We start from the raw sequence: 111,425 nt of genomic DNA, 5'->3' as shown, positions 1-111,425 counted from the left end.
GATCTCGTCGCGATTGTGCAGCGTGACGTTGGTGACAGTGACGCCGCCGACCAGCACCGGCTTCAATCGGCCAACGGGGGTGAGCTTACCGGTGCGGCCGACCTGGATGTCGATGGCTTCCAGCGTGGTCTCGGCGCGTTCGGCCGGGAACTTGTGCGCCATGCCCCAGCGCGGCGCCTTGGCGACGAAGCCGAGACGTTCCTGCCAGTCGAGCCGGTCGACCTTGTAGACGACGCCGTCGATATCATAGGGCAGGTCCGCGCGCGCCTGCTGGATGGCGCGGTAATGCGCGATCATGTCTACGCTGGACGAGCAGCGCACCAGCAGCGGCGAGACGGGCACGCCCCACGCTGCGATCTTGCGCATCATCTCGAACTGCGTCGCCGCCGGCACTTCGCTCGCCGCGCCCCAGCCGTGGGCTAGGAAGCGCAAGGGACGGGCGGCGGTCACGCTGGCGTCCTTCTGGCGCAGCGATCCGGCGGCGGCGTTGCGCGGGTTGGCGAAGACCTTGTCGCCCGCCTCCGCCTGCCGTTCGTTGAGGCTGAGGAAATCGGCCTTGGCCATGTAGACCTCGCCGCGAATCTCGAACATGGCGGGCACGTCGAACAGCCCTTCGCCCTTCAGCTCCTGCGGGATGTCAGCAATGTGCGCGACGTTGGCGGTCACATCCTCGCCCACCTGCCCGTCGCCGCGCGTGGCGGCGCGCACCAGCTTGCCGTTCTCATAGCGCAGCGAGCAGGACAGGCCGTCGATCTTGTCCTCGGCGGTCATCGCCACTTCCGCATCGGCCGGCAGGTTGAGGAAGCGACGGACGCGGGCGACGAACTCCTCTACCTCTTCATCGCTGAACGCGTTGTCGAGGCTCATCATGCGAACCTCGTGACGCACCTTGCTCAGCGGCGAGGCGGCGACTTCGTGTCCGACGAGCGCGCTCGGGGAATCGGGCCGGATCAGGTGAGGGAACGCGGCTTCGAGTTCGGCATTCCGACGCACCAGCGCGTCGTATTCGGCGTCCGGGATCTCGGGCGCGTCCTCGGCGTGGTAGAGCCGGTTGTGCTTCGCGATCGTCCTTGCCAGCCGCATCAGTTCGTTGGCGGCATCGGCTTCGGACATTCCCTCGACGCTCATTCGGCCTTCCCGAGTATGGTGGCAACCATCGCCCGACGCGCCCGGAAACCAAGGTTTTCGTAAAGGCGGATGGCGCCGGCGTTGCCGGCATAGCTGTGAAGATAGGGCACATCGCCCCGCGCGCGCTGTTCGGCCATGACGCGGCGGATCAGGCGGGCGGCAAGGCCCCGCCCGCGAAATTCCGGCCAGGTGCACACGCCGCTGACTTCGGCAAGGCCCGGGGCGGGCCGCATCCGCTCGCCCGCCATCGCGGCAAGGCGGCCGTCGATGCGGATGCCGTAGAACTGGCCATAGCGCCACGTCGACGGGCCCCAAGGGCCCGGTTCGGTGGCGAGCGCCAGCTCTGTCATTTCAGCGACATTGGCTTCGCCCAACGGCAGGATGTCGGCCTCTAGCGCGTAAGGTTCAGGCTCGCCGTCCGCGATCATCTGCAACAGCGGCGCGCTGCGGACAAGGCGCATGCCGGATGGCGGCGCGACCTCGTCCGGTTCGACCAGCCAGACTTCGCCGCCATCGGCAACAAGCCTGGCGAGGGCTTGTTCATGCCCCGGAGCGCATCCGGCGAAAGGGCCGTACGCGGGATCGATACGGCGCAAGGGCCCCTGCCCCACGTCGAGCGCAGCCTGCGGACCGCCGAGGGCATGCCACATCGGCCGGTCGAGCGGGTTCTCGGGCAAATGTTGCCAGGTCATGCCTGTTCCAGCAACCGGTCTGCCTGCGCGCGCGCTTCTGCGGTGATTTCTGCACCCGACAGCATCCGGGCGATCTCTTCCTGGCGACCCGCGGCATCCAGAAGGGTGACCGAGGTGCGGGTGACGGTGCCTTCGGACGACTTGGCGATCAGGTAGTGCGCATTACCACGCGCGGCGACCTGCGGGCTGTGCGTGACCGCGAGCAGCTGCCCACCCGCCGCGAGCCGGGCGAGCCGTTCACCGATGGCACTCGCAACCGCGCCGCCGACACCGCGGTCGATCTCGTCGAAGATGATCGTCGCCGCGCCGCCTTCTTCGGCAAGCGCAACCTTGAGCGCGAGGATAAATCGCGAAAGTTCGCCGCCGGACGCGATCTTGGCAAGCGGGGCGAAGTCGGCGCCGGGGTTCGTGGAAATGAGGAATTCGACCGCATCGACGCCCTGCCCGCTCCAGCGATCTTCGGGCAGACGGATCACGGCGGTGTGGAACTTCGCCGCGTCGAGCTTGAGCGGGGCGAGTTCGGCGGCAACCGCCTGGTCGAGCCGGCGGGCGGCTTCAGCCCGCACCACCGAAAGCGCCTCGGCCTTGGCGCGGTAATCGAGCCCCGCCTCCTGCGCCGCGCGCTGCAGCGCCGCGATCTGGGCGCCACCACCTTCGATCGCGTCGAGCGCTTCGCGCATCAGTCGCATCTTTTCGGGCAGTTCGTCGACCGTGCAATGGTGCTTGCGCGCGGCGGCCCGCAAGTCAAACAGGCGGGTTTCGATGCGGTCGAGCAGGGCAGGATCGTGCGCCAGTACGTCAGCCGCCGCGACCAGCTTGTCCTCCGCCTCGCCCGCCTCGATCACCGCGCGATCGATCGCGGCCAGCGCTTCGGCAAGCAGCGGATGTTCGTGCGCGATGCGGTCGAGCCGGCGCGCGGCGCCGCGCAAGGAGGCGAGCGCGGAATCCGAGCCGCTCCACAAGTGCTGCAGTTCGGCAAGGTCGCCCGAAAGGCGTTCGCCCTTCTGCATGTCCGCACGGGTGGAGGCGAGCTCCTCCTCCTCGCCCTCCACGGGTTCCAGCGTTGTCAGCTCGGCCAGGTGCGCCAGCAGCAGGTCCTGTTCGGCCGCGGCTTGTTCGACATGCGCCTTCGCCTGAGCCAGCGCCGTTTCCGCTTCGCGCCACTTGTCCCATGCGGCTGCGACGCCGGCGGTATCGGCGCGGGCGTAGCGATCGAGCAGAGCGCGGTGGCCGCGCGCGTTGACCAGGCCGCGATCATCGTGCTGGCCGTGCAGTTCGACGAGGCTTCGCGCCATTTCGCGCAACAGGGCAACGCCCACCGGCTGATCGTTGACGAAAGCCTTGCTGCCGCCATCGGCGCGCACGCGGCGGCGCACGATCAGCGGTTCGCCGGGTTCTACGTCGACTTCCGCTTCGGCAAGCGCGGCGCGGATCGGTTCGGGCAGCTCCGAAAACTCGAACGTCGCAGTCACGTTCGCCTGATCCTCGCCCGCGCGGACCAGTCCGCTATCGGCGCGATCGCCCAGAATCAGCCCGAGCGAATCCAGCAGGATCGACTTGCCCGCTCCGGTTTCGCCGGTGAGCACGCCGAGACCACGCGGAAACGCGAGATCGAGTGCCTCGATCAACACGACGTTGCGGATGGAAAGCCCGGTCAGCATCTGAAGCCGGTCTTAGCGCGCGGATTTGCCCGCGTCACCATCCGTTCTTGCCTTGTTCGCATGCCTTGGAGGGCCGCAAAAAGACACGTTGCAGTCGCGTGACAGGGTGCCACGGACACGAAACGTGATTGTGACATAGGATTCGGGCAGGACCACCAAGGAGAAGGCATCGTCATGCCGACCCAAGCCGCCCCTCGCGCCAAGGCCGCCCGCAAAGGCCTTCCCTCCGTTGCGCAGCTCGCCACCTCCATCCCCGCGTGGCTCGATCATCCAGAACCGGTGAGCTTCCGCCCCAAGCGCAAGCTGCGCACGGTGTGGATTTCCGACCTTCACCTGGGCACGCGCGGCTGCAACGCGCCGATGCTGCTCGACTTCCTCAGCCAGATCGAGTCCGAAACGCTCTATCTGGTGGGAGACATCGTCGACGGCTGGCGCCTGTCCAAGGGCTGGTACTGGCCCGATGCGCACAACGAAGTGGTTCGCCGGGTGCTGAAGATGGCACATCGCGGCACGCGCGTGGTCCTGATCGCGGGCAACCACGACGAAATGCTGCGCCCTTATGCCGGCATGAGCTTCGGCGGTGTGGAACTGGCGCTCGACACCATCCACGAAACCGCCGACGGCCGCCGCTTGCTGGTGACGCACGGCGACGGGTTCGATGGCGTGGTGCTCTATGCCCGCTGGCTCGCGTTCCTGGGCGACAAGGCCTACGAAGTGCTGCTGCGGTCGAACCGCTGGGTCAACGCGGTGCGCCGCCAGTTCAAGCTGCCGTACTGGTCGCTGTCGGCCTACATGAAGAAGCGCGTCAAGAACGCCGTCCAGTTCGTCTGCGATTTCGAGGAAGCCGTGGCGCACGCCGCGCGCGATCTCGGCGTCGACGGCGTGGTGTGCGGCCATATCCACTGCGCCGAAATCCGCGAGATCGGCGGTGTGACCTACTACAACGACGGTGATTGGGTCGAAAGCTGCACCGCGCTGGTCGAAGATTTTACGGGCGCGATGAGCATCGTCGATTGGGCGGAAGAAACCCGCAAGGCCCACGCCTCGCGCGCGGCCATGCCCGCTGTCGCCACGGTTCCACAGGACCTGCAGGAAAGGCAGCCGGCATGAGGATCGCGATCTGTACCGACGCGTGGGCGCCGCAAGTCAACGGCGTGGTTCGCACGCTGGCGACGACCGTCGACCGGCTGATCCGGCGCGGGCACGAAGTCGAGCTGGTTACCCCGAGCCAGTTCTTCACCCTGCCCCTGCCCGGCTACAGCGAGATCCGCCTGGCCATGGCGCCGCGCTTCGGCACGCGTCGGACGCTGGGCGATTTCGCGCCCGACATTGTCCACATCGCCACCGAAGGCCCGATCGGCTGGAGCGCGCGCGGCTGGTGCAAGGCGAACCAGGTGCCGTTCACCTCGGCCTTTCACACCCGTTTCCCCGATTACGCCGCCGTGCGCACCGGGATCGATGCCGCGCATTTCTGGCCGCTGATGCGCCGGTTCCACAGCGCGAGCCATGCCGTGCTGGTGTCGACGCCGACGCTGGCGGCCGAGCTTGCCACCCACGGCATCGGCCATGCCCAACTGTGGACGCGCGGGATCGACGGGGATCTGTTTCGCCCCGATCATGAAGCCTTGCCCGAATACGCCGACCTGCCACGCCCGATCATGCTCAATGTGGGTCGCGTGGCAGTAGAGAAGAACCTGGCAGCGTTCCTCGAAGCGCCGGTGGAAGGAACGAAGGTGGTCGTGGGCGACGGCCCTGACCTTGCCATGCTGCGCGCGCGCTATCCGCATGTGCGGTTCCTCGGCTCGCTGTCGGGCGAACGGCTGGCGCAGGCCTATGCCGGTGCCGACGTGTTCGTGTTCCCGAGCCGGACGGATACCTTCGGCCTCGTGATGATCGAGGCGCTGGCCTGCGGCGTGCCGGTGGCCGGCTTCCCGGTCGCCGGGCCGCTCGACATCGTTGGCGCTACCGGCCGGGGCGCGGCAGGCGATCTGCCGATGACGGTCGGCGCGCTCGATGAGGATCTGGCCATCGCCATCGCCAAGGCGCTGCGTTGCGACCGCAGGGGCGCAGCGGTCCATGGGGCAAGCTACAACTGGGATCGCGCGACCGACCAGTTCCTGACCGCGCTGACCGCCGCCGCCACGCGGACCCTGGCCGAGCCCGTCGCGGCATAGCTCCACACCACTTTACCTGCCCGTCCGACCCCCGAGAGCCGATCCGGGACGGGCACACTGAAAAGGGGCCGCGCCATTCCGGCCCGGCCCCTTTCTTTTTGTTCCCGGCCCCGCGACTGCGACAGCCGCTGTAGCCGCATGCAGCCGATCAGGACGCGGTCGTGCCGGGTGCCTTGTCGTTCATCAGCTTGTACGCCCGCGCATACCATTCGCTGCCCGGGTAGTTGTTCGCCAGCACGGCGGCCGCCTTCTGCGCTTCTTCCGGTATGCCGAGCGCGAGGTAGGTTTCGACCAGGCGATACAGCGCCTCGGGCGTGTGGCTGGTGGGCTGGTACTTGTCGACCACGGTGCGGAAGCGCAGCGAACCGGCGAGCCACTTGCCGCTGCGTTCGTAGAAGCGGCCGATCTCCATTTCCTTGCCCGCGAGGTGATCGTTGACGAGGTCGATCTTGAGGCGGGCGTCGGTTGCGTACTGCGTGGACGGATAACGGCGGACCACTTCGTTGAGCGCGGTCAGCGCCTGGCTGGTGATCTTCTGGTCGCGCGTCACGTCGCTGATCTGCTCGTAGTAGCACAGCGCGATCAGGTAATAGGCGTAAGGCGCGTCCTTGTTGCCCGGATGGATCGAGAGGAAGCGCTGCGCCGACTGCACCGCCTTGGGATAATCACGCCCGGCGTAATAGCTGAACGCGCTCATCAGCTGGGCGCGGCGGGCCCACGGCGAATAGGGATGCTGGCGTTCGACTTCGTCGAACAGCGCGGCAGCCTGCTTCGGGTTGCCGCGATCCAGGCGATCCTTGGCGGCGGCGTAGAGCGTGTCGACGTCGCGCGCGACATAGGCAACGTCCTTCTTCGCCTTGGCTCCCCCGGCGCACCCCGCGGTCAGGCCGATAGCGGCGGTGGCAGTCGCAAGAAGGGCGAGCCGCACGGGCGTGCGGAGCGAAGCAGCAAGGGTCATGGCCCAGCGCTATAACCAGCCGCCAGATGAACGCCAAGTGAAGTTAAGCGAACTATCCGGCAAAAGCGCGCCGTCGCTCAGGCGGTTGCTTCGGCGTCCTCGAACGGGGGCACCACAGGGATCGCGTCGGCCAGCGTCATGCGGTCGAGCATGGCCGCCATCTCGTCGCGCAGCTGCAGCATCAGCCCGCGCAAACGGCATTCGGATTCGGGCAGGCAGTTGGCGCAGGTTTCGTGCGCGTTGCGGCTCGCGCACGGGACCAGCGCGAGGCTGCCCCGGGTCAGGCGGATGATGTCGCCATAACGGATGTCGACCGGCGGCAAGGCCAGTTCATAACCGCCGTCGCGACCGCGCTGGGAGATGACCACGCCTTCGCGCGCCATCTCCGACAGGATCACCGTCAGGAACTTGCGCGGAATGTTCTGCGCTTCCGCAATGGCGTCCAGCCGCACCGGCCCCTGTCCGAAACTGTCGGCGAGGTGTTGCAGCGCGCGGATGGTGTATCGCGTCTTCTGCGAAAGCATGGGACGAAATTGGCCACCCGCGCCCGAAAGTCAACGCTTACGGTAGATTTATACGCTGCTCATACGAAAATGGATCGGTCCTCAGGCCTCCGCACCAGCCGGACGGCGGGCGTAAAGGCCAAATCCGGCGATGACGGCATAACAGATCGCCGGCAACACGAGCGCCGTGGTCAGGTGGCCCGAAACGTCGGCAATAGTTCCGGTCAGCAGCGGCACGACCGCGCCGCCGAAGATCGCGATGTTGATCAGGCCCGATCCGTCCGCGGCGCGGCGGCCAAGGCCTTCGCTGGCAAGGGTGAAGATCGTGGGGAACATGATCGAATTGGCAAGGCCGACCAGCAGCAGGCTCCAGGCCGCGACATGGCCGCCACTCGCAGCCGAGATCGCGATCAGCGCGATCGCGGCGACGGCGTTGAAGGCCAGCACCTTGCCGGGATTGATCTTGGCGAGGATGGCGGAGCCGAAGAACCGGCCCACGAGCGCACCGCCCCAGTAATAGGGAATGTAATGCCCGGCAGCCTCTGCCGTGATCGCAAGGACGTGCGGCTGCTGGAAGTAGTTGACGATCAATGAGCCGATCGAGACCTCCGCACCGACATAGAGGAAGATGCACGCGGCGCCGAAGGCAAAGCGCGGGCGGCGCAGCAGATCGAAGCTGGCGAGCAGCGATCCCGCCTCATGCTTTTCCCCCTTGAGCCGATTGCGGTTCATCCACACCACCCCGGCAACGAGCGCCAGCGCCACGGCGAGCGCGATGTAGGTGCGCACCACGGTCTGCGTTTCGGCGACACGGTAGGCATCGAGCGCCGGGCCGGAAAGGTCCGCCGCGCTGACCTTGGCAAGGCTGCCGAGGATCAGGCTGGCGCCGACCGCAGGAAAGACCACGGTGCCGAGCGAGTTGAACGCCTGCGCGAAAGTAAGCCGGCTGCTGGCCGTCTTCGCCGGCCCGAGCAGCGTGATCAGCGGGTTGGTGACAACCTGCACCACCACCACGCCGCTGGCCAGCACGAACAGGGCGAACAGGAACAAGGGATATGTCGCGCTCTGCGATGCGGGGATGAACAGCAGACATCCCGCCATCATCGTCAGCAGGCCGACCGTTGCCCCCCGCATGTATCCCACGCGCTTGACCAGCGCCGCCCCGGGGATGCCGATCAGGAGGTAGGCGGTAAAGAAGCAGAACTGAACCAGCATCGCCTGGGTGTAATTGAGCGTGAACAGTTCCTTCAGCTTCGGAATGATCACGTCATTGAGCGAGGTGATGCCGCCGAAGATGAAGAACAATGCCATCACGAACAGGCGCAGTTCGGGTGCGTCGACGTGATCGGAATCGCCGTTCCCGGCATTCGGCTGCGCGGCAGGGGCTAGCGCCATGGCTTCAGTTCTCTCCTTGATCGCGAAGGCTGGCCCCCCGCAAATTGTACCACGCTGTCATGCCGCATTCCTGCGGTTTGTCCATGGCGAAACTTCGGCTCACGGCGCGATTTCCACGCTTTTCGCGTCGGACGGATCGCGCAGTAGCCAGCGCAGCACCTCGGGCAGGCGCGACGCCCAGGCGTTCTCGTCGTGTGCCTCGCCTGGGAAGACTTCACTTCGAAAGTCCACGTTTCGACGCCAGCCTGCGCCGGTGAAGGCTTCGTCGATGCGCTGCTGGTAGGGGGCGTAGTATGCATCAAGCGTGGCATCGCCATGATCCATCCAGATCCGCCGCCCATCCGGGGCGCCGAGATGCGCGCCGAAATACTGCGTCCAGACCGAGGCAGCCTGTGGATCATGGCCGGAGACCGTCGAAGGGTCTGCAGCCGGCCAGTGCGAACTCATGCACGCCGCACGACCGAAGGTTTCGGGATGTTCGACGATGGCATAGCAGCTCATCAGTCCACCCATGCTCGAGCCGATCGCTGCCGTGTGATCACGGTCGGCAAGCGTGCGGAACCGGGAATCGACCCAAGGCTTGAGCACGCCAACGATCCAGCCGAGGTAGCGGTCCGACACGACCGGCCCCCGCGCCATCGCGTCCATCCTTGTCCGTAGCGCTGGTGGAGCCGCATCGTAGGCGGGCCTAGGCAAGTATTCGCGGAAGCGGTCGGCGCCGGGTGCCCAGATGCCGACGATGATATAGGGCGCAATGCCTTGGCGCGTCACCTGCTCCATCGCGCGGTCGGCCGCCCAGATCTTGTTGAAATTCGAGTTGGCAAGATCGAACAGGTTGTGCCCGTCCTGCATGTAGATCACCCCGAACCGGCGGCCGCGCATCGCCGGCGCATCGTAGCCCGGTGGCAACCAGATCGTAAGGCGCTGGGGCGGAAGGCCTTGCGCCGCGATCTCGCGATACTCGAGCTTGCGGCCCGCACTGGCCCGCGCCTCGGTGAACGCGGGTGCCGCGAGCGCGGCGAGCGTTGCGAGAATACCGAGGAACGCGCGCACGGAATGGATCACTTGCCGGGGTGAAGCCGGATGGCCGCACCGCCGCCGGGGGCGAGCCACAGCTTGACGACGTCGCCCTTGCGCAGCGTGCGCGTTTCATAGGCAATGCGATGGCGGGCGTCGGTTTCGTAGGTGGCCCCTTCCCCATCCTTGTAGATCGTGGCGGTGTAGGTCTTGCCCGGATCGAGGAAATCCATCGCCAGCGTCACGTCGCGCGCCGTCGCGTCGTTGACACCGCCGACGTACCAGTCCGCGCTGTTGCGATCCTTGCGAGCAAAGATGGCGTGGGTGCCGACTTCACCGGCGATGAGGTGGCTTTCCGACCAATCGGCCGGCACCTTGGAGATGAAATCCAGCTCCTTGGGGTACTTCGCCAGATTCTCGATGAAGTCGGCCGCCATCTGGATCGGCGAATAGATCGCCAGGTACAGCCCGAGCTGCTTGGCGAGCGTGGACGCAAGCGGCACGTGGTTCGCGCCTTCGAGGCTGAGCACCCCGGGGGTGAAGTCCATCGGTCCCGACAGCATGCGCGTGTAGACGAGCGTCGGTTCATGGCTCGGCCCGTTCGCGAACTGCCCCCAGGCGTTGTATTCCATGCCGCGCGCGCCTTCGCGGTCGATCCAGTTGGGATAAGTGCGGCGCAGGCCCGTGTCCTTGACGGGTTCGTGCGCATCGATGGCGACCTGGTACCTTGCTGCCGTTTCCACGACCTTGAGGTGATGCTGCACCTGGCGCTGGCCATCGTGGTATTCCATGCGCGTTTCACCCGGCGCATCGCCAGGTGCGATGATGCCGCCGGCATCGGCGACGTATCCGGTCTTGACCGAATGCATGCCGAGCGACTGGTACAGCTTCATCGCATCGTCGAGCTGGGCTTCGTAATTGGCGATGTTGCCGCCAGTCTCGTTGTGGCCGATCAGCTGGACACCCTTCTTCGCGCCATAGGCGGTGACGGCCTTCAGGTCGAAATCGGGGACCGCCTCGGTAAAGCTGAAGTCCTGCCCGTGGCCGAACCAGTTGCCATTCCACCCCTTGTCCCAGCCTTCGACGAGCACCCCGCCGAAGCCGTGCTTCGCGGCAAAGTCCATGTACTGCTTGGTCCGGGCGGTGGTGGCGCCGTGCCTTGGACCTTCGGCCCAAGTCCAGTCCCCGCGGATCATGCCCCACCAGATGCCGATGTACTTCATCGGCTTGAACCACGACACGTCGCCGATCTTGTTCGGCTCGTTGAGATTGAGCTCGAGATCGTTTTCCACCAGCCCGGCGGCGTTGTCGGCGATGCGGATCGTGCGCCAGGGCGTGTTGAACGGCAGATCGCGGGTAACGCGCGCACCGTGTGACGAGGGCGATAGCGTGGCGCGGAAGGTGGTGCCGGTGATCCGCTTCAACCACATGCCCGAATAATCGACCAGCGCCGCTTCGTGCAGCGCAAGGTGCGTGCCATCGTCGAGCTTCATGGTGATCGGCGTGTGCGCGGTAGAGACCCCGTCGATCGGCGTCTTCTGGTAGACCTGCTCGTAGCGGTTCCATTCGCCGCCGGGGATCCACCATGCGGTACCGTTCTGCGCGACGGCGAACTCGGTGATCTCGTCAGCGATGCGCATGGTGTTCAAGCCCGCCTGTTCGGGCATCTCGTAGCGGAAGCCGAAACCGTTATCGAACAGGCGGAAGCGCACGTTCATGTCGCGCCCGCCCCAGTCGGCGCTCTGATGGAAGCGCACGAGCAGTTCGGTGTGGTTGTCGGTCACGAACCGGCGTTCGCCCCACGGCTGCTCCCAAGTCTCCTTGGTTGCCCCCGGCGTGCTGCCGACCAGGGCGAAGCCCCGCTGCAGCGATGTCGCATCGGTCAGGATGAAACCGAGCTTCGAAGCGCCCACCAGCAGCTTGCCCTTGCGCGTCAGGCTGTAGGTCGGGCGTCCATCGTTGTCGGTGGTGACGGTCAGCACGATCGAGCCGTCGGGCGATGCGGCGGTCGCGCTCGCCGGCTCGGCTTGCGCCGCGGCGTTGCCCGTCGACAGGGCGCAGGACATCGCCAGCGCCAGCGGCGCTGCAAGGGCAGCAGTGATGCGCATTTTAGATCCTCTCTTCGACCAGCAGCGCGGCAAATGCCGGCAACTGCTCCAGCGTTGCGCCATTGACCGACGCCAATTCGTTTCCGCCCCCGGTCAACCCGGCAGGAACGGCGCGGGGCTGCGCGCCCATGTTGAACACGCCGACAAGCGACTGCTCGCCATATTTGCGCCGCACCGCAAGCACCGCGTCGTCTGCATGGACCACGGTGAAATCGCCCCAGCGCAGCGCCGGGTTCGCGCGCCGCAGATGCAGCAGCCGCGTCGTCAAATTGAGCAGCGAGGCAGGGTCGGCCTCCTGCCGATCGACCGCGCGCGACAAGTTGCCACTGCCCACCGGAAGCCACGGCGTGGCGGTGGTGAAGCCGCCATGTTCGTCCTGGCTCATCCACGGCATCGGCGTGCGGGCTCCGTCGCGCGACAGGGTCAGCGGCCAGTTGGCGATCGCTTCGGGATCCTGCAGCAGCTCGAACGGGATCTCGACCTGATCGAGGCCCAGCTCTTCGCCCTGGTAGACGATGATGTTGCCGCGCAACGTGGCGAACAGCAGAGCTTTCATGCGGGCAAAGGCATCGACCGTTTCTTGGTTCGCCCAGCGGGAGACAGCGCGCGGTGCATCGTGGTTCTCGAACGCCCAGCTCGGCCAGCCAAGGCCCGGCTCGTCGGGCCACTTGGCCAGCGCGTTCTTGACGAATTGCGGCGTGATCTTGTCGGCATAGAGGAAGTCGAAGCCGTAGGCGCTGTTGAGATGCGTTTCACCCGCGGTGAAGGCCTTCATCTCGGTTTCGGCAAGATCGCCGCCGACTTCAGCGACGGTGAACACCGCGCCATAGCTGTCGCACAGTTGGCGGATACGCTCGATGAAACCGACGATGCCCGGGTGCGACTGGTTGTAGATCTTGAGCTGGTAATCGAACGGCCGGGTGCGGCGGCGGCCGTCCTCGGGCGCGGGCGGATTGTCGCGCAGAGCCGGATCGTGCATCAGGAAATTGAGCGCATCGATGCGGAAGCCATCGACGCCGCGATCCAGCCAGAACTTCATCACGTCGAGCAGCGCCTGCTGCACATCGGGATTGTGCGCATTCATCTGTGGCTGGCTGGCGAGGAAATTGTGCAGGTAATACTGGCACCGCCGCGCATCCCAGCGCCAGGCAGGTCCGCCGAACACCGACTGCCAGTTCGATGGCGCCGAACCATCGGGCTTGGGATCGGCCCAGACATACCAGTCGGCCTTGGGATTGTCCTTCGACTGGCGGCTTTCGACAAACCACGGGTGCTGGTCGGACGTGTGCGCGTAGACCTGGTCGATCGTGACCTTCAGGCCCAGTTCGTGCGCACGCGCAACCAGTGCATCGAAGTCCGCCAGCGTGCCGAAGATCGGATCGACATCGCAGTAATCCGCCACGTCATAGCCGAAATCGTCCATCGGCGACTTGAAGAATGGCGAGATCCAGATGGCATCCGCGCCGAGCCGGGCGACATGTTCGAGGCGCGCGGTGATGCCGGGAAGGTCGCCGATGCCGTCGCCGTTGGAATCCGCGAAGCTGCGGGGATAGATCTGGTAGATCGCCGCGCCGCGCCACCACGGCTGCTCGAAGGGCGGCTGGTCGGTCACGGCGATGAAATCCTGGGATGCGGGCTGCTTCATGTACCTGGCTTGTCCGGGGAGGGATCGGAATGGGCACGGCAGACGACGCTGCCGAAAGCGGGGAGTTCGAGCACGACCGATCCGGGCGCGGCGACGTGCGCCGGGCACTGGCCAAACAGGCTCTCGAGGCCTGTTGCCGCGGTTCCGATCGTCGTTGCCACGTGGATCGGCTGGTCGCTGGTGTTGAAGGCGACGAGATATTCGGCGCCCGAGACGGGGTCGAAGCGGGACACCGCGAACAGCCCCGGCGTCTCGCTGTAACTGCGGGTTTCCTGCCTGCCGCTGACGAGCGCGGGATGCGCGGCGCGAAGCCGGCCCAGCTCACCGATCAGCTTGTAGAGCGGATGATCGGGCGCGAAGCTTTCCTGCGTGGTCGTGCGCGTGCTGCCAAGCAGGTGATTGTCGTTGTAGCTTGCGACCTTCGAGGCAAACATGTCCTCGCGCGCGTCCTGATCGTTGCCATCGCCGACGAAGCCCTGCTCGTCGCCGTAGTAGATCACCGGGGAGCCACGCAGCGTCATCAGCATCACGTGCCCCAGGGCGACGCGGTCAAGCAACTCCTTATCCGCGATGCCGGGACGATCGGCACGGACCAGCGTCGAAAAGCGGCCCATGTCGTGGTTGCCAAGGAAGGTCGGCATGGCCAGCGCGGCTTTCTCGCCGCCTTCGTAAAGCACATCGCCATCGAACATCTCGGCAAGGACCTTGGTCCCCTTGCCTTGACCGAGCACCGCGCGAACCGCCCCCTGGAAGGCGAAGTCGAGCACGGCCGGATAGCCATCGCGCCGGGTATATTGGGCGATGTAGCCGTTGTCCGGACTTTCATGCGCCACTTCGCCGAAGATGTGGAAGTTCGGTATGCCGCGCTTGCGCGCAACGTCCTGCATTGCGGGGATAAAGGCCCGCCAGAAGCCGGGATCGACATGGCGTGCGGTATCGATACGGAAGCCGTCGACCCCGAAGTCCTCGATCCACTTCGCGTAGATCGCGATCATCCCGTCGCGCACGACCGGGCTTTCGGTGAACAGGTCGTCCAGCCCGACGAAATCGCCGAAGCGGCTGCTTTCGCCGGTGAAAGTCGAATTGCCGCGGTTGTGGTAGTGGATCGGGCTGTTGAGCCAGTCGGGAACCTTGGCGTGTTCCTCGCCCTTGGGCACATAGGGCGTGTAGGCGAACGACGGATCGGTCAGCTTCGCGAAGTTGGCCGTCGTGGAATCTCCGTCGCCCGCAAAACCCGGGTTGATCGCAGCGCCCGCCAGTCCACCGCGGCGCGAATAAGGATAATCCGCGCGCGAGCGGTACGGATAGCCCTCCGTCGTCGCTTCGCGGTACTGGATCACGTCCGCCGTGTGGTTGGCGATGATGTCCATGTAGACCTTCATGCCGCGCGCATGCGCCGCATCGACCAACGCCTTGAAATCGGCATTTGTGCCAAAGTGGGGATCCACGCGGGTAAAATCGGTGATCCAGTAGCCATGATAGCCTGCGCTTTCCTGGCCTTTCGGCCCCTGCACCGGCTTGTTCTTGAAGATCGGCCCCACCCACAGCGCCGTCGCGCCAAGGCCCTGGATATAGTCCAGCCGCTTGACGAGGCCCTTAAGATCGCCCCCGTGGTAGAAGCCCTTCGCTGCGGGATCGAACCCGGTGACGAGCCTGTCGCCTTTCAGCCCGCCGCGATCGTTCTTCGGATCGGCGTTCTCGAACCGGTCTGGCAACACGAAGTAGACGGTCTCGCCCGCCGGGGTGCGCTCCCGGTAACCTTGCGCCTGAGCGGAGGGAGGAGCCGCCGCAAGGAGAACCGGGAGCGCGAGGGAAAACAGATGCTTCATGCCGCAGCCATCGTCATGGCAGGTGCCGCGCAATTACGGGCGATATAGTCGGCATGACTTGGATAGCGGCTCGCCTCGCGCTGGTAGAGCGCGTTGATCGTGTCGAGCCAGGCCTTCAGGTCATTGACATCGAGCGCCTCGGCCATGCCGTGGCTGCGCGCAGGCAAGATGCCCTGCCCCGCCATCACCTGGAACCAGGCGACTTCGCTGAACAGTTCGTCGGCATCGCGGAAGATGTGCCCGCCTTCGCGGAACAACGCGATGCGATCGGCCAGCGTGCCGGGCAATTCCATCTCGCGGCAGGCGCGCCAGAACGGCTCGTCGCGCTCGTTCAAGGTATAGTGGAGCACGATGAAATCGCGAATGCGTTCCATCTCGAAAGCGAACTGGCGATTGTATTCATCGCGCTCGGCCTGAGCGGAGACCTTGCCCGGCATGAATTTGAGAATGCGCGAAATCGCCGACTGGATCAGGTGGATCGAGGTCGATTCCAGCGGCTCGAGGAAACCGCTCGACAGCCCCACGGCAATCACGTTGTTCTTCCAGACCTCGCGCCTGCGGCCCGTGACGAAACGGATCGGGCGCGGATCGTCGAGCGCCGGCGCATCGAGGTGCGCGAGCAGGCTTTCTGCCGCCGCGTCGTCGCTGATGAATGCGCTGCAATAGACCCGGCCGTTGCCGGTGCGGTGCTGCAGCGGAATGCGCCATTGCCAGCCCGCATCGTGCGCCGTGGAACGGGTGTAAGGCGTGAAATGCTCTACCCGCGCGCTGGGCACGGCAAGCGCCCGGTCGCACGGCAGCCAGTGGCTCCAGTCCTCGTAGGGCGAACCAAGCGCCTGTCCGATCAGCAGCGCGCGCATGCCCGAGCAATCGATGAACAGATCGCCCGAAACCGTTTCCCCCGAAGCGAGCCGCAACGCCGTGACGTCGCCGCTTTCGCCATCGCGCAGAACTTGGTCGATCATGCCCTCGATGCGCTGCACGCCACGCGCTTCGGCAAAATCGCGCAGGAAGCGGGCATACAGGCCGGCATCGAAGTGGAAGGCGTGCGGCATCTCCGGCACCGTCGGCGCGGTCATCGCCCTGCCCCGGTGCATCCGGTCCTGCTTCGCCACGATATCGTTGAGGCAGTAATCGTGCGTCGGCCCGGCTAGGCCCAGGCGGACCCCGCGCGACCAGACGTGGTGAAAGGCGCAAAGGCCCACGGCGCGGCCAACGTCGCCGAACGCGTGCATGTAGCTGTGACCCGGCTTTTTCCAGCCGGCGAATTCAATGCCGAGCTTGAAGGTAGCCTGCGTTGCCCGGATGAAGGCGTTCTCGTCGATCCCGAGCGCCTGGTTGAACATCCGGATCTGCGGGATGGTCGCCTCGCCGACACCGATCGTCCCGATGGCTTCGGATTCGACAAGGCGGATCTTGTACCCTTGCCCGGTGCTTCCTTCGTCGAGGAAATGGCCGAAAGCCGCCGCCGTCATCCATCCGGCGGTCCCGCCGCCGACGATGACTACTTCAACGGGCTGAACTTCGGCCACGGCAAATCTCCCCGGAACTTCGCTGCGTGTGGCCGGGCGGCGGTGTGCGGACACACCCCCCGCCCGGCCGTGCGACCCGATCCTCAGAACTTGTAGCTGAGGCCGATGTAGTAGTCGCGTCCATAGCGCTGGTAGTCGATCACCTGGCGCGGATCGTCGTTCTGGTAGGTGATGAACGGACGGTCGGTCAGGTTCTTCGCCTGCACCAGGATCGACAGGCCGGCGAGCGGCGAGCCTTCTTGGAACTCATACCCGATCTGGGCATCGAGAATGCCTTCCGCCTTTGCCGTGCGGTAGGTCGGGTTGGCCGAAAGACCAGCGACTTCGGCGAGGAACTTCGAACGGTAACGGTACGAGGCGCGGACCTGGAAACCGTTCTTTTCGTAGTAGACCGAAGCGTTGGCGACCCAGTCCGACAGACCCGGCAGGGTGATCGGGTTGCCTGGGTTGCTGGCAAGCGTGATCTTGCTGCTGGTGTACGATCCCGAACCGAAGAAGCCGAAGCCATCCAGCGACGGGGTCAGCAGCGAGAAGGGCAGCGACAGCGTTGCTTCGAAGCCCTTGATGTTGCCCTTGCCGCCGTTGTTCGGCGCCTTGACCAGACCCAGCGTCGTGCCGAGCGCGGCCTGCTGTGCCGGCGAAAGCGACGAAGCAGCAGCAGCGAAGTCATAGACGAAGCTGGCGCTCGGATCGACGTAGTCGGTCAGACGCTTGTAGTAGCCTGCCAGCGAGACGTAGCCGCCCTTCGGGAAGTAGTGCTCGAGCGAGGCATCGACGTTGAAGGACTTGTACGGGCGCAGGCGCGAGTTGCCGCCGTTCGAGCTGAACACGCTGTTGGCCGGGTCGGTCGAGCCGAGCTTCGACGGATCGATCCCGAATTCCTGATTCACGCGCTCCTGGTCGAGTCGCGGGCGCACCATGGTGAGCGAGGTCGCGAGCTTGAGGTAGCTGGCATCGGCCACTTCCACCGCCAGGTTCGCGCTGGGCAGGACGCGCCAGTACTTGTCGCCGCCCGAAGCCGGGATCACCGTGACCACGCCATTCGAGAAGTTCGAGATCGAGCCGTCCGAGCTCTGGTCGGTGTGGACGACCTGGACGCCGAAGCCGCCGGTCACCTTCTTGCCGCCGACATCACCGTCAAGCTTGATCATGGCATAGCCGGTCCAGACCTTCTCGGTGACCGAGTTGTCGCGAACCAGCGAGACCGGGCGGTTGTCGTAAACGCCCTGCAGGCTGTTGTTGTACAGGTACAGCGGATCGAGCGCGAGCATCGACGGCACGCCGAGGTAACCCAGCGGAACCGAGCCGACGATCGCCTGCTGCGGGATTGCGGCGAACTGGGTGGTGCCGCTGGCGACGGTGCAGTCGGTGCCGGCGCCCGTCGGGCACAGGAAGTACGACTTGAACGCCGAGGTCTTCTTGCGACGGCTGTAGTTCGCGCCGACTTCCCAGCCGCTGATCACGCTGCTGCCTTCGAATTCGCCGTCGAGGCTAGCGCGAAGGGCGAACAGGTCGTCCTTGAAGCTCGGGCGGTTGAGGAAGCCGGCCTGGACCACGGCCGTGGTGCCGTTGTAGCCCCAGCCACGCGGATCGGTGATGCCGAACAGCGAGGAATCGGCGTAGTTCAGCGTCGGGACGATGTCGAACGTACCGTTCTTGTTCGCCGAAATATGCAGCGTGTCCGAAGCGCCGGTCGCGCCGTAGCCGGTGCCGGTGTAGGTTTCGAGCAGGAAGTCGGTGCGCTTGGCGTGGCTGTAGCTGGCGTCCACGGTCAGGTGGGTCTTTTCACCGATCCCGATGACGTTGTTCCAGCCCACCGAGAAGTTGTCGGCATCACGCTTGTTGTAATCGTTGCGCTGAACCGCGTGGACGCCCGTGATCGTGGCGTCGGTGACGAGGCCATTGTCGACGGTGTAGCCCGGCTGCACGGTCGCACCCGAACCCCAGTCCGGCGCGATCGGGAATTCGATACCGCGCAGGCGCTGCGTTTCCTTGAACTTCGAGTACAGCACGTCGAGCGTCGAGTGGAAGTTGTCGCTCGGCTGGTATTCCAGCGTCGCCACCGCGCCATAGCGCTGCAACTTGTTGGTCTGCACGTAAGGCTTCGCACCGCCAAGCAGCAGCGCACCGCCGGTCGCGGTCGAGTTGGGGAAGCCCCAAGCGTTGTAGCGCTCGTTCTGCGAAGGGGCGTCGGTCGCCGAAACGCCGATGGCGATGCCGAACGTGTCGTCGGCAAACTTGTCGACATAGGCCGCCGAGGCGCGGTAGCCATAGCGGCTGCCATCGGGGTTCAGCTTCTTGATGCCGTTCATCTGGCCGCGCAGCTGCAGCGCGACGATGCGGTCCTGCTGTGCCAGCGGGCGCAGCATGCGAAGGTCGACGGTGCCGGCGATGCCAGCAGCGATCAGCGAAGGATCGGCAGCCTTGTGGACGACGACGTTCTTGAAGAACTCGCTCGGATACTGGTCGTATTCGACGCCGCGGTTGTCGCCGACGGTGACCTGTTCGCGCCCGTTGAGCAGCGTGGTCGAGAAATCGGGACCGAGGCCGCGGATCGACAGGCGCTGGTCGCGACCTTCGAGGCGCTGCGAAGTGACGCCGGGCAGACGCGCCAGCGAGTCGGCGATCGACACGTCGGGCAGCTTGCCGATGTCTTCGGCGGACACCGCTTCGACGATGGCGGGGCTGGTGCGCTTGATCGCGGCCGCCGCGTTGAGCGAGGCGCGGATGCCGGTGACGACGATGGCGCCGTCATCGGCCGGTGCGGCCGCGTCGGCCTGCGGTGCGGCCTGCGCGAAAGCCGGCGCGGCGACGAGCGCGACGCTAAGTGCAAGCAGCGATCCGCCGATGCGACCTGCAGTAATTGCGTGCTTATTCATGGTGCTGGTCTACTCCCCCAACCGGACTCCGCCGGCCTGAACCCTGTCGGCGCATGGCGCCATAGCGAAGGGGATGCGGCCATCGTGCCGCAGCGTTTCAGGTTCGCATCCTCTCCGAAATGCCAACTACGCCTGCAGGCTCGCGCCGCGAACATGGCATACGTATACCATTGAGCAATGGTTTGCTGCCGATCAACGTTGCAAGGTCCGAAACGGAGGTCTAATCTTTTGATCCATAAGGGGAGAGACGCAGATGGGGCGCCGTCCGTCTAACAAGCCGACAAGCTTCGACATCGCATACCTTGCGGGCGTCTCCCAGCCCACGGTCAGCCGTGCCCTGCGCGGCAGCAAGGCGGTCAGCCTCGCCACGCGGCAGAAGATCGAGGCGATCGCGCGCCAGCTCAACTACACCGTCGACAAGAACGCGTCCTCGTTGCGCTCGCAACGATCGAACACCTTGGCGCTGCTGTTCTTCGAAGACCCGACGCCCGATGAATCGAACATCAATCCGTTCTTCCTGTCGATGCTTGGCTCGATCACCCGCCATTGCGCCGCGCGCGGGCTCGATCTGCTGATCTCGTTCCAGAAACTCGATGACGATTGGCACAAGAAATACCAGGAAAGCCACCGCGCCGACGGCCTGATCCTGCTCGGCTACGGCGACTACACGCTTTACGAAGCGCGCCTGCGTCAACTGATGCGCAGCGGTACGCATTTCGTACGCTGGGGGTCGGTCGACCAGGCGACGATCGGCGCAACCATCGGCAGCGACAACTTCGGTGCCGGCCGGCTGGTGGGCGAACATCTGCTCGCGCGCGGGCGCCGCGCCATCGCTTTCCTCGGCCAGGCGGATTCGCACTATCCCGAATTCGAACAGCGCTACGCCGGCCTTTTGCGCGCGATGCAGACTGCCGGGGTCAAGCCGGACCCGCAACTGGCCGTCGATGTCATCTCGTCCGAGGAGCTGGGCTACGAAGCGGCCAAAAAGCTGATCGCGCGCGGAAAACCGTTCGATGCGATCTTTGCGGCGAGCGATCTGATCGCGATCGGCGCCTTGCGCGCGCTGGGCGAAGCGGGCCTTTCGGTGCCGGGCGATGTCGCGCTGGTCGGTTTCGACGATCTGCCCGCAGCCAGCCACACCAGCCCCCCGCTCACCACCGTGATGCAGGACATGCGCCACGCCGGCGAAGCGCTGGTTGAAACCGTCCTGGCGCAGATCGAGGACCGTCCGCCGCCGCCTGCGGTGTTGCCTACCCGCCTTGTGGTTCGCGCCAGCAGCGGGGGCTAAACCTTTCTAAAATCCGCGGATTTCCGCCATGCATCGGAATGGTATTCGTATGCAATGCGATTGCCGCCCGGTCCTGATCGTGCAATCCCCGCGTCAGAAAACGGGCACGCCGCGCTTGCTGCGCGCGATGTCCGGCCGGGAGACGCCATGACCACCGCCAGCGCCATCGTTCCTACCGCCAAGCCGCGCCAGAGCTTTGCGGGGCTGTGGAACATCAGCTTCGGCTTCTTCGGCATCCAGATCGCGTTCGGCCTGCAGAACGCCAACGTCAGCCGCATTTTCCAGTCGCTGGGCAGCAATGTTGACGACCTTGCGTTCCTGTGGATCGCGGGCCCGGTCACCGGCCTCTTGGTCCAGCCGCTGATCGGCCACTTCTCGGACCGGACCTGGGGCCGGTTCGGACGGCGCCGGCCCTATTTCATGGCGGGCGCGCTGCTGGCCGGGCTTGCGCTCGTCGGCCTGCCCTATGCAGGAGCGCTGCTGCTGGCTGCTGCATTCCTCTGGCTGCTCGATGCCTCGCTCAACGTCTCGATGGAACCTTTTCGCGCATTCGTCGGTGACATGACGCCGCCCGAACAGCGCGCACAAGGGTTCGCAATCCAGACCTGTTTCATCGGAGCGGGCGCGGTCATCGGCAGCCTCGCTCCAGCACTCTTCACCGCGATGGGCATCGCCAATACTGCGCCCGAAGGGGTGATCCCGCCGTCAGTCCGCGCGAGCTTCCTGCTCGGCGCGGCATCAATCGTGCTCGCCGTGGCGTGGACAGCGTTCACCACCCGCGAATACAGCCCTGACCAGATGGCCGCCTTCGAGGGCCGCGCGGCCGATGCCGACCATGCCGCCGAACCGTTGGTCTATCCGGCTCGCGGTGCGCTTTGGGCACTGGCCGGCGTCGCCCTGCTGGCGTTGGTGATCGCCGCTGGGCTCGACAAGCAGCTGCTCGTGCTGGGTGGCGGGATGGTCGCGTTCGGCCTCGCTCAGGTAATTTCCCGCGTGCGTCGCTCCACCGGGGCGGTCGCCCATATCATGAGCGACCTGGCCCAGATGCCGGCGCAGATGAAGCAGCTGGCGCTGGCGCAATTCTTCACATGGACCGCGCTGTTCGTGCTGTGGATCTACACCACGCCGGTGGTCACGCAGTATGTGTTCCATTCGACCGACACCACCAGCGCCGCATACAACGCGGGCGCGGACTGGGTTGGCGTGATGTTCGCCTTCTACAACGGCGTTGCCGCGCTTGCCGCGTTCCTGCTGCCAGTGATGGCCCGACGCATCGGCAACGTGAAAACGCACATGGTCTGCCTGACCGCAGGCGCCGTAGCTTTTGCGCTGATGCTGGTGATCCGCGACAAGACGCTGCTGCTCGTACCGATGGCGTTGGTGGGACTTGCCTGGGCCTCGATCCTCGGCATGCCCTACGTCATCCTCACCAGCGTGCTGCCGCCGCGCAAGTTCGGCATCTACATCGGGGTGTTCAACTTCTTCATCGTGCTGCCGCAGCTGCTGGTCGCGACGGTGATGGGTGAAGTGATCCGCAGCTTCTTCCCGACCGAGCCGGTCTGGACAATGCTGGTCGCCGCACTGGTCATGCTTGCCGCAGCACTCGCAACCCTGCGCATTCGCGAAGCGACCTGACCTCACTTCCGCCGCGCCGTCGGCGCATGAAAATCGGGGGGCTTGGAGGCGATCCAGCGCAGGAAAGGCTGGAGCTCCACCCTTCCCCTCAGCGCCAGCGCGTCAGCGCCGAACCGCGCGAGTTCGGCATTGGTAAACGTTGCATGCAGCGTGCGATGGCAAATCGGGTGAACCGGTGCGGTCATCTTCCCGCCGCGGGACTTGGGCACCGGGTGGTGCCATTCCACCCTGCGGCCCAGCGGTCGCGTGCAAAGCCAGCAACTCTGCGCCCCACCCGCCGCGCTTCGTCCGTTTTGCTCGCTCGCCACCATCGAATCCGTCCCGGTTAGGGAATCCTGAACCTTTCCAGCGTATTCACCATGTCACGATACCGACTGCTGACCAAAGGGCTGGCATGTCGGTCAAAGGGTACGGGAAACGGTTCTGATGAGCGCATTTGGTCGCAAGCCTGGCATCGGCGGCTCCGCAGCGGGGCGTCCCGCCTTCGGCGTCGCACGCCCGATGAAGGGTGGTGAAACGGCCTCGTCGCCGCAAAGCCTGCAGACGCCGGCGCCCCAGCAGGTGCCCCTGGGCGGCGGCGATCAGTTCCCGCCCCTTCCGCCGATGGATTTCGCCGACCAGCCGATGAGCGCCGCCGCGCTCAAGGCCGACGCGATGACGCGCCTCGCCGATCGGGCCAACGCGGTCGTCGACAACCAGTACCAGGCCGAAGGCTTCGAAGCCTCGGTCCACAAGATCAAGGAACAGGTGCTGCCGCGCCTGCTCGAACGCGTCGATCCCGAAGCCGCCGCCACGCTCACCAAGGAAGAACTGTCGGAAGAATTCCGCCCGATTATCATGGAAGTGCTGGCCGAGCTGAAGGTCACCCTGAACCGGCGCGAACAGTTCGCGCTGGAAAAGGTGCTGATCGACGAACTGCTCGGCTTCGGTCCGCTCGAAGAGCTGCTGAACGACCCCGACGTGTCGGATATCATGGTCAACGGGCCCGAGCAGACCTACATCGAAAAGAAGGGTAAGCTCCAGCTCGCGCCGATCCGCTTCCGCGACGAAAGCCACCTGTTCCAGATCGCGCAGCGCATCGTCAACCAGGTCGGCCGCCGCGTCGACCAGACCACGCCGCTGGCCGACGCCCGCCTCAAGGACGGCAGCCGCGTCAACGTGATCGTGCCGCCGCTCTCGCTTCGCGGCACCGCCATCTCCATTCGTAAGTTCTCCGAAAAGCCGATCACGATCGACATGCTGCGTGATTTCGGTTCGATGAGCGACAAGATGGCGACGGCGCTGAAAATCGCCGGTGCGTGCCGCATGAACATCGTCATCTCGGGTGGTACCGGTTCGGGCAAGACCACGATGCTCAACGCCCTTTCGAAGATGATCGATCCGGGCGAGCGCGTGCTGACCATCGAAGACGCCGCCGAACTTCGCTTGCAGCAGCCGCACTGGCTGCCGCTCGAAACCCGCCCGCCGAACCTTGAAGGCCAAGGCGCGATCACCATCGGCGACCTCGTGAAGAACGCGCTGCGTATGCGCCCCGACCGCATCATCCTGGGCGAAATTCGTGGCGCGGAGTGCTTCGACCTGCTCGCCGCAATGAACACCGGCCACGACGGTTCGATGTGTACGCTCCACGCCAACAGCCCACGTGAATGCCTCGGCCGTATGGAGAACATGATCCTGATGGGCGACATCAAGATCCCCAAGGAAGCCATCAGCCGCCAGATCGCGGAATCGGTCGACCTGATCGTGCAGGTCAAGCGCCTGCGCGACGGTTCGCGCCGCACCACCAACATCACCGAGGTGATCGGGATGGAAGGCGATGTTATCGTGACACAGGAACTGTTCAAGTTCGAATACCTCGACGAAACCGACGACGGTAAGATCATCGGCGAATTCCGCCCGTCGGGCCTGCGCCCGTACACGCTTGAAAAGGCGCGGCAGTTCGGGTTCGACCAGGCCTATCTCGAAGCCTGCCTCTGATACCGGTGCATTAGGGCCTTGCGCACGGTCGCGCGGGGCCTAAGGCCTGCCGCCATGCCCGTTGCCCAACGCCCGATGCTCGCGCTTGCGCTGCGCCTGGCAGCCATGCTGATGCTCTCGGTGATGCTGCTTCTCGTCAAGATGACCGGGGAGCGCGGCGTATCCCTGCCCGAAACGATGTTCTGGCGCCAGGCGATACCGGCGCTCCTCCTCGCGATTTGGCTTGCCGGGAAAGGCCAGCTCGGTCGCCTGGCGACCAAGCGCCCCTGGATTCACGCCCGCCGCGCGGCGATCGGCACGACCGGCATGTTCATGACGCTGGGCGTGGTGCAGATCCTGCCGCTGGCCGAATCCACCGTGCTCGGCTTCACCGCGCCGATCTTCGCCGTGATCCTGTCAGCAGTGATGCTCAAGGAGCATGTCGGCCCATGGCGCTGGACCGCCGTCGCGCTCGGGCTGACCGGCGTGATCGTCATTGCCGGGCCTGACCGCGGCCATCTGCCCCTGTTCGGCCTTGCCGTCGGCATCGGCGCGGCCTTCTTCGTCGCGCTCGTCTCGATCCAGCTGCGCGATCTGGGGCGGACGGAGGAGCCGCTGACCGTGGTGTTCTGGTTCTCGGCGATGAGCGCGCCGGTGCTCGCGCTGTTCCTGCTGCGCACCGGCGTGCACCACGATGCGGTGCAATGGGCCATGCTCGCCGGGATTGGCGTTACCGGCCTCTTCGCGCAAATCCTGATGACCGCCGCACTGCGCCTCGGCGCCGTGTCGAGCGTGATCGTGATGGATTACTCGCAATTCGGCTGGGCAACGCTGTGGGGCGCGGTGTTCTTCGGCAACCTGCCCCCCGCCACGACCTGGACCGGCGCGCCGCTGATCTGTGCCGCGGGCCTGATCATCGCCTGGCGCGAACATGCCCTGTCCAAGGAACGCGCCGCCCTGCTCAACGCGTGAGCCCCGCCCTCGGCGCTGGCGCGCGCCAGGGCGGGCACGGCGATCAGTTCACGCGGCGATCCATGCCGTCCCAATACGGCTCGCGCAGGTTGCGTCGCAGGATCTTGCCCGACGGATTGCGCGGCAGTGCGTCGATGATGTCGACCGACTTGGGCACCTTGAACCCGGCCAGCCGCTCGCGCGTCCATTCGATGATGCTTGCAGGATCGATCGTGTGGCCGGGCTTTGGCGCGCAGACCGCCTTGACGGCTTCGCCCCACTTCGGATCCGGCACCCCGATGACCGCGACTTCCGCCACGTCCGGGTGGCCGTAGATCGCGCTTTCCACTTGTGCCGGATAGACGTTCTCGCCGCCCGAGATGATCATGTCCTTGATGCGGTCCTGGATATAGATGTAGCCCTCTTCATCCATGTAAGCGGCATCGCCCGTGCGCACCCAGCCGTCCTCGGACAGCGTCTTGGCGGTCGCTTCGGGCAGGTTCCAGTAGCCGAGCATGTTGTTGGCCGACCGCGTTTCGATCTCGCCCACCGTCCCGCGCGGCACTTCGTTGCCATCCGGATCGACGATGCGCACTTCGACGCCGGGATTGGCCCGCCCCGCCGAACGCATCTTGGGGCTGCCGTTCAGGTCATGGTCGTCGGGCACCAGCGAAACCACCGTGCCGGTCGTCTCGGTCATGCCATAGCACTGCATGAATCCCGCGTTGGGGATCGTCTGGCAGGCTTCCCGCAGCAGTTCGAGCGGGATCGGAGCCGCGCCGTACATCACGTACTTGAGCTTGCTGAAATCGGTCTGAGCGGCCAGCGGGTGCTGGATCAGCATCTGCAGCGCGGCGGGAACGATGAAGAAGCGGGTGATCCCCTGCCCGATTGCGGTCAGCGCGCCTTCGGCGGTGAACTCGGCGTGGATGATCCCGCGCACGCCTGCGCCGAACGCCATCGTGCCCAGGCCGGTGCCCCCGATGTGGGCGCACGGCATGCACACCAGGATCGCTTCGTCCTTGTCCCACTCGGCCCAGGGCAGGCCTGCCTCGAGGCTCGCCTTGCGCAGCCCGAACATGTTACGCTGGCAGAGCACCGCACCCTTGGGATTGCCCGTCGTGCCCGAGGTATAGAGCTGCAGGAACGCATCTTCCGGCCCTGCCGGGACGACGGTGTCGGCGGGCGGTGTCGCCATGATCGCGGCGCGCGCTTCGGATTCGCCCAGAACATGCTCAAGCGCCGGGCACTTTTCCTTCAGCTGATCGGCAAGCCCAACAAACTCCTCGCCCAGCACCGCCAGCTTCGTGCCGGTGTCGTTGAGGATGTAGATCATTTCCAGCGGAGCGAGGCGCCACCCGATCGGCGCCATCACCACGCCGATGCGGCCCGCGCTCAGCAGCAGCTGGAAGTACAGGTCATCGTTCTTGCCGATCCAGGCGATGCGGTCGCCCTTCTTCACGCCCTTCGATTCGAGGAACGCAGCGATCCGGCGCGAGATGACCTCCAGTTCGGCGTAAGTGGTCAGGCGATCGCCCTGCTCCATCGCCACGGCATCCGGGCGGTCGCCGGCCCAGTGCTTGAAATGCTCGTCGAACGTCAGGAAATCTGCGGTTTCACGCATCGGCTCATCCTCTCCGTACCCGTCATCGGAACCCGCGCGGGCTGCAATCGTTCTTGCCCCGTCTAACCAACGGAACAAGCAGCGACGGACCGGACCGCTCCCTCAAGCGCCCCGATCCATCGCCTGTTAATTATCCGATTAAAGGAGCAAACGCGATGGTTCGCAAGATGCTTTTTGCCGCCGCGCTGGGCGGTCTGGTGCTTTCGGCTTCGGCCTGCAACACCGTCAAGGGTGCGGGCAAGGATCTCCAGTCGGCGAGCCAGTCGACCGAGGATGCTATCAACGGCAAGTAACGTCCGGGTTCCAGCCCAAGGGAAAAGCCCCCGCGTCGCAACCGGCGCGGGGGCTTTCTCGTTTCAGGTCTTCCACACCAGCTTGGGCTTGCGCGCCGCCAGCGTTTCATCCAGTCGCCGTCGCGGCGCAAGGTGCGGTGCGGACTTCAGCGCCTCGTCCCCTGCCCGCGCCCGTTCGGCCAGCGAACGCATCGCGCCGATGAACTGGTCAAGACTGCGCTTGCTTTCGGTCTCGGTCGGTTCGACCAGCATCGCGCCATGGACCACCAGCGGGAAGTACACCGTCATCGGGTGGAATCCCTCGTCGATCAGCCCCTTGGCAAGGTCCAGCGTCGAAAAGCCTTCGGCAAAGCCATCGTCGCTGAACAGCGCCTCGTGCATGCAGGGCCCCGCCGCGCCGAACGGCGCATCGAGCACGTCGTCGAGACTGCGCAGCACATAGTTGGCATTGAGCACCGCATCGCCCGAAACCTGCCGCAGGCCATCGGCGCCATGGCTCAGGATGTAGGCGAGCGCGCGGGTGTACATGCCCATCTGCCCATGGAACGCGCACATGCGCCCGAACGCCTGCCCGTGGCCTTCCTCGGCCGCAGTTTCTTCCTCGACAAGGTGAACCGTGCCATCCGCCTGGCGCGCGGTGAACGGCAGCGGCCCGTACGGCGCCAGCGCTTCGGACAGCACCACCGGTCCCGAACCCGGCCCGCCCCCGCCGTGCGGCGTTGAGAAGGTCTTGTGCAGGTTGATGTGCATCGCATCGACGCCCAGGTCGCCCGGACGCACGCGCCCGACGATGGCGTTGAAGTTGGCGCCGTCGCAATAGACAAAGCCGCCCGCCGCGTGCACCGCGTCCGAGATCGTCTTGAGATCGCGTTCGAACAGGCCGCAAGTGTTGGGATTGGTGATCATCACCCCCGCTACGTCCGGGCCCAGCCTTGCGGTCAGCGCCGCGACATCGACGCGGCCGTCAGCGGTCGCGGGGATGTTCTCGACGCGGTAACCGGCGAAGGCCGCCGTCGCCGGGTTGGTCCCGTGCGCGCTCTCGGGCACCAGGATCACCTCGCGCGCATCGCCCCGCGCTTCCAGCGCGGCACGGATGCACAGCAGCCCGCACAGCTCGCCATGCGCGCCGGCCTTGGGCGTCATCGCCACGCCGTGCATGCCGGTCAGGGTGATTAGCCACTGCGCCAGCTCGTTCATCACCTTGAGCGCGCCCTGCACCGTCGATTGCGGCTGCAGCGGATGCACATCGGCAAAGCCCGGCATCCGCGCGACCTTTTCGTCAAGGCGCGGATTGTGCTTCATCGTGCACGACCCCAGCGGGAACAGGCCGAGGTCGATCGCATAGTTCTGGCGCGACAACCGCGTGTAGTGGCGCACGGCTTCCGGCTCGGTCAGCCCGGGCAGATCGACCGGCGCGCTGCGGCGCGATGGCAGGCCGCCCAGCAGCGTCTCGTCGAAGTCGTCCTCATCGAAGTCGACGCCGCAATGCTCCAGATTGCCGATTTCGAAGATCAGCGCTTCTTCCAGCTGCAGCGCGCGGTTGCCGGTGAACGTCTCGATTGCCGAGGCCGGAACGCCGGATTCGCGCATCGCCGGGCGCCAGCCCGAGGGGTTGATCTCGTTCATGCCAGCACCTCCTCGAGTGCGGAGACAAGCGCCGCGATATCGTCCGCCGTCGTGCATTCGGTCGCCGTCACCAGCAACCCGCCCGAAAGCGCCTCGGCTCCTGGGTAAAGCCTGCCCAGCGACACGCCGCCAAGCACGCCCTTGTCGGCAAGCGCGCGCACCACGGTCCGCGCATCCTTGGGAAGAACGACTGCGAACTCATTGAAATAGCTGTCGTTCACGATCTTCACGCCGGGCACCTTGGCCAAGGCTTGCGCCGTCTGCGCCGCACGGATGCGGCTCAGCTTGGCCATCTTTTCAAGACCCTTGCCGCCGAGCAGCGTCATGTGGATCGAGAAGGCCAGCGCGCAAAGGCCGGAATTCGTGCAGATGTTGCTCGTCGCCTTCTCGCGCCGGATGTGCTGCTCACGCGTCGACAGCGTCAGCACGAAGCCGCGCTTGCCATCGGCGTCGAGCGTTTCGCCGCAGAGGCGGCCCGGCATCTGGCGCACATACTTCTCGCGGCACCCGAACAGGCCCAGGTACGGTCCGCCGAACTGCAGGCCGACGCCGAGCGACTGGCCTTCGCCCACCACGATATCGGCACCCAGCGCACCGGGGCTTTCGAGCAGGCCCAGCGCGACCGGCTCGGTCACCACCACGATCAGCAGCGCGCCTTTTGCCTGCGCCGCCTGCGCGATCCTGGCGACATCGGGAATGCGCCCGAGAACGTCTGGATACTGCACCACCACGCACGCGGTCTCGCCATCGATGTCGGCGATCACCGCATCGTCATCGCTCGCCGCGACCAGCTCGGGCTGCCGCGTCACCAGCGTGTCGCCGGTGAACTTTGCCATCGTGCGCGCCGTCTCGACATAATGCGGGTGCACCCCGCCCGAAAGCACCGCCTTCTTCCGCTTGGTCACGCGGCCGGCCATCGTTATCGCTTCCCAGCACGCGGTCGACCCGTCGTAGAGCGATGCGTTGGCAACGTCGGTACCGAACAGGCGCGCCACCTGCGTCTGGAATTCGAACAGAACCTGCAGCGTGCCCTGCGCGATTTCGGGCTGGTACGGCGTGTAGGCGGTCAGGAACTCGCCGCGCTGGATCAGATGATCCACGCTCGCCGGCACGTGGTGACGGTAAGCGCCCGCGCCAAGGAAGAACGGCGCCTCGCCCGCAGTCAGGCTCTCACCCGAAAGCCGCGCCATGTGGCGCTCGACCGCCATTTCGCTGGCGTGCATCGGCAGGCCCGGCACCGGCCCTGCCAGCCGCGCCTCCGCCGGCACGTCGACGAACAGGTCCTCTATCGAACCTGCGCCGACGCTCTCGAGCATCGCCGCGCGGTCAGCATCGTTGAGGGGAAGATAGCGCATCGGCTCAAAGCTCCGCGATGTAGGCCTTGTAGGCGTCTTCATCCATCAATTCGGCCAGTTCGCCGGTGTCCGACAGCGTCATGCGCCACAGCCAGCCCGCGCCTTCGGCATCCGAATTGACCAGCTCGGGCTGGTCTTCCAGCGCCGCATTGCCTTCGGTCACGCTGCCCGAAACCGGCGCATAGACATCGCTTGCCGCCTTGACCGAATCCACCACCGAGCAGCTGTCACCCTTGCCCACGCTGGCGCCCGCCTCGGGCAGCTCGACGAAGGTGATGTCGCCCAGCTGGCTCTGCGCGTACTCGGTGATGCCAACGGTGGCAGCATCGCCCGAAACCTCGATCCACTCATGGTCCTTGGTGAAATAGCGGGACATCAGGCGGCTCCTTTGCGGTAATATCGGTGGGGAACGAAGGGCATGGGAACGACGCTGGCGGAAAGCTTGCGCCCGCGCACGTCGATGGAAAGCTGGGTACCCGGCGCGGCGTGTTCGCTGGCGACGTATGCCATGGCGATCGGCCGCTCGAGGCTCGGCGAAAACCCGCCCGATGTGACCACGCCCACCGGCGCATCGCCGGCAAGCACGACGGCGCCCTCGCGCGCGGCCATCCGGCCCTCGATCGAAAGGCCGACGCGGCGGCGCGCCGGACCATCGTTCAGCGCGGCGATCACGCGATCAGCCCCCGGAAAGCCGCCTTCGCTGCGGCGGCGCTTGTTGATGCCGAAGGCAAGGCCCGCCTCGATCGGCTCATGCTCGGGCGTCATGTCATGGCCATAGAGCGGCAGCCCCGCTTCCAGCCGCAGGCTGTCGCGCGCACCCAGCCCGATCGGCCTGACCTGCGCCTGACCGGCGATCAGCTCGGCGATCGCGGCCGCGCTTTCCGCCGGGATCGAGATTTCGAAGCCGTCTTCGCCGGTGTAGCCGGAGCGGCTGATCCACGCATCCACGCCGCCAAGCTTGAAGGCCGCGCCGCGCATGAAGCTCAGGTCGCCCAGCGCCTGTTCGCCCGCCACCAGCGGCGCCAGCGCCTCGGCCGCCTTGGGCCCCTGCAGCGCCAGCAGCGCGCTGTCGTCGAGGTGGTTGATCGTCACGTCATCGGGCAGGATCTCGCGCAAGTGCGCGATGTCGTCCCACTTGGTCGCGCCGTTGACCACCAGGTAGAACCCCGTGCCCCAGCGCGTGACCATCAGGTCGTCGAGGATGCCACCGGTTTCGTCCAGCAGCAGCGAATAGCGCACGCCGCCCAGCGGCAGCGTCGACAGGTCGATCGGCAGCGCGGCTTCAAGCGCGGCTTCCACGCCCTCCCCCGAAATGTACAGCTGGCCCATGTGGCTGACGTCGAACAGCCCGGCGCTCTCCCGCGTCCAGAGGTGCTCGGCGATGATGCCTTCGTATTGCACCGGCATCGAATAGCCGGCGAACTCGACCATGCGGCCGCCGCGCGCGCGATGCCAGGCGTCGAGCGGCAGTTCAAGCGGGCCCGAAGGAACGTCCGGATCTTCGAAATCGTTCGCAGGAATGTCGTTCAAGTCGCTCACAAACAGGGACTCCGCACGCAAGGATGGCACCATTTCCGGTGCCCCCTCTGTCACGGAAACCTGAGAGCTTTCCCCCGGCGCCATCGGATGGCGGCAAGGTTACCCCTTCGGCGGCCCCCGACACGCGGGGACACTTTCCAGAGCGACGCTATCGACCCACGCGGTCCTTTTGCCTGAGAGATTCCGGGGCGGTTGCTCCTTCGGCGCCCTGCGAACCCGGCCTCCGTCACCGGAAGCCCGAATCGCAGGACCTCTCCCGCGCGATCAGCGACTTTGGTGCTTTCGCGCATGCAGCACGCCCAAGTCAATGCAGGGCCGCCGCCTTTTCGGTGGAACGGCCCCTCAGCGCGCCAGCAACCGCCGGAATTCGGGGTTGTGGTGCACGTACCGCCCATCGGGACGCGCGCCGATCAGCGCCACGATCACCCGCGCCAGGTCCCGCGCCCGCACCGAACGATAGCGCGCAAGGCTTCCGCGCAGGAACCGGTCGACCAGCGGGCTCAGGATCATGCCCAGCCGCTCGGCCGGGCGCACTGGCCCTTCGCGCGTCCCGCGCAGCAGGCCGGGGCGCAGGATATCGAGCCGGGCGAAGTGCAGCTTGGCCAGCCGATCCTCCACCTCTCCCTTCACCGAAAGGTAGAAGTTGCGCGAAGAAAGCTCGGCACCCACGGACGAGACGAGGATAAGTTGCCGCGCCCCGGCGGACTTGGCGGCTTCCGCGCAAGTCAGCACAAGATCGTGGTCCACCGCACGGAACTTCGCCTTGTCGCCACCCACTGCCTTGATCGTGGTCCCCAGCGCCACCACCACCGTATCGGGTCGCGCATCGGCAATCGCCTGCGGCCAGTGCGCGGTGTCGGCCAGCAGCAGCTCGATCCGCGCGCCTTGCGGCAGCGGTATCTCCCGCCGGGCAAGCCCCGACAGCGTGATGTCCGCCCGCGTCGCGCAGGCCGCGATTACCTCGCGTCCGACAAGGCCTGTCGCTCCGACCAGCAGCACGCGTCTCGGCTCAGACATTGCGCAACCCCTCCGGCACTTCCCCGAACAGCCTGGCATAGCAGTCTGCCGCATAGCGGTCGGTCATGCCAGAGATGAAGTCGGCGATGTGCCGGCTTCGGGCAGGCTCGCTCTCGGGCAATCGCGCGGCCCAATCTTCGGACATCGCCGCCGGATCTGCGCGATAGGCTTCGAACAACCGCGACACCACGTGCCGCGCCCGCTCCGCCGCGGCGATCTGTTCGGGGTGGTAGTAGAGCCGGTCGTACATGAACTTCTTGAGCGTGCGCTCTTCCTCGCGCATCGACGGCGAGAAGCGGCACAGCGTCTGCCCGGCGGCCCGCACGTCCTCGACCGACTGCACGCCGCTCGCCGCGATCCGCACCTGCGTTTCGGCGATCACGTCGTTGACCATCCGGCCGATCTGCCCGCGCACCAGCTCGCGCTGCATCCGCTCGCGCGGGGCGCCCGGAAAGCGCTGTTCGATCGTGCGCCACTGTGCCTCCACCGAAGGCAACTCCATCAGGTCATCGATCGTCAGGAACCCGGCGCGCAGGCCATCGTCGATGTCGTGATTGTCGTAGGCGATGTCGTCCGAGATCGCCGCCACCTGCGCCTCGAGCGAGGCATGGCTGGCAAGGTTCAGGGGAAACGCCGCGTCCAGCTCGGCCAGGGCCCAGGTCGGTTCGTGGATCGGCCCGTTGTGCTTGGCGATGCCTTCCAGCGTCTCCCACGAAAGGTTCAGCCCCTCGTGCCCGCAGTACGGGCTTTCAAGGCGCATCAGCACGCGCAGGCAATTGGCGTTGTGGTCGAACCCGCCGGCGCCGACCAGCGCCTCTTCCAGCGCGTCCTCGCCCGCGTGGCCGAACGGCGGATGGCCGATGTCGTGCGCCAGGCACAACGCCTCGGTCAGGTCCTCGTCCAGCCCCAGCGTCCGCGCGATCACCCGGCCGATCTGCGCGACTTCCAGGCTGTGCGTCAGCCGCACGCGATAGTGGTCGCCATCGGGCGCGATGAACACCTGTGTCTTGTGGCGAAGTCGCCGGAACGCGATCGAATGGACGATGCGGTCGCGGTCGCGCTGGAACGCGGAACGGGGCCCGCGCGCCGTTTCCGGCTCGAGCCCGTATTCCCGCCCGCGCGAGCGCGCCGGGTCCGAAGCGTAAGGCGCGCGTTGGCTCACCCGCCCAGGATCCACTCCACTGCGGCCTCGGCATGGATGCGCGTGCCGTCGTAGATCGGCAGCACGTTGGCATCGACGTCGATCACCATGTCGAGCTCGGTGCAGCCCAGCACCACGCCTTGCGCGCCGGCCTGCCCCATGTTGGTCAGGATCGTGCGGAAGGTGCGTTCTGCGCTGCGCGTGGCGCGGCCCTGCATCAGCTCCTCGTAGATGATGCGGTCGATTTCCTCGACGTTGTCCATCACCGGCGGCAGCAGCGTGATGCCGTGCTCGACCAGCCGCTTGCGATAGAAGCTTTCGACCATCACGTTGCGCGATCCGATCAGCGCGGCGGTCTTCACGCCGGCCGCCTGCATCTTCCGCCCCACCGCATCGGCGATGTGCAGCACCGGCACGCCGACCCCCGCAGCGATCCGGTCGTAGACCTTGTGCATCGAATTGGCGCCGATCAGGATTGCGGTGGCGCCCGCCTGTTCCAGACGTTTCGCGCTCGCCTCCAGCACGTCGCCTGCGCGCGCCCATTCCTCAGGCGTCGAAAGGCGGACAAGGTCGGTAAAGTCCAGGTTCTCGATCAGCATCGGCGCGCTGGCGAGCTTGGTGGTGCGCGCCTGCACCAGCTTGTTGATGTGTTCGTAATAGGTCCGGGTCGAAACCCAGCTCATGCCTCCGATCAGGCCAATCTTGCGCAACGTGAATTCTCCCCGCGGGATGACGGTCCCCCTGTCCCGCCGGGGCTTACGCAACCGCCGCGCGAGCGGCAAGCGGCCCCCGGGCCGCTGTCACCGCTTCATCGCGGCTATCCACCGCTTCGCGTGGCGCACCACGCCGACAGACGTGAACCGGAGGCGCACCTTGTCGCCCCCGGTTCATGCTATCCCAAATCAAAGCGCGAAGATCAGTGCGCCAGCGCCTTGACGATGTCTTCGACCATCTTCTTGGCGTCGGCCAGAAGCATCATGGTCTGGTCCATGTAGAACACGTCGTTGTCCACGCCGGCATAGCCCACGCCGCCCATGGAGCGCTTGACGAAGAAGATCGTCTTGGCCTTGTCCACGTCGAACACCGGCATGCCGTAGATGGGTGAGGACTTGTCGGTTTTGGCCGCCGGATTGACCACGTCGTTGGCGCCGATGATGAAAGCAACGTCCGCCTGCGAAAATTCGCTCTGGATGTCCTCCAGCTCGAACACTTCGTCATAGGGCACGTTGGCTTCGGCCAGCAGCACGTTCATGTGGCCGGGCATGCGGCCTGCCACCGGGTGGATGGCGTACTTCACGTTGACGCCTTCCTTCTTCAGAACGTCGCCCATTTCGCGCAGCGCGTGCTGCGCCTGGGAAACCGCCATGCCGTAGCCCGGAATGATGATGACGTTTTCGGCTTCCTTCATCATGTAGGCGGCGTCTTCGGCGCTGCCGCGCTTCCACGGACGCTGCTCCTTGGCCGCGCCGCCGCCGGCAGCCGCTTCCGCGCCGAAGCCGCCTGCGATCACCGAGAGGAACCCGCGGTTCATCGCCTTGCACATGATGTACGAAAGGATCGCACCCGAAGAGCCCACCAGCGCGCCGGTGATGATCATCGCGGTGTTGTGGAGCGTGAAGCCCATCGCCGCCGCGGCCCAGCCCGAATACGAGTTGAGCATCGAGACGACCACCGGCATGTCCGCGCCGCCGATCGGGATGATCAGCAGGAAGCCGATAAGGAACGAGAGCACGGTGATCGTGGCGATCACCCACTGGCTCTGGTCCTGCGTGAAATAGGCGACAAGGCCGAGGATCGCGATCAGCGTGCCGAGGTTCAGCACGTGGCGACCCGGCAGCAGGATCGGCGAACCGCTCATCTTGCCGGCAAGCTTGAGGAACGCAATGATCGAGCCGGAGAACGTGATCGCGCCGATCGCGATGCCAAGGCCCATCTCGACGCGGCTCTGCGGCTCGATCAGGCCGTCGGCGCCAAGGATACCGAACGCGCCGGGGTTGAGGTAGGCGGCAAGGCCCACCAGCACGGCAGCAAGGCCCACCAGCGAGTGGAACGCTGCCACCAGCTGCGGCATGTCGGTCATCTTGATCTTGCGCGCGGTCACGAAGCCCACGCCGCCGCCGATGGCGATGGCGCCTGCGATTTCCGGCAGGCTGGCGATGCCATGGGTGACCAGCGTGGTGACCATCGCGATGGTCATCCCGATCATGCCATAGCGGTTGCCCGCGCGGCTCGTCGCCGGGCTGGAAAGCCCGCGCAGCGCCAGGATGAACAGCACGCCCGAGATGAGGTAGGCGAGCATCGCCCACGAAGGAACCGAAGCGACGTGTTCCATCACTTCTTCTCCTTCTTCTTGTACATCGCAAGCATGCGCTCGGTCACGGCAAAGCCGCCGAAGATGTTGACCGAAGCCAGCACTACGGCGCCAAGGCCCAGCCACTTCGAAACGGCAGACCCTTCCGCCGCCGAAGCGACCAGCGCGCCGACCACGATCACCGAGGAGATCGCATTGGTCACCGCCATCAGCGGCGTATGCAGCGCCGGGGTAACCGACCAGACCACGTAATAGCCCACGAAGCAGGCCATCACGAAGATGCTAAGGATTGAAATGAAGTCCATTGGTCCGGCCCCCTCAGCCAAGCAGACGTTCGTTGACCACCTTGCCGCCGTGCGTCAGGCGGATGGCGTTGCCGATTTCCTCGTCGAGCACGGGCTTGCCCTGCTCCTTGTCCCAGAAGGCGGAGAGGAAGTTGTAGAGGTTGCGGCTGAACAGCGCCGAAGCGTCAGCCGGCAGGTGCGCCGGCGTGTTCGAATAACCGACGATCTTGACGCCGTGCTTCACGACCACCTGGTCCGCCACCGAGCCTTCGACATTGCCGCCCTGCGCCACGGCGAGGTCGAAGATGACCGAACCGGGCTTCATGCTGGCGATCTGCGCGTCCGAAATCAGCCGCGGCGCAGGCCGGCCCGGGATCAGCGCGGTGGTGATCACGATGTCCTGCTTGGCGATGTGGCTCGAAACCAGTTCGGCCTGCGCCTTCTGGTACTCCTCGCTCATCTCGGTGGCATAGCCGCCGGCGCCCTCGCCCTCGATCCCGGCGACGTTCTCGACGAAGATCGGCTTGGCGCCCAGCGACTGGATCTGTTCCCTGGTGGCCGAACGCACGTCGGTCGCAGAGACCTGCGCGCCAAGACGGCGGGCGGTGGCGATCGCCTGAAGCCCGGCAACGCCGACGCCCATGACGAAAGCCTTCGCCGCCGAAACGGTGCCGGCGGCGGTCATCATCATCGGGAAGGCGCGGCCATAATGGTCGGCCGCCACCAGCACGGCCTTGTAACCCGCAAGGTTCGATTGCGACGAGAGGATGTCCATGCTCTGCGCACGGGTGATGCGCGGCATGAATTCCATCGCCAGCGCCTCGAACCCGGCGGCGGCATAGGCATCCACCCGGTCGCGGCGGCGGAAGGGGTCTAGCCCCGCCGCAACCCACGCACCGGGCTTTGCCCCGGCGAGAAGCTCCACCTCGGGCCCTTGCACGCCGAGCACGATGTCCGCGCCCTGCGCCGCGCCTTCGGCCACGACTTCGGCGCCCGCGGCACGATAGTCGTCGTCCCCGATCGAAGCCGTGGCGCCTGCGCCGCTCTCGATCCGCACGGCTGCGCCCAGCGCGATGAATTTCTTCACCGTCTCGGGCGTTGCCGCGACGCGCGTTTCGCCTTCCGCCCGCTCGCGCAGGACGGCGATGGTGGTTCCCCCCGCCATGATGAGCTTACTGGATGATCAGGATGACGAACGCGACGATCGCGATGATCACCGGGGTCGAATACTTGATCATGTTGATGAAGCCTTCGTAGGTCGCGTTCGCGGCCTTCATGTCGTTTGCAGGAGCCATTCGTCGTTTCCCTCAAAATACTGCGCTGCAGCGCGGCGCATGCTCTAACCACAGGACCCAGCACGACTCAAGCACAGGCTTGCCCTGCGCGATAACCGAAAGGGCGCGGCGGTTTCGCTTAATCGCGTCTTTACCCGATCCGGTTATCAGTGCGCCTGTCCAAATGAGGGGCTCTCCAAAAGAAGGGGGCGCCGGCGCGGACAGGATTGCGAGAGACGTTTCCACGATGGCCGAGCCCGAAGATCGCCTGCTGCTGCTGATCGACAGCGACCCCGCGCAGTGCCGCCTTGTCACAGCGCTTGCCGGCCGTGAAGGCTGGCGCACGATCGTGGCGCGCGATGCCGAAACCGGGATCGCCACGCTCGGCACGCGGCAGGGCATGCAGCTGGGCGCGATCATGCTCCAGCAGAGCGCGGTGGGCGACGAAGCCTGCGCGCTGATCGCCGAATTGAAGGCGCGCCGCCCGGCGCTGCCGATCCTGATGGTCACCAACAGCGCCTCGCCGCTGCTTGCGGTGGAAGCCATGCGGGCGGGCGCCACCGACTACCTGATCAAGCCCGTCTCGCCCGACCGGCTGCTGCTGGCGCTGCGCAGCGCGACGACGCGCGAACAGCCGAGCGCCGAGCTGCAGCCGCTGACCGAAAAGTTCGACACCGCGCTCGATTTCGATTCGATGATCGGCGCCGCCCCCGCCTTCCGCGCCGCGCTGGCGGTGGCCGCCAAGGCCGCGCGGACGCAGAATACCGTGCTGATCGAAGGCGAGAGCGGGACCGGCAAGGAAATGCTGGTCCGCGCGATGCACGCCGCGAGCCCGCGTTCGAAGGCGCCGCTGCGCATCGTCAATGCCGGCGGCATCCCCGCCAACCAGATCGAATCCGTGCTGTTCGGCCACGAAAAGGGCGCCTTCCCCGGAGCGTTCGACCGGCAGGCCGGCGCGCTGCAGCAGGCCGACGGCGGCACGCTGGTGATCGACGAGATCGACCGCCTGCCCGAAAGCGTGCAGGACCGCTTCGCCCAGTTCCTGGAACGCGGCGACGTCCAGCCGATCGGCGCGCGCCATTCGTTCCGGGTCGACGTACGCCTGCTGCTGTGCGCCAACGCATCGCTGCGCGACCTGGCCGACGCCAGCATGTTCAGCCCCGCGCTGGCCGATGCGCTGTCGGGTCACGTGGTGCTGCTGCCCCCGCTGCGCCAGCGCGTGGCCGATATTCCAGCGCTGGCCCGTCACTTCCTGGCCCGCATCGGCGAGCAGCCCGGTTTGCGCCCGCTGGGCGTGACCGACGGCGCGCTGGCGCTGCTGTCGGCCTATGACTGGCCGGGCAACGTGCGCCAGCTGCAGGCGACGCTGTTCCGCGCTGCCGTATTCTGCGACGGCGAGATGCTGACCGCGCAGGATTTCCCCCAATTGTCCAGCGTGGTGGGCGATGCCCCCCGCCCGGCCCCGCAGTTCGGCGACGGCGCGGGCGTCACCCTGTTCGCCCCCGACGGCAACTTGCGTCCGCTGGAGGACATCGAGGCCGACGTCATCCGCCTGGCCATCGGCCACTATCGCGGGCGGATGACCGAAGTCGCCCGAAGGCTCGGGATCGGTCGGTCCACGCTGTACCGCAAGCTGTCCGAACTCGGCATTGATTCGGCCCCCGACCGCGCGGCCTGAGGTGGCGTGAAAGGCAGGGGGGTTGACGGGGTTGACACGGTCCTGGAGCAATAATCCGGGTCCCGGCTCGGACCCTGCCTCTTCAAGACAAGATACTGAGTAAAGAGGATTTTCTTCCATAACACGGCGATTGTGCGCATGCCGGTGGGTGTAGGAAAGCGCAAAATACCTGACGCACACGTCAGCTAAGGATCAATCGCCGCCGAGATGCGAAAAGTCGGTCAGCGCGGCATCGCGCAAGCCCCGCCAAACGTGGAGCGCCTGGACCGTTTCGGCGACATCGTGGACCCGCACGACCTGGCAAGCGGCATCGAACGCCCTTTGCGCCAGCGCGAGCGATCCGCCGAGGCGCTGGTGCGCCGGCGCTTCGTTCGACAGCGCGCCGATCAGCCGCTTGCGGCTGGCGCCGAACAGCACCGGCTGGCCGAGCGTATGGAAAAGCGGCAGCGCGTTGATCAACGCCAGGTTTTCGCCCAGCGACTTGCCGAAGCCGATGCCGGGATCGAGCACGATCCGATCGCGCGCGATGCCCGCGGCGACGGCGGCGTCGCGCCGTTCGGCGAGCCAGTCGAACACGTCGAGCACGACATCGGCGTAGTCGCCATCGGCGTGCAGGTCCCCTTCCCCGCCCGGCGCGTGCATCAGCACGACCGGCGCGCCCGAACGGGCGACGACGTCGAGCGTGCGCGGATCGTGGCGCATGGCCGAAACATCGTTGACGATCTGCGCGCCCGCGGCGAGCGCCGCTTCGATCACGCTGGAGCGGCGGCTGTCGATCGAGATCGCCGCGCCGCTGGCGGCCAGGCGCTCGATCACCGGAACCACGCGCTTGACTTCGTCCCCCTCCCACACGGCAGCGGCGCCGGGGCGGGTGGATTCCCCGCCGACATCGATCAAAGAGGCGCCCGCTTCGAGCATGGCGTGGGCGTGTTCCAATGCAGCGGATGGATCGTCGAGAAACTTGCCGCCGTCCGAAAAGCTGTCGGGCGTGACGTTGAGGATGCCCATGACCTGCGGCTGATCGAGCCGCAGGGTGCGCGCGCCGCACTGCAGCGGCGGATGGACCATGCGCAGGGCGGACCATTGCGCTTCGCCCTGCACCCCCAGCGCATCGGGCAGCCGCGACAGTGCGCCGGGCACATCGGGCGCGGCGACGATGGTGCGCGAGGCAACCTTCCCGCCCTCTCTAACGATCAGCGCGAACCGGCTGGCATAGACGAGGCCGCCGGCAAGACGGACGGCGGCGCCATGTTCGCTTTGCGGGCTATCGGCAAAGGCGATCGGGCGGAGGTAAAGACGCTGGGTCATGGCGCGGCTTGGTATCGCGGGGCGTGCGGTAGGGGAAGGTATCGGGGGGCGATCCAGCGTTCGCGTCGGGGGAAAAAGGCAGCCCTTCGACAAGCTCAGGGCGGACGGTTGCGGGCGGGAGCGCCGGTTAGGGGCTATTCCGCGCGTCATCGGGTCCTTATTGATCCGCGCCTCACCGTCCATCCTGAGCTTGTCAAAGGATTGTCCTTCGTTCGGCAGGGCATCCTTGGCGAAGGGACAGCAGCCGACGGGCTCAAGCCATACGGGTTGGGAGGTTGGCGCGCGACGGCCGCAGCCCTGCCCTTACCGCACCAGCCATTCGGCCTTGAGCGTGCCCTTGTGGCCTTCGGGCGCGAGGGCGGTGCGCAGGGCTTCGAGCAAGGGCAGCAGGTCCTGCGTAAAGGCGTAGGGCGGGTTGACAATGAACAGGCCGGCGCCGTTGTAGATACCGGGCTGGTCGGCATCGTAAAGCCAGTGCTCCACGTTCAGGAATTTGGGGATGCCGAGCCGGCGCAGCTTTTCCTTCCAGCGTGCGTGGGCGGCGCGGTCCTTGAGCGGATACCAGATCACGGTGACGCCATGTGCCCACTTGCGATGGGCGGCGGCGAGCGTCGTGGCGATGCGGTCGCGCTCGTCGGTCTGTTCGTAGGGCGGATCGACCACGACCACGCCGCGCGGGGTCTTGGGCGGCACCATCGCCAGCCAGAGCTCATAGGCGTCGCGCTGGTGGACGGCGGCGGGAATCCCGCGCATCGCATCGCGCAGGGCCAGCGCGTCCTCGGGATGCTTTTCGTTGAGAATCAGCGCATCCTGCGCGCGCAGCAGCTGGGACAGGAACCGGGGCGAGCCGGGATAGAGCAGCGGTTCTTCGCCCGCATTCACTGATCGCACCGCCGTGCGATAGTCGGCGAGCAGGGGATTGGCGGCGGCAAAGGCGCGCACCACGCCCTGCGCCGACTCGCCCGTGCGCTGCGCCGCATCGCCGTGGAGGTCGTAGATGCCGCAGCCGGCGTGGGTGTCGATCAGGGTGAGCGCGCTTTCTTTGATCTGCAGCGCGCGCACCAGCGCGATCAGCAGGGCGTGCTTGACGACATCGGCGCTGTTGCCGGCGTGGAAGGAGTGGCGGTAGTTCATGTGTGACTGCGTTTGTGCGCGCAGCGGTAACGCCTGGCGCGGGAGGATGAGTTGCCCCGGTAAACGCCCGGCGGAAAGCTTGAAAGCACTTCTGCGTTTGAGTTGCGGAAGCCTGGGGCGTTTGGCCAGGAAGCGGGACCCCTGGTCAAGCCCGGGGTGACGGGTATCGGGTGATTGGCAGTTGAGCGATCGAGCCCACTATCCGTCGCCCCGTGCTCGACACGGGGCTTGGCTTTCAGTTCAGTTTTTCCGGTTAGGAAATGGTGCCGCTAATGGCACTTCGCGCCGATCGAGGACGACGTTTGCATCGGCTGGAGCATCGGGAGCACGGATATCCGTAAGCGGCGGCGCAAGGCGAGAGCGCGAAGTAGCCAAGCCCCGTGTCAAGCACGGGGCGACGACGGACAGCGGTGAGAACCAGTTACCGCGCGATTGCAGCGAGGCAGCCAAGCGACGACACGATGGCGGTCATCGTTGCAATGATGTTGCAGGTATAACGAGAGACCGAGCCGACGCGCGTTCGTGGCCGAATAATGAATACAGCCACGATGAAGACGAGTGCGAACCAAATTGAAAAAATCGCGACCTCTATTGGCGACAGGGGTGTCCCAATAAGGATAATCGGACATCCAATCAGGGCCAAGGTCAGATAAGCGAAGAACGTGGCTTTAGTCAGGTTCCTGCTACGGCGCTTGTTTTCATTCTGCACGCGCAGCCATTCGGGTTGCTCGGTTTCCATTGCTCCGTTCTCGCATCGCCCCTCAACGTCCGCAAGGGGGCGTGACCCGACGTTTGCCTGTGCGTCCCCCTCCCCGTCAGTCCTCCACCGCCAGCAGGTAGCGTTGGCGCAGCGCGTCGATGGGCTTGATCTCGCCTTCGTGCTCGAGGTGCCAGAAGGTCCAGCCGTTGCACGACGGCGCACCTTGCAGTTTGGCGCCGACGCCGTGGATCGAGCCGCTCTCGATGCCGTCGGCGGCGAGCGAGCCGTCGGCGCGGACGGTGGCGGAGAGGCGGTGCTTCTTGTCGAACAGGCGGGTGCCGGGCGCGATCCAGCCGGCTTCGACGAGCTGGCCGAAGGCGACCTTGGGCGCGGTGCGCTTGGACTGCATCGTGGTGAGCGCGCTTTCATCCAGGGGCAGCGCGGCGGCGATGCGTTCCTCGGCCACTTCGATGTAGGCGTCCTCGCGCTCGCAGCCGATGAACGAACGGCCGAGGCGCTTCGCGACGGCGCCGGTGGTGCCGGTGCCGAAGAAGGGATCGAGCACCACGTCGCCCTTGTTGGTGGTCGAAAGCAGCACGCGGTAAAGCAGCGCTTCGGGCTTCTGCGTGGGGTGGGCCTTGGCGCCGTTGCGCTTCAGGCGTTCCTGCCCGCTGCAGATCGGCAGGACCCAGTCAGAGCGCATCTGCAGTTCATCGTTCAGCGTCTTCATCGCGCGGTAGTTGAAGGTGTACTTCGCCTTCTCGCTCTTCGCCGCCCAGATCAGCGTCTCGTGCGCATTGGTGAAGCGCGTGCCCTTGAAGTTGGGCATCGGGTTCGCCTTGCGCCAGACGATGTCGTTAAGGATCCAGAAGCCGAGGTCCTGCAGGATGGCGCCGACGCGGAAGATGTTGTGGTAGCTGCCGATCACCCAGATCGAGCCGTTGGGCTTGAGCAGGCGGCGCGCTTCGGCCAGCCATTCGCGGGTGAACGCGTCATAGGCGGCGAAGCTGTCGAACTTGTCCCAATCGTCGGTGACGGCTTCGACGTGGCTGCCGTCCGGCCGGGCAAGGTCTCCGCCCAGCTGCAGGTTATAGGGCGGATCGGCGAAGATCATGTCGATCGAGCCCGAAGGCAGCGCGCGCATCTCGGCGATGCAGTCGCCGCGCAGGATGCGGTTCAACGGCAGCACCGGCGCGGCGACGATCGCTTCGTCCCTGGTCCGGAGCGCGCGGGCGCGCGGCTTCACCGCAATCGTCATGGTCTGGGTCTCTTTCCTTGAGGGAGGAGCCGGAATCTGACCGAAGCGGGGACTCGCGTCAAGCGGCGACTCGGCGGATTCCCGCGAGTCGCGCTGGCCAATCGATGAGAACGGAACGAGTCCGAAGCTAGATGTTGAGTCCGGCGATGCGGTGCGGACTCAAGATGTGGTGGTGTGGCGCGAAGGACTCTTGGATCGAAAAGTTTCGCGGCTCACAGCAGCACGAGCTGCGCCACGGGGGCAAAGCTGCGGCGGTGCAGCGGGGTCGGGCCGTGGGTGCGCAGCGCGGCGAGGTGTTCGGGCGTGCCGTAGCCGGCGTTGCGGTCCCAGCCATAGTGCGGGTGTTCGCGCGCGGCTTCGCGCATCAGGCGGTCGCGGTGTTCCTTGGCGATGATCGAGGCGGCCGAGATGCACGGTTCGATCGCATCGCCGCCGACGATCGGGCGGGCGGGCCAGCACCATTCGGGGCGGCGGCCGTGTGGGGTGAGGTTGCCGTCGATCAGCACCTCTCCCACCGGTTCATCGGCCAGCTGTTCGCACAGCGCCTGCACCGCGAGCGTCATGGCGAGCATCGTGGCGCCGAAGATGTTGAGGCGGTCGATATCCGCGACGTCCACCACGCCCACCGCCCAGCGGCAGCGGCGCTTGATGCGTTCTTCCAGTTCGGCGCGGCGGGCGGCGGACAGCTTCTTGGAATCATCGAGGCCCGATGGGCGCGGCTTGCACAGAACGACGGCGGCGGCGACCACGGGACCTGCCAGCGGGCCGCGGCCGGCTTCGTCCACGCCGATGGTGACCCCGTTGGGGAGCATGACACTTTCGCGCGCGTCGGGCATTGTGGAAACCATGCGATTCAATCCGATCCTGTCCGCCCTATCGCCGCTGGCGCTGCTGCTCGCAAGCTGCAGCGCGCCAACATCGGCGCAGAACGACCCCCAGCCACAGGCGCCCTCGCCCGAGCCCGCGCACTTACGCATCGAGGACAAGGGCACTTTCAAGGAGCCGTGGGCGATGGCGTTCCTGCCCGATGGCAGCGCGCTGATCACGGAAAAGGCGGGGCGGCTGAAATGGTGGCGTGAAGGCGGCCCGGTGGTGGAAGTCGGCGGCGTGCCGCCGGTCGACTATGGTGGACAGGGGGGCTTGGGCGACGTGATGCCGGCGCCCGACTATGCGACAAGCCACAAGGTCTACCTCACCTGGGTGGAAGCGGGCAGCAGCGATACGCGCGGCGCGGTGCTGGGCACGGCGGTGCTGAAGCCCGCCGACGCGCCGAAGCTGGAGGACCTGAAGATGATCTGGCGGCAGGTGCCCAAGGTGACCGGGCGGGGCCACTTTTCGCACCGCATCGCCATTTCGCCCGACGGCAAGTACCTGTTCCTGACATCGGGCGAGCGGCAGAAGTTCACCCCCGCGCAGGACCTGTCGAACAACCTGGGCAAGGTGCTGCGGCTCAATCTCGACGGGACGCCCGCCGCGGGCAATCCGTTCGCGGCCAAGGGCGGCGTTGCGCGCGAGATATGGTCCTATGGCCACCGCAACCTGCTGGGCATCAAGTTCGACGACCAGGGCCGGCTGTGGGAGTTGGAGCACGGGCCGGCGGGTGGCGACGAGCTGAACCTGATCGAGCCGGGCAGGAACTATGGCTGGCCGCTGGTTTCGGATGGCGACCACTATGACGGCAAGGCGATCCCGCGCCACAGGACGCGGCCCGACCTTGCCGCGCCGGCGATCAGCTGGAACCCGGTGATCGCGCCCGGCGACTTCATCATCTACGACGGCGACCTGTTCAAGGACTGGAAGGGCGAGGTGCTGATCGCTTCGTTCGCGGCGGCGGGCATCGTGCGGGTGAAGATCGAAGGGGAGAAAGCGAAGGAGGTCGAGCGGATCGGGCTGGACAATCGCATCCGCGAGATCGAACAGGGGCCCGATGGCGCGATCTGGGTGCTCGAGGACGGGGACCCGGGGCGCCTGCGCAAGCTGACCCCCCGATGAAAGCCGAGTGATGCCCTTCGACCCCACGCGCGTGAATTGCTGGATCTTCGATCTCGACAACACGCTTTATCCGCCCGCGCTCAACATGTTCGACCGGATCGACGTGCGGATGGGCAAGTTCATCGCCGACCTGCTGGGCTGCGACGCGACCGAGGCCCGGCGGGTGCAGAAGCTGTACTTCCACGACCACGGCACGACGCTTTCGGGGCTGATGCATTATCACGGCGTAAACCCGCACGAATGGCTGGAATACGTCCACGACATCGATCTGGACCTGCTGGAGCAGGCCCCGCGGCTGGAAGCGCAGCTGATGGCGCTGCCGGGCCGCAGGGTGATCTTCACCAACGGGGATGCGCCCTACGCGGGCCGCGTGCTCGACGTGCTGGGCATTGCGCACTGCTTCGACGGGATGTGGGACATCCACGCGATGGAATACCGGCCCAAGCCCGAGCCGAGCGCGTATAGCGGGATCGTCGACGCGCTGGGCATCGATCCCGAACGCGCGGTGTTCGTGGAGGATTCGGCGCGCAACCTGGCCCCGGCGAAGGCGCTGGGGATGCAGACGGTGTGGCTGGACGCCGCCACCGAATGGGGCGGTCAGGCCAAGGACGACGCAGCGATCGATCTGGTGATCGACGATCTGGGCCTGTGGCTCGACGCGGTGCTGGCGGAGCTTGCCGTTACGCGCCCCCTCGGCTAACCGCCGCGCCGAAATCAGAAACGCCAAGGACCCTGCCATGACCGCACAGCTCGAAGCCGCCATCGAAGCCGCCTGGGAAGCACGCGCCGACGTCACCCCCGCCAGTGCGGATGTGCGCAAGGTGGTCGAGGAAGCGCTCGAACTGCTCGATGCCGGCAAGGTGCGCGTGGCCGAGAAGGTGGACGGCGAATGGCACGTCAACCAGTGGCTGAAGAAGGCGGTGCTGCTGTCGTTCCGCCTGAACGACAACGCCGTGATCGAGCATGGCGCGGGCGGCGCGCCGGCGTTCGACAAGGTGCCTTCGAAGTTCGAAGGCTGGGGCGAGAACCGCTTCCGCGACGCAGGCTTCCGCGTGGTGCCCGGCGCCGTGGCGCGCAAGGGCGCGCACATCGCCAAGGGCGTGGTGCTGATGCCGAGCTTCGTCAACATCGGCGCCTTCGTCGATGAAGGCACGATGGTCGACACCTGGGCGACGGTCGGTTCGTGCGCGCAGATCGGCAAGAACGTGCACATTTCGGGCGGCGCGGGCATCGGCGGCGTGCTGGAGCCGCTGCAGGCCGGGCCGGTGATCATCGAGGATGGCGCGTTCATCGGCGCGCGTTCGGAAGTGGCCGAAGGCGTGATCGTGGGCGAAGGCGCGGTGCTTTCGATGGGCGTGTTCCTGGGCGCTTCGACCAAGATCGTCGACCGCGCGACCGGCGAAGTGCACATCGGCCGCGTGCCGCCCTATGCCGTGGTCGTGCCGGGTTCGCTGCCCGGCAAGCCGCTGCCCGACGGCACGCCCGGACCGTCGCTGTACTGCGCCGTGATCGTGAAGACGGTGGATGCGCAGACCCGCAGCAAGACCGGCATCAACGAGCTGCTGCGCGACTGACGCAGAGCCTTGCGCAGCGGGTTCCCGCCCATATGGGACAGGAACCCGATGCGGCTACGGGCGTAGGTTCGGCAACATGGGGCGCATCATCGCCCCGCCGAACAGGAGAAGCCCGTCATGGAACGTCAGGGCGCAGAAACGCACCTCACCACCGAGGAAGCCCGCAGCGGCGAAACGCGCAACATCATGCGCTGGGTGCTGCTGATCGGGGTAACGCTCGCCGTGCTGGCGCTGTCGGCGATCTGGATCACCGGAGCGCTGACCTCGGCCCAGCCCGACAAGAACGGCCCGATCAGCGGGCAGGCCACGCCGGCGGCATAATCCGAAGATGAGTGGCAAGACATTTCGCAAGGGAGCCCCGGTGACCTGGCACTGGGGCTCCGGCACCGCAAAGGGCAAGGTTGCCGAGGTTTTCGAACGGCGCGTATCGCGCACGATCGAAGGCAAGCGCATCAGCCGCAATGGCACGGCAGACAACCCCGCCGTGCTGGTGGAGCAGGAAGACGGCGGCAAGGCATTGAAACGCGCCTCCGAACTTTCACACCACTAGGCTCGACACATTCAGATTCGTCGCATTGCGCGCTTCGGGCTGGAACCCGGGGCGCGCAATGCGTTGTAATTGCAGGAGGACATGATTTCTGCACCGGGGAGTGCGCCGCGATGGCCGTGGGCTGGATTGTCGAAGAAGATTGCCGCGCACAGCTGCTTGAGCGCTTTCCGCCGCGCTATGCGCGCACCGTGGCCCACCATGTGACCCGCCATGTCGAGGGTTCGACTGAAAGTCCCCTGCCGCCGCGCATCGGAAACGCCCGGGTGGTCGGCCGCAGCGACGACGGGCAAGGGTGCGAAGCGCTGGTCGTGGCGCTGGATGGCAGTACCACGCGCACCGATGGCGGAACCTGGCACATCACATGGTCGCTTGCCGAAGGGCGCAGCGCGCGCGAAGCCAATGATGTGATCGCTCGGCTTGGCTGGGAATCGCTCGACGGTGGGCCGCTACGGCTTGCCCCTGCAGCCTGGTGAAGCGCCAATCCCCTGCGTTGACAGGCAGCAAGCGCGTGGCAAGGTTCGTGCGATGACGACGGCGCGCAACCTGATCGAGAAGCTCAAACTTCAACCCCATCCCGAAGGGGGCTGGTATGGCCAGACCTGGCGTGGCCCCGCCAATGAAAGCGGGCGTCCAACAGCGACGCTGATCCACTTCCTGCTCGAAGCCGGGCAAGCCTCGCACTGGCACACGGTGGATGCTAGCGAGATCTGGCTTTGGCATGCCGGCGATCCGGTGCAACTGCGCATCGCGCCGGGCGATGCCGTCCCGGTGACGACGACCGTGCTGGGGCCCGACGTGCTGGCTGGACACGCGGTGCAGCTGGTCGTGCCGACGGGGCACTGGCAGGCGGCGGCCACGGCACCCGATGGCACGCACGGATATGCGCTGGTGTCGTGCGTGGTGGCACCGGGGTTCGATTTTGCCGGCTTCGCGCTCGCCCCGGCAGGCTGGGAGCCCGGAGCATGACGGCGCGCACGGTGCTGCGCTGGGTGCTGGTGCTGTTCTACGCGCTGGCGGGCGTGCTGCACGTGATGATCCCGAAGCCGTTCCTGACGATCACGCCAGACTGGGTGCCCTTCCCCGCCACCGTCATCCTGCTGACCGGCCTTGCCGAACTGGCGGGTGCGACGGCGCTGGCGCAGGGGTGGTCGCTACGACTGCGGGCGTGGGGCGGAATCGGCCTTGCCGCCTATGCCGTCTGCGTGTTTCCCGCAAACATCCATCACTTCGCCATGGACATGGGCCGCTCCGACCACGGGCTTGGCCTTGCCTACCACGTGCCGCGCATGTTCGCGCAGCCTCTGCTGGTGTGGCTGGCGCTATGGTGCAGCGGGGCGATCGACTGGCCGTTCGGTGGCCGATCGATCAGGGCCGGATCGATCACGGGTTCGCGTTCGTCATCGTCCAGAAGTGCGGACCGCGCGCGCTGACGTCCCATTCGCTGAGCAGCGTGTAGCCGAGCCGCATGTAGAGCCCGACGTTGCTTTCGGTCGCAGTCTCGAGGACGGCCGGCAGCCCGCGCTCGGCCGCCATGGCGTGCCCCGCGCGGATGGCAAGGCCGCCAAGGCCCTGCCCCTGGTAATCGGGATGGACCCCGGCCATGCGGAGGTAGAACCAGTTCTCGCCCTTGGGCAGGTGCTTGCCGATCGTGCGGTCGAGCTTCTCGCCGCGCAGCACGGCGGTGCCGAGAATCGAGACGAAGTTGACGATGGCGCCCGGCGTCAGCGGGGCGTGGACATGGATCAGGCCCGGCGGGCGCCACAGCGTGACCGCCTCGGCACCGGGCGTGCCCAGCACGGTGGCGTTGGCAAGGTGATCGTCGAAGATCCAGCCCATCAGTCGCGGCAGGCGGCGCGCGCGGTTGGCGGTATCGGGAAGCATCCAGCACATGGCGGGATCGTTCTGGAACGCGGCGGCAAGCGTGGCCACGGCGCGTTCACGGTGTTCGGCGCCGAGGCGGATGATGGTGCGATCCACGAACTTCCCTTCCCTTTTGCCGGGAACATGCCATGGGCGCTGCGGGGCGCAACGGGAAACTGCAGGGGGATCACGCGATGAGCGACGACGATTACGTTTATGACGAAGACAGCGGCGAATGGCTGCCGGCGAGCGAGCTTGCCGTCAGGCGTGCGTCGGAAGGCGCGGTGGAAGTGCGCGATGCGGTGGGCAACCTGCTGGCCGATGGCGACCAGGTGACGCTGATCAAGGACCTGGACGTCAAGGGCGCGGGCCAGACGCTCAAGCGCGGCACGTTGATCAAGTCGATCCGCCTGACCGGCGATGCGCAGGAAATCGACTGCAAGTTCGACGGGATCAAGGGGCTGGTCCTGCGCGCGGAGTTCGTGCGCAAGCGCTGATCCGCGATCCGCACGCGGCGCGGAACGGCGAGTGCGGAACGGGGAGAGACGCGCTGCGTTTGCTGGCGACGGCGTGTCTGCCACGACGTTTCCAGACGAAAGGAATTCCCCAATGCCCACCAGCACCGCTTCGGCGCGCTATGACGGTTTCGGCAAGGACGGCAAGGGCGCGATCAGCACGCGTTCGGGCGTGCTGTCCGACCAGCCCTATGGCTTTGGCACCCGCTTCGAGGGCAAGCCCGGCACCAATCCCGAAGAGCTGATTGCTGCAGCGCACGCAGCCTGCTTCACGATGGCGACGAGCTTTGCCCTGGACCGCGCGGGCCACAAGGACGGCACGCTGGAGACGACCTGCAAGGTAACGCTCGACCAGCAGGATGGCGGGTTTGCGGTGACCAAGTCAGCGCTGTCGCTCAGCGCGAACATCCCCGGCATCGATCAGGCGGAATTCGAACGGATTGCCGACGAAGCAAAGGCAAACTGCCCGATCTCGAAGCTTCTTTCGTGCGAGATCACGCTCGAAAAGACGCTCTCGGCATAACGTCGCTCGCGGTCGGACCTGTTCCTTAGTGCAGGTCCGGCCACTTGCAGGCGACGGCGATTGCCTGATTTTTCGCGCAAATCTTCGCATTCAGTACCAAAACGCAACCCAATTGCATTTGTCGCAACCGGAGCAGCGACGATTGCAATTGCTCGCACCTGCAGCATCCCTATATCGCACTGCAACCAGAACAAAGTGATGGGTGCTCGAAGGCAAGATCCAGCCTCGCCGCGGCATCCCCGCGACGCAGAAAAAGGGATATTGCCATGATCAAGACTTTCGCACTGACCGCCGCCGCTCTCCTCGTTGCCGCTCCGGCTGTCGCCAACGCCGACACCTTCAAGCACAAGGGCGTCGAGTACAGCTACACCACCGAAACCAAGGACGGCGAGCAGGTTGTCCGCGGCACCGCCTATTCGGGCAAGGTTCCGTTCGAACTGCACGTGCGCAAGAAGGTCGTCGAAGGCACCTTCAACAACAAGCCGGTGACCTTCTCGCTGGCCGAAGCGAAGAAGGCCGGCATCATCGTCGACGCCCAGTAAGGCTGTCGCGATCGCGCCGGGTGCAACAGCGCCCGGTGTCGCCACAATTCCGGAAGCCCCCCGCCCGAACAAGGCGGGGGGCTTTCGCGTTCTGGAGTTCCGCCACCGCGTCGGGCGGGAACATCGCTGCGCTTTCGCGGATTGATGCCGCGGGCGGGGCGATGGAGACGATCTGTGGCGAAGAACCTGCGCTATCGCCTGCCGATGATGCTGGTGGCTGGTGGCCTTGCCTTCGGTGGCGTTCTGGCAGCGACAACGCCGACGCGGATGCTCGATGCACCCGAACCGTCATGGCGGCTGCCGACGGCACAGCGGCTCACCGTGCCCGGCGAGGACCAGGCGGCAGGCGCGCCCTATTTCTCGGCCTCGACCTACGAAGTCTATCCGGCGCAGCGCTGGCTGCACGGCTATAACGAAGAGGCGCTGCCGCCCGCGAGCGCGCGGTTTGCCGACGATGACGACTGGCGCATGGATGATGTGCGCAGCGATTCATCACACAACGATCGCGCAGTCGATCCATCGTATGACGACACGATAGCGGTCGATGACGGAGACGATGGTGGCGACGACCGGAGAGAGGCGCGCGATGTGTCCCCCTATGACGACGATGTCGGGGAAGCGCCGGCCGACGACGGCACGCAAGGCGACGTCGCCCCTGCCTGAGCGATCAGCCTGGAACGGTTTCGAACCCAGGCAAGGCGCCAAGATCGACCCAGTCCTGCCGGCTCTTGGTCCAGAACTGCGCCGAGGGCTTGAACCCGGTTGTATCATCGAGCGTACCTGCCTTGACGAAGACCAGCCCCGGCGCGCTTTCGACAAGCGAGAACAGCGGCGAGCCGCAGGTGCCGCAGAATTGGCGGGTAACCGACGCGCCGCTGTCGCCCTTGTCCATGTAGACCTTGGGCTCACCGGTGATGGCGATCGCTGACTCGGGCACGCCGACAAGCATCGAATAGGCGCTGCCCGCCTGCTTCTGGCAGTTCTTGCAATGGCAGACGGCCTGGATCGGCGGATCGATCGCGATGGTGTAGCGGATCGCGCCGCAGAGGCAGCCGCCGGTGTGTTCGCCCATGACCGTTTTCCTTTTTCGAATTACGTGGAGACGCTGATTGCACCAGCGTTCGCCAGGCGGCAACCCGAATTAACCGGGCGATTAAGCCGTCAGTCGCCCAGCAGGAAGGCGTCGGGCACCTCGTAGTGTTCGGGGCCGGCATCGATGATCGTCGTGTCACCATCCTTGCGCGACGACACCTTGAATCCGGCCGAACCATCCGCTTGCGCCGAATTGATGCTGAGGAACTTGCCGTCCCTGGCGAAGAACAGCGTGCGAGGGCGCCCGTCGGGCTTGGTCACGTCGATGTAGGGCCCGGTTTCGGCCTGACGGTTGACGCCGGCCTTACAGGTCTTGCCACCGCCGCAGGGAATTTCCGCAGTGGCGTTGTAATCCGTGCCGGCAACCTTGGCGTCCCCCTGTCCATCACCATCGCCCGCCGTCGCAACGGGGGCCGGCGTCGCTGAAGGAGCAGCATCGATCGAGGCAAGTGCGCTTGGCTCTGCGCTTGGCGCAACTTCTGGCGAACCGCCCGAGCAGCCAGCCAGCATGGTTCCGGCGAGAAGAACAGCAACAGATGTTTGCAGCAAAGAGGTACGCAGGACAGGCATCGCCAATCACCCTTGATCGATTGATCCGGTGTCGCGTCCAGGATGAAGCCTAGACCAAGTGGCAGCCCTTGTCGCCGCTCAATTGGCGCATTGGGCGATGATCAGCCGAGCGCGGCGCGGCTGGCAGCCTCAATCTTCGCGTTGGACATGAGGCGGATGGTCGAGGTGCCCTTCGCCAGAACCTTGCCCAAAGTATCGAGCAAGTGGCCTTCGGCAAAGCAGGTCGAACGCCCGCCCTGCTCTATCCAGCCCTCCGCGACCAGGAGACCGGGACGAGCGGGAGCGAAGAAGCTGATCTTGAGTTCGAGCGAGATCGGCGAGACATCGAAATCCCCCCTTTCATGGTGGAGCCCCAGAATGGCGTGGGCCATCGCCGCGTCTATCCAGCCGCTGACGAACCCGCCCTGCACCACGCCCCCGGAATGACACATGTGCATGCCGGCGAGGAATTCCATGCGCGAACGCCCACCTGTCATCGACACGATCCGCTGCAGGCCAAGCGTTGCGAGCATTTCGTTTGGCGGCGTGATGGTTTGCGCCATGATCGTCATTTTCCTGCAATGCGTGTCGGTGGCTGCAGTGGGTGGGCTGCGCTGCGCCATTCTGTCAAGTAATCGGTTAAGCAATTTGTTGCACCGCGGGCATTGCGACTTTTTGTCAGCGGACGGGAACCGGGAACCGTATTCATGCGTAGTGGCGGTCTGGCGCGCTGAACGAAGGCAAGATGACCCCAGATTTCGTAAGAAGGTTGTCACGGTCGGACGGAGTCCGACGGAATCCTTCGCGTGGGTGAGATCCGGGCGTGGCTGCGCGATAGCACCCGTGACGATCATGCGCGCGTTGATGACGCGTTTGCGTCGTTTCGCCTGAGCGACCGCTCCTCCTACGCTGACTTCCTTGCCGCCCACGGCCGGGCGCTCCTGCCGCTTGAACGCTGGATCGGCGCGGGCGCGCTGTTGCCTGGCTGGCGCGGGCGCAGCGAGGCCGTGGTAGAAGACCTGCACGCGCTTGCCGAACCGGTGCCCGCGGCGCCCGCGCTGGAATGGCCCCGCGACGAGGCGGCACGGCTTGGCGCGCTTTACGTTCTCGAAGGATCGCGGATGGGTGCTGCTGTGCTGGCCCGCGATGTTTCGGACGATCTTCCGAATGGCTATCTCACCTCGCGCGCGGCGCCGGGACAGTGGCAGGCGCTGCTGACCCTGCTCGAGAGCAAGGGAAGCGAGGGCGGCACGCCTTGGCGGCAGCGCGCCCTCGAAGGCGCAAGTCGTGCCTTTGCCCTGTTCCAAGCCGCAGCGCAGGAGGTTCAAGCTGCATACCGTTGATCGCCTTGACGACCCCGTCGACCTGACCAACTGCGATCGCGAGCCGATCCACATCCTTGGAACGATCCAGCCGTTCGGCGTGCTGGTCTCGCTCGATGCCGAATCCCGCGTGCGCCGTGCCTCTGCCAACCTCGGCGATTTCGCGACGTTGTCAGCCGAGGACGCGCTGGGACGCGAGGCGGAAGAGATCTTCGACGCCGGCGCGCTGGTGGCGCTGCGCGAGCGGATGCAGTTGCTGCGTGGCGGCGATGCGGTGGAGCGGCTGTTTGGCGTGAAGCTGTTCGACCGGCGCACCGCATATGACGTGGCGGTGCACTTTTCGGGCGAGGAGTTCGTCGTCGAGGCAGAGCCTGCGTCGAGCAATGCCGCCGAAGCCGGCAACCTGATGCGCACCTTCACCGGGCGGCTGCGGCAGGCGGAAACGACGCAGTCGTTCCTGCGCGAAGCGGCGCGGCAGGTTAAATCGCTGACCGGGTTCGACCGGGTGATGGTCTACCGCTTCGACGAAAGCGGATCGGGCGAAGTCGTGGCCGAAGCGCTTTCGCCCGGCATCGACAGCTTCTACGGCCTGCACTACCCGGCGTCCGACATTCCGGCGCAGGCCCGGCGGCTGTATCTGCGCAACATCTTCCGCGTGATCGCCGACGTCACCGCCCAGCCGGTGCCGCTGCTTTCGGCCGAAAGCGCACGGGGCACCGCGCTCGACCAGTCGATCGGCCTGCTGCGCGCGGTTTCGCCGATCCACGTCGAATACCTGCGCAACATGGGCGTTGGTGCGTCGCTTTCCATCTCGATCATCGTCGAAGGCAGGCTGTGGGGACTGTTTGCGTGCCACCACTACGGTCCGCGGCTGCCCAATCTTGGCATGCGGACGACCGCCGAGCTGTTCGGCCAGCTGTTTTCGTTCATGCTCGAAAGCCGGCTGCGCAGCGAGACGAGTGAATACGAGCTGCGCGCAAGGCGGGCGAGCGACCGGATCATGGCGACGGTGGCGCAGAACCCCTCGCTGCTGAACGATCCGGCCTGGCTGGGCGAAGTGACGTTCGAGCTGATCCCTGCCGATGGCGTGGCGGTCTTCCTGGAAGGCGACGTATCGCTGAGCGGCCTGACCCCGACGATCGAGCAGTGCGGCGAAATCCTCGACTATCTCAACGCCGAGGCGGCGGGAAACGTGGTGGCGACCGATTCCATCGCCAGCCTGGTGCCGGCGGCGCGGGTCCACGCGGATATCGCTGCGGGCATGCTGGCGATCCCGCTGTCGCGCGCGCCGCGCAACCACATCGTGCTGTTCCGCGCCGAGCAGCTGCGCACTGTGCGTTGGGCCGGCAATCCGGAAAAGTCGGTCGAGCATGGGCCCAACGGCGACCGGCTGACCCCGCGCAAGAGCTTCGAGGCGTGGACACGGCTGGTGCAGGGGACCAGCCTGCCTTTTACCAAAGCCGAGCGGCAAGTGGCCGAAACGTTGCGCAACGGCATGCTCGAAGTGCTTCTGCGGCTGGCCGACGATGCCGCGCTCGAGCGTGAGCGGGCGCACGACCGGCAGGAAGTGCTGATCGCCGAGCTGAACCACCGCGTGCGCAACATCCTGTCGCTGATCCGCGGGTTGATCTCGCAGACCGAGCGATCGAGCGCGACCATCGAGCAGTTCGTGTTCAACCTCGATGGCCGCGTTCAGGCGCTGGCGCGCGCACACGATCAGGTGACGCGCGACCACTGGGGCCCGGCCAGCCTGATCGAACTGCTTGACGTGGAAGCGAGCGCCTATCTCGACGAACGGCGCGAGGCGCTGGTGATGAAGGGGCCCGACATGCTGGTCGAGCCGGTCGCCTTCACCGCGCTGGCGCTGGTGTTCCACGAGCTGATGACCAACGCTGCCAAGTATGGCGCGCTTTCGGGCGAGCACACGGGCACGGTATTGATCTCGTGGCGGCGCGATGCAGAGGGCGACTTGCTGCTCGACTGGGTCGAAAGCGGTGGACCGCCGGTCGCTCCGCCGACGCGGCGCGGGTTCGGATCGGTGATCATCGAGACCTCGATCCCCCACGACCTTGGGGGCGAGGCCTCGATCGAATATCGCCGTCACGGCTTCGAAGGCCACTTCCGCATTCCGGCCCGGCACGTGATCGGAACCGGTGGCACGCCTGCAGCCGAACGCCCGCGCCCTGCCCCGCCGCAGCCCGACGCCGCTCCGCTCAAGGGGCTGAAGGTGTTGCTGGCCGAAGACAACATGATCATCGCGCTCGATGCCGAAAGCCACCTTTTCGACCTCGGCGCCGCCGACGTGCTTGTGGCGCCGACGACCGAGGAAGCGCTGGCGCTGGTCGAGCAGGCGGCGCCCGATTTCGCCGCGCTCGATTACAACCTGGGCGACACCACGAGCCTGCCCGTGGCCGAGCGGCTGCGCGAGCGTGGCATCCCGTTCGCGTTCATGACCGGACTGGGCGACACGCTGGAAATCGAAGGGTTCGACGACGTGCCGATGGTGCAGAAGCCCTACAGCGCGAGCCAGATTGCGGCTGCGGCGGCACGTGCGCTCGCCGCCGCCGGAGCGGGCGACGGCAAGCGCTGAGCCGGATCGGGCAGGCGATCAGGCGGCGGCGGCCAGTTCGGTCGCCTGCTTGATCGCCGCCTTGGCATCGAGCTCTGCGGATTCGTAAGCACCGCCGACGAGCTCCGACTTGATGCCTTCGGCCGCGAGCGCATCGTGCAAGTCACGCAATGGATCCTGCCCGGCGCAGACGATGATCGTGTCGACATCGAACAGCACCGGCTCGCCCCCGACGGTGGCGTGAAGGCCGGCATCGTCGATCCGGTCGTAGGTGACGCCCGCGATCATCTTCACACCGCGACGCTGCAACGCGATGCGGTGAGTCCAGCCGGTGGTACGGCCGAGCCCTGCGCCGACGGCGGTTTCCTTGCGCTGAAGCAGCGTGACTTCGCGGCCGCTGGTGGCGACCTGCGGCGTAACGCCGGTGACACCGCCGCGCGGATGGTTCTTGAAGTCGATCCCCCATTCGCGCGCGAAGACATCGACATCGAGCGCGCTGCTGGTGCCGGCGTGGGTGATCAGTTCGGCAACGTCGAAGCCGATCCCGCCTGCGCCGATGATCGCAACCTTCTGCCCGACTTCGGCGCGGCCGGTGATGACGTCTACATAGCTGACGACCTTGGCATGGTCGATGCCGGGGATCGGCGGGGTGCGCGGTGAGATGCCGGTGGCGATGATGACTTCGTCGAAGTTGCCCGCCTTGATCGTCGCGACGTCGGCGCGGGTGTTGAGGCGGACGTCGACGCCAAGCTTGTCGAGCATGCGGCCGTAGTAGCGCAGGGTTTCGTAGAACTCTTCCTTGCCCGGAATGCGCTTGGCGTAGTTGAACTGCCCGCCGATCTCGCTCGCCGCGTCGAACAGGGTGACCGCGTGGCCTCGCTCGGCAGCGGTTACGGCATAGGCGAGACCTGCTGGCCCGGCCCCGACGACGGCGACCTTGCGCTGCGTCGCCGACGGAACGATCGATAGTTCGGTTTCACGGCAGGCGCGCGGGTTGACCAGGCAAGTGGTCAGGCGGCCGGTGAAGGTGTGGTCGAGACAGGCCTGGTTGCAGCCGATGCAGGTGTTGATCTCGTCCTCGCGGCCCTGCGCGGCCTTGTTGACGAGTTCCGGGTCGGCCAGCATCGGCCGCGCCATCGACACGATGTCGGCATCGCCACGTGCCAGCACTTCTTCGGCAACCGACGGCATGTTGATGCGGTTGGAGGTGATCAGCGGGATCGACAGCTCCTTGCGCAGGCGGCCGGTGACTTGCGTGAACGCCGCGCGCGGGACCATCGTGGCGATGGTCGGCACGAAGCTTTCATGCCAGCAAAAGTGAGTGGAGATGACGTCGACGCCTTCGGCCTCGAGCGCCTTGGCAAGGCTGACGACTTCGTCCCAGGCGAGCCCTTCCTGCAGCATGTCCATCGCCGAGATGCGGAAGATGAGGATGAAGTCCTCGCCCACCGCCGCGCGGGTGCGGCGCACGATCTCGACCGGGAAGCGCATGCGGTTGGTCCATTCGCCGCCCCAGCGGTCGGTGCGCTGGTTGGTCTTGGAGACGAGGAAGGTGGAGATGAGGTAGCCGGCCGAACCGATGATCTCGACACCGTCGTAGCCCGCTTCCTTGGCAAGCGCGGCGCAGCGAGCGAATGCCTCGATCTGTTCCTCGATGCCTTCCTCGGTCAGTTCGTTGGGCTGGTAGCGGCCGATGCGCGACTTGACCGGCGACGGGGCGACGCAATCGGGCGTGCCGGCGAGCGGTCCGGTGTGAAGCACCTGCATCACGATCTTCACGTCGGGCGCCGCATCGTGGACGGCACGCGTGACCTGGCTGTGCAACGCGACGCCTTCGGCATCGATCAGCTTGGCGCCGTGGCCAGCCGTGGGATGCGGGCCGATGCCGCCGGTGATGATCATGCCGACGCCGCCTCTGGCCCGCTCGACGAAATAGGCCGACAGGCGCTCGGCCGCGTTCGGCACGTCTTCCAGACCCGTATGCATCGAACCCATCAGGATGCGGTTCTTGATCGTGGTGTGGCCGACCTTCAGCGGCGAGAACACGTGCGGGTACTTGGTGCTCACGGCGAATCCCCTCATGCTAAACACTGTTTGGCGTGGACGTAACGAACAGTGTTCACTATGGCAAGCGCATGGCCGTGCTGCTCACCAAAGAACAGGTCGCCGACGTTCGGCAGAAAATCCGTGAAGTGGCGGAACGGCACATCGCGCGCGACGGGCCGCAGGGCGCATCGATGCGCGCGATCGCGGCGGAAATCGGTTGGACGGCTGCGTCGCTGTACCGGTATTACGCGAGCAAGGCTGAACTGCTGGATGCGACGCGCGCTGCCGCGTACGAGCGGTTCTCGAACTGCATCGAGGCGGCCGGACAGAGCGGCGCGGACTTGTGGGACAAGTCGCGCGCGATCGGCGATGCCTATGCCGACTTCGCGTTTCGCGAGCCAGCCGCCTACCAGCTGATCTTCGCCTTCGAGCAGGACGAGAAGGACAAGAGCCCGGAACTGCGCGCGGCGCAGGCCCGGGCGGCCGACCTGATGACGCGCTACGTGCGCGAAATGGTCGAGGCCGGACTGCTCGACGGCGATGCCAGCGAGATCGCGCATGCCTATTGGGCGGTGCTGCACGGCCTGGTCGTGCTGCAGATGGCTGGCAAGCTCGACCCGGCGCTGCCGTTCGACACGCTGCGCCACAGCGCGGCGCGGCTGATCACGCGCGGCGCGCGCGCCGACGGCGCCAGCGGTCACGCAGCGCGGCGACCATCGCCTTCCTGAATGATCATGTCGGCCTGCCAATCGAGGCCGAGGAGTTGCATCATTTCGACGCGCTCGGGCCCGGGCGATGGGGGATAGGCAGCGGCGTTGCGCGCCTTGCCGCGCGCCCAGTACCACAGCACGCCCGCCAGATTGCGCGGCCGCTTGAGCCAGGCGTCGGGGTGTTCGAGCATGTGGAAGCCGCGCATCGCTTCACGCAGCAACCGCGTGTCGGAGCGCAGCGCGATGCGCACGCCGTCCTCGACAAAGCCGGTGGCAAGGCGCGCCTTCAGCTTCGGCACATGGCCCGGGATGAGCGCCCGCCGCGCACGCTTGATCGCGGAGCGGTCCTGCTTTCGCTGATTGAGGTAGTAGGGCAGCAGTTCGGCGTGGATCGCCTTGTGAAAGGCGCGCGAGCGTTCTGTCGGATCGGTTGTTGCGTCGAGCACCTGGCGTAGCGCCTGCGCGCTGACCGCGGCGAAGGAGCAGCCGCGACCGTAGAGCGGATTGGTTCGCACCAGTGTATCGCCAAGGGCAAAGTAGCCGCGCGTTACGGGCTTGTCGTCGATGACAAGGTCGCGCCACCGGCTGACGAGATCGCCCATGCCGATGACCTTGCTGGTCGGTTCGGCGCGGGTGGCGTTCGTCCAGGGCTGCAGCCCCGGCAGCGCCAGCGTTGCGGCGTGGAATATGTCGGGATCGACGATGCCCTGGCGCAGCACGGTCTCGACTTCGGGTATCGCGACCGTGACCGAGAAATTGCCGTTGTCGCCGGGGAAGATGCCGAACTTGAGATAGCCGAGATCGCCCGAGGCGGGCGGATGTGCGCTGCGTTCGGGTTCGACCTGCCCCGGCAGCAACCGATAATGGCGGGTGAAGTACAGGATGCCCGCGCTTTCGTTCTCCTCGCGGATCGGTGCGCCTTCGTCGATCAGTTGCTTGATCGTGGTGCCGCCCTTGCCCGACGCATCGACGACGATGTCGGCTTCAAGCCGCACGTCGTCACCGTTCCATTCGCCCGCAACGCCACGCACTTCGATGACACCGTCCCCGGCCTTGCGCGTGATCAGGCGGCGCACCTTGAAGCCGCAGCGAAGTTCAACATTGGGCAGGGTTTCGACGTAGCGACGCATGGTCATCTCGAGCGTGGTGCGCCTGCTGGTGACGATGGTCAGTTCCTCGTCACCGGGCGCCGGCTGGTATGCCTGCTGCTGCGCCTCGGTCAGCATCAGCTCGAACGGCAATTCGCGCACGCCGTTGGCCAGAAGCTGGTCGAGCAGCGCGGGATGCTCGGTCTTCATGATCGTGCGCAAACGCGCGAGGAACGCGTGGCTTTGCCGTACGTGGGCAACGCCGTTGCGCTTCCAGGTGCGGAACAGCTCGTCCGGGTCCGCCGTTTCGAGCGGGCCATCGCGTTCGAGCAAGACGATATCGCGGCCCGAGGGCGCGAGCATGAGCGCGGTGCAGAGACCGCCGATCCCTGCACCGATTACCAGAACCTTTTCAGGCATGATTGGTCGTCCCTTCCCTAGCCGTCGACCATCTTCAGAAATTCGAGGATTGCCGCGTTCACCGCTTCGGGCGCTTCCTGCTGCGTCCAGTGGCCGATACCCGGGATCATGCGATTGATCCTGAGATCGGTGACCGTCTGCGGCAAAGCCTCGATCGCGGCGGCGGCCATCATCACGACCCCGTCCGCCGTACCGGCAACGAACATCGCCGGCTGGTGGATCTGGGTCGGCGCGCCATGGGTCAGCCGCCAGGTCAGGTCGTGGTTGCGGTAGTAGTTCAGCGGTCCGCGCATCCCCGAACGCGTGAATTCCCCCGCATAGAAATCGAGGTCCGCTTCGCTGAGCCAGGGCGGGAGCACCTCAGGATCGGGCAAGCTCGTCAGCATGTCGTCATGCTCGCTCTTGGGCGCCAGCTTGGTCAGATCGGTCTCGCCCCCCGCCATGACCAGGAACTTGCGCAGCGCGGTCCTGATGTCCTTTTCGAACTCTGCCTCGGCCACGCCCGGCTCCTGGAAATAGAGCTGGTAGAAGAACTGCCCCTTGAACATCTCGCGCATCGCCGGCATCGGCTGGACCGGCGAGCGCGGCATGAACGGCACCGACAACCCGCCGACCGCGCGCACCTTGTCCGGATGGAACAGCGCGGTGGCCCACGCGGTGGGCGCGCCCCAGTCGTGCCCGATCACGATCGCCTGTTCGTAGCCCAGCGCCGGGATCAGGCCGATGATATCGTTGACGACTTCCACCTGATTGTAGGCGTCGATGGCCTCGGGCTTGTCGCTCTTGCCGTAGCCGCGCATGTCGGGCGCGACGACATGGTAGCCGGCGGCCGCCAGCGGTGCGAACTGATGGCGCCACGAATACCAGCTTTCGGGAAAGCCGTGGAGGAGCAGCACCAGCGGCCCTTCCCCGGCTTCGGCGATGTTAAGCGCGATCCCGTTCGTTTCGATACGACGCTCGGTAACCCCCTCCCAGCTCATGCGGCTTCGAGCTCCGCCGAGGCGGCGATGGCGGGCGGCACGATCGCACCACGCGCGTCATCGGTGTAGCCTTCGGCCGCGCTCCAGGCGACACCTCCCGCGACGATCACGGTGTCGACGCCATGGGCATCGCGAACGTAGCGGCTGCCCTCGCCCGGCACATCCTGAACGTAGACTTCCTCGCCCCGATCGATCGCAGCGGGATCGAACACGACGATGTCGGCGATCAGGCCCTTGGCGATCAGGCCGCGCTCAGGAATTGCCCAGATCGCGGCGGTGTCCGAGGTGATCTTCTTCACCGCTTCCTCAAGGCTCAGCAGCTTGGCATCCCGGACGAAGTGGCCGAACAGGTAGCCGGTATCGCCATAGGTAGAGAACGAGAGGATGTGCGCACCACCGTCGCTCGCGCCGATGTGGACGCGCGGATGGCGCAGCAGCGAGCCGACCTTGCCGTCCTCGTTGTGGCCCATGTTCTCGGCCATGAAGTGCGCATCGAGGTTTTCTTCGACCGACAGATCGATCATCGCCTCGAGCGCGGTGACGCCGCGCAGCTTGCCGATTTCGGCAAGCGTCTTGCCGACATACTGCTGGTTCGCCTCGCTGGCGACCTGGCGCAGCTTGAGGAATGACCACAGGTCCATCATCGGCGTCGCTTCGGCAATCAGGCGCTCACGGCTTTCACCGCCGGCGAAGGCTGCAACGATTTCCTCGGGGGTGCCGAAGCGCATGATGTTGTACCAGCCGGGCAGACGGATGAAGATCAGGCTCGGCACCGCGAAGCTGAAGCTGATGTCGATCGGACGGGTCTGCACCTGCGGCCAGACGCGCGCGCCGCGGGCAAACTGTTCGTCCACGCGGGCCATGACCCGGTCCACCGCGGCAATGTTGTCGGCATTGACGAACAGTGGCGAGAACGTGGTCGAAATACCGTACTTGAGCGAAATCTCTGCCAACTGGTCCAGCCGGGCGATGGTGAGGTCCGGATCGTAGAATTCGGGCACGATCTGAAGGATGCGTCCGTATTCCGAAAGGACGGCGGCAAGCGCCTCCACCTCACCCGCATCGGCATAGCGGCTCGGCACGGGCTTGAGCGTTTCATCCATGTCGACATAGCTGGTCGACAGGCCGATCGCCCCGGCGTCGAGGCATTCGCGCAGCAGCGCCTGCATTTCGGCGATCTCCGCGTCTGTCGCGGTGCGCTCCATCGCGGCTTCGCCCATCACCCACAGGCGCAGGACGCTGTGACCGACGAGCTGGCCCACGTTGATCGACAGGCCCTTGCGGATGCGGGCGAGGTATTCGGGGAACGTCTCCCAATCCCACACGACGCCTTCCTTGAAGGCCTTGAGCGGCATTTCCTCGATCTGGTTGAACATGCCGACCAGCTTCATGCGGTGCTCGGCCTTGAGCGGGGCGAGCGAAAGCGAGCAATTGCCCGAAACGATCGTGGTGACCCCGTGCGAGAGCGCGGGCTTGGCAGCGCCATCCCACAGCAGCTGCGCATCGAAGTGGGTGTGCGGATCGATGAAGCCGGGCGCCACAACCTTGCCGCTGGCGTCGATCTCACGCGCGCCGGCCTGCTCGACGCGGCCGATCCTGACGATGCGATCGCCCTTGACGGCGACATCGGCAGTGAAGGCCGGCATGCCCGAGCCGTCGACGACGCGCCCGTTGCGGATAACCAGATCGTACATGTCCATTCTCCCGGTGTTCTTGTTCATTCGGCCGCGTCGGCGAAGCGGTTGGAGGATGCGATCAGGGCATCGCGCACCCGGTCCCACCCCAATCCGATCAACTGGTCGGCGTGTGTTGCGTTGGCGGACGCCATCAGGCTGCGCGCCGCGAATTCATCGAGCGTGACGAGTGACTTGCCGCCGTTTGGAAAAGTCAGCGTGACGACCAGCTCGGCGTCGCCGTCATGCGCGGCGGCAATGCGGACGTCACTGATCGCAGCGGCACCCATCGCTCAGGCGCGCGGTGCTTCGACGAAGATGACGTCGCTCGGCAGGATCGGGTTGTCGCCACGCATCCGGCCGACGCCACCAGCGGCGCGCATGAACACGTGCAGGTTCCAGCTCTGCAGCATGCCAACAGCATCGGCTTCGGCCACGCCGGGCAGTTCGCGCGCGGCGATGCTGGTCCAGGTATCACCGCCCTTGGGCAGAATCGATTTGCGGACGGGCGACAGCTCTGCGGTCATCGAGGTCACGATCTTCTCTCCACCATTTGTGTCGATCAGCCGCGTGCAGGGCACGGCGACTCTCGCACACTTATCAGGTGATATAGGACCATGATTCGCCGGCGAGGGCAAATCGAAATCGCACATGGTCGAAGCAATGCCCGGAACTACCGGCGAGGACCGATGTCAGAATATACGGAATGACGCTGCCTTCCCTGGCAAATCTTCCGCAGGATTGGACGTATGCGATTGGGAGAGGACCTCCGGCAATTTGCCAAGTCACCTCAACACGTTTGCGCGCAGGGTCGCTGACCATTGTCGTCAGAAAAGATCGATCAATGCTCGCTCCATACCCCGGAGTGATTGCGCATCGCACGCTATCGATGTCTCAGCCACGACGCTGGGCAGCCACGATGCGCCGTTTTGAGCGGACGCTGACGCTCAGTCGAAGCAGTCGCTGGCTTCGATGCTGACGCTTGGCTGGGTCTGGCGTACGCGGCTGCCGGCCGGCACGGAGCGGGTCAACCAGACGTTGCCGCCGATAACCGAGCCCCGGCCGATGGTGATCCTGCCAAGGATCGTCGCTCCGGCATAGATCGTGACGTCATCCTCGATGATCGGATGGCGCGGCTCGTCCTTCACCAGGCGGCCTTCCTCGTCGGTGCTGAAGCTTCGCGCACCAAGCGTGACCGCCTGATAGATGCGCACGCGATTGCCGATGATGGCTGTCTGCCCGATCACCACCCCGGTGCCATGATCAATGAAGAAGCTGTCGCCGATCTGCGCGCCGGGGTGAATGTCGATCCCGGTCCGCGAATGCGCGATCTCTGCAATGATGCGCGCCACCAGCGGCGCACCGAGCGTGTAAAGCTCATGCGCGATGCGATGGTGGATGATCGCAGTGACACAGGGATAGCATAGCAGCACCTCGTCGACGCTGCGGGCAGCCGGATCGCCGTCGAACGCCGCCTCAAGGTCGCTGTCGAGCATGCGTCGGATGTCCGGCAGGCGCCGCGCCAGTTCCTCGACGATCGCCATAACGGCACGCTCGATCGCTTCGGAACCGCGCTCGTGACGGCTGTAGTGCAGCTCCATGCGGACCTGGGCGGCCAGCAGGGGCAACGCGGTTTCAAGGCTGGCCTGGACGAACTCGTCCTCGCTCTCGACATGCAGGTCGGGCGGCCCCAGCCGTAGCGGAAACAGCGCTGCCGACAGAACGTCGATCACACGGGACATTGCCTGGCGCGAAGGGAATCCCAGCGCACCAAACTCGGCATGGCGATCCTGGGCGCTGCGCCAGTCGTCGCGCACCTGGCGCAATCCGCTGATCACCGGTCCCAGATCGAATGGCGCGGCTTCATTAGCCGGACATGCCTGACCCATAAGAAATCCCTCACTTCAGGGCCGTGCCATGCACGGAATTTGCGAAAAGTCGCTTGAGGAATACAAATAGTTAGTCAAGCAGAACTCAAGGGAAGCGCAGCGGATCCGATCGACTTCTCATTATCGGAATGAGGTTGCCGAATGACGTGCCAGCCATACCCCATTTGCGGATCGAACCACGTCGAGGTCCATCACGTGAACTCGCCCTGTCGGTTGCCTCAATGGGGGCAAGCTTGCCCATCAAGCTCCCTTGCCAAGTTTCGATATTCAAACACTTCGGCCCGACAGAGCAGTCGATGAGGCCGCTGATTCAATCGCGTTCAAATATAAAAACGCACACAGCGCTTATCTCAGGGAATTAAGATGACGAATTTCATCTTGCATATTGGAGACGGCAAGTGTGGCAGCACTGCCATCCAGAATTCCTTGTACGCTTCGCGCGCTCACTTGGCGGATGCCGGAATCCATTATGACACACTTGCGCCGAATTCCGGACATACAGTACTCGCTCTTCTCGCTGGACAGCGCAGCAGGGCCGCGAGCCCTTCAAGAGAGGCTGTAGCTGCGAGAACTCTGCAATTGCTTCAGGACGAATGCCAACGATACGAATGGGTTGTCCTGTCCGCGGAAAACTTCATCAACCTTTCCCCGGAAGCCGCAATCAATCTGGTATCGCGAGTCAGTTCGGAGATCGGATTGATCCATGTCGTTGCGTACGTTCGCAATCCATCGGAAATGTATGCTTCCAGCGTTCAGCAACTGCTGAAAGGAAGCCATCTGTTTCCCGCGCCGGAAACATATCATCGCCGTGTCGACCAAAAGTTGAAGGCGTGGAAAGATCGGGTTGGTCAAGACCGTCTGCACGTCCGCCAATTCAGCAGGAAATTCCTTCCACGGGGCGACGTCGTAACTGATTTCTCGCAGATACTCGGTACCATCGTCGGCACTGAGATATCGTTGTCACCCGCTTCTTCAAACCGCTCGCTTTCTGCGGAGCAAACCCGTGTCCTGCAAATGTTCAGGAAAGCAGTCTATCCGAACGACGCAGGAAGCCTGCTGCCCCGTAGCACGGAGCTGGTGCGATTTTTCACGGCGCTCAACGAAATCAAACTGGTCGGCAACCAAATTTCTCTCTCGGGGCTAGCACGCGAGGTTGTCGCTAGCCGCAACGCTGACGTCGCGCGCGGCCTCATGGATTGCTTCCCCGAACTCGACCTTCTCGAGGCCTGCGAAGGCCGCCTCCCTGTGCCGACTGGCCCCTTCCCATGGACTGACAACGACAGCGTCGAATCAATTCTGGCAGTCTGCGACCGCGAGCTCGTCGAGCACATCGCAGCGATCCTACCCGAGTTGAACGGCGAAAATTGCGCAGATGGTCACATCATCGTGACGGCCATGGATCGACTGGGCTTCCATACCGATAGTGAAAGGCAAGCGTTCCTTGGGGCGCATGAAGCCTACCAGAAAGCGCGGCTCAGGTGCCGCCGATAGGTCACCCACAGGGGCAGGCCAAGCAGGCCACCAAAGAGAAGGTTTTGCGCGGAATGGCTGGCGGAGAGGGTGGGATTCGAACCCACGGTACGGTTGCCCGTACACCGCATTTCGAGTGCGGCGCATTCGACCACTCTGCCACCTCTCCGTGAAGTGCCAAGGGAGCGGCGGGTGCCTGCTCCCGGTCGGGAAGCGCGCCGTTAGCGCATGGATTCCACCCTTTCAAGCGAAAAGGGCATTCCATCCACAGCCGCTCGCTTGTTTAGCATCCGCCGAAAACCTATATCGGTTGCATGAACCGCACGAGCTTCTTTTCGCCCCAGGCCGGTCGCGAGATTTCCGCTCCTCCTGTCGCAGAGGCCCGCTTCGATATCGGCGAGGTTGTACGCCACAGGTTGTTCGGATTCCGTGGCGTGGTGTTCGATATCGACCCCGTCTTCGCCAACAGCGAAGAATGGTACGAATCGATTCCGAAGGATATCCGTCCGCGACGCGATCAGCCGTTCTACCATTTGCTCGCCGAAAACGACGAAAGCAGCTATGTTGCTTACGTCAGCCAGCAGAACCTGCTTGCTGACGCCGAGGCTGGCCCGGTGGACCACCCTTCGCTCGAGCAGATCTTTGAAGACTTCCGCGACGGCCGCTACCGCCTTCGTCGCGCCCTGTCGCACTGAGCCGAAAGGGGCTATCAAGCCCCTCGGTCAAGCACCAAGCTCAGTTCTTGAGCTTCCAGCCCGAGCGCAGCAGCAGGTAGATGATCACCGCCAGCACAGCGTTGAGGACGCCGAGGCCAATGGCCCCGTGCAGCACCGCCAGGTTGGTATCGCCGATGTCGCTCTGCCCAAGAAATCCGAAGCGGAAGCCCGAGATCACGTAAAAGATCGGGTTCACGCGGCTAACAGCCTGAAACGCGGGGGCAAGGTTGCTGATAACGTAGAACGTCCCCGACAGCATCGACATAGGGGTGATGACGAAGTTGGTCACGGCGGCCAGGTGATCGAACTTTTCAGACCACATCGAGGTCGCCACGCCGATCAGCGACAGCAGGATCGATCCCATCAGGCCAAACCAGACGATCGCCCAGGGGTGGCGAATTTCCATATTCACGCCCGGCCACAGCAGCATCGCGCCGTAGACGACGAGCCCCACCAATATCGCGCGCGTCACGGCTGCGCCGACCAGCGCGGCGAGCAGTTCTCCTTCGGAAATCGGCGGCATCAGGTAGTCAATGATCGTGCCCTGGATCTTGCCGCCCAGCAGGCCGAAGCTCGCATTGGCGAAGGCATTGTTGATCATCCCCATCGCGATGAGGCCCGGGGCGACGAAGCTTGCAAACGGCACGCCGAGCACTTCGCGACCGCCCCGGCCAAGCGCCAGGGTGAAGATCATCAGATAGAGCAGGGTGGTGACCGCAGGCGCCCAGATCGTCTGGGTCTGCACCTTGAAGAAACGGCGGACCTCCTTCATATAGAGGGTCCACAGCCCCAACCTGTTGATGCTGCGGAACAGCGGCTCCCCGGGGTTTGGAAAACCTCCGGTCGCACGGATGTTCACGGTCGGGGTTTCACCCCCGGTCAGGGGTAGAGATTGATCGGCCATGCCCGGTGCGGTATCGCGCGGGCGGCCCTATGGCAAGGCAAGGGATGCACGCGTTCGCGCTTGCAACTCCACGAAGGAAAACTGACGGCATGAGTTGGACGGACGAGCGCATCGAGAAGCTGACCAAGATGTGGGAGGGCGGTGCAACTGCCAGCCAGATCGCCGACGAACTCGGCGGAGTCAGCCGCAACGCCGTAATCGGCAAGGCGCATCGCCTCGGGCTGAAGGCACGACCTTCCCCGGTCAAGCCGAACGACAAGGCCGACGCGCCCGCAGCGGCGCCGAAGGCTGCCAAGCCAGCGCCAGCGCCCGAACCGCGTCCCGCTCCTGCACCAAAGGCAGCCGCGCCGGTTGCCGCCGCTCCCGTCGCGCCGCCGCCCCCGCCCGCCCCGCGCCCTGCCCCGCAGGCACCTGCGGCCCCAGCCGTCGCCGCTACGAACGACGCACCGGCCGCGCCGCAGCCGCGCATCGTCTCGGTCGGTCCGGGCGGCTTCCTGCGCCAGGGCCCTGGCGATCAGCAGGCACCGATCCCGCCGGCGCCGCCGCGTCGCCTCGTTCCGGCCCGCCCGAGCCCCGAGATTGCCGACAAGACGAGCCTGCTTGACCTGAACGATCGCATCTGCCGCTGGCCGATGGGTCACCCGGGCGAACCGGACTTCCACTTCTGCGGGGAAAAGGTGAACCCCGGCTTCCCATACTGCGTCGATCACTGCGGCCGCGCCTATCAGGCGCAGCTGCCGCGCGGTCATCGCCGCCCGCCCCCGCCGATGCCGTTCGGCGGCCCCCGGGTGCGTTAAGGTCCGATTTCCGGGGCTTCTGGCGGTGAAGTTGGCGTTACTTAAAGTCTACGCAACCGACCGGGATTAAGGGAAGCGCCGCCAGCCCGTTCTCCTTGCGCATGAGCGAAGAGGACTCCGCGGAGAATGGGCGGCGCAGCCGCTGGCGCCAATGGTTTGGCCTTGGTCAGGATGACGATGACGACGAAGGCAACGCTGGTGCCTCCGTCGCATCGGCAGTACCTGCCGCGTCCGGCAGCTATCGCGATCCGACAGCCCGGGAGATCTGGCTTCCTGCCAAGCGCCGGATGCTCGGCAAAGTTGCCGATTTCCTGATCGACCACGATCTCGAGATCCTGCCCTATACGCTCGGCATCGCCTATGATTGCGTGACGGGGGCAAGCCCTCGCCTTGTCCAGATGATCCTGGAGCGGACAGAGCGAGGATTGCCCGTGACGTTGCGCTGGCTGGATGAGGCCGTGCGCGATGCCGGCACCGCGAAGGCCGAGGATACGCTTCACGCGCTGATGGAGCAGCTGGAAGGCGACATTGCTTCGTTCGGCGACACCATGAAGGGCGCGCAGGACGCAACGAGCGAATACAACACCGCGCTGACGAGACACGTGGATAGCTTGCATGCCGCATCGTCCACCCAGGCGACGATCGCCGAGCTGACGGCCCTCACCCGGGCGATGATCGAACATACGCGCACGATGCAGGGTGATCTTGCCCGCAGCGAGAAGCGCGCCCAGGAACTGCAGGCGACGCTGGAAGAAACCCGGCGCGCTGCCGATCAGGATCACCTGACCGGCCTGCCCAACCGTCGCGCCTTCGATCACCTGTTCGACCGCGAACTCCGCGAAGCACAGGCCAGAAAGGAACCGCTATCGGTTGCCTTTGTCGACATCGACCATTTCAAGCGCATCAACGACACCCACGGGCATCCCGCCGGAGACAGGGTGCTGCGTGTCGTGGCCGAAACGCTCGACCGGATTTCCGACGCGCGCTGCCATGTCGCCCGGCACGGCGGCGAGGAATTTGCGGTCTTGTTCCGGGGGCTGACGTTGCAGCAGGCCTGGAAACGACTGGATGGCGCAAGGGCAGAGATTGCGGAAAGACGGCTGGTGAACCGGGCAACCGACATGCCGTTCGGGCAGGTCACATTCTCGGGCGGCCTCGCCGATGTATTCGCCTATCCAGGCAAGAGCGCTGCCATGAAGGCCGCCGATGAAGCCCTGTATACGGCGAAGGAGAGCGGTCGAAACCAGATCGTGATGGCAAGTGCCCCGCCGGGTGAACCGGTGCGCAAGGCTGCCTGACAGCGGCTTTCGGCCCTTCGGCAGGTGCAAAAGCAAAAGGACCCGCGATTGCTCGCGGGTCCTTTCGTTTTCAGCCCTTCGTCGGGACGATCAATCGTCCGACTTGAGGAACGCCGGCATGTGATCCGGGGCCGGACCGTCTTCGCGGTCACGGCGCGGGCCGCGATCGCCACGGCCTTCGCTGCCGTCACGACGCGGACCACGATCACCGCGACCGCCGCGGTCGCCACCGCGGCCGCCCGGACCACGACGGTCACCGCCACGATCACCACGGTCGCCGCGCGGTTCACGCGGTTCGCGGGGCGGACGGGTGTCTTCCAGTTCGGCGCCGGTTTCCTGGTCGACGACGCGCATCGACAGGCGAACCTTGCCGCGGTTGTCGATCTCAAGGACCTTGACCTTCACGGCCTGGCCTTCCTTGACGACATCCGTCGGCTTTTCCACGCGCTCGTTCTTCATTTCGCTGACGTGGACGAGACCGTCCTTGCCACCCATGAAGTTCACGAAAGCGCCGAAGTCGACGATGTTGACGACCTTGCCGTCGTAGATCTTGCCGACTTCCGCTTCCTCGACGATGCCGAGGATCCAGTTCTTGGCCGCTTCGATCTGACCGAGATCGGACGAGCTGATCTTGATCAGGCCTTCGTCGTCGATGTCGACCTTCGCGCCGGTGGTGGCGACGATCTCGCGGATCACCTTGCCGCCGGTGCCGATCACGTCGCGGATCTTCGACTTGTCGATCTGCAGCGTCTCGATGCGCGGAGCGTGCGCCGAAAGTTCGGTGCGCGCTTCACCCAGCGCCTTGGTCATCTCGCCCAGGATGTGCGCACGGCCTTCCGAAGCCTGACGCAGGGCGACTTCGAAGATCTCGCGCGTGATGCCCGCGACCTTGATGTCCATCTGCATCGTGGTGATGCCTTCGGAGGTACCAGCCACCTTGAAGTCCATGTCGCCGAGGTGATCCTCGTCGCCCAGGATGTCCGAGAGAACGGCGAACTTATCACCTTCCAGGATCAGGCCCATGGCGATGCCCGAAACCGGACGCTTCACCGGAACGCCCGCGTCCATCATCGAGAGGCAGCCGCCGCAGACGGTCGCCATCGAGGACGAACCGTTCGACTCGGTGATGTCCGAGAGGATGCGGATCGTATAGGGGAACTCTTCCTTGGTCGGCAGCACCGGGTGCAGCGCGCGCCATGCCAGCTTGCCATGGCCCACTTCGCGACGGCCCGGAGCACCGAAGCGACCGACTTCGCCCACCGAGTACGGCGGGAAGTTGTAGTGGAGCATGAAGTTTTCGTAGCGCAGGCCTTCAAGGCCGTCGATCATCTGCTCGGCATCCTTGGTGCCCAGCGTGGTGGTGCAGATCGCCTGCGTTTCGCCACGCGTGAACAGAGCCGAACCATGGGTGCGCGGCAGGAAGCCGACGATCGCTTCGATCGGGCGGACCTGCGTGGTGGTGCGGCCGTCGATGCGCTGGCCGTCCTTCAGGATCGCGCCACGGACGATGTCGGCTTCCACCTTCTTCATCGTCTTGATCGCGACCATCTGGGTCTGCGCGCCGTCCTCGGCGAACGCGGCCTTGGCCTTCGCGCGGGCTTCGTTCAGAGCATTGGAGCGCGCCGACTTGTCGGTCAGCTTGTAGGCGGCGGCGACGTCGGCACCGACGAGGTCCTTGAGCTTCTTCTTGATGTCGGCCGTGTTGTCCGACAGGTCGATTTCCCAAGGATCCTTGGCGGCCTTCTCGGCCAGCTGGATGATCGCGCCGATGACCTTGCGGATCTCGTCATGCGCGAACATCACGGCGCCGAGCATCTCGTCTTCGCTCAGTTCCTTGGCTTCCGATTCCACCATCATCACGGCGGTGTCGGTTGCGGCAACGACGAGGTCGAGACGACCGTCGGCCAGAGCCACGTCCTGCTTCGGGTTCAGGACATATTCGCCATCGACGAAGCCGACGCGCGCAGCGCCGATCGGGCCCATGAACGGCACGCCCGAGATGGTCAGCGCGGCCGAAGCGGCAATCATCGCGACGATATCGGGTTCGGTCTCGCCATCATAGCTCAGCACCTGGGCGATGACGTTGATTTCGTTGTAGAAGCCTTCCGGGAACAGCGGACGGACCGGACGGTCGATCAGGCGGGAAACCAGCGTTTCCTTTTCCGTGGCACCGCGTTCGCGCTTGAAGAAGCCGCCGGGGATGCGGCCGGCTGCCGAATACTTTTCCTGGTAGTGGACGGTCAGGGGGAAGAAGTCCTGGCCTTCCTTGACCGACTTGGCGGCCGTGACCGCGCAGAGCACCACGGTTTCACCGTAGGTGGCGATGACCGCGCCGTCAGCCTGACGGGCAATGCGGCCGGTTTCGAGGGTGAGGGTCTTTCCGCCCCACTCCAGCGATACGGTTTTGACGTCGAACATTTCGTTTCCTTCAGCCCGCGCGCCCTATTGCGAGCGGGGTTTGCTGCCGGGGAATGCCGTCCCGGTCCGGTGTGGGGCCTTTCACCTGGCCCCGAAGGCGCTTCGCCGGATTGCGTGGGCGCCTAAAAGCAAAAGCGGCCCGCTAGGGGCCGCTCCGCTTGGTTACTTGCGAAGACCGAGCTTCTGGATCAGCGCGTTGTAGCGCTCGACGTCCTTCTTCTTGAGGTAGTCGAGCAGCGAGCGGCGCTTGTTGACCATCATCAGGAGGCCACGACGCGAATGGTTGTCCTTGTGGTGGGCCTTGAAGTGCTCGGTCAGCGTCTGGATGCGGCTGGTCAGGATCGCGACCTGGACTTCCGGCGAACCGGTGTCGTTGGCAGCGCGAGCGTTGCTCTGGATGACTTCCTGCTTCTTTTCCGCGGTAATCGACATGTCATTCACTCCGCGACATCGGGTAGGTTGAAACCCCTTGCAACGGTCAGGCTTCCGCCCGAAAGCTCAACCAGCGCGACGGGCACCCTGCCCAGTCTTGCCCAGAAAAGCCCGTCGTTGCAGGGCAATCCCGTCAGAACGCGGCCCTGGCGGACCGCCCTTGCCTGCTCGGGATCGAGGTCTAGAGCCGGGATGTCGACCAGCCCTGCCTCCAGCGGCAAGAGTATGTGTTCAAGGGGCGCGCCTTTACCGACCTCGTTCAGTTTGTCCAGCGAAATCGCCTCTGACAAGCCGAACGGACCGGCCCGCAGGCGGCGCAGCATCGTGACGTGGCCTACCGTGCCCAGCGCATGCGCGATGTCGCGTGCAAGGCTGCGGATATAGGTGCCCTTCGAAACATAAGCGACAAGCGTTGCGGATTCGACGGAGTGATCGGGTCCTTCTTGCGTTTCCAGCGTCAGCGCACCGATCGTCACCGTGCGCGTTGGCATTGCGACGTCTTCGCCGGCACGCGCGCGATCATAGGCCCGCTGCCCGTCGATCATCAGCGCCGAATAGGCCGGGGGGACCTGCTCGATGGGGCCTTGGAAGCGAACAAGAGCAGCCGTCAGGGCATCCAGCGTAGGCCGCGCATCGCTTTCCGCGATGACCTTTCCTTCAAGGTCGAGCGTGTCGGTTTCCCGCCCGAACTCGATCGTGAACGCGTACTCCTTGGTCGCATCCAGCATTCGCCCGCACAGCTTGGTCGCCTCCCCCACCGCGATCGGCAGAACGCCGGTCGCCAGCGGATCGAGCGTGCCGCCGTGACCAACCTTTACCTTGCCATGCCCCGCCTGCCGCAGGTTGCGCTTCACCGCAGCCACGCCCTGCGTCGAGCCAAGCTCGAGCGGCTTGTCGAGAATGATCCAGCCATCAACCATCGGCGTTACATCGGCTCCGGCCCGGCGGCCCAGGCGGCGACATGCTGGTACTGTTCGACCAGCCACTGCACCGGCGGCAGCACGATCCGATCGACGAGGTGCAAGCCGGGGACAAGATAGGGCAGTACAAGGAAAATCCCCATGAACACCAGGATTCCGTAAGGCTCGATCCGGTCCATCATTCGCGCGCCAGACATCGGCAGGATGCCGCGCAGGATGCGCGAACCATCGAACGGGGGCAGCGGAATCAGGTTGAACATGCCCAAGAAGGTGTTGATCAGGATGAAGTTCTGGAGGTTGTCGGCGGTGAAGCGCAGCCAGAACGCAGGCTCTGCCTGGGTATCGGCCACCCGCACCAGCAGCCCCAGCGCGATCGCGGCCAACAGCGCCAGAATGAAGTTGGTCACCGGCCCTGCCGCGCCGACAAAGGCCATGTCCCGCTTGGGATTGTTCAGCCGGCGATAGTTTACCGGCACCGGCTTTGCCCAGCCAAACACCGGAAGGCCCATCAGCTTGAGTGCGCCCGGCAGGATGATCGTGCCGACCGGATCGACATGGCGCAGCGGGTTGAGGCTCAGCCGGCGCCGCTCCCACGCCGTCGGATCGCCCAACGCGCGTGCCATCCAGCCGTGTGCCACTTCATGGAACACGATGGCGAAGACCAGCGGCACGACCAGCGTGGCGATGGAATAGAGCGTGGCATTCATCGGTTGATCCATTCGTCGCGCAGGATGCTGAAGGACACGGTGTCGCGCACATGGCCGGTCCAGGTTTTGCGTTCATGGCGCAGCACGCCTTCGCGTACCGCGCCGAGCTTGAGCACGGCTGCCTGGCTGCGCTTGTTGCGTTCGTCCACCTTGAAGCCGACCCGTTCCAGCCCGCAGGCGAAAGCATGGTCGATCATCAGCTTCTTGAGCCGGGTGTTGAAGCCTGTGCCACGCACCTCCGGCACGATATAGCTGTTGCCGATCTCTATCGACCAGCCTGGCTGTCCTTGCTCGATCCAGGCGGTCATGCCGACGATGTCGTCACCGCGAAGTATCGCATAGGCACGGCGCCGCGGCCCTCCGTCCAGCAGGCTATCGAACTGCGGATCGAAGGCCGCACCTTCATACGTGAATGGATAGATCCGCCAGATCTCGCCGTCACGCGCGCAAGCCTCGCGAAGGCCCTCGCGGTGCGCCTCGGCAATCGGTTCAAGCCGCAGATCACCGTCGGCCAGTGGCACATATAGGCTTTCGTCGCTCATCGTTCGTCCCCGTGCAGCGCTTCGCTGAAATGCCGGCGGCACAAGGCGACATAGCGATCGTTGCCGCCGATCTCGGTCTGCGCCCCTGCCCGCACGGCGCCGCCATCGGCATCGACGCGCAGGTTCATCGTTGCCTTGCGGCCGCAGTGGCACACCGCCTTCAGTTCGATCAGCGCGTCCGCGATCCCGAGCAGCACGCCCGAACCTTCGAACAGCGCCCCCTTGAAATCGGTGCGCAGGCCGTAGCAAAGCACCGGAATATCGGCCTCATCGGCAAGCCGCGCGAGTTGCCATACTTGTGCACCGGTGAGGAACTGCGCTTCATCGACCATCACGCAGGACAGTGGCTGGACAAGATGCGCGGCATGCACCCGCGCCCACAGATCGGTGGACGCATCGAAGCGGTGCGCATCGGCGTCCAGCCCAATGCGACTGACGATCCCGCCGCTGCCCGAACGGGAATCGACGGCCGCCGTCCACAGCATGGTGGCCATGCCGCGTTCGCGGTAATTGAAGTCCGCCTGCAACAACGTGGTCGATTTGCCCGCGTTCATGCTGGCGTAGTAGAAGTAGAGCTTGGCCATGTCCTGCCGGGAAATAGGGGCATCGCGCGGGAACGCCAGCGGGATACGCACTTTTTGTCGGAAAGTCGCAGAGCAAGGATCGCCGATTGATGATGCACCGATCCAGCACCCGCCGGGCCATCGCCGCCATCGCCATCCCCCTGCTTTGCGCAAGCCCCGCCCTGCCGGCATCTTCCGCCCCCGCCCAGCCCTTGCGCTATCGGCTCGATGCCCAGGCAAGCAGCGTCCATGCCCGCGTTGGCTTCTTCGGCATTGCCAGCAAGACGGCGCGCTTTCCCTCCATGAGCGGGGGAATTCAGATCGATCCAGCCCGGCTCGATGCCATCCGCCTGGACGTCCAGCTCGATGCTCGGGCGTTGCAGGCCGGGGATTCGGTCACGCTCGCCCGGCTCAAAGGCGCCGACTTCTTCGACGTGGCTCACTATCCCGAAGTGCGGTTCCTCGGACGGACCATGGCCATGACCGGCCCCGTCACCGCCTATGTCGATGGAGATCTCACCGCGCGCGGCGTGACCCGTCCGGCGCGGCTTTCCGTCACCTTCACCGCCCCTCCAGCACAGGCCAACGGGCAGCAGCCGATGCATCTCTCGGCACGAACGACGATCGACCGTACCGATTTCGGCATGACGGCCTATCGCCTGATCGTCAGCCGGAAAGTGACCATCACCATCGACGCACAGATGGTCCCCGCCTGACCCGGCTAGCCTGAGGCTCAGGCCGCGCCGTCGTCCTCTTCGGTTTCATCGGCACCGATGTCGCGCTGGACGCGCGGATCGGACAGCAGCATGTCGATCCGGCTGGCCTCGTCAAAGCTCTCGTCGGCGAGGAACTTGATCTTCGCCGCGTACTTGAGCTTCAGCTTGCCGGCGACTTCCTTCTGGAAGAATGCGGTATTCGTGCGCAGCGCCTTGAGCACCTCGTCCTCGTCCTTGCCCAGCAGGGCCTTCACGAAGACCGTGGCATGACGCAGATCGGGCGACATCCGCACTTCGGTCACCGAAACGGTGTGCCCGGTCAGGACATCGTCATGCACGGTCTGCCGCGCAAGAAGTTCGGAAATCACGTGGCGCACCTGCTCACCCACTTTGAGCAAGCGGACCGAGCGAGTTTCGGGAGTGGTGTGTTGACGGGCCAAGGCTATCTCATTTTCGCGAGGATCCGGGCAAGCGAGCGCACGTTGCGCGCGGTGCCGCGACATCCCAGCCGTTTTTCCATGAACGCGGCAGTCAGCTTCGAATTGCCGACGCCATCGACGTAATCGATATAGAGGCAGCGCTCGCCGATTGCGAGCCTTTCGGGACCGCGTCCCGCGTGGTCGGCGCAAAGGCGCTGGAATGCGGCCTCGTCCGGTTGCCGTTCAAGAAAGTGCGTGTGCACCAGATTGTCCGCGCCGATGCCGGTGAAGGGGTTGCCTTCGACACCTGCACGCACGTCTTGCACCGTGCGAACCGCTGCGAACGTGCGGATGGCAAATCTCTCCAGAATAGTTGCCGTCATCAGTTCGCTAACGGCGATGTCGGATGAATTAGGGTGATCGAACAGCACATTGCCACTGGCAACCACCGTCTCGACATTGCTGAAACCCGCCCCCACAAGACCTTCCCTGAGTTCGGCCATGCCGAGCCGGTTGCCACCCACGTTGATGCTGGAAAGGAAAGCCGCGCGTCTCATTCGGTGCCTTGGCTGTCAGGTTCGTTCATCGTCCTGCGACACAATGCCACACTTTCGGACGGATAGAGCCAGGTTTCGGTGCGTTACCCCCCACGATCCTCCACAGGAAAGGGACCACCATGAAGAAGACCGTTGTTGCCACAATGGCGCTTTCGCTGACGCTGCCGCTGGCGACGCCTGCATTTGCCCAGCCGCATCGTAACGACGACCGCCGCGGGCCGAGCGCGCACGCGAACGTGCGTGCAGACCGCAATCATGGCGCCAGCGTCCGCGCCAAGGCGCACGGCAATCCGTTCCGCAAGGGCCAGCGCTTCGTGTCGAGCCGCGCGCCCAACTACCGCGTGGTCGACTATCGCCAGTATCGCCGCCTTGGCCCGCCGCCGCGCGGCTACCACTGGGTGCGCTCGGGCAACGACGCGCTGCTGGTCGCGATCAGCAGCGGCATCATCGCCTCGGTAATCGCAAACAACTTCTAAGCGAAAGCTGACAGAAGAAGGGGCGGCCTGCTTGCGCAGGTCGCCCCTTTTCCTTTGTGCATCGCGGAAAGCGAGGCCCCGCCGTCACAGAGTACGGGCGCGTTCCTCAACCTCGAAGACTTCAAGCATATCGCCCGGCTTGATGTCGTTGGTGTCCTGCAACACCACGCCGCACTCCAGGCCGGCGCGGACTTCGGGCACATCGTCCTTGAAGCGACGCAGCGAAGCGATGACCGTCTTGCTGACGATGACGTCCTGGCGCGTAAGACGGGCGTTGATGCCCTTGCGGATGAACCCTTCGAGCACCAGCAGGCCGGCAGCCTTGTCCTTCTTGCCCGCGGGGAACACTTCCTTGACCTCGGCGCGGCCCACGACGGTTTCGATACGCTCCGGCCCGAGTTCGCCCGCCATTTCCGAGCGGATGTCGTCGGTGAGCTGATAGATCACGTCGAAGTACTTCATCCGCACCTTGTTGCGCTCGACAAGCTCGCGCGCCTTGGCGTTGGGACGGACGTTGAAGCCCACGATGGGTGCGCCGCTTGCTTGGGCAAGGTTGACGTCGCTCTCGGTGATCGCGCCCACGCCAGACTGCAGGATGCGAACCTTGATCTCGTCGGTCGAGATCTTGTTGAGCGCGTTGACGATCGCCTCGACCGAACCCTGTACGTCGGCCCGGATGACCAGCGGATACTCGATCACCGCAGCCTTTGCCGCCAGCGCGGAGAACATGTTCTCCAGGCTGGTCGGTGCCGTTGCCGTACGCTTCGCGGTCGCCTGCTCCTGACGGTAGGCGGCAACTTCACGGGCACGTGCCTCGTTTTCGACCACGGTCAGTGTGTCACCGGCCATCGGCACGCCGCCGATGCCCAGCACTTCAACCGGCAGCGACGGCGGCGCGACCTTCACCTGGCGTCCCTTGTCGTCGAGCATGGCGCGAACGCGGCCCGACTGGGTGCCCACGACGAGGATGTCACCAACCTTCAGCGTGCCGCGGTTGACCAGCACGGTCGCCAGCGGACCCTTGCCCTTGTCGAGCTTGGCCTCGATCACGGTGGCTTCGGCCGCGCGATCGGGGTTGGCCTTCAGTTCGAGCAGTTCGGCCTGCAGAAGGATCTTCTCGATCAGATCGTCGAGACCCGCACCGGTCTTGGCCGAAACCTCGACATCCTGCACGTCGCCCGACATCGCCTCGACGATGACTTCGTGCTCGAGCAGGCGTTCGCGGATCTTCTGCGGGTTGAATTCCGGCTTGTCGGCCTTGGTGATCGCCACGATCATCGGCACGCCGGCCGCCTTGGTGTGGTTGATCGCCTCGATCGTCTGCGGCATCAGCCCGTCGTCGCCCGCAACCACCAGAATGACGATGTCGGTGACATTGGCACCGCGCATGCGCATTTCGGTGAAGGCTTCGTGGCCCGGGGTATCAAGGAAGGTGATGTGGTCACCGCCCTTGGTCTTGATCTGATAGGCGCCGATATGCTGGGTGATGCCGCCGGCTTCGCCGCAAACCACGTCGGTGCCGCGCAGCGCATCGAGCAGGCTGGTCTTGCCGTGGTCGACATGGCCCATGATCGTGACCACCGGCGGACGCGGCTGCAACGTGTCTTCGGCATCGACGTCGGCTGCGGTGTCGATATCGACATCGCTCTCGCTCACGCGCTGGATGTTGTGACCGAATTCGGTGACCAGCAGTTCGGCGGTGTCCTGGTCGATGGTCTGGTTGATGGTGACCATCATGCCCATCTTGAACAGCGCCTTGACCAGGTCCGCGGCCTTTTCGGCCATGCGGTTGGCCAGGTCCTGCACGGTGATCGCTTCAGGCACGACCACGTCGCGCACCTGCTTCTCGCGCGGCTGCGATTGGCCGGCGAAGTGCGCACGGCGTTCCTTTTCCCGAGCGCGCTTGAGCGCGGCGAGCGAACGGGCGCGGGCGCCTTCGTCCTCGTTGAGCGCACGCGTGACGGTCAGCTTGCCACCACGGCGCTCATCGCCGCCCTTGCGATCGCGTGCCGGCGGCTGCGGCTTCTTGGCAGCAGGTTCGGGGCGCTTGACCGGAGCAACCGGCGTGAACCGGCGCGGCGCGGGCGTGACCGGCGCGGCAGCCTTGGTTTCGGTCGCGGCTTCGGCCGCAGGCTCTGCAGACGGGGCGGCGGCAGCAGCCGGCGCTTCCGCAGCCGTTGCAGCAACGGGAGCAGGCGCAGCCGCAGCCGCGGGCTCGGCCGCAGCCGGAGCTTCCGCGACCGGAGCAGCCTCTGGCTCACCAGACTTGGCAGCTTCCTGCGCGCGGTTTTCTTCCGCCCGGCGACGCTCTTCTTCCTGCGCGCGCTGACGTTCTTCGTGTTCGCGACGGTTGGCCGCCTCAAGCGCGGCAAGGCGCGCCTCTTCGGCTTCGCGCAGCAGGCGGGCCTGAAGCTCCTGGCGCGTCTCGCGCGACGCGGTGGGCGATACCGGCGGCGGGGGAGGCGGAGTCGGACGAGCGACGGGGGCAGCAGGCGCCGGAGCGGCAGGCTTCGCCACTTCGGGGGCAGGCGCGGCCGCAGCCTCGCCCGGGCGGCCCATCAGCTTGCGCCGCTTGACCTCGACCACCACCTTGTTGGTGCGGCCGTGGCTGAAGGTCTGCTTGACCTCGCCGGCCTCGACCGAAGTCTTCAGGCCCAGCGGCCTGCGGCCCAGCGTCGGCTTCTTGTCATCGCTCATCGAACTTATTCGCCCTTCGTATCAATATCGTCGTTCGCCGCGGCGCCATCGGATGGCGGAGCGGCGGAGTCGGCCTCAACGAGGCCTTCATTCCCAACCCCGAGAAAACGTGTCAGTCGCCGCAAATGGCCGGCTATGCGCTCGGCCGCGGCGGCATCGGTTACGCCCAGGTGCACGACGTTGTCGCGGCCCAATGCCACAGACAGCGCCGCCCGGTCCAGCGGCAAGATAGTGCCCTTGAGCCCCGAGCCTTCGGCCTCTTCGCCCACCCGCCACGCCTGTGCGAGCTTGTTGGGCCCGTCGCTTCCGGCATCGTTGGCGTGCGCGAGCAAGCGCACGGCGCCAGCCCTGCATCCTTGTGCGATCTTTTCCGTGCCGAGCAGGATGTTGCCCGCGCGCAGTTCAATCCCCAACCTGTCGGTCAGCGTGCGCCGAAGTGCTGTTTCGATGCGAACGGCCAAGTCATCTGGAATGGTCAGCGGCGCACCCTTGAACGCGCGCGCCATCGCTCCCTTAAGCTTGCCATTGGCAATCGCTTTTTCAAGGTCGGCCCGTGCAACACCCAGCCAGGCCCCTCGCCCCGGCGCACGCGCCAGCGGGTCGGGCAGGACCAGTCCATCGGGCGAGATCGCAAGGCGCAGCAGCTCGTCCCGGCCGCCGTGGCTGCCGGAAAGAACGCACTTGCGCTCCGGCAGGGTCTCCCCCGCCGGGCGTGCCTTCGGCCTTTCGGCGCCTAGCGTGTCATTGCGAGGATTCCGCATCGGCGGCCTCCTCAGTTGCCGGTTCGTCGTCGAACCAGTGCGCACGCGCTGCCATGATGATTTCGTTGCCCTGCTCTTCGCTCAGGCCGTATTCGCCCAGCACGCCGCCCTTGTCCTGCTCGCGCTCGGTACGCTCGCGCCGTTCGGGGCTCGGATTGCGGCGACGCTGTTCGCCACCGCGCTTCTTCGCGATCAGCTCGTCGGTCGCCAGGTCGGCGAGATCGTCGAGCGTCTTGATCCCCGCCTTGCCCAGCGTGACCAGCATCGCTTCGGTCAGGTGCGGCAGTTCAGCGAGCGCATCGTCGACGCCAAGGCCACGACGTTCCTCGCGCTGACCTTCCTCGCGACGTTCGAGCGCTTCGGTTGCGCGGCTCTGCAGTTCCTCGGCGAGCTCCTCGTCGAAGCCTTCGATCGCAGCCAGTTCGGCGATGTCGATATAGGCGACTTCCTCGAGCTCGCTGAAGCCCTCGGCGACGAGCAGCTGCGACAGCGTTTCGTCGACGTCGAGCTCTTCCTCGAACATCTTCGAGCGCTCGGCGAATTCCTTCTGGCGCTTCTCCGAAGCTTCCGCCTCGGTCATGATGTCGATCGCCGAACCCGTCAGCGACGAGGCAAGGCGCACGTTCTGGCCGCGACGACCGATGGCGAGCGAAAGCTGGTCATCGGGCACGACGACCTCGATGCGGCTCTCTTCCTCGTCGATCACCACGCGGCTCACGGTCGCGGGCTGCAGCGCGTTCACCACGAAGGTCGCGGTGTCCTCGCTCCAGGGGATGATGTCGATCTTTTCGCCCTGCAGTTCCTGCACGACGGCCTGGACGCGGCTGCCCTTCATGCCGACGCACGCGCCGACCGGATCGATCGAACCGTCGCGGCTGATCACGCCGATCTTGGCGCGCGACCCGGGATCGCGGGCCGCAGCCTTGATCTCGATGATGCCGTCATAGATTTCGGGCACTTCCTGCGCGAACAGCTTCTTCATGAATTCAGGATGCGCGCGGCTCAGGAAGATCTGCGGACCACGGTTCTGGCGCTCTACCTTCATGATCCAGGCGCGGACGCGTTCGCCCACGCGCGGCACTTCGCGCGGGATCTGCTGGTCGCGGCGGATCACGCCCTCGGCGCGACCGAGGTTGACGATCACGTGGCCGAATTCGACCGACTTGATCACGCCGGTAATGATCTCGCCGGCGCGGTCCTTGAATTCCTCGTACTGGCGATCGCGCTCGGCATCGCGGACCTTCTGGAAGATCACCTGCTTGGCCGACTGCGCGTCGATGCGGCCGAGATCGACCGGCGGCAGCGGATCGACGATGAAGTCGCCGATCTTGGCACCGGGCTGCAGCTTCTCGGCCTGCTTGAGATCGACCTGCTTGAAGTAGTCCTCGACGTGCTCGACCACTTCGACGACGCGCCACAAGCGCAGGTCACCGGTGCGCGGATCGAGCTTCGCACGGATGTCGTTCTCCGCACCATAACGGTTGCGGGCCGACTTCTGGATCGCCTCTTCCATCGCCTCGATGACGATCGACTTGTCGATCATCTTCTCCGAGGCCACCGAGTTGGCGATGGCGAGCAGCTCGGCGCGGTTGGCGGAAATCGCACTGGCCATGACGTTCAGTCTTCCTGTTCTTCGAGGATTTCATCCGCACCGCTCGTATCGAGCGGCCGGGAAGCGGCGATAAGCTTGTCGGTCAAAATCAGCTTGGCATTGGCGACAAGGCCAAAGGGAACTTCGAAAACGGTGCCTTCGTCGTCGATCGAGATCGTCTGCGTTTCGGCATCGAACCCGACAAGATCGCCGCGATAGCGCTTGCGATTGTCGATCAGCTCGGACAGCTCGATCCGCGCCTCGTGCCCAATCCAGGCGGCAAAGTCCTTGGGGCGGGTCAGCGGACGATCGATCCCGGGCGAGCTGACCTCGAGGCGATAGGCCTCTTCGATCAGCACATCGCCGGCTTCTTCAAGCGCATCGATGCGATCGGAAATGCGGTGCGAGAGCGCGGCGCAGTCCTCGATCACCAGCTGGCCGGTCGCGGGCCGCTCGGCCATGATCTGGAGCGTGTGCTCCTCGTCGCCGATCTCGCCGCCCTTGAAATAGCGCACGCGCACGAGATCGAAGCCGAGCGCCTTGGCCTCCGGCTCCACAACCTCGATAATCCGCGCGATATCCGCCATATTTCCAGTACCTGCTCCAAATGCATCCAGCCGACATGGCCAAAGCCATCCGGCGCCGGCCCCTCGCGGCGCCAGCCCTGACTTTGCCTCAACAATGTCGGGATTGATGGCGAGATACGCCCATGCTTGCGAAATTGCAAGCGTGAAGACCCTGACTTCACGGCCAGATGTCGGGAGCCGCCGGATTTCTCCGGAAGCGACGAGGACCCGTACCCACGATCGTCGCCTGCCGAAAAGGGGGAACGGCCGGCTCCCTGCCCATCCACTGCCAGTCAGGGCATGAATCGGGTTTACCAAATGATCGGTGAATGACGCCAATATTTGGCATTCAACTGATGTTCACAAAAGTAGGGTCGTCCGCATCTTCCCGGTTTTCTGCGACTTTCGAGATTTGGCACGGCTTCTGCAAAGCATTGTGCATCGGCGGTTCACCCACGGATCGCCCACCCAATCAGTTTAAAAGGACCCAGACCATGACTGCCATCCGCTCTCTCTCCGCCCATGTCGCCACCGCCGCGGTCGCACTCGCGCTCTCTCTGACGCTGATCAGCGGCACCGTTTCCGTCCCCTCGGCCGGCGCGCCTGCCGCCGCCCACTCCATGGAGTACGTCGCATGACCGACCTGCGTTTCGAAGACTCGTCCGTTCGCCCCCTCGAAGCGCCGCGCCGCGGCTTCCGCCTCAACAAGCAGCGCGGCAAGCTGATGGGTGTGTCCGCCGGCATCGCCGACTATTTCGGCATCGACGTCACCCTCGTCCGCATTGCCTGGGTGATCGGCACGCTCGCCGGTTTCGGTTCGCTGCTGCTGGTCTATCTCGCCATTGGCCTGATCGCGGACTGAGCCTTCCATTAGCCGGCCTCCCCGCCGCGCGACACGCCGCCAGCCCCATCCCGGTTCCTGGACGTGTCCGCGGCCCCGATTTTTCGATTGCCACTTCGGCACTTGCGCTGCGGCTGTGGACGATCCGACGCTGATCGTTGCCTCTCCCTAAGCATCCAACGATGATTGCCTCGTCATCCCGGAGGGATCATCGTCGTGCCGACAGCTGCCATCGCCACGCGCATCCGTGTCATCACGGCCGTTCTTGCCGCAGTATTTGCGGCACTGATCCCGTTGAGTGCGCAGGCCTCTGCCGCCAAGGCTGTGGGGGAGACAACCTCCCCCCAGCCCGTTCCGGCAATCTCCGCGCGTCCAGCACCGCCAACCTACCTCGATCTGTGGTCTCGCCATGCGGTGCAGGCGCGGCAGGTTTTGCTCGCGACGCCTTCAGTGCCGGAAGACATCAAACCGCTCGAGGCCATGCGCAAGGTTCTCGCCGCTGATCGGGAACAGGCCTTCCGCGCCGCGCAGACACCCAGCGTGGCACTGCGCATTCTTGAAGCCCAACTCGCCGCGCTGGGACCAACTCCCGGAAAGGATCAGACCGAGCCCGCGTGGGCCGCCGACAAGCGAGCGGAACTGGAAGCGCAGATCAAGATTGCCCGCGCGCCCCTGCTCGAAGCGCAGGACGCCCAGGTTACGGCAGACGTTCTCATTGGCGAGATTGATCAGAGGATCACGCGCAAGACATCGACTGACCTGTTCGCCCGCGAGCCGACGCCTCTTTCGCCAGTCTCATGGTCCCGAACTCCGGCAGAGCTCGCTTCTGCCTACGCCAGGCTTCGGCAGCAACTGAAGCCTTCGGACGGAAGAACCGAGAGCCCCTCTACGCTCGGCTTGCTGCTGACCGCCATGCTCGCCACGGTCGGCCTCTATGTCGCGATTGCCGTCCAGCGCGCCTTCCGCGTGCGCCTCGGCGGTGCGCTTGTCCGCGCCCAGAGCCGTGGCGGCGCGATCCTGCTGACATTCCTGCTCGATGTCGGCACGCTGATCATCCCGTCCGCCATCGTGCTGATCGTCGTGCTCGTGGTGATGACGCGCGTCCCCAAGGTCGATGCAGGCTATGCCATCATCAGCCTCGTCGCCACTGCGGGCGTGCTGCTCACTTTTGCGCTTTGGGTTGGGCGAAGCCTGTTCTCGCCAAGCACGGCCGAACAGCGCTTCATCGCGGTCAGCGACGCGGCGGCGCGCCGGGCGGTGCTTCTGGTGACGCTGCTCGGCCTCGCGCTGGTTGGGGAAATCGCCGTGGAAGCCGCGAGCCAGAATTACCCCTTCTCGCCTGCGGTAAAGGCGGTTCTCGCCTTCCCGGTGCTCGTGGGGAGCAGCATTCTGCTATGGCTTCTTGCCGAGATCCTCTCTCCTCTTGCCCGCGGAGATGGGGCCGGCGAGCTGCGCGCGATCGATGTCCGGCTTCACATCGCGTGGCTGATCCGCCTGATCGGCATCGGCGGGCTCGTGGCCGGCGCGGCCGGCTATGTCGAACTGGCACGCGAATTCCTGATGCCCACGCTGCTTACACTCGCCGTCATCGGGCTCGGATTGCTGACCTTTTGGCGGCTGACGATGATCTCCAACGCCGTGATCGAACGGACCGGCACGGAGTCTCGCCATGGTATCCGCTTGCTGCCAGCGCTGTATGCCGTCGTGATCGCCGCCGTCAGCATTCCCGTGATCGCCATGGTCTGGGCCATCCGCGCAGCAACCATCGGCGACTTCTTCACGACCTTGCGCAATGGCGTGGCGATCGGAGCGTTCCGAATCTCGGCGGGCGACGTCTTGGTATTCTTTGCCGTTTTCGCCATCGGCTACGGCGTCACGAAGTGGATCCAACGGATCATCCAGTTGAGCTTGTTCCGCGCACTTGAGCTGGAACGTGGAGTCGAATCCGCGCTGCTGACGGTGATCGGATACGCCGGACTGCTGCTGTCGCTGCTCGCCGCGATCGTCTCGGCGGGTCTCGACCTTTCCAGTCTCGCCATCGTCGCGGGCGCGCTTTCGGTAGGCGCGGGCCTGGGCCTGCAGGGTGTCGTCGCCAATTTCGTCAGCGGGATCATCCTGCTCGTCGAGCGCCCGGTCCGCGTCGGCGACTGGATCGAGGTTGGCGGATTTGCCGGCACGGTCGAGAAGATATCGGTGCGATCGACCCGCCTGCGCACGCTGGCGATGGACGACGTCATCATTCCCAATTCCGAAATCATAACCGGCGCGGTCCGCAACAGGACGCTGGCCGACCGCACCGGGCGCACCGATCTCGAAGTCGGCGTGGCATACGGCACCGACCTCGGCCGTGCCTTCGCTGCGATCACCGATGCGACCCGCGCCGTGCCGGCGGTCGTGCTCGAGCCTCCGCCGCTCGTCGTGCTGGACCGGTTTGACGACAGCGCGCTCGTGCTCAAGCTGCTGTGCGTGGTGGAAGACGTGGCCGCTGCGCCGCTCGTGCGATCGCAACTGCGGATGGAGATCTATCGCCTCTTCGTGGAGAGGGGAATCACCATACCCTTCCCCCAGCGCGAAGTGATCCTGCGCAACGCATCCGAAGCCCCCTTTTCAGCCTGATCAGGGTACGCGCTTCCACACATAGATGCCGCCGTCTGCCATCAGCGAAAGCGACAGCGTGTCGCCAGCTACGCGATAACCGCGCACGTACTGCAGGTCACGCGCGATCTTGGTGTCCAGCGATCCCGGGGGACACATCGCCCGGGTCAATGCCGCTGGCCCGAACGTGACACTGCCCGCCCCGGGCTCACTCGCCGGCACGACCGTGTAGCTCGTCCCACCCCGGTTGCAGTCCAGCTTCAGCGCAGCGCGGCCGTCGGCGCCAAAGTCGATCTCGTACACCCGCTCGCCCACCTTGGACGTCCCTTGCGCATCGTCCATCGATTGTACCTCGACCAACCGCCAGCTCGTCCCGGTCAGACCGCCGGGCGAAGCGGGAGCCGGCGCGATCGCCGTTGTCGGCAACGGTACTGCATCGGCCGCACAGCCGCCGACGAGCCAAGCCCCCGACAGAACCGCAGCGAGTGCAAGCAAGCGATCATGTGTCATGACGTGTCCTTCCGCCTTCCAGGTGCACAGGCGTGTGCTCGAGGAAGGTCTGGTGTCAACCGGATGCGAACAACGCCGGCCAGCGTGTCACGTGTTGCCCACGCTGTGACGCCATTTGCCCTATACTGGCACACGCCCGGCAGGACTACGCTCCACCGCGTATCTGGCGTGCGCGGTTTGGGGGCTGATGATGGCGAAGCGACTGATTGCGGAATTTCTTGGAACGGCCTGGCTGGTGCTTGGTGGCTGCGGCAGTGCCGTGCTTGCCGCGACCTTTCCCGAAGTCGGCATTGGCCTTGCGGGGGTATCCCTGGCCTTTGGCCTTACAGTGCTCACCATGGCGTATTCGATCGGTCATGTCTCGGGATGCCACCTGAACCCCGCCGTCTCGGTGGGTCTCGGGGCCGGCGGCCGTTTCAGCGCATCCGATCTTCCTGGATACATCGCAGCGCAAGTGTCGGGTGCGATCTTCGGGGCCGGCGTGCTTTATGCGATCGCCAGCGGCACGCCGGATTTCAGCCTCGCCGGTGGCTTCGCCTCGAACGGCTTTGGCGAGCACTCGCCGGGCGGCTACTCGCAAGGCGCTGCCTTTGTCGCCGAAGTCGCGATGACATTCGCGTTCCTGTTCGTGATCATGGGTGCCACGCATGGCAGCGCCCCCAAGGGCTTTGCGCCGATCGCCATCGGCCTGTGCCGGACGCTGATCCACCTGGTCTCGATCCCGGTGACCAACACCTCGGTCAACCCTGCGCGCAGCACCGGCCCGGCGCTGTTCGTCGGTGGTTGGGCGCTGCAGCAGCTCTGGCTGTTCTGGGTTGCTCCGCTCATTGGCGGAGCCTTGGGCGGTGTCGCCTATCGCCTGCTGAGCCCCGATATGCCCACTCCCACGGAAGTCTCGGGGAACTGAGCGTCTGTTCAACAGGACGATCGTCATGAAAACTCGTCATCTTTTCGCCACGGCAGCCGCGGTCATGGTGCTCTGCGCGCCAGCCTTCGCTTCCGATGCCCCGCAGTTCGGGACCTGGGGGGTCGAGACGAAGAACTTCTCGACAACCATCCGCCCGGGCGACGATTTCTACGCCTACGTCAACGAGGGTTGGCTCAAAACCGCCGTCATTCCGCAAGGCTTGACGAGCTACGACGATCCGACCCGGATCTATCTTGCGAACGAGCAGCGCGTCGGCGCCATCATCAACGACCTGCTTGGCGAAGCGCATGCTCGCAACTCGCCGGAGCAACAAATCGCGGACGCCTACCGCGCCTTCTCCGATCAGGCCCGGCTTGACGCACTCGGCATGAAGCCGATCTTGCCGGACCTCGCGTTGCTGAACGAAGCGCGCACCCACGCGCAGTTGTTCCACCTGATGACCCAGCCTGGGCAAGGCGGCGTCATTGTTGGTGGCGTATTGGCGGACCCTGCCAATCCGAAGAGCAATCTTGCAGCACTGCAGCAGGGGCCGCTGACGCTTCCCGCCCGCGACTACTATCTGGGCGATGGCGAACCATACGCGACGATGCGCAAGCTCCTGCTCGACTACATGGCTGCAACGTTCAAGCGCGGCGGATTCGACGATGCAGAAGGCCGCGCGGACCGGGCGCTTGCCTTCGAGATCGAGGTAGCCCGCCGGCAGTGGCCGCTCGACCGGTTGCGTGACCAAGAGAAGATGTACCACCCGATGACTCTCGCCGAACTGGACCGGTATGCGCCGGGCGTCGGCTGGAAGTCCTTCCTGGCGGGCCTTGGCGGACTGGATGTTTCCCCGAAGATCAACGTCCGCACGGACAGCGCCATCAAGGACATCGTGGCGCTGACTTTGGCCACCCCTGTCGACACCGTACGCGACTACATGCGCTTTTCATTGCTGGACGGTGCAGCACCGTTGCTGAGCAGCGATTGGCAAGAGGCTAACTTCGATTTTCACAGTCGCAAGCTTCTCGGGATCAAGGTGCGGCGCCCGGAGCTGCAACGCGCGATCGCCAGCACGAACGGGCTGGTCGGGGAGCAGATCGGCCGCATCTATGTCGCGCGCCATTTCCCCGAAAGCTACCGCGCCCAGGTTTCCGAGATGATCGGCTACATGCGCTCGGCATTCCACGACCGCATCGCTGCGCTTCCATGGATGGATGACGCGACGCGCGCGGAGGCACAAGCCAAGCTTGCGAAAGTCAGCCAGCACATCGGCTTTCCCGAAAAGTGGCACGATTACTCCTCGATCGTCATCCGGCCCGATGACCTGTTCGGCAATGTCCGGCGCAAGGAAGCCTGGAGCCGTGACGACCAGCGTGCGCTGCTGCTCGAGGGACGTCGCGACTGGGAGTGGCCATATCATCCTCAGGAAGTGAACGCAGGCTACATGGCCTCGCTCAACTCGATCACATTCCCGGCAGGATTCCTGCAGCCACCCTATTTCGATCCCAAGGCTGATGCGGCCGTGAACTTCGGCGCGATCGCCGCGGTGATCGGTCATGAATTCGGTCACGGCTTCGACGATTCCGGAAGCCAGTCGGACGGCGACGGCCGTCTTCGCAACTGGTGGACCGACGCCAGCCGCACCGAATTCAACAAACGCACGGCCGGCCTGATCGAACAGTACAACCAGTACGAGCCTGTGCCCGGCACCCACATCAACGGCAAGCAGAACCTTGGCGAGAACATCGGCGATCTGGGCGGGCTGTCGATCGCCTATGACGCCTATCGACGCTATGTCGCCGACAAGCTGGGCGGGCAGGACAAGGTGATCGACGGCCTCAACGGCGATCAGCGCTATTTCCTGTCGTGGGGACAAGTCTGGCGCAATGTCACCGTGCCCGAGGAACTGCGCCGCCAGGCTCTGTCGGACAATCACAGCGCCAACCCGTTCCGCGTCAACGGCGTCGTCCGCAACATCGACGCCTGGTATGATGCCTTCGGCGTCAAGCCGGGCGACAAGCTCTACCTGCCGCCCGATCAGCGCGTGAAGATCTGGTGATTACTTGGCGCCGTAGCCGCTGGAACCCTGCTCGCCTTACCTGTCGGCGGCCGATGCCAGTACAGTCATGTGCCTTCCACTGTTGCTCTTGAGCACTGGTGCGTCCGTCACGAGGATCGATGCGCCCGGCTGAAGTTGTGACCGCACGCGTGAAAGGAACTCAGCCGGAATGTCGATCCGTTCAGCCAGCCACGGCTGCACCCGGTCACTCGCGCCCTGACCATGGCCGGGAACCCCCGCGACAGTCCACAGGTACTTGCCCTCAACGATGGCACTGAACGTATATACGTGGGTTTCGTCGCTGACGTCGGGCATGGTAATGCGTGAACGACCTATCTCACGCCCGTTGCGCAATACGATCACGCGTTGGTCAGCGCGCGACACGATCAGCGACAGCGGTCCAGTCGGCGATTTCTGCGGTTCCAACCGCCATTGCTGCCCGCCTGCGAGCGGCAAATGCTCGGCCGGCTTTCCGAGATGATCAACATCGGAAAGCACGCTTGCCTCGCTGGCCGTAGTTACCACGCCAGCACTTCCGCTGACGATTACCGTCCCACCCATCTGCGTCGTTCCAAACAACAACTTGGCGAACGCGATAGGCAGGTGAACGCAGCCGTGACTCTCTGGATAGCCGGGCAGTCCGCCCGCGTGGAGCGCCACTCCGTCCCAGGTCAGCCTTTGCTGGTAGTACATCGGCGCATTGTTGTACTTGCTCGATCTGTGATCCTTGTCCTTTTGCAGGATGGTGAAGACGCCTGTCGGCGTTGCGTAGCCTTTCTTGCCGGTCGAAACAGTCGAAACCGCAAACCGGACGCCATTGCGATAGATCGTGGCAATCTGGCGCGCGACGTCGACGTAGATCAGCACTGGCCCCGCCGGCGCTATGCTTTCAGCCCAGACCCACTCACCGGGACGAAGCGCGTCCGCATCGCGCGCGAACTCCACAGGAGAAGACGTCTGTCTGCCTTGCGCTTGTACAGTTGCAGGGGCGACCAGAAGCAACAGCGCACAGACCATCGGAAATGACCGACTGACGCGGCGCGTCCCTTCTTCGTGCGACATAACGTCGGATCTTGACCGCTATCAGCGATCGCAAGTGCGCGGCGACGTATCCTCGATCGACCGTACTGTCTCGTAGCGCGCCCGCACGATGATGCACTGGCCGGAACGCTGACGCCAGAACGTGGCATAGCGCTCGTCGCGGTTGTACTTGTCATCGCGTACACGAAAGCCGCGGAATCCCAGTTCGCGCCACGCCTGGCCGGTGGAGCGGTTCACCAGATCGTTGACGTTGACCCACCCGCTGCCGTTGTTGTTCCACGAACCGCCATTGCCGCCCCAGTTGCCGCCGCCCGGCCGGTTGCTCTGGCGCCGGCCCTCGTTGTAGCCGTCTGAATAGCCCGAGTTGTTGTCGTAGTTGTCGTAGCGACGTCCGTCATAGCCATCGCGGTATCCCCGGTCGTAGGCCCGGCGATAGTTTTCGTCCTTGTCCTTGTGACCGCTGCCGGCGATCGCCAGGGCACCGATCAGCGCCGCCGCGCCAATGGCGATCGCAGCCGTCTTGCCGCCATCGCCCTTCTTCTTGCAGTCTTCGTGGTTGGTGACGGCCAGCGCCTCGTAGCGGCCGTCATAGGTCGTCACGACGATGCACTCGTTGGTGTTCTCGTTCCACCATGTGCCGTATTTGCGCGAACCGCTTGTGCTGGTGTGCACTTCCTTGAACCCCCGCCGGGTCATCTCCTGCTCACCGCCCGCGGCCCTCGCTCCCACAAGGTCGCGCACCGATCCGGGCAGCCCAGCCTGGGCCTCGACCGGCATTGCCTGCACAGCCATCGCCAAGGCGGCTGCAATACCCGTTGTAAGCTTGAAGGTGTGCATCGTCGCTGTCCCCTGTTACCGCCCGACATTGGCGTGCAAGCTGACAGTAGAGATGCCGACGCATCAGTCCATTTGACAAATGACGACCGAAAATGGGCAACACGCGCCAAATGAGGCAATGCGATAGCCTGGTCTGCAGCGCGTCATGGTGAACGGTCCGGCAGCAACTTTCCCCAAAAGACATGATCCGGCATTCCGCAACAACTTGGCTAAATGCGCCACACCATATACCCTTAACGCTCGGATGCAGTCGTTTTGCATCCGACAAAGCGGTCGCGACAAAACAAAGACGAATTTTCGCTCTGAATTATCTTTCTGGTTTTGCTGGATAATTTGAAGAGGCGCGCAGCGCTTCCTCGATTGTCCAGCCAGATCCGGGGACCGCGACTGATGATGCCGCCATCCAACCATTCCATCGAGCCCGTGGCTGTGGCAACGGGCTTCTTTGAGCCGGCACCGGGTCCGGTCCCGGACGGAACCGCCCTCGTCGGCGCGGCCAGGGCGGCGGCGCTGCGTGGTCTGATTGCGCTGCAACGCGATCTGGACCGCCCCGTCCGCTCGGGCATGTTGCGCAGCTTCGCGCAGTGGCTCGGCTGGCCCGAATGGCTCTATCGCGGGACCGGCCTTGCCGGCCACCAGGGCGCGTTGCCTGTGACGATCACGTTGTCGGACGACGTGCTGCTTCTTGCCAACATCGTCGATGCCGGTCACCTGCCCGCACTGGCCGGCCGCCTCGCTGAAATGAGCTGGCCCGTCGTATCCAGCGCTGACATGCTGTTGATGCTTGGCGCGCCAGACCTTGCCTCGACATTCGGGATCATGGCCGATGCCGCCTCCGCCGGCATCCCGCACGTTTGCTACTGCTATCGGACAGGCCCGCACGGGCGCGCGGCGTTCGAGGTGGATCACCCGGTCGAAATGGGTCCCGTGTCCGACGCCACCGCGCTTGTCGCGCTGATCGTCGCGGCCAAGCTGGCGCAGATCTACGCAGGTCCGCGAATGGTCGAAGCCTGCTTGCACCTACGCTCTTCACACACCGCAACCGTTGGGGTGATCGAGCGCAGCTTCGGATGCTCGGTTGTCACCGAGGCAGCGCAAGATCGCTTCGAATTTCCCGCATCCTGGGCCCAAATTCCCAACGCGCAGCACGATCCGGTCGAATGGAGGGCCATGCTGGCGGCGCACCGCGACCGGATGCAGCGGGCCCAGGAAACCGACGTCGTCGGCCGAATCCGCCAGATCGTGTGCGACCATCTCGCACGCGATCGCCGCGTCCCACGGCTGAAGGAAGTGGCAGGGCGGGAGGGCGTATCCAACCGGACGATGGTGCGCATGCTCGCGAGCGCCAAAACGAGCTTCCACGCAATCGTGGATGAAGAACGCAAGCGGCTGACCGCCGACCTCATCCGGCGCGAAAGCCTCTCGCTCGCAGAGGTCGCTTCCGCCATCGGCTTTACCGACATGTCGACGTTCGGGCGCTCGTTCCGCGCGTGGTTCGGAACGCCCCCGGGCCGCTACCGCCGTTCGCTGATCGCGCCAGCGGACACGTCCAGAGCGGCCTGACGCTCAGCCTTCCTTGACAGTCGCGAAGGGGGAGAAATTGGTGTCGGTGTCGAACACGTCCACCCCTTCCCGCTTCTTGAGCGTGCCGACAACCGCGTAGGTCACCGGGGTGAGAACCACTTCCCACAACACTTTCATCGCCCAGTTCGTCACCATCACCGTCAATACTGCCTGCGTGGTCCACGTGCCCAGGAACGCGACCGGATAGAAGATCGCGCTGTCGACCGCCTGCCCGAATACCGTCGAGCCGATCGTGCGCGTCCACAGGTGCTTTCCATCGGTCCACACCTTCATTCGGGCAAGCACGAAGGAATTGACGAACTCGCCTGCCCAGAAGGCGAGGACCGAGGCGAGAACGATGCGCCACGTGCTGCCGAACACCGATTCATACGTCGTCTGGCAGATCGTGCCGGGCGATGTCTTGGCGACAAGTTCGGCGAACATCGGGTCCGCACTCGACGCGCAACCCCAGTCCTGCGCGGGCGGCATGGCGACGACGACGAAGCTCATCATCGCCATGAACAGCAGCGCGAAGAAGCCAACCCAGACGCAGCGACGCGCATGGGCATAGCCGTACACTTCGGTCAGCACGTCGCCGAGAACGTAGGAGACAGGGAAGAACAGGATACCTGCGCCGAACGTGATCCCCTGAACACTCGCCAGCTTGGCCGCGCCGATCAGGTTCGACAGCAACAGGATGGCAACGAAGGCGGCCATCATCACGTCGAAGTAACGGAAATGGCGCCTTCCCCCCGCTGTGCCTCCGATGCGGGCAAGATGCGACGGGTCGGCGGGCGCGGCTGCTGGATCGTGAGGCGTCTGGGTCATGGCTCAGCTTGCTATCGCGGTTTGCACGGCGCGCAAAGCACGCTTATGGGAAGCCCGAACAAGGACGCGCGCCCTTAGCTCAGCTGGATAGAGCACCCGCCTTCTAAGCGGGTGGTCACAGGTTCGAATCCTGTAGGGCGCGCCAATCCTTGTTTATTTTTAGAAGAATAACAATGCTTTATGGATTTTGGCGAAGACTGATACCCACATCCCTCCCCACAACGTGAAATACGCTTGTGGGCGCCAACCCTACTTCCGCCACCGGCTCCGCTCAACGTGACGCCGGCAGAACCATTCTGAAATCGCGAACGCGACTGGGAATGCGGCGACAGCCACGACAACAATGATCACTTCGCTCATGGCCGCGCTGCATAGAGGTCGCGCCACCAGATTGTCTTTATGTTATCGATAGTTATGGTATTTTTCGCGACTTGGCGATGGTTTGCCATAACTACAGATAACGTTGTGAGCGCTTCGCAGCAAAATAGCGAATTAGATTCGCTGCGGCAGACGCGACAAAGCGGTTCCCGCTTTAACAATTCATATAAATCTGCCTCATTCGGGAAATGAGGCCGCGGAGCATCACTGCCTCTACAACGTACACTTAGGGGCAAAGGCTGTGATGAAACTGCCACATTGGAATGGGGGGGAGTGGGTATTGGCGCTCGCGATAGTCGCGCTGGTGCTCGCGCTTTTTGCGATCGGCACCAACGTCATCGCCAGCGTAGTGAACCGCTGACGCCTGAGCAGCATATGCGATTAGACAAGTGAGCAGCTTTAAGATACTGAAAGTTATTGGAAACCCGATCGCCTGTTGCCGACAGAGAGACCAGCGCGCTCCCGGCAAAGCGGAGCGCCTTATGTCCATTCTGGCCGCCATCGTCATTGTCGTCTCAGTACTGGTTTTTGGGCTGGTCGCATGCGAGTTTTTCATCAAGCGGCGGAAGGGTGGGCGCCGCTAAGTTGCGGGTGGCAGGTCGACCGACACCTCACGGCTCATGCCGAATCGCCTCCACCCCATCAGCATACCGACGAAGAAATTCAGCATAGTGCTGGCGCGCCGCTCGCTCGTTGGCCGGTAGCGCCTGCTTGGCAAGCGCCCAGGTCGCCGAAAGCAGCGGCCCGATCATGTGCGTGAGATCGGCAGGCTCTAGCTGACGTCCCTCGCGATTCGCGGCAGCGGTGAGGTTTTCGATCAGCAGCGCAGTGATCTCGGCGCCGTCCTGCTGAAGCTTGAGGGCCGCGGCGTGGTTATGGTCGGTCATCGTGTTCGTCCTTCTCTTCAGTAACCGTCTCGCCCGTACTGGTCGAACCGGCCTGGCACGGCGCGCAGCGTGCTGACCGAGGCCTGCGCGTCCATTGCGGCGGCTTGACGCAGGATCATGCCCGAGAGATCGCGCGCGAAGCCCTCAGGCGTAACCGAATTGCGGGCATCCACGTTGATGTGGAACACGCGCTGCGATCCGCCTCCACCCACCATCTGGTTCATTCGTCCGAGCGGGACGATGGTGCCAGACCCTTGCGGGATGAAACCTTCCACGCGACCAGCGCTGGCTCCCTCGTTCACGCGGTACATCCTGCCGCCCGTGACCGACCCACCGGAGGCTCGGCCGAAGATAGCCGAGCCGACCGATGCGATGAGCCCGCCAATGCCGCCGCCACCACCATCGCCCGACTTCGACAACGCCTCAGCAATAGGCTTCAGGATGACTTGCTCGATAAGCATGTCGATCAGGCCGCCAAGGATAGGATCCTTGATGCCGAGCGATTTGGAAATCGCGTTGTGTATGCCGTCACGCACGCTGTTGAGCTCGTCGACGACCAGCGATTCGACCCGGTCGTTGATATTCTCGGCATCGCTTTTGAGCCCCTGCAGATAGGCTTCGAGCGGTGACCCATTCTGCCGGCTGCTGGTGGTTTGATCAGCGCCCTGCTTGGACGCCAGGTCAGCACGGGCTCGCGTCGCGTCACTGATCTCACCCGAGGCAATTTGCTCCTCGAGCCGGTTGCGCTCGATTTGCTGCTGGGTCTCGAGAATGCGCTGCTCGATCTCTGCCCGCTTCTTCCGATTGACCGTCGCGTCCGATTCAGCCTGGAGAGCATCGATCTGCAGCCGCAGCTGATTTTCAGAGACCCGCGCGCGCTCCTGCTCCGTTGCACGGTTGATCTGCTGAGCAAGCAGGCCCGGACGGCCCTCGGCCACGATGCGGCCTTGACCATCGACTGTCCCCGGCGTGCCGTAGAGGCTCTGCAGAGCTGCAATCTGGGCCCTCTTCTGTGCCGCCGTGAAGCTCTTGTCGTTTTCGATCTGCGCGACCCGCTCAGCATACTCGGCTTCAAGCAACTGCTTGGCCAGTGCCTCCCGTTTCCCAGCGTCGGTGGTGAGGTCAATCTGGGCGCGAATTTCCTCTTGTCGGATCCGGGCCAGTTCTTCCCCGTAACGCTGTTCCGTCTCCGCTGCGGATGGCCCTGAGGCGCCGCTCCTAATGCGCTTCGTCTTGGTTGGCGAAACAGCAGCGACAGCCGGCGCCGCACCGCCTTTGATGGCACCTTCGATGCGGGCGAGAGAGGCCTCAAGCGACTTCACAGTGCCAGAGGCCGCCGAGAGGTTGGTCTGTGCAGTGTTCACGGCCCGCGCTCCGGTCATGCGCATGATGCCGGCTGTTCCGCCAGGTACCGTGCCACCAGCGCTTGCCGCTGCAGTATCCTGCGCCGCTTGGTAGGATCGGGCTCGTGCCAGCTCGGCTTGTGCCAACGTCACCGATGCTCGCGCACTCGCCAATTTCTGCTTGATGTTCTCGGCCTCGGCGCGTGCCAGCGCGAGAGCTTCCTGCCGGGCCTTGCCGTGCGCAGTTGCGAGCTTGTCTGCGGCCGAGGCCGCACTCTCCGTTATCTTCGCGGCCTCGTCCTGCGTCTTGGCGTAGGAGCCGGTCGCCGTCTCTGCGCCGCGAGTATAGGACGTCAGGGCTGTGATGCCCGCGACGAGTGCGACGACGCCCACAGCAACGATGCTGAGTTTCAGCCCGTTGAGCGCAAAGCTCAGCGCCTCAGCGGTGGTCGCCGCGCCGGCCATGCGGGCCTGTAGGGCAAACGTCGCGGTTGAGAGGGCCGTGGTCGACGTTGCTGCCGCTGCGGCGCCTGCAACCCAGCGCACGCCGAGGTAAGTCGCGATCGTTGCCAAAAGCGGAATGACCGTGTCGAGGTTTTGCGCGAGCGCCTGAATGCCGGACGACAGCGCGCCGGTTACGCCCTGCGAGCTCGCTGCACTGCCGACATAGACGGTTAGCTGGTTATTGAGAGCGGTGAAGGATCCGGACAGGGTAAGCACGGCCTTGGACGCCTGGGTGTCCAACTGCTTCGAGCCGTCGAGCATGGCCTGAAACAGCTCTTGGCTCGAAACGCGCCCCTTGGTGACGTCTTGCCGAAGCTTGCCGAGACTGCCGCCCCAGCGGTCACTTGCCGCTGCCGCCGTGAGGAGCGGCTGCAAGCCCCCCTCAAGCATCTGGTTGTACTCTTCGGCATGGACAGTCCCGGAGGCCAGAGCCTGCCCGAGGCCAAGGATCGCGCCCGATGCGGCCTGTGTGCTCGTCCCGGTGATCAGCAGCGCCTGGCTGGTCGCTTCCGTCAATTTGAGAAGCTGCTCCTGTGACGCGCCGAGTTCGCGCTGAGATTGCGCCGACTTGCCGTAGAGTTCGGCGAGCGAGTTGACCGACGCGCCGTATTTCGTGCCGAGCGCGAGGAGCCGCGCCTGCACCGTCTCGAAGTTCTGGCCCTCCAAGCCGGCCACCCGCAGCTGATTTTGCAGCCGGGTGAAGTCGTCGATCAACTGCTTCGCGCCTTGAGCGGTGAACGCGCCAGCGAGACCTGCAGTAATCGTCTTGAGGTGACTGCCGATCGCCCCGCTCGACCGACGGAATTCAGTCTCCATCTTGCGGATGCGGGCCTCCTGCACGCCCATCTGCTGATCGAGCACGCTCGTCGCGCGCTTTACGTCGGAGAGGTAGCCGTTGACCTTCGCTTGAAACTCAAAAATGACCGGGTCGATGTTGTTGGACATCGCGTGTCTCCTGTCAGAGCGTCCGCACGAGGACGTTTAGCTTGCGAATGAGCCTGGCGAGCGCCGGCTCTCGGGTTTTGTCGCGTGCGGGGCGCATGAACGGCCGGGCCTCCATCTTCGACGTGCCAAACTCGAGCGCTGCTGAGTAAGGCGCATTCGAGCTCACTTCGGCCACAAATGGCTTGGGATTAGTGATCTCGATGTTTGCCTGCAGCACCCCTGTGTCGCGGTTGGGCGGATCGCCTGGCGCAGAGGGCGTGTGAGCATGTTTTTTGGTCTTTCGGCCCGACGCCGACCCGGAGCTGATCGAACGGAACGCCTCGGCGCGCGCCATGTCGGCAGCTTCAAACACGCCGGCATTCACGGCGCGGAAGAACTTGTCTTCCTTCAGCAGCCTGTGCTTGCGCAGTAGCTTGTCGCGGTTGCGGACGACGACCATTAGCCCAACACCGAGATGTCGTAGAAGCCAGCCTGGCTGCTGAGGTCAGACAGCGCCCACACCAGCGCATCAGCGCGATCGGGAGAGCCTTCGCCCACATATCCGGCGCCGGTCATTGAGCACATCTGGTCTTCAAGATCGTTGAAGGCGCCGCAATGCGAAACCTTGCCCTGTTCGTATAGGGCGGCGACAGGCTCGGCGCGGGCAACCTTGCCCCGTGACGCCGTCACCATGCGTATCGGCAAGTTCTTGTCCGCAGTGCGAAGGACTGCCTCGACCATCGCGCCGCCGAAATTGCGTTCAGCGACGATGCGGTCCGCGTCCCAACGCTCGTAAACTGACAAGACTTTTCGCGCCCAGCCTTCTGGGCTCAGATTGCAGCTGCCATCTTCGAGAACGTAGAAGCGACCGTCGCGCCCCTTGCCGGCCGCAACAATCCCGACGTCGTCACCTCTGCCTTCGTTGCGCAAAGCCTCGAGGCCGCTGCCCTTGCGCTTCGACGACTTTGAAGTCCGCTTTCCGTTACCGCTTGTTCCCGAAGGATCCACAGCGATAACAATTCGCTCAAGCTCGGAGGGCGGAGCCTTCATGCGTGTGGCGTCGATCATGTCGGCGGTCCACAGCGCCCCCTGCACATCCTCGAGCATTTCTGCATAGAGCTCTTGCCGGCCGAGGCGCGTGCCCTCGTATCGCTGGCGGTAGAATGCCAAGGCATTCTCAGCGAGATTTTCGGCGTTTTCGAAGGTGTTGCCGCGCGTGATCATCGCACCTGGCGTTTTCGCAATGCGTTTGATCAGCGGGTTGGGCTTAGGCGTGGTGGTCGCAACGACCTGCGGGTTGCTTCCAAGTCGCAATGTGAACGAGAGCTGGTCCCAAGTCTCCGGATTAGGCCAAGCAGCGACCTCGTCGGCCCATGCGCGATGATGCTGAGGGCCGCGAAGGCGCTCGGGTTCCTCGGCACTGAAGAGCTTGTAGCGCGTACCGTTAAAAAGGGTCAGCTCGCCAATCGAGCGGTTCCAGGTGTAGATGCATATTTTCGGCAGAACCGCGAGGAGGCCAGATTCGCCTTCGATGCACGTATCGCGCGCGTCGGCGAATGTCGGCGCGACAACCGCGATGCGTACTCCCGCGTTTTCGCAGCCATAAGACGCAACGTCCTCAGCCCCGACCCTCGTTTTCCCCCAGCCTCTGCCCGCCAGAGCCAGCCAGATCGGCCAATTGCCGGGGGGCGTCAGCTGGTCTGGGCGGGCTACAGTCAACCACTGCGCTCGTCTTTGTAGCCAAGCTCGCTCGGGCGGCGATAGCTTCTTGAAGAGCTCCGGCGATAGCTGTGAAGGCGTCTCCAGCGTCGACATTCACCAGTGCCCCAATTGCAGGCGGGCGCTCGGCGAAAGCTGCGCTGAGCTTTCCGAGGTACCAGCGGGTTGCATCGAACGAGAGCCGCCCTTTGATGGGGTCCTCGCAACTTCGTGCTTCCTCGAGTGCGCGCTCGGCGAGATCAGCGAAGCCATCTTCCCGGGCCTCGCGGATGCGCTGCGCCAAGTCGTCATCAGAGCGCGACCATACCCGGACAGTGTCTCGATTTGGCATGTGATCGTCCGCGCAAATCGCTCGAAGGCTTTCGCCTTGTGCGAGCCGCCGTAGCAGCTCGTCGATCGTGTCTTCGCCATAGCTTGCCGCCATTGTCTCACTCGTTCGCTGGGAAAGCATGCGGGGCGGGCAAGGGAGGTGATTCTCACCCGCCCCGCGCTCCGGAGGTCGAAGGCCTGAAGACGTGAAGGGCCACACCGGAGATCTAAAATCATTTCACGCGCTCGCGCTTTTCGTGCTCGACAAAAGCGCGCTCCCGGTTCCGCTGGCGAGGCAGCATTGGGAACGAGCGCCGCTTTGTCCGTCCGTTCCCGCGATTGGTTGCCAGAGGGCATGGAGTAAGCTTCCACTTCACGCCACGTCCTCCGCTGCCTCAGCCACGACGGGCTTGACCACCATTCCAAGGCGGCGTGCGCGAGCGACATCGGCAGGCCGCAGCCAACAACGATGCACTGGGTTGCGATAGAAGCCTGAGGGATCGACCGGGTGCATGGTGAGGACGGTGTCGCCGCCTCCACGAGAGGCTCGGCACGACACCTCGGTGATCCGGTCACAGGTTCCCGAGCTCAGGTCATACTCAGCCCATGGCGCTTCGGCTGCTGCAGCGCGTGTGCGGGCCGCCGCGAGTTGATCAATCCGGCTCTGTCGCGCCTGCTCAGTCCAGTGTGGCCCCTTCGATTTGACTGGCACCGGCCATGCAAGTTCTCGCTCATCGGTGAACGACGGCAGCGCTAGCTTGGTGAGCTGGCGAATGTGGAGCGCGCCGCGGGCAAAGTTACCCGGACAGCCACGCGCTACGGCCTCTGCGTTGTCTTCGAAAATTGAAGCGGCGCGCATCGCGGCTTCGTTTTCGGTGACCGCCGACAAAAGCGTGACGATAGCGGTTTCGATTTCCGGCCATTCCCGGCGCAACCGCGCAGCAATCTCGTCACGTTCCGAAATCAGCCGCTCCCGAAGCTCTACAGCAGCCAGTCGACCTTCAGAAGCTTCCTTCGCGGTGCGCTTGGCGCGGAGCTGATCAAGAGCGTTGCCCAACGCCGTGGCCTCTCGCCGTGCACGCTCGCCCCTCGCTGCGGCATCGTCACGGTCCTCTATCGACAGCGAGAAGTTGACCGAGTCGCTAGCTGCTTGCGCGACAATGCCGGCCTGCCGTGTGCGCTCCGCCTCGGCTTCTGCAATCAGCGCCTCAATGTCCGAAAGTCGCGAGTCGTCGCTCGACAGCGCCGTTGCAAGGCGCTGGTGAAAGGGCTTTGCCATGTCAGAACCTCAGAGGTAGCGGGCTGCGCGGATTGCGGCGACGGTCGCCGAGTTGTCGGCCGTCGAGATGCGAGCGCTGTCCACGGGTGCCGGAAAGCCGGCCATTGGAGCGGTTCGCGCATCCCGGATTGCCGTAACGGCATCACGGGCAAGGCTATTGCCGGTCGCGCGCTCGGCGATCGTCGCCGACATGCTCTCTCGGACAAGCTGGTCGTTGATGATCCGGCGCGCTTCGGTGGTGCGTGCGGCGTCGGCGGTGATTTCCGCCTGGCGCTGGGCTGCCGGTGACACGAAGGGCCGGGTGCCTTCGTCGTGCATCGTGATTGCGCCAGCGGGGGCGGCATCCATCATCGTGACGTCATAGGAAACCCGCTCGCCATCAGCGAGGACGTCACCGACGGCGCGGAAGCCGGCCTTGATACGGCCAGACGCGTCGAGCGCGATATGTGCGGGGGTGTGGCGGCCGTGGGTGTCAAGATACGCCATGCTGAGTGCTCCTTCGTGGGTCCGGGCTTTCGCGCGGAGACCGGCGAGCGCGCCGGATGCGAGGGAGATTGCGTCGGGTTTGTGTTGCGAGTTACCGCCGTCAGAGCACGCCGATAAACTTCACGTGTTTCTTGTTGAACGATGTGGCCAAATTCGTCGAAAGTGATTGTGCCTGTACTGGCCCATGGCCCATGAAAAGTTCCTCGATGAGGAATCCCATTGCATCGCGCCAGCGAACTCGAATGTGCATGACCGCCTGGTGCCAACGATCGCTCAAGAGAGCATGGACTTTCGGACCATCTATGTCTTCGATGGCCGTAAATACGATCTCGCTGTTGCCCTTGATCATTAGTCCTTCCCCGCCGCGTTCGGGGAATGGTGGGACTGACTTAAGCACGGAGCCGGGGCTGCCCTCGTCGAACACTGGCACGATATCCACCTGCAAATCGGAGATTTCCTGCGCCCCTTCTGCTCGCATCGTCAGTTCGACAGCGATCGCATCACGTTTGATAGTCAGGTGGGCTTTGGTCAGCAGGAGGCTCGAGCGCGAGTCCGCGGCCTGGGCCTCCCATTGCTGGCGCGCAAATCTCCGAGCGTCCTCAACGCCTTGAATAGCGGCAGCCGACGATTTCACCGCTTCCTCTGCCTGTTTCTCCGCTGCATTCGATGCCCGGCGCGCCTCGCGGAAGGCCCGCCAAGCCGCATACATCGCTACCAGAGAGACGACCGCGCCGGCCGCCCCTATATAGTTCGCCCGCTCGGCAGCCTCAGCGCTACGGAGCGATGCATCCACCGAAACCCACTGCACCAGGTCATCGCATTGATCTCCAGTTAAGTGGCGTTGCTGGCAGGGCGGAGGAGCGTACGCTGGCAGTGGCATGTCGGGAGGGTATCAACGACGGGCGGGGCTTGCCATAGGTCAAGCAGCCCTGACGCGATCCGCGCTGCACCTGTCATCGACCGCGTGCAGTCGTCGAGGCCCAATGCGATTCACATAGTCGGCACGTTCAGCGCGTAGCTCATCACGGCCACATTCCTCGATCCAGCGCGCGATGATCCGCGAGCTCGCATGGTAGTGCTCTTCGATCCCGTCCCAACCCATGCTGATGTAGGTTTCGCGGAAATCCTTGGGGCAAGGGCGTCGGGGTTTCATGCGGCCTGTGTCGTGTGGCCTGCCATCGCTGCGGTAACCGGGCATGCGACAGGGGTGACGGAGCGAGTAGGGTCCAGTTACCGCCGTCCGCTTGCCGCATCAGCGGACTAGGCGTTTGATCGCGCTGGCAAATCGAGGTCTATTGCCCCTCAGCCACCAGGAGGAGCGCCGTGCACAACCGGTCCGAAGCCGAAATTATCGAGATCCACCGCGAGTATGTGCGAAACTGCCTCGCCGAGATTCCTGAGGGGGGCGGAGCTGAGGCGATCAACACAGGACCGATCTACGGGCCATGCAGGGCTGTGACTGGCCTCATTGGGCGGACTTTCGCACCGTCTGATGCGCCGATCATGCCGGTTGAGGGATGCACCTGGCCTGCGTTGTGTGCCTGCACTTATCGGGCGTCGGCGAGCTGATCATCCTATCCTGAGATTACTACCTTGGCGCAGTTCGCGCCGGGTAACTCAGGAGACCTCGCATGCAACTTCCCCCTATACTTCGCCGTGCTCGCCAAGAGCGCTTTGCCGAGGCGCGGCTTTTGCACCCGGACCCTCGCGTAAGGGCTCGGGCGCACAAGCTTTTCCATGCCGCCTACTGGGATGCCGATCGCATGGCGAAGGCGGCGGTTGAGCCCTATTCGGACTTTGGCTGACAAAGCGTCGACGTGGAGGCGGCCGATTGGCGCATCAGGTACCGAGGATTACGTACACCCGACTTAGCCCAGCAGAAACTATGGCGCCGTATCTAAGGCTTCGACCGGCACTCCTGGGCAGAGCTCCGGTCGACCTCCCCCATGAACGTCCGGGCTCTCGCTTTCGTGAGGGCCCGGATATTCATCCAAGATCAATCACCCGCCAGCACAGTATCGCGACACGCTTGCCGTCGAGATGCCGAAGTGCGCCGCTGTCGCCGCGATGCTGGCGCCGTTCTGCTTGCGCCAGGCCGCCACCTCACTCGCATCCTTGACCTTGGGGCGGCCGAGGCTGGCCTTGCCACGATGCGTTTTGCCGGTTGCAGCGAGGGACGCCTTTGCAGCCTCACGCCCGGCGGCGGTGCGCTCGGCGATGCGCTGCCGCTCCATGTCCGCGACCTGCGCCAAGACAGCAAGCACCAGCTCGCCAACACCTCTGCCAATCGGGCCGAGACCATGGATATCAACCGTCACGCCACGATTCAGCAGCCGCCGCACGGTGGCCTGCACATCGAGGGCGTCGCGGCCTAAGCGGTCGACGGCGTAGACGCACACCGTATCGCCCTCGCGAACGTACTCAAGCAACGCGGCGAAGCCCGGGCGATTTGCTGCCAGCGTGGCACCGCTGATGCCCTCATCCTTAAATTCACGATCGAAGGTGCCAGCCATAGCTGAACGCTGCGCTTCGATGCTCTGGTCGGAGGTCGAGACCCGGAAATAGGCGATGCGGCTCATCTGACGCTTTCCCATCAAAAGATACCTCGCAGTTATGAGTGACTATCACATATTCGTCAACTTATCTTTTGAGGGATGCAAAGGGATACTTTGCGGCCTCCCTCAAAACGTTGCCCTTTTGATGTAGGGGTCGGCACGGCCACCGTTCTGCTCTCGCGCGCATGCGCACGTACTGGCCGGGATGGAAAGGGCGGGAGGTTTCGAGGCGCTTTCCCACCCCCGGTTGTGCCCCTCTTGATATCGAGCGGGGCGGCCCGGAAGGCCGCGCCCGGTATATATTATATATAGGGGGGTGTTTGCGGTTCATTCCTGCGGGTTTCCGGAGGCTTTCGGAAGGTGTTTTCGGGAGGTTTTCGGAGAGGTTTTCGGAAATCACGAAGGTTTATCGGAAGTCTCGCGGAGGCCATGAATGTCCCTCCCTTCGCCGGTGTCCCGCCAGAGAAAGCCGCGCTCGATAGCCTCAATCCGGAAGAGGCGATCCATCGCATCAGTGAGCCGCTTTCGTCCGATGCCCTTGCTCTCCGGCATCGCCTCGAAAACTTTAGGTGCGAAATTCTGGGCAGTGGGCTTCTCGCTGACATGGCGGCGCTGCTTGTTGCGCTCGGCAAGGCAGGTGAGGAAGAGCTTGTTGTCGGCGTTGGCGAGTACGGTCTCGCGCATCTGCCGCGCGGTATCGGCGGGCAGGTCGTCCTCGTGCACGAAAGCCCAGTCACGCCACATGAACCGGAAGGCGTCACCCTTCTGCGCATAGTTGGCCTTCCCGATCTTGAGCTTGCGGATATCGGTCTCGACGTCGTGCTCGATGTTGAATTGCGATCGCACAGCGTTGAGCCAGGCAGTCGAGCCGCTGTAGTCGTCGCCGCTCTTGTTCGGGTGGCCTAGCAGGATGATCGCGGCGCCGGTGTCGCTGGCGAGCCTATTGAGCAAGCTAACGAAGCGAGTGACGTCGCCGCGGTCATTCTCGTTGCCGGCAAAGAGGTGGGCGACATTGTCGAGGAACGCGAGCCGGGCGCCGATCGATTGGAGCGTCGCCACGAGCCGATGATAGGCAGGAGCGAGGTGCATCCGACCGTCGGGCGTGAAAGTGCCCAGCTCGTTGTCGAGCGCGCCGCGCAGGCTCACGAGATGGAGCTTCCCGGCGAGGCTGGCCATGGGCACGCCGAGAGCATCGCAGAGATGCGCCTGGCGCCAGTGCAGCTGCTCGGCGTCGTCCTCGCAGGTGAGGTAGAGCGCTGGCCCGGGCTCCACAGCGAGCCGAAGACATGGCAGGCCGGCAGCGGCGCACGTGGCCATCTGCTGTCCCAGCAAGCTCTTGCCGGCGCTGCCCGGGCCCGTGAACAGCGTCACCTCGGCCAGCGGCGCGAGCCGCTCGATCGCGAAGCTCTTTGGCACCGGCTGCCGGGTCGACAGGTCGGCGAGGTCGAGCGTCTGCAGCAATTCCGCTGGTGCATCAGCATCGGCGAAAGCCGCCTCAGCCTTTTGCTGAAGCTCGAATGCCGACCCTCCAGCGGCCAACCAGTCGGACACGTCACCCTTTGGTGGAAGTCCGGGAAGCAGGAGGGAAATCGCCCGCTCTGCAACGGCGCTGAGCTTTTTCAGGCCCGCTGCTGCATGCTTAGCCCCTGCTTCGTCGTTATCCTGAAGGATGACCACACGCCGGCCGGCGAGGTGTTCGGCGATGCAATGTGATACAGGGTCGAATTTTCCGGCGCCGCCGGGATGGGTAGTGGCGACGAGTCCGTCGCGCGCCAGACGGTCGGCGTCTCTCTCGCCCTCACAGTAGTACACGATCTCCGAAGGATCGGCGGCGGCCAGTTCCGGGAGCCGATAGAGAACCCGCCGCACACCTTGCATGCACCCTGGCTTGCAATGAAAGCCTCCAGCCCCATCTGGCCCATGCTGAAGGAATGTCTTCTCCTGCCCGCGCTGCTTGCGCTCGACACGAAACACAGTTTGCCCGGTTTCATCGCGATAATCGTAGAATCTCGACGCTTGCTGCTGCCGCCCTTCCAGAGGAGCGGCCTCCTTGATCCCTCGCTCTTCAAGCCACCGGAACGCGGCTGCATCGTTGGCGGCCCCGCCCTTGTGCTTGATCAGGTCGAGCACGCCTCCGCGCACATCGGATTCGTGATCAGCAAACCAGCCATCGCGGATGCTCACTTCCATCGATCCATGAGAGCCGAAGCGGAGAACCCCGTCCCGCGGCCTCGAAAGGCGCTCGTTCGGCGTCCCGAGAAGAGCCTCGGCAACCTTGCCCATCATCGGGCCCAGCGCTTGCGGATGCATCACACGCCACCCACCCGGCGCCCGGGCCGCTTGTGCTTCTGGCATCGGCGGTTAGGCTCAAACTTCGCCGCCGTCGCTGGCGCAGTGAAATCGAACACGGCGCCGCAGGAGGCGCAGTGCGAAGCCCAGCGAAGCATGACCGCGAGCGAGCCATCCGGCCGCCGATATGTCGAGGTGGCTGCGACCCAGTACCGCTGGCCCTGGTACATGCGGAGCGTGCCCATCACAGATCCACTACCACGATCGGCAAGTCGAGCGACGCAATGAAGTCATCGCGAGCGCGCTGGTAGTGGGGAAAAAGCTTGAGCCCGAGCCTACGGAGCGGCAACGCTGGGTCCCACTGCGCCGAGAACGTTCCGGCGTGCCAGACGAACTCGACCTGGTAACCGCGCGGCAGCCGGTATGTGCGCCGATAGGCGAAATCCTCAGGCGACATCTGCGCCTCCCTGCTTGAGTGCAGCGTGTTTGGCGAAGCTGATGACCCGCGCGCCGCCTTCGGGCACCGGTCCAAACTCCCGCGCGGCGTGCCGCTGGTGGATATTCGGCTTGTCGTCGTAGCGCTGAAGACGGGCTTTCCAGTCGGTGTCGCAGTTATCCATGCGCACCCCCACCAAACGCAAAGCCAGCCAGCGTCGCGGCAAGCTCCGGCCTCACGCCAGCCTTCACGATAAGGATTTGCGCCCGCAGCGCTTCTAAGGTATCTCGGCGCTCGAACCGGTCGTCACCAGTGTTCAGTGAGACCCCGCCCATCCCCGGCGGGGTTTCCTTTTTCCTCCTCGCCATTAGTCGCACCCCCGCTGCAGGAGGTCGCGGAGGCTTTGGGCATCGACCAGCGTGCGCCGCCCGATTTTCACGGAGCGCAGCTTGTCTGCCGAAAGCAGCTGATAGATCCGAGCCCGGCTGAGCGACGTTGCCCGAACAACATCAGCAATGCTGTAAGTTAGCGGTTCTGGATTGCCTGCAATTGTCATCACGCGACTTCCATTGACGTTTCTGGAAACCGGTCTGTGCGGCGCTGACGCGCGCATCTTTACCGCCGTCATGACGTCGGACTCGGGCCTCCAGATCGCCCGTCGCTGCGGTACGCTTCCTCTTGCAGTGCCGGTGCAAGCGCCACTCGAGCTGCCTTCACCACGTCAGCGAGGGCAGCCAAGACCGGCAGCAACCGGCTTTGAAAGTAGGCTGCGGATGTGCCGTCGAGATCGCCCGCGCAGCTCAGCTCACCTGCAAGCCGGTCCAGGTGTTGGGCCAGGTCGGAAACGCGATTAAGCTGGGCCATCACAAGCCCTCCCCTTCGATCAGCGCGCGAAGGCTTCGCGCGGGGATCAGGGTGCGCCGGCCAAGCTTGCGGGCTTCAAGCTTTCCAGCGCGGATGAGGTTGTAAATTTGGGACTTGCACAGCGTGGTCACGCGGCTCGCTTCCGCAATACTGTATGCGAGAGGTTCCGCCGCAGTCGCTGCCGCAGCTCGATTATCATGATCCATGACGTCAACCCTTGTTCTTCCGCGCCGCCCTCACCGGACGCACGCAGGTCGCGATTTGCGAATGTCATTGAACGGGGTTAGGTACGTCGCGCGATGCAACCGCCAAGTTAGTCGCGCGAATCCCCGGCCCCTGTGGTCGGGGATTCGGTTAGACCTCCCCAGCAACCAATGCTTTGAGGCTATCAGCTGGGATCAGGGTGCGCTTACCCACCTTCGTCGCTTTCAAACGGCCCTGATTGATGAGCGCGTAGATATGGGTACGGCCAATTGTCGAGACGCGAGCTGCATCCTCGACAGTGTAAGCCAGCTGCTCGGGGCATTGGGCACTTTGCATAGTGGACTCTCCTTCTTCGGATTACCGGAACATATGTGAACGCTGGCGAGTGACGCCAGCAGAAATGCGCGAGTCGTACGCGCAGCTGTGCAAAACTCCCTGGCTTGTGACATCGGGCGGCCAGGAATTTCCTATGACGCAGGTCGAAGCAATCGGCGGAAATCTCCTGATTGAAGTCGGACAGATAGGTCCCGAAAAAAATCTCGAACTTCGTGAACACCCGTCCTGGGTTCTCAGCCGAGAGATTTAATTCGGGCCCTGAATTCGCCGACACGAAAGCGCGCCTCTGCGAACTCCTTGCGCCACCAGCCTCGATCGCAGCCGATCGGCGGGCGGCTGCCGTAGATGCGTTCAAGCTCGCCGGCCCACCAGTCGAGCATGATACCGAGACGCCGATGCTCTCGCGTGATTGCGCCGCCGCGGTTGTCATTGGCCGGCCAAGGGGCAAGGCGCGCGCGGCGCCGGTCGATCGCGAGCCGGATCATGGCCGAAGACCTGGGCGGATTTCTGCCACGCCAGCATGCTCGTTGAACCACCAGCGCTCCCATACCTTCTTGGCATTGAGCGGAAGGCGCGTCTGGTCGACGCCAAATATCGGCCGCGGGAGCCCGCGAGAGTAATCGTGCTCGCCGACATCCTCGGGATTGCCGCCGGCCGGATCGTCGTCCTCAAGGTCGGGATCGCCGTCCAGCGTGTCGAGCCGATCGATCAGGTGTTCGGTAAGCGCTTCGATTTCGTCGCGGCTCAGGCGGGCGATGGCGTCGGCAAGCATGTCGACGGGCAGCGCTGCAAAGGAATGGCTGGCCATGATCATGCCTCCATCGCCCGTAGGGACCGAAGCGCGGCGATCATCGACATGGCATCCCAGTCGAAGTCTTTCGCGTGGGCGCTCACATAGTCGAGGTCCATCGCGATGATGGCCGCTTCCTCATCGCGCAAGTACGCTGAGCTGTTGTGAAGCGCGGTCCAGACCTGCACCTCGACGCCCTTCGGCGTCTTGGCGACGGTCGAGTGGATAAGCTTGTCGCACTCGGTGATGATGTCCCAATACGGTTGCGCCGCCTCGTCACTCGCGTCGATGGCGCTAGCCTTGGCATGCGCCTCGACCCTGCGTGCCCAGGCTTCCAAGATCGGCGCGTCTGGGTTGAGGGTCGGCGTCAGCGCCCTGACGATGGCGTCGAAGGAAATCGGGTCGGCCACGATCACGCCTCCCCACGCTGGGCTTCGTGGAAGCGCGCGTAGAACATCAGCGAGGCGATGCCCTCTAGCAGGCTGCTGAAAAAGGCCACGGTTTGGCGATGAAGGTTGTGTCGTCGCCATTATCGTAGGCGATTTCGCCTTCGAGCCAGCCATCGTCGCGCAGATCGGCCCATCCGGTGCCGGTGACCTGA

The 111,425-nt window shown here is 64.8% G+C and carries 111 protein-coding genes, 2 tRNA genes, 1 pseudogene and 2 riboswitches (1 of these 116 running past the window's edge); of the genes and pseudogenes, 37 read left to right on the top strand and 77 right to left on the bottom strand.

The genetic code is table 11. From position 1 onward, the window contains the following. The 3 genes in view from ligA to recN are tightly spaced (each overlapping or abutting the next) and all read right to left on the bottom strand, a layout consistent with a single transcriptional unit that may run on beyond the window. A protein-coding gene (ligA, locus tag HHL27_RS14265) for an NAD-dependent DNA ligase LigA (protein WP_169494116.1) crosses the window boundary here: on the bottom strand, positions 1–1,128 show its 5' portion. The gene continues 948 nt to the left of window position 1, outside the view; the window shows 1,128 of its 2,076 coding nt (coding positions 1–1,128); the start codon lies at positions 1,126–1,128; its stop codon lies off the left edge, out of view. After that, entirely contained in the window at positions 1,125–1,820 is a 696-nt protein-coding gene (locus tag HHL27_RS14260) for a GNAT family N-acetyltransferase (RefSeq protein WP_169494115.1), read from the bottom strand. Before HHL27_RS14260 ends, ligA begins: the two co-directional genes overlap by 4 nt. Further along, positions 1,817–3,481, bottom strand: coding sequence for a DNA repair protein RecN (gene recN / locus HHL27_RS14255; RefSeq protein ID WP_169494114.1), 1,665 nt, complete (start codon positions 3,479–3,481; stop codon positions 1,817–1,819). The genes HHL27_RS14260 and recN overlap by 4 nt, the downstream gene beginning before the upstream one ends. A 174-nt stretch (positions 3,482–3,655) precedes the next feature. On the opposite strand from recN, the gene HHL27_RS14250 reads away from it, so the two are divergent. After that, on the top strand, positions 3,656–4,591 hold the full coding sequence (locus HHL27_RS14250) for a UDP-2,3-diacylglucosamine diphosphatase (RefSeq protein ID WP_169494113.1): 936 nt from the start codon (positions 3,656–3,658) through the stop codon (positions 4,589–4,591). Beyond that, positions 4,588–5,655, top strand: coding sequence for a glycosyltransferase family 4 protein (locus HHL27_RS14245; RefSeq protein ID WP_169494112.1), 1,068 nt, complete (start codon positions 4,588–4,590; stop codon positions 5,653–5,655). Before HHL27_RS14250 ends, HHL27_RS14245 begins: the two co-directional genes overlap by 4 nt. Before the next feature lie 148 nt (positions 5,656–5,803). Here the strand turns inward: HHL27_RS14245 and HHL27_RS14240 are convergent, their stop codons facing one another. From HHL27_RS14240 to HHL27_RS14200, 9 genes are all read right to left on the bottom strand, one after another. Next, complete coding sequence (locus HHL27_RS14240; RefSeq protein ID WP_169494111.1) at positions 5,804–6,613, bottom strand: outer membrane protein assembly factor BamD; 810 nt, start codon at positions 6,611–6,613, stop codon at positions 5,804–5,806. A gap of 77 nt (positions 6,614–6,690) precedes the next feature. Next, positions 6,691–7,137, bottom strand: coding sequence for an RrF2 family transcriptional regulator (locus HHL27_RS14235; RefSeq protein WP_169494110.1), 447 nt, complete (start codon positions 7,135–7,137; stop codon positions 6,691–6,693). An 81-nt stretch (positions 7,138–7,218) separates the two neighbouring features. Next, positions 7,219–8,511, bottom strand: coding sequence for a sugar MFS transporter (locus HHL27_RS14230; protein WP_169494109.1), 1,293 nt, complete (start codon positions 8,509–8,511; stop codon positions 7,219–7,221). A 99-nt stretch (positions 8,512–8,610) separates the two neighbouring features. Further along, complete coding sequence (locus tag HHL27_RS14225; RefSeq protein ID WP_338114911.1) at positions 8,611–9,564, bottom strand: alpha/beta hydrolase; 954 nt, start codon at positions 9,562–9,564, stop codon at positions 8,611–8,613. A gap of 8 nt (positions 9,565–9,572) precedes the next feature. Next, on the bottom strand, positions 9,573–11,636 hold the full coding sequence (locus tag HHL27_RS14220; protein ID WP_420874066.1) for a glycoside hydrolase family 97 protein: 2,064 nt from the start codon (positions 11,634–11,636) through the stop codon (positions 9,573–9,575). A 1-nt stretch (position 11,637) separates the two neighbouring features. Further along, positions 11,638–13,281, bottom strand: coding sequence for an alpha-amylase family glycosyl hydrolase (locus HHL27_RS14215; protein ID WP_169494108.1), 1,644 nt, complete (start codon positions 13,279–13,281; stop codon positions 11,638–11,640). Beyond that, on the bottom strand, positions 13,278–15,110 hold the full coding sequence (locus HHL27_RS14210) for an alpha-amylase family glycosyl hydrolase (RefSeq protein ID WP_169494107.1): 1,833 nt from the start codon (positions 15,108–15,110) through the stop codon (positions 13,278–13,280). Before HHL27_RS14210 ends, HHL27_RS14215 begins: the two co-directional genes overlap by 4 nt. Further along, positions 15,107–16,642 (bottom strand): tryptophan halogenase family protein, encoded by a 1,536-nt coding sequence (locus HHL27_RS14205; RefSeq protein ID WP_338114910.1) that lies wholly within the window; start codon positions 16,640–16,642, stop codon positions 15,107–15,109. Before HHL27_RS14205 ends, HHL27_RS14210 begins: the two co-directional genes overlap by 4 nt. Positions 16,643–16,725: 83 nt before the next feature. Further along, entirely contained in the window at positions 16,726–19,521 is a 2,796-nt protein-coding gene (locus HHL27_RS14200; RefSeq protein ID WP_169494106.1) for a TonB-dependent receptor, read from the bottom strand. A 253-nt stretch (positions 19,522–19,774) separates the two neighbouring features. Between HHL27_RS14200 and HHL27_RS14195 the strand changes: the two genes are divergently transcribed. Both HHL27_RS14195 and HHL27_RS14190 read left to right on the top strand, forming a co-directional pair. After that, positions 19,775–20,809, top strand: coding sequence for a LacI family DNA-binding transcriptional regulator (locus HHL27_RS14195; RefSeq protein ID WP_169494105.1), 1,035 nt, complete (start codon positions 19,775–19,777; stop codon positions 20,807–20,809). Positions 20,810–20,956: 147 nt separating this feature from the next. Continuing rightward, entirely contained in the window at positions 20,957–22,444 is a 1,488-nt protein-coding gene (locus HHL27_RS14190; protein WP_169494104.1) for an MFS transporter, read from the top strand. Positions 22,445–22,446: 2 nt separating this feature from the next. On the opposite strand, the gene HHL27_RS14185 is transcribed toward HHL27_RS14190, so the two are convergent. Beyond that, positions 22,447–22,755, bottom strand: coding sequence for an HNH endonuclease (locus HHL27_RS14185; RefSeq protein WP_169494103.1), 309 nt, complete (start codon positions 22,753–22,755; stop codon positions 22,447–22,449). Between the two features lie 115 nt (positions 22,756–22,870). On the opposite strand from HHL27_RS14185, the gene HHL27_RS14180 reads away from it, so the two are divergent. Together HHL27_RS14180 and HHL27_RS14175 are read left to right on the top strand one after the other, a co-directional pair. Then, a complete protein-coding gene (locus tag HHL27_RS14180) occupies positions 22,871–24,421 on the top strand; it encodes a TadA family conjugal transfer-associated ATPase (RefSeq protein WP_169494102.1) in 1,551 nt (516 codons plus the stop codon). 54 nt (positions 24,422–24,475) lie between these two features. Further along, positions 24,476–25,372: a DMT family transporter gene (locus HHL27_RS14175; protein ID WP_240959818.1), complete on the top strand. Its 897-nt coding sequence runs from the start codon at positions 24,476–24,478 to the stop codon at positions 25,370–25,372. A gap of 43 nt (positions 25,373–25,415) precedes the next feature. Here HHL27_RS14175 and HHL27_RS14170 read toward each other — a convergent pair whose 3' ends face one another. After that, complete coding sequence (locus HHL27_RS14170) at positions 25,416–26,975, bottom strand: fatty acid--CoA ligase (RefSeq protein ID WP_169494101.1); 1,560 nt, start codon at positions 26,973–26,975, stop codon at positions 25,416–25,418. A gap of 155 nt (positions 26,976–27,130) precedes the next feature. Between HHL27_RS14170 and HHL27_RS14165 the strand changes: the two genes are divergently transcribed. Further along, positions 27,131–27,268, top strand: a complete 138-nt coding sequence (locus HHL27_RS14165) for an Entericidin EcnA/B family protein (protein ID WP_169494100.1) — start codon at positions 27,131–27,133, stop codon at positions 27,266–27,268. A 63-nt stretch (positions 27,269–27,331) separates the two neighbouring features. Here the strand turns inward: HHL27_RS14165 and gcvPB are convergent, their stop codons facing one another. From gcvPB to HHL27_RS14115, 11 genes are all read right to left on the bottom strand, one after another. Continuing rightward, complete coding sequence (gcvPB, locus tag HHL27_RS14160) at positions 27,332–28,894, bottom strand: aminomethyl-transferring glycine dehydrogenase subunit GcvPB (RefSeq protein WP_169494099.1); 1,563 nt, start codon at positions 28,892–28,894, stop codon at positions 27,332–27,334. After that, positions 28,891–30,249: an aminomethyl-transferring glycine dehydrogenase subunit GcvPA gene (gene gcvPA, locus HHL27_RS14155; protein ID WP_169494098.1), complete on the bottom strand. Its 1,359-nt coding sequence runs from the start codon at positions 30,247–30,249 to the stop codon at positions 28,891–28,893. Before gcvPA ends, gcvPB begins: the two co-directional genes overlap by 4 nt. 4 nt (positions 30,250–30,253) lie before the next feature. After that, positions 30,254–30,625: a glycine cleavage system protein GcvH gene (gene gcvH / locus HHL27_RS14150; protein WP_169494097.1), complete on the bottom strand. Its 372-nt coding sequence runs from the start codon at positions 30,623–30,625 to the stop codon at positions 30,254–30,256. Continuing rightward, the gene (gene gcvT / locus HHL27_RS14145; protein ID WP_240959846.1) at positions 30,625–31,779 is read right to left on the bottom strand and encodes a glycine cleavage system aminomethyltransferase GcvT; all 1,155 of its coding nucleotides are present in this window, start codon (positions 31,777–31,779) and stop codon (positions 30,625–30,627) included. The genes gcvH and gcvT overlap by 1 nt, the downstream gene beginning before the upstream one ends. 46 nt (positions 31,780–31,825) lie before the next feature. Next, a riboswitch (glycine riboswitch) is annotated at positions 31,826–31,939 on the bottom strand. Beyond that, positions 31,940–32,057, bottom strand: a riboswitch (glycine riboswitch). It abuts the riboswitch before it with no gap. A gap of 73 nt (positions 32,058–32,130) precedes the next feature. After that, a complete protein-coding gene (locus tag HHL27_RS14140) occupies positions 32,131–32,805 on the bottom strand; it encodes an NAD(P)H-binding protein (RefSeq protein WP_169494095.1) in 675 nt (224 codons plus the stop codon). Further along, complete coding sequence (locus HHL27_RS14135) at positions 32,798–33,967, bottom strand: deoxyguanosinetriphosphate triphosphohydrolase (RefSeq protein ID WP_338114909.1); 1,170 nt, start codon at positions 33,965–33,967, stop codon at positions 32,798–32,800. The genes HHL27_RS14140 and HHL27_RS14135 overlap by 8 nt, the downstream gene beginning before the upstream one ends. Beyond that, positions 33,964–34,656, bottom strand: a complete 693-nt coding sequence (locus tag HHL27_RS22470) for an aspartate/glutamate racemase family protein (protein ID WP_240959816.1) — start codon at positions 34,654–34,656, stop codon at positions 33,964–33,966. The genes HHL27_RS14135 and HHL27_RS22470 overlap by 4 nt, the downstream gene beginning before the upstream one ends. Before the next feature lie 206 nt (positions 34,657–34,862). After that, positions 34,863–36,278, bottom strand: coding sequence for an NAD(P)(+) transhydrogenase (Re/Si-specific) subunit beta (locus HHL27_RS14130; RefSeq protein ID WP_169494093.1), 1,416 nt, complete (start codon positions 36,276–36,278; stop codon positions 34,863–34,865). Then, positions 36,278–36,562: an NAD(P) transhydrogenase subunit alpha part 2 gene (locus tag HHL27_RS14125; RefSeq protein ID WP_169494092.1), complete on the bottom strand. Its 285-nt coding sequence runs from the start codon at positions 36,560–36,562 to the stop codon at positions 36,278–36,280. The genes HHL27_RS14130 and HHL27_RS14125 overlap by 1 nt, the downstream gene beginning before the upstream one ends. A gap of 13 nt (positions 36,563–36,575) precedes the next feature. Next, the gene (locus tag HHL27_RS14120) at positions 36,576–37,706 is read right to left on the bottom strand and encodes an NAD(P) transhydrogenase subunit alpha (protein ID WP_169494091.1); all 1,131 of its coding nucleotides are present in this window, start codon (positions 37,704–37,706) and stop codon (positions 36,576–36,578) included. Positions 37,707–37,713: 7 nt separating this feature from the next. Next, on the bottom strand, positions 37,714–37,836 hold the full coding sequence (locus HHL27_RS14115) for an aa3-type cytochrome c oxidase subunit IV (protein WP_169494090.1): 123 nt from the start codon (positions 37,834–37,836) through the stop codon (positions 37,714–37,716). Between the two features lie 226 nt (positions 37,837–38,062). On the opposite strand from HHL27_RS14115, the gene HHL27_RS14110 reads away from it, so the two are divergent. Beyond that, complete coding sequence (locus tag HHL27_RS14110) at positions 38,063–39,493, top strand: sigma-54-dependent transcriptional regulator (protein ID WP_169494089.1); 1,431 nt, start codon at positions 38,063–38,065, stop codon at positions 39,491–39,493. Between the two features lie 192 nt (positions 39,494–39,685). Here the strand turns inward: HHL27_RS14110 and folP are convergent, their stop codons facing one another. From folP to HHL27_RS14085, 5 genes are all read right to left on the bottom strand, one after another. After that, the gene (gene folP, locus HHL27_RS14105) at positions 39,686–40,801 is read right to left on the bottom strand and encodes a dihydropteroate synthase (RefSeq protein WP_169494088.1); all 1,116 of its coding nucleotides are present in this window, start codon (positions 40,799–40,801) and stop codon (positions 39,686–39,688) included. A 303-nt stretch (positions 40,802–41,104) separates the two neighbouring features. Continuing rightward, positions 41,105–41,935: a 23S rRNA (adenine(2030)-N(6))-methyltransferase RlmJ gene (locus tag HHL27_RS14100; protein WP_169494087.1), complete on the bottom strand. Its 831-nt coding sequence runs from the start codon at positions 41,933–41,935 to the stop codon at positions 41,105–41,107. A gap of 421 nt (positions 41,936–42,356) precedes the next feature. After that, the gene (locus HHL27_RS14095; RefSeq protein ID WP_169494086.1) at positions 42,357–42,674 is read right to left on the bottom strand and encodes a hypothetical protein; all 318 of its coding nucleotides are present in this window, start codon (positions 42,672–42,674) and stop codon (positions 42,357–42,359) included. A gap of 76 nt (positions 42,675–42,750) precedes the next feature. Further along, positions 42,751–43,893 carry a site-specific DNA-methyltransferase gene (locus HHL27_RS14090; RefSeq protein ID WP_169494085.1) on the bottom strand — a complete coding sequence of 381 codons (1,143 nt, stop codon included), beginning with the start codon at positions 43,891–43,893 and terminating at the stop codon, positions 42,751–42,753. A 212-nt stretch (positions 43,894–44,105) separates the two neighbouring features. After that, positions 44,106–44,741, bottom strand: a complete 636-nt coding sequence (locus HHL27_RS14085; RefSeq protein WP_169494084.1) for a ribonuclease HII — start codon at positions 44,739–44,741, stop codon at positions 44,106–44,108. Here HHL27_RS14085 and HHL27_RS14080 point away from each other — a divergent pair. The 8 genes from HHL27_RS14080 (at position 44,740) to HHL27_RS14045 (ending at position 49,439) form a co-directional block, all read left to right on the top strand. After that, complete coding sequence (locus HHL27_RS14080) at positions 44,740–45,885, top strand: PQQ-dependent sugar dehydrogenase (protein WP_169494083.1); 1,146 nt, start codon at positions 44,740–44,742, stop codon at positions 45,883–45,885. The genes HHL27_RS14085 and HHL27_RS14080 overlap by 2 nt on opposite strands. A gap of 10 nt (positions 45,886–45,895) precedes the next feature. Next, complete coding sequence (locus HHL27_RS14075; RefSeq protein ID WP_169494082.1) at positions 45,896–46,585, top strand: pyrimidine 5'-nucleotidase; 690 nt, start codon at positions 45,896–45,898, stop codon at positions 46,583–46,585. 37 nt (positions 46,586–46,622) lie between these two features. After that, the gene (dapD, locus tag HHL27_RS14070) at positions 46,623–47,459 is read left to right on the top strand and encodes a 2,3,4,5-tetrahydropyridine-2,6-dicarboxylate N-succinyltransferase (protein ID WP_169494081.1); all 837 of its coding nucleotides are present in this window, start codon (positions 46,623–46,625) and stop codon (positions 47,457–47,459) included. A gap of 117 nt (positions 47,460–47,576) precedes the next feature. Next, positions 47,577–47,780, top strand: a complete 204-nt coding sequence (locus HHL27_RS14065) for a hypothetical protein (protein ID WP_169494080.1) — start codon at positions 47,577–47,579, stop codon at positions 47,778–47,780. 40 nt (positions 47,781–47,820) lie between these two features. Beyond that, entirely contained in the window at positions 47,821–48,009 is a 189-nt protein-coding gene (locus HHL27_RS14060) for a hypervirulence associated TUDOR domain-containing protein (protein WP_338114908.1), read from the top strand. A 110-nt stretch (positions 48,010–48,119) separates the two neighbouring features. Continuing rightward, the gene (locus HHL27_RS14055; RefSeq protein ID WP_169494078.1) at positions 48,120–48,482 is read left to right on the top strand and encodes a hypothetical protein; all 363 of its coding nucleotides are present in this window, start codon (positions 48,120–48,122) and stop codon (positions 48,480–48,482) included. A 52-nt stretch (positions 48,483–48,534) separates the two neighbouring features. Beyond that, positions 48,535–48,975: a cupin domain-containing protein gene (locus HHL27_RS14050; RefSeq protein WP_169494077.1), complete on the top strand. Its 441-nt coding sequence runs from the start codon at positions 48,535–48,537 to the stop codon at positions 48,973–48,975. Next, positions 48,972–49,439 (top strand): DoxX family protein, encoded by a 468-nt coding sequence (locus HHL27_RS14045; protein ID WP_169494076.1) that lies wholly within the window; start codon positions 48,972–48,974, stop codon positions 49,437–49,439. Before HHL27_RS14050 ends, HHL27_RS14045 begins: the two co-directional genes overlap by 4 nt. On the opposite strand, the gene HHL27_RS22725 is transcribed toward HHL27_RS14045, so the two are convergent. Next, a complete protein-coding gene (locus tag HHL27_RS22725; protein WP_169494075.1) occupies positions 49,390–49,986 on the bottom strand; it encodes a GNAT family N-acetyltransferase in 597 nt (198 codons plus the stop codon). The genes HHL27_RS14045 and HHL27_RS22725 overlap by 50 nt on opposite strands. A 77-nt stretch (positions 49,987–50,063) precedes the next feature. Here HHL27_RS22725 and HHL27_RS14035 point away from each other — a divergent pair, with 77 nt between their 5' ends. The 4 genes from HHL27_RS14035 (at position 50,064) to HHL27_RS14020 (ending at position 52,112) form a co-directional block, all read left to right on the top strand. Beyond that, entirely contained in the window at positions 50,064–50,366 is a 303-nt protein-coding gene (locus HHL27_RS14035) for an alkylphosphonate utilization protein (RefSeq protein WP_169494074.1), read from the top strand. A 112-nt stretch (positions 50,367–50,478) separates the two neighbouring features. Beyond that, on the top strand, positions 50,479–50,907 hold the full coding sequence (locus HHL27_RS14030; protein WP_169494073.1) for an OsmC family protein: 429 nt from the start codon (positions 50,479–50,481) through the stop codon (positions 50,905–50,907). 266 nt (positions 50,908–51,173) lie between these two features. Continuing rightward, positions 51,174–51,449, top strand: coding sequence for a hypothetical protein (locus tag HHL27_RS14025; protein ID WP_169494072.1), 276 nt, complete (start codon positions 51,174–51,176; stop codon positions 51,447–51,449). A gap of 174 nt (positions 51,450–51,623) precedes the next feature. After that, entirely contained in the window at positions 51,624–52,112 is a 489-nt protein-coding gene (locus tag HHL27_RS14020) for a hypothetical protein (RefSeq protein ID WP_169494071.1), read from the top strand. A gap of 4 nt (positions 52,113–52,116) precedes the next feature. Here HHL27_RS14020 and HHL27_RS14015 read toward each other — a convergent pair whose 3' ends face one another. From HHL27_RS14015 to HHL27_RS14005, 3 genes are all read right to left on the bottom strand, one after another. Beyond that, positions 52,117–52,521, bottom strand: coding sequence for a GFA family protein (locus tag HHL27_RS14015; protein ID WP_169494070.1), 405 nt, complete (start codon positions 52,519–52,521; stop codon positions 52,117–52,119). Between the two features lie 89 nt (positions 52,522–52,610). Next, a complete protein-coding gene (locus tag HHL27_RS14010) occupies positions 52,611–53,111 on the bottom strand; it encodes an RAD23 family protein (RefSeq protein WP_169494069.1) in 501 nt (166 codons plus the stop codon). 101 nt (positions 53,112–53,212) lie between these two features. After that, complete coding sequence (locus HHL27_RS14005) at positions 53,213–53,653, bottom strand: PaaI family thioesterase (protein WP_240959815.1); 441 nt, start codon at positions 53,651–53,653, stop codon at positions 53,213–53,215. A gap of 243 nt (positions 53,654–53,896) precedes the next feature. Between HHL27_RS14005 and HHL27_RS14000 the strand changes: the two genes are divergently transcribed. Together HHL27_RS14000 and HHL27_RS13995 are read left to right on the top strand one after the other, a co-directional pair. Next, positions 53,897–54,433, top strand: coding sequence for a biliverdin-producing heme oxygenase (locus HHL27_RS14000; protein WP_169494067.1), 537 nt, complete (start codon positions 53,897–53,899; stop codon positions 54,431–54,433). Next, entirely contained in the window at positions 54,420–57,002 is a 2,583-nt protein-coding gene (locus HHL27_RS13995; RefSeq protein ID WP_169494248.1) for an HWE histidine kinase domain-containing protein, read from the top strand. The genes HHL27_RS14000 and HHL27_RS13995 overlap by 14 nt, the downstream gene beginning before the upstream one ends. Before the next feature lie 18 nt (positions 57,003–57,020). Here HHL27_RS13995 and HHL27_RS13990 read toward each other — a convergent pair whose 3' ends face one another. Further along, a complete protein-coding gene (locus tag HHL27_RS13990; protein WP_338114907.1) occupies positions 57,021–59,048 on the bottom strand; it encodes an oxidoreductase in 2,028 nt (675 codons plus the stop codon). Between the two features lie 68 nt (positions 59,049–59,116). On the opposite strand from HHL27_RS13990, the gene HHL27_RS13985 reads away from it, so the two are divergent. After that, positions 59,117–59,755, top strand: a complete 639-nt coding sequence (locus HHL27_RS13985) for a TetR/AcrR family transcriptional regulator (RefSeq protein WP_169494065.1) — start codon at positions 59,117–59,119, stop codon at positions 59,753–59,755. Here the strand turns inward: HHL27_RS13985 and HHL27_RS13980 are convergent. The 6 genes from HHL27_RS13980 to epsC form a co-directional block, all read right to left on the bottom strand. Further along, positions 59,725–61,245, bottom strand: a complete 1,521-nt coding sequence (locus HHL27_RS13980) for an NAD(P)/FAD-dependent oxidoreductase (RefSeq protein WP_169494064.1) — start codon at positions 61,243–61,245, stop codon at positions 59,725–59,727. The genes HHL27_RS13985 and HHL27_RS13980 overlap by 31 nt on opposite strands. 17 nt (positions 61,246–61,262) lie before the next feature. Then, positions 61,263–62,225, bottom strand: a complete 963-nt coding sequence (locus HHL27_RS13975) for an alpha/beta fold hydrolase (RefSeq protein ID WP_169494063.1) — start codon at positions 62,223–62,225, stop codon at positions 61,263–61,265. Continuing rightward, on the bottom strand, positions 62,222–63,919 hold the full coding sequence (locus tag HHL27_RS13970; RefSeq protein ID WP_169494062.1) for an N-acyl-D-amino-acid deacylase family protein: 1,698 nt from the start codon (positions 63,917–63,919) through the stop codon (positions 62,222–62,224). Before HHL27_RS13970 ends, HHL27_RS13975 begins: the two co-directional genes overlap by 4 nt. Before the next feature lie 23 nt (positions 63,920–63,942). After that, entirely contained in the window at positions 63,943–64,188 is a 246-nt protein-coding gene (locus tag HHL27_RS13965) for a hypothetical protein (protein WP_169494061.1), read from the bottom strand. Between the two features lie 3 nt (positions 64,189–64,191). Further along, a complete protein-coding gene (locus tag HHL27_RS13960) occupies positions 64,192–64,425 on the bottom strand; it encodes a hypothetical protein (RefSeq protein ID WP_169494247.1) in 234 nt (77 codons plus the stop codon). Positions 64,426–64,845: 420 nt separating this feature from the next. Beyond that, positions 64,846–65,787 (bottom strand): serine O-acetyltransferase EpsC, encoded by a 942-nt coding sequence (epsC, locus tag HHL27_RS13955; protein WP_169494060.1) that lies wholly within the window; start codon positions 65,785–65,787, stop codon positions 64,846–64,848. 363 nt (positions 65,788–66,150) lie between these two features. Between epsC and HHL27_RS13950 the strand changes: the two genes are divergently transcribed. Next, on the top strand, positions 66,151–67,278 hold the full coding sequence (locus HHL27_RS13950) for a hypothetical protein (RefSeq protein ID WP_169494059.1): 1,128 nt from the start codon (positions 66,151–66,153) through the stop codon (positions 67,276–67,278). Between the two features lie 58 nt (positions 67,279–67,336). On the opposite strand, the gene HHL27_RS13945 is transcribed toward HHL27_RS13950, so the two are convergent. After that, positions 67,337–67,426, bottom strand: a tRNA-Ser gene (locus tag HHL27_RS13945). Between the two features lie 145 nt (positions 67,427–67,571). On the opposite strand from HHL27_RS13945, the gene hspQ reads away from it, so the two are divergent. After that, positions 67,572–67,952: a heat shock protein HspQ gene (gene hspQ, locus HHL27_RS13940; protein ID WP_169494058.1), complete on the top strand. Its 381-nt coding sequence runs from the start codon at positions 67,572–67,574 to the stop codon at positions 67,950–67,952. 40 nt (positions 67,953–67,992) lie between these two features. Here hspQ and HHL27_RS13935 read toward each other — a convergent pair whose 3' ends face one another. Beyond that, positions 67,993–68,877 carry an ABC transporter permease gene (locus HHL27_RS13935; protein ID WP_169494057.1) on the bottom strand — a complete coding sequence of 295 codons (885 nt, stop codon included), beginning with the start codon at positions 68,875–68,877 and terminating at the stop codon, positions 67,993–67,995. Between the two features lie 89 nt (positions 68,878–68,966). Here HHL27_RS13935 and HHL27_RS13930 point away from each other — a divergent pair, with 89 nt between their 5' ends. Next, positions 68,967–69,674, top strand: coding sequence for a GcrA family cell cycle regulator (locus HHL27_RS13930; RefSeq protein WP_169494056.1), 708 nt, complete (start codon positions 68,967–68,969; stop codon positions 69,672–69,674). A 101-nt stretch (positions 69,675–69,775) separates the two neighbouring features. Then, a complete protein-coding gene (locus tag HHL27_RS13925) occupies positions 69,776–70,972 on the top strand; it encodes a GGDEF domain-containing protein (RefSeq protein WP_169494055.1) in 1,197 nt (398 codons plus the stop codon). A 90-nt stretch (positions 70,973–71,062) separates the two neighbouring features. Here the strand turns inward: HHL27_RS13925 and pnp are convergent, their stop codons facing one another. The 6 genes from pnp to HHL27_RS13895 all read right to left on the bottom strand — a co-directional run bounded on the left by pnp (position 71,063) and on the right by HHL27_RS13895 (position 76,575). Beyond that, entirely contained in the window at positions 71,063–73,390 is a 2,328-nt protein-coding gene (pnp, locus tag HHL27_RS13920; protein WP_169494054.1) for a polyribonucleotide nucleotidyltransferase, read from the bottom strand. A gap of 162 nt (positions 73,391–73,552) precedes the next feature. Beyond that, positions 73,553–73,822, bottom strand: coding sequence for a 30S ribosomal protein S15 (rpsO, locus tag HHL27_RS13915; protein ID WP_169494053.1), 270 nt, complete (start codon positions 73,820–73,822; stop codon positions 73,553–73,555). A gap of 5 nt (positions 73,823–73,827) precedes the next feature. After that, positions 73,828–74,742, bottom strand: a complete 915-nt coding sequence (truB, locus tag HHL27_RS13910; protein WP_169494052.1) for a tRNA pseudouridine(55) synthase TruB — start codon at positions 74,740–74,742, stop codon at positions 73,828–73,830. Positions 74,743–74,747: 5 nt separating this feature from the next. After that, on the bottom strand, positions 74,748–75,449 hold the full coding sequence (locus HHL27_RS13905; RefSeq protein ID WP_169494051.1) for a site-2 protease family protein: 702 nt from the start codon (positions 75,447–75,449) through the stop codon (positions 74,748–74,750). Continuing rightward, the gene (locus HHL27_RS13900; RefSeq protein WP_169494050.1) at positions 75,446–75,991 is read right to left on the bottom strand and encodes a GNAT family N-acetyltransferase; all 546 of its coding nucleotides are present in this window, start codon (positions 75,989–75,991) and stop codon (positions 75,446–75,448) included. Before HHL27_RS13900 ends, HHL27_RS13905 begins: the two co-directional genes overlap by 4 nt. Next, positions 75,988–76,575, bottom strand: coding sequence for a thymidine kinase (locus HHL27_RS13895; protein WP_169494246.1), 588 nt, complete (start codon positions 76,573–76,575; stop codon positions 75,988–75,990). Before HHL27_RS13895 ends, HHL27_RS13900 begins: the two co-directional genes overlap by 4 nt. An 89-nt stretch (positions 76,576–76,664) precedes the next feature. Between HHL27_RS13895 and HHL27_RS13890 the strand changes: the two genes are divergently transcribed. Next, a complete protein-coding gene (locus HHL27_RS13890) occupies positions 76,665–77,270 on the top strand; it encodes a YceI family protein (protein WP_240959810.1) in 606 nt (201 codons plus the stop codon). 17 nt (positions 77,271–77,287) lie between these two features. On the opposite strand, the gene rbfA is transcribed toward HHL27_RS13890, so the two are convergent. Then, the gene (rbfA, locus tag HHL27_RS13885) at positions 77,288–77,710 is read right to left on the bottom strand and encodes a 30S ribosome-binding factor RbfA (RefSeq protein ID WP_169494049.1); all 423 of its coding nucleotides are present in this window, start codon (positions 77,708–77,710) and stop codon (positions 77,288–77,290) included. 2 nt (positions 77,711–77,712) lie between these two features. After that, entirely contained in the window at positions 77,713–78,246 is a 534-nt protein-coding gene (locus tag HHL27_RS13880) for a DUF1697 domain-containing protein (protein WP_169494048.1), read from the bottom strand. 119 nt (positions 78,247–78,365) lie between these two features. Between HHL27_RS13880 and HHL27_RS13875 the strand changes: the two genes are divergently transcribed. Next, positions 78,366–78,722 carry an RcnB family protein gene (locus tag HHL27_RS13875; RefSeq protein ID WP_169494047.1) on the top strand — a complete coding sequence of 119 codons (357 nt, stop codon included), beginning with the start codon at positions 78,366–78,368 and terminating at the stop codon, positions 78,720–78,722. Positions 78,723–78,806: 84 nt separating this feature from the next. On the opposite strand, the gene infB is transcribed toward HHL27_RS13875, so the two are convergent. The 4 genes from infB to rimP are packed head-to-tail and all read right to left on the bottom strand — an operon-like array spanning position 78,807 to position 84,358. Further along, the gene (gene infB / locus HHL27_RS13870) at positions 78,807–81,419 is read right to left on the bottom strand and encodes a translation initiation factor IF-2 (RefSeq protein ID WP_206069628.1); all 2,613 of its coding nucleotides are present in this window, start codon (positions 81,417–81,419) and stop codon (positions 78,807–78,809) included. A gap of 5 nt (positions 81,420–81,424) precedes the next feature. Beyond that, a complete protein-coding gene (locus tag HHL27_RS13865; protein WP_169494046.1) occupies positions 81,425–82,180 on the bottom strand; it encodes a DUF448 domain-containing protein in 756 nt (251 codons plus the stop codon). Continuing rightward, complete coding sequence (gene nusA / locus HHL27_RS13860; protein WP_169494045.1) at positions 82,161–83,792, bottom strand: transcription termination factor NusA; 1,632 nt, start codon at positions 83,790–83,792, stop codon at positions 82,161–82,163. Before nusA ends, HHL27_RS13865 begins: the two co-directional genes overlap by 20 nt. 5 nt (positions 83,793–83,797) lie before the next feature. Continuing rightward, a complete protein-coding gene (gene rimP, locus HHL27_RS13855) occupies positions 83,798–84,358 on the bottom strand; it encodes a ribosome maturation protein RimP (RefSeq protein ID WP_169494044.1) in 561 nt (186 codons plus the stop codon). Between the two features lie 473 nt (positions 84,359–84,831). Between rimP and HHL27_RS13850 the strand changes: the two genes are divergently transcribed. From HHL27_RS13850 to HHL27_RS13840, 3 genes are all read left to right on the top strand, one after another. Beyond that, positions 84,832–84,975, top strand: coding sequence for a hypothetical protein (locus tag HHL27_RS13850; RefSeq protein ID WP_169494043.1), 144 nt, complete (start codon positions 84,832–84,834; stop codon positions 84,973–84,975). Next, positions 84,972–85,199, top strand: a complete 228-nt coding sequence (locus tag HHL27_RS13845) for a PspC domain-containing protein (RefSeq protein WP_169494042.1) — start codon at positions 84,972–84,974, stop codon at positions 85,197–85,199. Before HHL27_RS13850 ends, HHL27_RS13845 begins: the two co-directional genes overlap by 4 nt. 195 nt (positions 85,200–85,394) lie before the next feature. Beyond that, the gene (locus HHL27_RS13840; RefSeq protein WP_169494041.1) at positions 85,395–87,794 is read left to right on the top strand and encodes a DUF3772 domain-containing protein; all 2,400 of its coding nucleotides are present in this window, start codon (positions 85,395–85,397) and stop codon (positions 87,792–87,794) included. On the opposite strand, the gene HHL27_RS13835 is transcribed toward HHL27_RS13840, so the two are convergent. Continuing rightward, positions 87,795–88,283, bottom strand: coding sequence for an META domain-containing protein (locus tag HHL27_RS13835; RefSeq protein WP_169494040.1), 489 nt, complete (start codon positions 88,281–88,283; stop codon positions 87,795–87,797). Between the two features lie 190 nt (positions 88,284–88,473). Between HHL27_RS13835 and aqpZ the strand changes: the two genes are divergently transcribed. Continuing rightward, complete coding sequence (gene aqpZ / locus HHL27_RS13830; RefSeq protein WP_206069627.1) at positions 88,474–89,190, top strand: aquaporin Z; 717 nt, start codon at positions 88,474–88,476, stop codon at positions 89,188–89,190. A gap of 25 nt (positions 89,191–89,215) precedes the next feature. Beyond that, positions 89,216–91,252 (top strand): M13 family metallopeptidase, encoded by a 2,037-nt coding sequence (locus tag HHL27_RS13825; protein WP_169494038.1) that lies wholly within the window; start codon positions 89,216–89,218, stop codon positions 91,250–91,252. 36 nt (positions 91,253–91,288) lie between these two features. Here HHL27_RS13825 and HHL27_RS13820 read toward each other — a convergent pair whose 3' ends face one another. Both HHL27_RS13820 and HHL27_RS13815 read right to left on the bottom strand, forming a co-directional pair. Beyond that, positions 91,289–92,314, bottom strand: coding sequence for a L,D-transpeptidase (locus HHL27_RS13820; protein WP_240959809.1), 1,026 nt, complete (start codon positions 92,312–92,314; stop codon positions 91,289–91,291). A gap of 21 nt (positions 92,315–92,335) precedes the next feature. Next, the gene (locus HHL27_RS13815; RefSeq protein WP_169494037.1) at positions 92,336–93,130 is read right to left on the bottom strand and encodes a hypothetical protein; all 795 of its coding nucleotides are present in this window, start codon (positions 93,128–93,130) and stop codon (positions 92,336–92,338) included. A gap of 390 nt (positions 93,131–93,520) precedes the next feature. On the opposite strand from HHL27_RS13815, the gene HHL27_RS13810 reads away from it, so the two are divergent. Then, positions 93,521–94,693, top strand: coding sequence for a helix-turn-helix transcriptional regulator (locus HHL27_RS13810; RefSeq protein ID WP_169494036.1), 1,173 nt, complete (start codon positions 93,521–93,523; stop codon positions 94,691–94,693). A 3-nt stretch (positions 94,694–94,696) separates the two neighbouring features. Here HHL27_RS13810 and HHL27_RS13805 read toward each other — a convergent pair whose 3' ends face one another. Continuing rightward, positions 94,697–95,521: a queuosine precursor transporter gene (locus HHL27_RS13805; protein WP_169494035.1), complete on the bottom strand. Its 825-nt coding sequence runs from the start codon at positions 95,519–95,521 to the stop codon at positions 94,697–94,699. Between the two features lie 68 nt (positions 95,522–95,589). On the opposite strand from HHL27_RS13805, the gene HHL27_RS13800 reads away from it, so the two are divergent. Next, positions 95,590–95,666: transfer RNA gene (locus HHL27_RS13800), tRNA-Arg, on the top strand. Between the two features lie 844 nt (positions 95,667–96,510). On the opposite strand, the gene HHL27_RS13795 is transcribed toward HHL27_RS13800, so the two are convergent. The 8 genes and pseudogenes from HHL27_RS13795 to HHL27_RS13765 all read right to left on the bottom strand — a co-directional run bounded on the left by HHL27_RS13795 (position 96,511) and on the right by HHL27_RS13765 (position 104,158). Then, positions 96,511–96,786, bottom strand: coding sequence for a hypothetical protein (locus HHL27_RS13795; RefSeq protein WP_169494034.1), 276 nt, complete (start codon positions 96,784–96,786; stop codon positions 96,511–96,513). 17 nt (positions 96,787–96,803) lie between these two features. Next, the gene (locus HHL27_RS13790) at positions 96,804–99,578 is read right to left on the bottom strand and encodes a tape measure protein (RefSeq protein ID WP_169494033.1); all 2,775 of its coding nucleotides are present in this window, start codon (positions 99,576–99,578) and stop codon (positions 96,804–96,806) included. A gap of 13 nt (positions 99,579–99,591) precedes the next feature. After that, positions 99,592–100,017: an HK97-gp10 family putative phage morphogenesis protein gene (locus tag HHL27_RS13785; protein ID WP_169494032.1), complete on the bottom strand. Its 426-nt coding sequence runs from the start codon at positions 100,015–100,017 to the stop codon at positions 99,592–99,594. Further along, positions 100,017–101,372 carry a DNA-packaging protein gene (locus HHL27_RS13780; protein ID WP_169494031.1) on the bottom strand — a complete coding sequence of 452 codons (1,356 nt, stop codon included), beginning with the start codon at positions 101,370–101,372 and terminating at the stop codon, positions 100,017–100,019. The genes HHL27_RS13785 and HHL27_RS13780 overlap by 1 nt, the downstream gene beginning before the upstream one ends. A 55-nt stretch (positions 101,373–101,427) precedes the next feature. After that, positions 101,428–101,700 (bottom strand): annotated as a pseudogene (locus HHL27_RS22930) (terminase small subunit-like protein); the annotation flags it as partial. A gap of 258 nt (positions 101,701–101,958) precedes the next feature. After that, entirely contained in the window at positions 101,959–102,864 is a 906-nt protein-coding gene (locus HHL27_RS13775) for a hypothetical protein (RefSeq protein ID WP_169494030.1), read from the bottom strand. 9 nt (positions 102,865–102,873) lie between these two features. Continuing rightward, on the bottom strand, positions 102,874–103,350 hold the full coding sequence (locus HHL27_RS13770) for a hypothetical protein (RefSeq protein ID WP_169494029.1): 477 nt from the start codon (positions 103,348–103,350) through the stop codon (positions 102,874–102,876). Positions 103,351–103,450: 100 nt separating this feature from the next. Further along, positions 103,451–104,158: a hypothetical protein gene (locus HHL27_RS13765; protein WP_169494028.1), complete on the bottom strand. Its 708-nt coding sequence runs from the start codon at positions 104,156–104,158 to the stop codon at positions 103,451–103,453. A gap of 823 nt (positions 104,159–104,981) precedes the next feature. Here HHL27_RS13765 and HHL27_RS13760 point away from each other — a divergent pair. Beyond that, the gene (locus tag HHL27_RS13760) at positions 104,982–105,155 is read left to right on the top strand and encodes a hypothetical protein (protein WP_169494027.1); all 174 of its coding nucleotides are present in this window, start codon (positions 104,982–104,984) and stop codon (positions 105,153–105,155) included. A 195-nt stretch (positions 105,156–105,350) separates the two neighbouring features. On the opposite strand, the gene HHL27_RS13755 is transcribed toward HHL27_RS13760, so the two are convergent. The 10 genes from HHL27_RS13755 to HHL27_RS13710 all read right to left on the bottom strand — a co-directional run bounded on the left by HHL27_RS13755 (position 105,351) and on the right by HHL27_RS13710 (position 111,234). Beyond that, a complete protein-coding gene (locus HHL27_RS13755) occupies positions 105,351–105,929 on the bottom strand; it encodes a recombinase family protein (protein WP_169494026.1) in 579 nt (192 codons plus the stop codon). A 372-nt stretch (positions 105,930–106,301) separates the two neighbouring features. Then, positions 106,302–108,215 (bottom strand): AAA family ATPase, encoded by a 1,914-nt coding sequence (locus HHL27_RS13750; RefSeq protein ID WP_206069626.1) that lies wholly within the window; start codon positions 108,213–108,215, stop codon positions 106,302–106,304. Positions 108,216–108,438: 223 nt separating this feature from the next. Next, positions 108,439–108,651: a hypothetical protein gene (locus tag HHL27_RS13745; protein WP_169494024.1), complete on the bottom strand. Its 213-nt coding sequence runs from the start codon at positions 108,649–108,651 to the stop codon at positions 108,439–108,441. Beyond that, complete coding sequence (locus HHL27_RS13740) at positions 108,641–108,814, bottom strand: hypothetical protein (RefSeq protein WP_169494023.1); 174 nt, start codon at positions 108,812–108,814, stop codon at positions 108,641–108,643. The genes HHL27_RS13745 and HHL27_RS13740 overlap by 11 nt, the downstream gene beginning before the upstream one ends. A 183-nt stretch (positions 108,815–108,997) precedes the next feature. Continuing rightward, positions 108,998–109,186 (bottom strand): helix-turn-helix domain-containing protein, encoded by a 189-nt coding sequence (locus HHL27_RS13735; RefSeq protein ID WP_169494022.1) that lies wholly within the window; start codon positions 109,184–109,186, stop codon positions 108,998–109,000. A gap of 307 nt (positions 109,187–109,493) precedes the next feature. Continuing rightward, the gene (locus HHL27_RS22720) at positions 109,494–109,700 is read right to left on the bottom strand and encodes a helix-turn-helix domain-containing protein (protein ID WP_169494021.1); all 207 of its coding nucleotides are present in this window, start codon (positions 109,698–109,700) and stop codon (positions 109,494–109,496) included. Between the two features lie 148 nt (positions 109,701–109,848). After that, a complete protein-coding gene (locus HHL27_RS13725) occupies positions 109,849–110,034 on the bottom strand; it encodes a helix-turn-helix domain-containing protein (RefSeq protein ID WP_169494020.1) in 186 nt (61 codons plus the stop codon). A gap of 233 nt (positions 110,035–110,267) precedes the next feature. After that, a complete protein-coding gene (locus HHL27_RS13720) occupies positions 110,268–110,519 on the bottom strand; it encodes a hypothetical protein (RefSeq protein ID WP_169494019.1) in 252 nt (83 codons plus the stop codon). Beyond that, complete coding sequence (locus HHL27_RS13715; protein ID WP_169494017.1) at positions 110,516–110,842, bottom strand: hypothetical protein; 327 nt, start codon at positions 110,840–110,842, stop codon at positions 110,516–110,518. Before HHL27_RS13715 ends, HHL27_RS13720 begins: the two co-directional genes overlap by 4 nt. 2 nt (positions 110,843–110,844) lie before the next feature. Next, positions 110,845–111,234 carry a hypothetical protein gene (locus HHL27_RS13710; RefSeq protein ID WP_169494018.1) on the bottom strand — a complete coding sequence of 130 codons (390 nt, stop codon included), beginning with the start codon at positions 111,232–111,234 and terminating at the stop codon, positions 110,845–110,847. Between the last annotated feature and the right edge of the window lie 191 nt (positions 111,235–111,425).

The sequence above is a fragment of the Novosphingobium olei genome (genome assembly GCF_012927405.1).
Lineage (GTDB): Bacteria > Pseudomonadota > Alphaproteobacteria > Sphingomonadales > Sphingomonadaceae > Novosphingobium > Novosphingobium olei.
The sequence above is the reverse complement of the archived record's forward strand: the minus strand, read 5'-3'. Positions and strand labels throughout refer to the sequence as shown.

Bases quoted from the DNA above. Each gene is read 5' to 3' on its own strand.
- aqpZ (WP_206069627.1), top strand. From the start codon at position 88,474: ATGGCGAAGCGACTGATTGCGGAATTTCTTGGAACGGCCTGGCTGGTG.
- HHL27_RS14015 (WP_169494070.1), bottom strand. From the start codon at position 52,521: ATGGGCGAACACACCGGCGGCTGCCTCTGCGGCGCGATCCGCTACACC.
- dapD (WP_169494081.1), top strand. From the start codon at position 46,623: ATGACCGCACAGCTCGAAGCCGCCATCGAAGCCGCCTGGGAAGCACGC.
- HHL27_RS14260 (WP_169494115.1), bottom strand. From the start codon at position 1,820: ATGACCTGGCAACATTTGCCCGAGAACCCGCTCGACCGGCCGATGTGG.
- HHL27_RS13935 (WP_169494057.1), bottom strand. From the start codon at position 68,877: ATGGCCGATCAATCTCTACCCCTGACCGGGGGTGAAACCCCGACCGTG.
- HHL27_RS14120 (WP_169494091.1), bottom strand. From the start codon at position 37,706: ATGGCGGGGGGAACCACCATCGCCGTCCTGCGCGAGCGGGCGGAAGGC.
- recN (WP_169494114.1), bottom strand. From the start codon at position 3,481: ATGCTGACCGGGCTTTCCATCCGCAACGTCGTGTTGATCGAGGCACTC.
- gcvH (WP_169494097.1), bottom strand. From the start codon at position 30,625: ATGTCCCGCTATTTCACCAAGGACCATGAGTGGATCGAGGTTTCGGGC.
- HHL27_RS14100 (WP_169494087.1), bottom strand. From the start codon at position 41,935: ATGAACTACCGCCACTCCTTCCACGCCGGCAACAGCGCCGATGTCGTC.
- HHL27_RS14195 (WP_169494105.1), top strand. From the start codon at position 19,775: ATGGGGCGCCGTCCGTCTAACAAGCCGACAAGCTTCGACATCGCATAC.
- HHL27_RS13865 (WP_169494046.1), bottom strand. From the start codon at position 82,180: ATGCGGAATCCTCGCAATGACACGCTAGGCGCCGAAAGGCCGAAGGCA.
- HHL27_RS14095 (WP_169494086.1), bottom strand. From the start codon at position 42,674: ATGGAAACCGAGCAACCCGAATGGCTGCGCGTGCAGAATGAAAACAAG.
- HHL27_RS13835 (WP_169494040.1), bottom strand. From the start codon at position 88,283: ATGACACATGATCGCTTGCTTGCACTCGCTGCGGTTCTGTCGGGGGCT.
- truB (WP_169494052.1), bottom strand. From the start codon at position 74,742: ATGGTTGATGGCTGGATCATTCTCGACAAGCCGCTCGAGCTTGGCTCG.
- HHL27_RS22720 (WP_169494021.1), bottom strand. From the start codon at position 109,700: ATGGATCATGATAATCGAGCTGCGGCAGCGACTGCGGCGGAACCTCTC.
- HHL27_RS14170 (WP_169494101.1), bottom strand. From the start codon at position 26,975: ATGCGTGAAACCGCAGATTTCCTGACGTTCGACGAGCATTTCAAGCAC.
- HHL27_RS13900 (WP_169494050.1), bottom strand. From the start codon at position 75,991: ATGAGCGACGAAAGCCTATATGTGCCACTGGCCGACGGTGATCTGCGG.
- HHL27_RS14130 (WP_169494093.1), bottom strand. From the start codon at position 36,278: ATGGAACACGTCGCTTCGGTTCCTTCGTGGGCGATGCTCGCCTACCTC.
- HHL27_RS13930 (WP_169494056.1), top strand. From the start codon at position 68,967: ATGAGTTGGACGGACGAGCGCATCGAGAAGCTGACCAAGATGTGGGAG.
- gcvPB (WP_169494099.1), bottom strand. From the start codon at position 28,894: ATGAACGAGATCAACCCCTCGGGCTGGCGCCCGGCGATGCGCGAATCC.
- HHL27_RS14215 (WP_169494108.1), bottom strand. From the start codon at position 13,281: ATGAAGCAGCCCGCATCCCAGGATTTCATCGCCGTGACCGACCAGCCG.
- HHL27_RS14210 (WP_169494107.1), bottom strand. From the start codon at position 15,110: ATGAAGCATCTGTTTTCCCTCGCGCTCCCGGTTCTCCTTGCGGCGGCT.
- HHL27_RS14140 (WP_169494095.1), bottom strand. From the start codon at position 32,805: ATGTCTGAGCCGAGACGCGTGCTGCTGGTCGGAGCGACAGGCCTTGTC.
- HHL27_RS13985 (WP_169494065.1), top strand. From the start codon at position 59,117: ATGGCCGTGCTGCTCACCAAAGAACAGGTCGCCGACGTTCGGCAGAAA.
- HHL27_RS13810 (WP_169494036.1), top strand. From the start codon at position 93,521: ATGATGCCGCCATCCAACCATTCCATCGAGCCCGTGGCTGTGGCAACG.
- HHL27_RS14200 (WP_169494106.1), bottom strand. From the start codon at position 19,521: ATGAATAAGCACGCAATTACTGCAGGTCGCATCGGCGGATCGCTGCTT.
- HHL27_RS13880 (WP_169494048.1), bottom strand. From the start codon at position 78,246: ATGAGACGCGCGGCTTTCCTTTCCAGCATCAACGTGGGTGGCAACCGG.
- folP (WP_169494088.1), bottom strand. From the start codon at position 40,801: ATGACCCAGCGTCTTTACCTCCGCCCGATCGCCTTTGCCGATAGCCCG.
- HHL27_RS13715 (WP_169494017.1), bottom strand. From the start codon at position 110,842: ATGGCCAGCCATTCCTTTGCAGCGCTGCCCGTCGACATGCTTGCCGAC.
- HHL27_RS14190 (WP_169494104.1), top strand. From the start codon at position 20,957: ATGACCACCGCCAGCGCCATCGTTCCTACCGCCAAGCCGCGCCAGAGC.
- HHL27_RS13740 (WP_169494023.1), bottom strand. From the start codon at position 108,814: ATGGATAACTGCGACACCGACTGGAAAGCCCGTCTTCAGCGCTACGAC.
- HHL27_RS13770 (WP_169494029.1), bottom strand. From the start codon at position 103,350: ATGGCGTATCTTGACACCCACGGCCGCCACACCCCCGCACATATCGCG.
- HHL27_RS14235 (WP_169494110.1), bottom strand. From the start codon at position 7,137: ATGCTTTCGCAGAAGACGCGATACACCATCCGCGCGCTGCAACACCTC.
- HHL27_RS13895 (WP_169494246.1), bottom strand. From the start codon at position 76,575: ATGGCCAAGCTCTACTTCTACTACGCCAGCATGAACGCGGGCAAATCG.
- rimP (WP_169494044.1), bottom strand. From the start codon at position 84,358: ATGGCGGATATCGCGCGGATTATCGAGGTTGTGGAGCCGGAGGCCAAG.
- HHL27_RS13960 (WP_169494247.1), bottom strand. From the start codon at position 64,425: ATGACCGCAGAGCTGTCGCCCGTCCGCAAATCGATTCTGCCCAAGGGC.
- HHL27_RS13815 (WP_169494037.1), bottom strand. From the start codon at position 93,130: ATGCACACCTTCAAGCTTACAACGGGTATTGCAGCCGCCTTGGCGATG.
- HHL27_RS13805 (WP_169494035.1), bottom strand. From the start codon at position 95,521: ATGACCCAGACGCCTCACGATCCAGCAGCCGCGCCCGCCGACCCGTCG.
- HHL27_RS13965 (WP_169494061.1), bottom strand. From the start codon at position 64,188: ATGGGTGCCGCTGCGATCAGTGACGTCCGCATTGCCGCCGCGCATGAC.
- HHL27_RS14075 (WP_169494082.1), top strand. From the start codon at position 45,896: ATGCCCTTCGACCCCACGCGCGTGAATTGCTGGATCTTCGATCTCGAC.
- HHL27_RS14085 (WP_169494084.1), bottom strand. From the start codon at position 44,741: ATGGTTTCCACAATGCCCGACGCGCGCGAAAGTGTCATGCTCCCCAAC.
- HHL27_RS14045 (WP_169494076.1), top strand. From the start codon at position 48,972: ATGACGGCGCGCACGGTGCTGCGCTGGGTGCTGGTGCTGTTCTACGCG.
- HHL27_RS13950 (WP_169494059.1), top strand. From the start codon at position 66,151: ATGACGAATTTCATCTTGCATATTGGAGACGGCAAGTGTGGCAGCACT.
- HHL27_RS13780 (WP_169494031.1), bottom strand. From the start codon at position 101,372: ATGTCGACGCTGGAGACGCCTTCACAGCTATCGCCGGAGCTCTTCAAG.
- HHL27_RS13760 (WP_169494027.1), top strand. From the start codon at position 104,982: ATGCAACTTCCCCCTATACTTCGCCGTGCTCGCCAAGAGCGCTTTGCC.
- HHL27_RS13720 (WP_169494019.1), bottom strand. From the start codon at position 110,519: ATGATCCGGCTCGCGATCGACCGGCGCCGCGCGCGCCTTGCCCCTTGG.
- HHL27_RS14220 (WP_420874066.1), bottom strand. From the start codon at position 11,636: ATGCGCATCACTGCTGCCCTTGCAGCGCCGCTGGCGCTGGCGATGTCC.
- HHL27_RS14245 (WP_169494112.1), top strand. From the start codon at position 4,588: ATGAGGATCGCGATCTGTACCGACGCGTGGGCGCCGCAAGTCAACGGC.
- HHL27_RS13975 (WP_169494063.1), bottom strand. From the start codon at position 62,225: ATGAGCTGGGAGGGGGTTACCGAGCGTCGTATCGAAACGAACGGGATC.
- HHL27_RS14240 (WP_169494111.1), bottom strand. From the start codon at position 6,613: ATGACCCTTGCTGCTTCGCTCCGCACGCCCGTGCGGCTCGCCCTTCTT.
- HHL27_RS14175 (WP_240959818.1), top strand. From the start codon at position 24,476: ATGCCCGTTGCCCAACGCCCGATGCTCGCGCTTGCGCTGCGCCTGGCA.
- HHL27_RS14165 (WP_169494100.1), top strand. From the start codon at position 27,131: ATGGTTCGCAAGATGCTTTTTGCCGCCGCGCTGGGCGGTCTGGTGCTT.
- HHL27_RS14115 (WP_169494090.1), bottom strand. From the start codon at position 37,836: ATGGCTCCTGCAAACGACATGAAGGCCGCGAACGCGACCTACGAAGGC.
- HHL27_RS13775 (WP_169494030.1), bottom strand. From the start codon at position 102,864: ATGGCAAAGCCCTTTCACCAGCGCCTTGCAACGGCGCTGTCGAGCGAC.
- nusA (WP_169494045.1), bottom strand. From the start codon at position 83,792: ATGGCCAGTGCGATTTCCGCCAACCGCGCCGAGCTGCTCGCCATCGCC.
- pnp (WP_169494054.1), bottom strand. From the start codon at position 73,390: ATGTTCGACGTCAAAACCGTATCGCTGGAGTGGGGCGGAAAGACCCTC.
- epsC (WP_169494060.1), bottom strand. From the start codon at position 65,787: ATGGGTCAGGCATGTCCGGCTAATGAAGCCGCGCCATTCGATCTGGGA.
- HHL27_RS13825 (WP_169494038.1), top strand. From the start codon at position 89,216: ATGAAAACTCGTCATCTTTTCGCCACGGCAGCCGCGGTCATGGTGCTC.
- HHL27_RS13905 (WP_169494051.1), bottom strand. From the start codon at position 75,449: ATGAATGCCACGCTCTATTCCATCGCCACGCTGGTCGTGCCGCTGGTC.
- HHL27_RS13725 (WP_169494020.1), bottom strand. From the start codon at position 110,034: ATGCAAAGTGCCCAATGCCCCGAGCAGCTGGCTTACACTGTCGAGGAT.
- HHL27_RS13745 (WP_169494024.1), bottom strand. From the start codon at position 108,651: ATGTCGCCTGAGGATTTCGCCTATCGGCGCACATACCGGCTGCCGCGC.
- HHL27_RS14080 (WP_169494083.1), top strand. From the start codon at position 44,740: ATGCGATTCAATCCGATCCTGTCCGCCCTATCGCCGCTGGCGCTGCTG.
- rpsO (WP_169494053.1), bottom strand. From the start codon at position 73,822: ATGTCGATTACCGCGGAAAAGAAGCAGGAAGTCATCCAGAGCAACGCT.
- HHL27_RS13845 (WP_169494042.1), top strand. From the start codon at position 84,972: ATGACCGACCTGCGTTTCGAAGACTCGTCCGTTCGCCCCCTCGAAGCG.
- HHL27_RS13785 (WP_169494032.1), bottom strand. From the start codon at position 100,017: ATGGTCGTCGTCCGCAACCGCGACAAGCTACTGCGCAAGCACAGGCTG.
- HHL27_RS14230 (WP_169494109.1), bottom strand. From the start codon at position 8,511: ATGGCGCTAGCCCCTGCCGCGCAGCCGAATGCCGGGAACGGCGATTCC.
- HHL27_RS14055 (WP_169494078.1), top strand. From the start codon at position 48,120: ATGGCCGTGGGCTGGATTGTCGAAGAAGATTGCCGCGCACAGCTGCTT.
- HHL27_RS13795 (WP_169494034.1), bottom strand. From the start codon at position 96,786: ATGACCGACCATAACCACGCCGCGGCCCTCAAGCTTCAGCAGGACGGC.
- HHL27_RS14180 (WP_169494102.1), top strand. From the start codon at position 22,871: ATGAGCGCATTTGGTCGCAAGCCTGGCATCGGCGGCTCCGCAGCGGGG.
- HHL27_RS13970 (WP_169494062.1), bottom strand. From the start codon at position 63,919: ATGTACGATCTGGTTATCCGCAACGGGCGCGTCGTCGACGGCTCGGGC.
- HHL27_RS14250 (WP_169494113.1), top strand. From the start codon at position 3,656: ATGCCGACCCAAGCCGCCCCTCGCGCCAAGGCCGCCCGCAAAGGCCTT.
- HHL27_RS14025 (WP_169494072.1), top strand. From the start codon at position 51,174: ATGATCAAGACTTTCGCACTGACCGCCGCCGCTCTCCTCGTTGCCGCT.
- HHL27_RS14110 (WP_169494089.1), top strand. From the start codon at position 38,063: ATGGCCGAGCCCGAAGATCGCCTGCTGCTGCTGATCGACAGCGACCCC.
- HHL27_RS13790 (WP_169494033.1), bottom strand. From the start codon at position 99,578: ATGTCCAACAACATCGACCCGGTCATTTTTGAGTTTCAAGCGAAGGTC.
- HHL27_RS14065 (WP_169494080.1), top strand. From the start codon at position 47,577: ATGGAACGTCAGGGCGCAGAAACGCACCTCACCACCGAGGAAGCCCGC.
- HHL27_RS14005 (WP_240959815.1), bottom strand. From the start codon at position 53,653: ATGGCGCAAACCATCACGCCGCCAAACGAAATGCTCGCAACGCTTGGC.
- infB (WP_206069628.1), bottom strand. From the start codon at position 81,419: ATGAGCGATGACAAGAAGCCGACGCTGGGCCGCAGGCCGCTGGGCCTG.
- gcvPA (WP_169494098.1), bottom strand. From the start codon at position 30,249: ATGCGCTATCTTCCCCTCAACGATGCTGACCGCGCGGCGATGCTCGAG.
- HHL27_RS14030 (WP_169494073.1), top strand. From the start codon at position 50,479: ATGCCCACCAGCACCGCTTCGGCGCGCTATGACGGTTTCGGCAAGGAC.
- HHL27_RS14010 (WP_169494069.1), bottom strand. From the start codon at position 53,111: ATGCCTGTCCTGCGTACCTCTTTGCTGCAAACATCTGTTGCTGTTCTT.
- HHL27_RS13850 (WP_169494043.1), top strand. From the start codon at position 84,832: ATGACTGCCATCCGCTCTCTCTCCGCCCATGTCGCCACCGCCGCGGTC.
- HHL27_RS13890 (WP_240959810.1), top strand. From the start codon at position 76,665: ATGATGCACCGATCCAGCACCCGCCGGGCCATCGCCGCCATCGCCATC.
- HHL27_RS14035 (WP_169494074.1), top strand. From the start codon at position 50,064: ATGAGCGACGACGATTACGTTTATGACGAAGACAGCGGCGAATGGCTG.
- HHL27_RS14090 (WP_169494085.1), bottom strand. From the start codon at position 43,893: ATGACGATTGCGGTGAAGCCGCGCGCCCGCGCGCTCCGGACCAGGGAC.
- HHL27_RS14050 (WP_169494077.1), top strand. From the start codon at position 48,535: ATGACGACGGCGCGCAACCTGATCGAGAAGCTCAAACTTCAACCCCAT.
- HHL27_RS13755 (WP_169494026.1), bottom strand. From the start codon at position 105,929: ATGAGCCGCATCGCCTATTTCCGGGTCTCGACCTCCGACCAGAGCATC.
- HHL27_RS13820 (WP_240959809.1), bottom strand. From the start codon at position 92,314: ATGTCGCACGAAGAAGGGACGCGCCGCGTCAGTCGGTCATTTCCGATG.
- hspQ (WP_169494058.1), top strand. From the start codon at position 67,572: ATGAACCGCACGAGCTTCTTTTCGCCCCAGGCCGGTCGCGAGATTTCC.
- HHL27_RS14185 (WP_169494103.1), bottom strand. From the start codon at position 22,755: ATGGTGGCGAGCGAGCAAAACGGACGAAGCGCGGCGGGTGGGGCGCAG.
- HHL27_RS13925 (WP_169494055.1), top strand. From the start codon at position 69,776: ATGAGCGAAGAGGACTCCGCGGAGAATGGGCGGCGCAGCCGCTGGCGC.
- HHL27_RS13980 (WP_169494064.1), bottom strand. From the start codon at position 61,245: ATGCCTGAAAAGGTTCTGGTAATCGGTGCAGGGATCGGCGGTCTCTGC.
- HHL27_RS13750 (WP_206069626.1), bottom strand. From the start codon at position 108,215: ATGCATCCGCAAGCGCTGGGCCCGATGATGGGCAAGGTTGCCGAGGCT.
- HHL27_RS13875 (WP_169494047.1), top strand. From the start codon at position 78,366: ATGAAGAAGACCGTTGTTGCCACAATGGCGCTTTCGCTGACGCTGCCG.
- HHL27_RS14125 (WP_169494092.1), bottom strand. From the start codon at position 36,562: ATGGACTTCATTTCAATCCTTAGCATCTTCGTGATGGCCTGCTTCGTG.
- HHL27_RS13735 (WP_169494022.1), bottom strand. From the start codon at position 109,186: ATGACAATTGCAGGCAATCCAGAACCGCTAACTTACAGCATTGCTGAT.